The sequence below is a fragment of the Rhodanobacter sp. IGA1.0 genome (assembly GCF_040208325.1).
Taxonomy (GTDB): Bacteria; Pseudomonadota; Gammaproteobacteria; order Xanthomonadales; family Rhodanobacteraceae; genus Rhodanobacter; species Rhodanobacter spathiphylli.
On the sequence record NZ_CP157948.1, the window covers coordinates 2,383,328 to 2,494,212 of the forward strand.

Here is a 110,885-nt window from a genome sequence, read left to right on the forward strand (position 1 = left end):
TTCGAAGCACGCGCCAGCATCGCCAACCGCAGCGGGCGCGACTGGCACGATGCAAAGCTCACCCTGATCGCCGGCGAGCCGAACATGGCCAAGCCCTCGGCACCGCAACCGATGATGGCGATGGCACGCGGATTCAACGCGAAGGCCGACGCCATGCCGCAACAGGACAGCATCGGCGACTATCGCAGCTATGCCCTGCCCGGCGCGATCGAGCTGCCGGATGGCAGCGTCAGCCAGGTGCCGCTGTATGCCAGCCGCGCGATGGATTGCACGCGCACCGCGCTGTACGAGAACGGCGGCAGCTTCCAGCCGCAGCAGCCGATCGTGAACCGCGACTTCAACCAGGGCGGCGGCAACGCCGTCATCAGCACCCTGAAGCTGAAAGCCTTCGACAGCCTGCCGGCCGGCTACCTGCGCGTACTCACGGCCGACCGCAACGGCACGCCGCAGTTCATCGGCGAAGGCCGCATCGACGACACGCCCAAGGGCAGCGACGCCACGATCACCCTGGGCACTGCGTTCGACCTGCGCGCAGAACGCGAGCGCACCAGCTTCAGCATCGACAAGGCCGCCCGCACGATGGACGAAGGCTTCCGCATCAGCCTCAGCAACGCCGGCGACAGCCCGCGCACCGTGACGGTCCGCGAGCATCCCGGCCGCTGGCGACAGTGGGTGCTGCTATCGTCCACCGGCAAGCCCAGCCAGCAAAGCCCCGACACACTGGAATTCCGCGTCGAGGTACCGGCCAATGGCAAGGCCGTGCTCGACTACGCGGTGCGCTACAGCTGGACTGCCGACGAACAGCCGCAGTAATTTCTGACCGGAGTACTTCATGCTCAACCTGATTACCCATGCCAATGCGATCCGCGAGATCCAGCTCGCCCGGCCGCCGGTCAACGCGCTGGATCTGGACCTGGTGCGCGGACTGCGCGGCGCCATCGAAGCGGCCGTCCTCGACGACGCCCGCGGCATCGTGCTGTCCGGCGCGCAGGGCCTGTTCTCCGCCGGTGTCGACGTGCCCGCGCTGCTCGCCTGCGACCGGGCCGGCGTGCGCGAATACTGGCGCGAGTTCTTCGCCCTGTGCGCCACGCTGGCACGCTGCCCGATCCCGCTGGTCGCCGCGATCACCGGCCACAGTCCGGCCGGTGGCGCGGTCCTGGCGCTGTTCTGCGACTACCGCGTGATGGCTTCTGGCCCATTCCGGATCGGCCTCAACGAAGTGCAGGTGGGCCTGATCGTGCCCGAATCGATCCAGCTGGCATTGCGCCGAATCGTGGGCACTTACCGTGCCGAACGCCTGCTGGTGGCCGGGGCGATGATCGAATCGGACGCGGCACTGGCCTGCGGCTTCGTCGACGAACTGACCGGCGTGGACCAGGTCGTTACCCGCGCCCTGCACTGGCTGGGCGAGCTGCTGGCGCTGCCGTCGAACGCCATGCTGACCACCCGCCGGCTGGCCCGTGCCGACCTGGCCGGCGCCTATGCCGACGTCGACGCGCTGCCGCTGGATGAATTCGTCGACGCGTTCTTCCATCCGGAAACGCAGGCGGTGCTGCAGGCGCTGGTGGCGAAACTGAAGAGCAAGAGCGAGAAGTGAGTGGCGAGGAGTGAGAAGAGAAAGTGGGAGTCGATAGCTCTATCTCGCTTCTCACTCCTCTTCACTCACTCCTCGCCCTTGGCCACCGGCCGCGACGGGTCGCTGACCCAGCCGCTCCATGACGGCGCGTACAGCCGCGAGCCGTGCAGGCCGGCATGTTCCATCGCCAGCAGGTTGTAGCAGGCGGTGACGCCGGAGCCGCACATGTGCACGACCTGGTCGGGCGTGGCGTCGCCCAGCACCGCCGCGAATTCCTGGCGCAGCTGCGCCGGCGACTTGAAACGGCCGTCGGCCTGCAGGTTGTCGACGTACGGGCGGTTGCGGGCGCCGGGCACGTGGCCGGCGGCGCGATCCAGCGGCTCGACCTCGCCGCGATAGCGGGCGCCGGCACGGGCATCGATCAGCAGCGGCGCCGGCGCGGCATGCAGGGCCACGTGGTCGACGATCACCTGGCTCGCGTCGCGGGGCAACGCCACCTCGGTCGTCGCACGCGGATGGACGTCCGTTTCCAGTGGCAGGCCAGCGGCCTGCCATGCGGCGATGCCGCCATCGAGCACCGCCACGTTGTGCACGCCGGCCAGTCGCAGCAGCCACCACAGACGGGCTGCCGCCAGCGCGCCCGGGCCAGCGTCATAGCAGACCACCTGCAAGCCCGGCTTCCAGCCCCAGCGACCGAGCACGGCGTTGAAGGCCGACGTCGACGGCAGGGGATGCCGGCCCAGTCCCTCGGGCACGCGCGACATGTCGGATAGATCGCGTTCCAGATCGGCGAACACCGCGCCGGGAATGTGGCCGGCCAGATAGGTGCGCTCGCCTTGCGTGCGGTCGGCCAGGTCGACGCGGCAGTCGACGACCAGCACCTCGTCGGACGACAGCGCGGCCAGTGCATCGACATCGATCAGGGTGGTCTTCAGCGTCATGTCCGTCCCATCCTCTGCAGCAGGTTGTGGAGCATCGAGGCGGTGGCGCCCCAGATGCGATGACCGCCGTGGACGAATTCCACCATCGGCCGGGTCTGGCCGCGGAACTCCATCGTGTAGCGGCGCAGGTTGGCCGGCTCCAGCAGGAACGCCAGCGGCACTTCGAAGACTTCGGAGACTTCATCGGGCGCCGGATACAGCTGCGCACCGACGTCGATGCTGGCCACCACCGGGGTGATGCAGAAGCCGCTGATGGTCTCGAAACGGTCGAGGTAGCCCAGCGGCTTCACCAACTGGCGATCCAGCCCGATCTCCTCTTCGCTCTCGCGCAGCGCGGTGGCCAGTGCGTCGTCGTCGGCGGGATCGGTGCCGCCACCGGGAAAGGCCACCTGGCCGGCGTGTGCCTGCAGGTTGTCGTTGCGCACGGTGAGCACCAGCCGTGGCTGCACGCCTTCGCGAAAGCCCACCAGCACGGCCGCCGGCCGGCGCTCGGTGGTGCCCAGCAGCTGCGTCATGTCCGCATGGTTCCAGCCCGGGCCGGTCGGCGGCGACGACAATGGCAGCAAGGCGTCGATCAGGCCATCGATGCGGTCGTCGATCATGGTTGCCGGCGCAATGGCAGGACCTGCTGCATCACGTACCGGCGTTCGGCCTGGCTCATCATGCGCCAGCGGCCGATCTCCTCGCCGCTGCGCTGGCAACCGATGCAGTAGCCCCGCGGGTCCAGCCGGCAGGTGCCGATGCAGGGCGTCAGCGGGGCATCGGGGGCGGCATCTTCAGCGCGGGCGGGATCGTTCGACATGACCCCGGGATGTTATCACCGCAGGGGTCACGGCCGGGCCGGATCGGACTTGATCGCCAGCAGTTCGATCTCGAAAACGAGTGCCTCGTTCGGGCCGATGCGCGGCAGCGCGCCCGCCTCGCCGTAGGCCAGCCGCGGCGGAATCACCACCTTCCAGCGATCGCCGGTATGCATGCGGGGAATCACGTCCTGCCAGCCGGGAATCACCTTGTCGACGCTGAAACTGACCGGCGCCCCATGTGCCCAGGTGCTGTCGAACTCGGTGCCATCGATCAGCATGCCGCGATAGTTCACCGTGACCAGGCTGGTCACGGTGGGACTGACCTTGCCGTCACCCTTGCTCAACACCCGGTACTGGATGCCCGACGGCAACTGCACCACGCCGGGCTGCTGCCGGTTGCTGGCCAGGTAGGCGGCGCTCTTGCGTGCATTCGCCGCGGCGATCCGCTTGAACTCGCTCAGTGCCTCGGCGTGCATCTGCTGGTCGAGGCGCTGCAGCTGCTGGTGCATCTCCTGCATCGACACGCCGGGCCGCCGCCTGGCGTAGGCATCCTCGATCGCCTTCACCAGCACCGGGATCTCCACATCGGGCTTGCCGTCGGCGAACTGGCTGCCGATCTGGTAACCGATCGCGTACGACAGGCTGGCCTTGTCCGTTCGCGCCGGTGCCGGAGCAGCGCTCTGGGCGCAGGCCGCGCCGGCAACCAGCAGCAGGCCGAACGCGGCGCAACGCAGATGTGTGATGCCTTGTTCCACCGATCCTTCCTCTCGCCGGTGCGAGCCTTGATCCCGAGCAAACATCCTAAGCGGTTCGCGCGGCCCGTGCAGCGGATCGCGCCCGTGGCTTGAGAAACCCGGCGGCGGCAAAGGTTCCCGCTGCTACCATCGGCGGCTTGCCACTGTCAGGAGCCAGCCATGGCCTATCGCAATCTCGAAATCGGCAACCGCGGTGCCGTGCGCACCATCGTCGTCAACCGTCCGGACAAGCTCAACGCATTGAACCGCGACACCTTGAACGAACTGACCCTCGCCTTCGCGCAGGCCGGCCAGGACGACGCCGTGCGCGTCGTGGTGCTGACCGGCGCGGGCGAGAAGGCCTTCGTCGCCGGCGCCGACATCGCCGAGATGAACGGCTATACGCCGGTGCAGGCCCAGGGCTTCTCGCGTACCGGCCAGCACCTGATGAGCTCGATCGAGCGGCTGGGCAAGCCGGTCATCGCCCGTATCCAGGGCTTCGCACTGGGCGGCGGCATGGAGCTGGCGATGGCCTGCCACCTGCGTGTGGCCAGCGAGAAGGCGAAATTCGGCCAGCCGGAAATCAACCTCGGTCTGATCCCCGGCTTCGGCGGCACCCAGCGCCTGCTGCGCCTGGCCGGCCGCGGCGCCGCGCTGGAACTGTGCCTGACCGGCGCGGTGATCAACGCGCAGCGCGCGTTCGAGCTGGGCATCGTCACCCGCGTGGTCGCGCCCGAGGCGCTGGACGAGGCGGTCGACGGGCTGGCCGATCAGCTGGCTGCTGCCGCGCCGTTGGCCGCGGCCGGCATCCTCGACGCGGTGCTGCAAGGTGGCGAAACCGCCATCGACCAGGGCCTGGAATTCGAAACCCAGGGCTTCGCGCTGGCGTTTTCCACCGAGGACATGCGCGAAGGCACCGGTGCGTTCCTGGAAAAGCGCAAGGCGGAGTTCAAGGGGCGCTGAGCCCCCACGCAGGGCAGGCGCTGCCTGCCCTACTTTCCGGCTTCGTCGAACTTCTTCTCGCCCGCGGTCACCGCCAGCTTCAGGCGATTCTCCGGCGGCGCCAGCGGGCAGACCACGTGCGGCGTGACCGCGCACGGCGGGTTCTCGGCCAGGTTGAAATCCAGCACGAGCTTGCCGTTCTTCGGCGCGGCCGCGTACAGGAAGCGGGCGCCGCCATAGGTCAGCTTCCCCGCCGTGCGGTCGCTGAAGACGAAGAACAGCCGGCCGTCCTCTTCGATCGGCAGCAGCTCGTAGCTGCGGCCGTCACGCCGGAATACCGCCTTGCCGGCGATCGGCGTATCGCTCACGGTGCCGGTGACGCAGGCCATCTTCAACGTGTGCGACGGCTTGAACGGCACCCAGTCTGCCTCGATCCGCCAGGACGGATCGATCGGGAAATAGTCGAAGCCCGGGAAGTGCGTGCGCAGCGGCGCGTTGTTGTCCTTCACCCGCAAGCCGCGCTGCGCGCCGTTCTCGATCACGTAGAGATAGCTGCTGCCGAAACCCACCCGGGTCGGTCGCTGCTTGCCGTCGGAACCTTGCGTGCGCAAGATGTTGTCGATCGCCGCCGGTGCGCCGTCGACGGTGATGCCGCGGGTATCCGCCAGATGCAGCCTGACCTGCCCGTCCGTCGCCAGCTCCAGCACGCCCAGGTGCGCAGGGGCACCTGAGACGGGGAAGTGGTTGTCCGGCGCACTGCCCACGCTGTTCGATCCGGGCTCCAGCCAACCCGACGCAGTCAACGCCAGATAGCCGTCCATCTGCCCGAGTTGCTCGACCCGTTCGCTGCGCGCGCGCTGCACCGAGGCGACGTAATCAGCCGGCGTGGCCGCCGGCGCGGAGAATGCCAGCCACAGGCCCAGCGCGACCAGCGCGCTCCTTTCAGTGATGCGAGCCACGATAATTCTTCTCGCCCGCGGTCACGCGCAGATCCAGCCGGTTCTCCGGCGGCGCCAGCGGACAGGTGGCGAAACCGGTGAACGCGCACGGCGGGTTGTAGGCCTTGTTGAAGTCCAGCACGACTTTGCCGTCCTTCGGCGGGTCGATGTACAGGAATCGCGCCGCGCCGTAGGTTTCCTTGCCGCTGGTACGGTCGGCGAAGACGATGAAATACTGCGCGTCGCCCGGTTCCTCGATCACCGGCAGCAACTCGAAATGCTTGCCGTCGCGGGTGAACTCCAGCTTGCCCGGCACCGGGTACTTGTCGATGGTGCCGATCACCGAGCCCATCTCCAGCGTCTCGCCCGGCTGCGCCGGCACCCAGGTCGCCTCGATCCGCCAGGAGGGATCGATCGGGAACGAGTCGATGCCGAGGAAGTGCTTGCGCGAGGGCGCTTCGCTGTCCTTCACTCGCAGGCCCTTGCGGCCGTCGCGATCGATCACGTAGAAGCTCACCGTGCCGAACGCCACCTTCGTCGGCGCCGCCTCTGCGGTGGCGTGCGCATCATCCACCAGCACCGCTTCGCTGACGGCCTTGCCGTCGATCGTGGCGTGGCTGTCCTGGTCCAGCGCGATTCGCATGCTGCCATCGGTCGCCAGCGTGACCACACCGAGATGGGCCGGCCCGGCGGTCAGCACGATGTCGTTGTCGGCGGCGCTGCCGACCCGGTTGGCGCCCGGCTGCAGCCACTCCAGCCCGATCAGGCTGAGCCAGCCGTCCGCGGCGGTAAGCCGTCCCACACGGCCGGCATGCCACTGTTCGATGCCCTGCGTGTAGTTATCGATGTCGGTGGCGTGCACGGTAGCGACTCCCAGAATGGCGGCGGCAACAAAAAGGCTGTTACGGAGCATCGGTTTCTCCAGTGAAACATTTCTCGACGGCGCGTCAGCGACCGCGCATGAACAACCGGTCCAGCTCGGGCAGGCTCAGTTGCACCCAGGTCGGACGCCCATGATTGCATTGTCCGGAACGCTCGGTCGCCTCCATCTCGCGCAGCAAGGCATTCATCTCGGGCAGGGTCAGGCGCCGGCCGGCACGGACCGAGCCGTGGCAGGCCATGGTGGACAGCAGTTCGTTTTCCAGTTCCTGCAGCCGACGCGAGCTGCCGTGCTGGGCCAGTTCGGACAACACGTCACGGCTGAGCTGGGCCACGTCGGCACCTTCCAGCAGCGCCGGGATGCGCCGCACCACGATCGTGGCCGGGCCGCTGCGCGAAAGTTCCAGGCCCCAGTCGGCCAGCGCCTCGGCGTGTTCCTCGGCGGCGGCGGCCTCCCTGGCGCTGACTGCCAGGCTCAACGGCACCAGCAGCATCTGCGAGCGCAGGTTGCTGCCGACGCGGCCGGACTTCAGCTTCTCGTAGGTGATCCGCTCGTGCGCCGCGTGCATGTCGACCAGCACCAGCCCGTGCGCGTTCTCGGCCAGCACGAAGATGCTTTTCAGTTGCGCGATGGCGAAACCCAGCGGCGGCGCCTCGCCTTCGGCCGACTCCGGCAGCGGCGCCGCAGCCGCAGGCACGAACGAAGGCTGGCCCAGCAACGCGGCATAGTCGGCCAGCGGCTCCTCACGCGTGCCCAGGCCCAGCCGACTCTGGCTGGACGCACTGGGCCACGCTGACGGATACGCGGCGGCCACCGGCGCCGGATGGGCCTGGGCCGGCATCGGAACAGCTTCCGTCACCGGCAGCGTGCCCAGCCCCGCCCGCGTCTGCGCCAACGCCTCGTGCAGGGTGCGAAACAGGAAGTCATGCACCAGCCGCTGCTCGCGGAAGCGCACCTCGTGCTTGGCCGGGTGCACGTTCACGTCGACGCCGGCCGGGTCCAGCTCCAGATACAGCACGAACACCGCATGGCGGCCGTGGAACAGCACGTCGGCATACGCCTGGCGCACCGCATGGGCCACGATGCGGTCGCGCACCAGCCGGCCGTTCACGTAGAAATACTGCGAGTCGGCCTGCGCCCGCGACGCGGTCGGCAGGCCGACCCAGCCGGACAGGTGCAGGCCCGCCGCCGCGTGGTCGATACGCAGGCTTTGCGCCGGAAATTCATCGCCAAGCACCTCGGCCACCCGTTGCAATTGCGCCTGCTGATCGCGGGCGGCCTTCCAGATGCGCACCGGCTTGCCGTTGTGGCTGAGCCGGAATTCCACCGAGCCGCGGGCCAGCGCCAGCGACTTCAGCAAGTCGTCGACATGCGCGAACTCGGTGCGTTCGGCACGCATGAATTTCCGTCGCGCCGGCACGTTGTAGAACAGGTCGCGCACCTCGACGCTGGTGCCGGAAGGATGCTGCGCCGGGCGCGCCGCCTGCAGCTTGCCGCCGTCCACCTCGATGCGGAACGCGGCGTCCTGGTCGCGCACGCGCGAAGTCAGCGCGAAACGCGACACCGACGACACCGAGGCCAGCGCCTCGCCCCGGAAACCCATGCTGGCGACATGCTCCAGGTCGTCGAAGCTGCCGATCTTGCTGGTCGCGTGCGAGGCTACCGCCAGCGGCAGCTCGTCGACATGGATGCCGCCGCCGTCATCGCGCACCCGGATCAGTCGGGCGCCGCCGGCCTCGATGTCCACTTCGATGCGCGTGGCGCCGGCGTCGAGGCTGTTCTCGACCAGTTCCTTGACCACCGAGGAAGGCCGCTCGATGACTTCGCCGGCGGCGATCTGGTTGATGAGTTCGGGGGGAAGCAGGCGGATGACGGTCATCCGCCAACTTTAAGGCAACGCTGATCAAGTATCACCACCGTCACCCACCCTCTCTGTTCGCAGACCACAGGGCCGTCGGCGAAGGCAGACTGGCCGTCTGTCGAGACGACGGACCGAAGGTATGCGGACAGAGAGGGTGGGCCTCAACTTCTTGAATTTGAAATGATGAGGTGATGACTGGAAGGCCCGCAGCCGATGCCGCGCAGCTTGGCAAGACGGCCAGTCTTGCCAGCGCCACGCAACATCACCTGCGAGCCTTCCAGTCATCATGACGGCGGCGATACTTGATCAGCGTTGCCTTGACAGCGAACAACCGCAATGCCGCGGGGCACGTCAGCCGGCGGGAATGGTCAGCGTGGTGCCGGCGCGCACCGTATTGCTGCTGATCTGGTTCGCGTTCTTCAGCGCACCGACGCTGACGCCGTACTGGCGCGCGATGCTGCTGAGACTTTCGCCACGCCCGACCTTGTGCACGTCGCGCCCGGACGCCTTGCCGGACGACTGGCTGGCGCCGGACGCCAGCTGCACGCCGTTGCGTCGCGCCGCCTCGGCAGCAAACCAGGTGCCCGGCGGCGGGGTCGATTCGAAATAATTCTTCACGCCGCCCATGACGGCTTCGGCGAGCTTCTTCTGGTGTGCCGGATCGCGCAGCTTGCGCTCTTCGGCCGGATTGCTGATGAAGGCCGTCTCGACCAGGATCGACGGCACGTCGGGCGAACGCAGCACCACGAAATTCGCGCGCTCGACATAGCCGCGATGGGTCGGCCCCAGGCGCCCCAGCGCCTGGAGCACGTTGCTGGCGATCATGTCGCTGGCCTGTATCGCCCAGCCCTGCTGCATGTCCAGCAGCACCTTGGCCAGGCTGTCGTCCTTGTCGTCCAGCGAAGTGCCACCGATCAGGTCGGCGCGGTTCTCGCGATCGGCCAGCCAGCGGGCAGCCTCGCTGGTCTTGCCGCGCGGCGACAGCACCCACACCGAAGACCCCTTGGCGTCGCCGCTGGTGAACGCGTCGGCGTGGATCGACACGAACAGGTCGGCATTGTGCTCGCGGGCGATCTTGTAGCGCTGCGCCAGCGGAATGAAGAAGTCGCTGTCGCGCGTCAGCACGGCCTTCATGCCGGGCTGGCGATTGATCTCGGCGGCCAGCTCGCGCGCCACCGCGAGGGTGACGTTCTTTTCCAGCGTTCCGCCCGGACCGTGCGAACCGGGGTCCTTGCCGCCATGACCGGCGTCGATCGCCACCACCACCTGGCGCTGGCCGTTGAGCATCGCGGCCGCCTGCTCGGCGGCGACCCGGCGGCTGTGCGTGGGATTGCTGTAGGTCTCCACGGGGGCCGGCTTCGCGACCGCAGCGGCAGTCACCGGGGCTTTCGGCGCCGGCGCGGCACTGTCGGCAGCGACATCATGTTCGACCTCGGCGGCGTTGTCGGCCGGATAGAAATCCAGCACCAGCCGATAGTCGCCCTCATCCTTCGGCTTCAGCAGGAAGCTCTTCAGCCGGCTCGACGGATCAACCCTGGCGGTCAGCTGCATGCCGGTACCGAGGCGGGAATGCGTCATGCCGTGGAACAGGCCCTGCGCGGTCGGGGCGGAAAAATCGCGGCCGGCATTGCTGTCCGGCAGCTCGATCAGCACCTGGCCATGATTCTGGCTGATCTTGTACTGCAGCGGGCCGGACGCGTCGAACACCACCCGCGTATAGGCCGGGCCGGCCCAGACGCGGACATCCTTCAATTGCGCGGCACCGGCCGCGCCCACGGGCAGCAGCGTCGCGATCGCGACGGCACACCAGCCGATCCGGTTGTTCAGGCAAGCCCTCATGCTCCGCATTGAAACGCAGGGTGACGCGCTTTGCAAGATCTTTTCCCTTGAATATCCATGACCTGCGCGGCATTTGTCAGGTGAGATCAAGCTATGGGATGCAACTCCTGCTTTCGGCGCGAGCCCTCCGGCCCCAAAACCGGATCAGGTTTTCCCAGCGAAAAGAATTACTTGGCGATCCTGTCGAGCAGGCTTGCGCCACGTCCGCCAAGGGCGCGCAGCGAGGCCTGACGACCAGCCCCGGCGTAGTCCAGGGTCACCGCAAGATCCGCCGCGGGCAAAGCCCCGCTGCCGCGCTCGGGCCATTCCACCAGCACCACGGCGTCGGGATCGGCCAGCGCGTCCAGACCCAGCCACTCCAGTTCGCCCGGATCGGCGATCCGGTACAGGTCGAGGTGCCACGCCGGCCGTCCGCCTGCCGCATAGCCTTCGATGAGGCTGTAGGTGGGGCTCTTCACCCGCTCACCGACACCCAGCGTCGTCAGCAGGGCCCGGGCGAAACTGGTCTTGCCGGCACCGAGCGGGCCGTGCAGGTAGATCACCAGCCCGCCGTCCAACGCAGCCGCCAGGCGCGCGCCCAGTGCCGCGGTGGCCGCCTCGTCGGCAAGCATCCAGGTCGACGTCGCATCCGCCGGTTCAATCATGGTCACGTTCATAGCCCGTCATGCCATTGCCCAGTGCCCGCAATGGCGCCAGCAGGTCGCTGGCCAGCAAGCCGCGCTCCCCCTGCCGCGCCGCCCGGTCGCCGGCACGGGCATGCAGGCCCGCGCCAAGTCCGGCCGCCTGCCACGCACTGCAGCCTTGCGCCAGCAGTGCCGCCACGATGCCGGTGAGCAGGTCGCCCATGCCGCCGCTGGCCATGCCCGGGTTGCCCCACGGACAGACGTCCAGACGTCCATCCGGATCGGCCACCAGACTGCCGGCACCCTTGAGCACCACGACGGCTTGGTAGCGCCGCGCGATTTCGCGTGCCGCGGCAAAGCGATCCTGTTCGACCTCGCCGGTGGTGACCCCCAGCAGACGCCCGGCCTCGCCCGGATGCGGCGTCAGCACGGTCGGCGCGGTGAATCGACGCGGTTCGCGCGCCAGCAGGTTCAGGCCATCGGCATCGAGCACCAGCGGCCTGTTCGCGTCCAGCGCGGTCAGCCACAGGGCGTGACCCCAGGCCGCCTGGCCCAGCCCCGGGCCCAGCGCCAGCACGCTGGCACGGTCCAGCTGCGCGGCCAGCGCCTGGGGGCCGTCGACACCCTGCGCCATCAGTTCCGGTCGCGCCGCGTTCAGCGCGAACACATGCGCCGCCCGCGTCGCCACGCTGACCAGCCCGGCGCCGGCGCGCAGCGCCGACTCCCCGGCCAGGTGCACCGCACCGGCCATGCCATGGTCGCCGCCGATCACCAGCACGTGGCCGTAGTTGCCCTTGTTGGCGTAACGGTTCCGTGGCGGCAGCGACTCGGCGACCAGCAGGCGGGCATCCGGCGCCGCCGCCGTGCAGACGCTTTCAGGCACGCCAAGGGTGGCCAGTTCGAGCACGCCGACGTGATCGGCGGCGCGCCCGGTATGCAGGCCGCGCTTGCCGGCGATGAAGGTCACCGTGACATCGGCGCGAATCGCCGCAGCGGCACAGCTGCCGCGATCGGCATCCAGCCCGCTGGGCACATCCAGCGCCAGCACCGGGCGACCCCGCTGGTTGATCGCCTCGATCAGGCGTGTCGGAGCCGCCCCGGGCGCGCGGTTGAGGCCGATGCCGTACAGCGCATCCACGTGCAGTTCCGCTTCGGGAAGCACGGCCTGTTCATTCCAGATCAGCACCTGCCCGTCCGCGGATTCCCATGCCGCGCGCGCCACCGCCGCGTCGCCATGCGAGCTGGCCGTCAACGCCACCATGTCGACCTGCAGGCCCGCCTCGCGCGCCAGCACCCCCAGCAGGAATCCATCGCCGCCGTTGTTGCCGGGGCCACAGTGGATGCAGACGTGCTGCACCTGCGGCCAGTGCCTTCGCAGGCTGCTCAGCGCGGCGCTGGCCGCCCGCCGCATCAGTTCGGGCCCGGAAATGCCCAGCGCCGACAGCGCCGCGTGCTCGATCGCGCGCAACTGGTCGACGGTATGCAGGTTGCGGCTGGTCGGGTGGACGGACATGCGCGAATTATAGGCATGCGGCGCACCTACAATAGCCGGATGTCCGACATCGACACCCGCTCCCCCGACTACGCCGCGCTCGCCCGCGACATCAAATGCTGGGCGCGCGAACTGGGTTTCGCCGACACCGGCATCAGCGGCACCCGGCTCGCCGACGACGAGAAGCATCTGCTGAGCTGGCTGGATCACGGCCACCACGGCGAAATGGAATACATGGCCCGGCACGGCACCAAGCGCGCCCGTCCGGCCGAGCTGGAGCCGGGTACGCAGCGGGTCATCTCGGTGCGCATGGATTACATCCCGCCGGGCACCGCGAACGCGTGGGGCGTGCTGAAGGACGCCGAGGCCGGTTACGTTTCCCGCTACGCGCTGGGGCGCGACTACCACAAGCTGATGCGCGGCCGCCTGCAGAAGCTGGCCGAGCGCATCCACGGCGCCATCGGCGATTTCGGCTATCGCGCCTATGTGGACTCGGCGCCGGTGCTGGAGAAGGCGCTGGCGCGCAATGCCGGCATGGGCTGGATCGGCAAGCACACGGTGCTGATCAACCGCAACGCGGGCTCGTACTTCTTCTTGGGCGAGCTGTACACCGACCTGCCGCTGCCGGTGGACGAGCCGGCCAGCGCGCACTGCGGCAGCTGCACGCGCTGCATCGAGGTCTGCCCGACCCAGGCGATCATCGGGCCGTATCAGCTCGACGCCAAGCGCTGCATCTCCTACCTGACGATCGAGCTCAAGGGCAGCATCCCCGAAGAACTGCGCACGCCGATGGGCAACCGCATCTTCGGCTGCGATGACTGCCAGCTGGTCTGTCCCTGGAACAAGTTCGCGCAGACCACCACCGAGGCGGATTTCGCGCCGCGGCACAGTCTGGATGGCGCAAGGCTGGTCGAGCTGTTTGCCTGGAGCGAGGACGAATTCCTCAAGCGCACCGAAGGCATGGCGATCCGCCGCACCGGTTACGAAGGCTGGTTGCGCAACATCGCGGTGGCGCTGGGCAATGCGCCGCAGTCGGCCGCCGCGATCGAGTCACTCAATGCACGCGCCGACGATCCCTCGCCGGTGGTGCGTGAACACGTGGCCTGGGCGCTGGCGAAGCAGCGCCGGTGACGCTCAGGGCCTATGAAGAAAACCACGGCCTGTGATTTTCTTCTATCGCGAGTCCGGCGCATGTCCGGACTTGCTCACATGAAGCCGTCACTTGCGTGACTGCTTCATGTCCGGCCATCGGGCAACCGCTCCTGCGTTGCCTCGACTCGGGCATCCATGCCCTCGCCCTGACCGGCCTGAGAAGTTGAAACTCACAACTTCTCAGGCGTCGGCCATCTGTTTCGGGATCGAACGATTGGTGTGGCTGATGCGGTTGCCCGGGCCGGCGGCGACATAGACGCAGGTCGGCTGGTAGTTCTCCAGCTCGGCTTCGCTCAGCTGCACGAAGGCGGCGATGATGATGATGTCGCCAGCCTGGGCACTGCGCGCGGCGCTGCCGTTGACCGAGATGATCCCGGAGCCTTCCTCGGCGCGCAGCGCATAGGTGACGAAGCGCTGCCCGCTGTTGACGTTCCAGGCGTGGATCTGCTCGTACTCGCGGATGCCCGAGGCGTCCAGCAGCAGACCGTCGATCGCGATCGAGCCTTCGTAGTGCAGTTCGGCGTGGGTCACCGTGGCACGGTGGATCTTGGCCTTGAGCATGTTCAGGTGCATGGGAATCTTTGTTTCCGGCAGGGTCAGCCTGCAAAGTCGGACATTATCGAACTGCTGACGCTGCATCGCAACATCAGCCACCCGACCCCGGATATGCGGTCACCTCAGTCGAACAGCAAGTTGTCGATCAGGCGGGTGCTGCCCAGCCGGGCGGCCACCAGTGCAATCAGCCCGCCAGACTCGCCGTCGGCCGGTGCGGCCAGGTCCTCGGCGCGACGGATCACCACGTAGTCCGGTACGAAGCCCGCACGTTGCAGGCGCGCCGCGGCGGTCTGCTCGATCGCCTGCCACGGATGTCCCTGGGCCAGCAGTTCGCGCATTTTCTGCAGAGTGTCATGGATCAAGGGCGCACGCGCACGCTCCTCGGCGCTGAGGTACTGATTGCGCGAGCTGAGCGCCAGCCCATCTTCGGCACGCAGGATCGGCGCCGCCATCACCTTCAACGGCAGGCCCAGGTCGCGCACCATCCGCTCGACCACCTTCAGTTGCTGGAAGTCCTTCTGGCCGAATACGGCCACGTCCGGCTGCACCAGGTTGAACAGCTTGCACACCACGGTGGCCATGCCGTCGAAGTGGCCTGGCCGATGGGCGCCCTCCAGCTCGTCGGTGATCCGCGGCACGCGCACGCTGACGCTGTGCGCGGCGCCGAACGGATAGATCGTGGCGACTTCCGGTGCGAACAGCAGGTCGCACTCGCTCTCGGCCAGCGCGGCCTGATCCTGCACCAGGGTGCGCGGATAACGGTCGAAATCCTCGTTGGGACCGAACTGGGTCGGGTTGACGAAGACACTGGCGACGACCCGCTCGGTCCGCGCACGCGCCAGCTTGATCAGCGACTGGTGACCGGCGTGCAGGTTGCCCATGGTCGGCACGAAACCCACCGTCTGGCCCTGCGTGCGCCAGCCACGGATCGCGGCCCGCAGCGCGGGGATGTCTTGTACGGTCTGCATGATCGGTCGACTCGCAGCCCGGTTGAAACGGGCTCAATGAAAACGGAGGTCAGTTGAAACAGTGTTCGGGCGCCGGGAAGACGCCGCTGCGCACGTCCCCGGCGTAGGCGGCAATGGCCGCGGCGACAGAATCGCGCCCGGCCAGGAAATCCTTGCTGAATTTCGGTCGCTTGCCCGGGGTGATGCCGAGCATGTCGTGGATCACCAGCACCTGGCCGTCGCAATGCGGGCCGGCGCCGATGCCGATCACCGGAATCGAAAGCGCCTCGGTCACCCGCCGCCCCAGTTCCACCGGCACGCCCTCCATCACCAGCAGGTCCGCGCCGGCGGCCTGCACCGCCAGCGCCTCGGCCAGCACGCGGTCGGCGGCGGCCTGTTCGCGTCCCTGGATGCGGAAGCCGCCGAACTTGTGCACGGATTGCGGGGTGAGTCCCAGGTGCGCACAAACCGGGATCGCCCGTGCGCTCAGCGCCGCGATTGCCTCCAGGATGTGCGGCGCGGCGCCTTCGATCTTGACCATCGCCGCGCCCGCTTCGCCGACCAGCCGCGCGCCTGCTTCCAGCGCATGCGCCACGTCGCGATCGGCCATGAACGGCAGGTCGGCCACCAGCATCGTGGCGGCCAGCCCGCGAGCCACCGCGGCGGTGTGGTAGACCATGTGATCGAGCGTCACCGGCAAGGTGCTGCGATGGCCCTGCACCACCATGCCCAGCGAGTCGCCGACCAGGGCGATGTCGATGCCGGCCGATTCCAGCTGCCAGGCGAAGCTGGCGTCGTAGGCGGTGAGCATCACGATGCGCCGACCCTCGGCCTTCATCGCAAGCAGGCCTGGCACGGTCACCGGCTTGCGGTCGGGGACACTGGCGTTCTGCACGTACACGGCAATTCCTGATGGATGCTGGGCCGCCGATTATCCGGCGCGCCACGTTGAGGGCTCAAGCCACGCGTTCACAACCGGACGGATCGAGCCGGGCCAGTTGCTCAGCCACGGTAGCCTGTCCAGCCAGGCGCAGGGCGGGCGCAATGTCGCACAAGGGCAGCAGCACGAAGACCCGCTCGCCCATGCGGGGATGCGGCAGGGTCAGGACGGGGTCGTCGAGCTGCACGCCGTCGACATGCAGCAGGTCCAGATCCAGCGTGCGCGGGCCGTTGCGCTCGGCTCGCACGCGACCGGCGCGCTGCTCGATGGCCAGCAGCGCGTCAAGCAAGCCATGGGGCGAGAGTTCCGTGTCCAGCTCCACCACCGCGTTGATGAAGGGCGGCTGCTCCAGCACGCCCCACGGCGGCGTGCGATACAGCGAGGAGCGCTGCCGCAGGCTGGTGCCGGGCAAGCGCGCCAGCGCGTCCACCGCGTCCAGCACCTGTTGCCGGGGATCGCCGAGATTGCTGCCCAGCGCCACGTAGGCCAGGCTCATGCGGAGCCTGATTTGTTGCCCGGCTTGCGGCGACGGCGGCGTGGACGCGGCGGCCTGGCCGCGACCGGTGCAGGGACGTAATCATTGGCGCCCGCCCCGCCACCGGCCGGCAGGGCCGAAGCCAGCACATCCTGCGGCAGCTGCTGCGCATGGGCCCACCACTGGCCCAGCTCACGCATCGCCGGTGACTCGTCGGCACGCAGCAGCAGGAAATCGAAGGCGGCGCGGAAACGCGGATGGGCCATCAGGCGGAATACGCGCTTGCGCTGGATCTGCTCGAAGCGCGGCTGCAGCGACCAGATCTCTTCCATGGTGAAGGTGAACCGGCGCGGGATCGCCACCCGCTGGCACTGCTCGCCCACCACCCGGGCGGCGGCCTGCGCCCAGGCCTCGTTGCTCTCGACGCCACGCCCGATCAACTGGTGGGCCACGTCGCGCACTTCGCCCCACAACAGCACCGCGAACAGGAAGGCAGGAGTTACCGACTTGCCCTCGTGGATGCGGGCATCGGTATTGGCCAGCCCGTTCTCGACCAGCGAGCGCAGCGCATCGTCGCCGCGCCGGAGCGCTCGCGCGGTGGCCGGAAACAGGAACTTGAGCAGGCCGCAATGTTCCAGCATGCGGAAGCTCTTCAGGCCGTTGCCGGACAGGAACATCTTCAGTGATTCGTCGAACAGGCGCGCGGGCGCGGCGTCGGCCAGCAGCGGCCCCAGCGTCTCGAACGGCGCCATCGCGGCGGCGTCGATCTGCATGTCCAGCTTCGCCGCCAACCGGGCCGCGCGCAGCATGCGCACCGGGTCCTCGTGGTAGCGGACGTCCGGGTCGCCGATCAGGCGCAGCATCCGGTCCTCGAGATCCTGCATGCCGCCGACATAGTCGCGCACGGAGAAATCGCTGATGTCGTAATACATCGCGTTGACGCGGAAGTCGCGGCGGATCGCGTCTTCCTCGATGGTGCCCCAGATGTTGTCGCGCACGATGCGGCCATCGACGATGTGGCGGTCGCCCTCGCCGCCCTCCTCGCCGGTACCGCGGAACGTGGCGACCTCGATGATTTCCGGGCCGAACACCACGTGGGCCAGGCGGAAGCGGCGGCCGATCAGGCGGCAGTTGCGGAACAGCCGCTTCACTTCGTCCGGCGTGGCATCGGTGGCCACGTCGAAGTCCTTCGGCTGCAGCCCCAGCAGCAGGTCGCGCACCGCACCGCCGACCAGATAGGCCGTGTGTCCGGCCTCGTTCAACCGGTACAGCACGCGCAAGGCGGCCTTGCTGATGTTCTTGCGCGAAATGATGTGCTGGTCGCGCGGAATGATCCGCAGCGTCGGCGTGGCGTCAGTCCTTGATTGTAGATTCAAGCGGTGGGAATCCTTGGCGGGGCGAAGCTGCCCGTCGGTTGCAATATATCGCGGCACAGAGCAACGCGGGCCGCTCCGCGTGGCGCCGGACACGTGCACCGGCAGCAGGCCCGTTTCGGGCAACGCAGGCAGATGCACGGCAAGCATTGCCGGGCGAAACAATTCCGCTATACTAGCGCGCCTCGCTGCATAACGCTCCCTTCGTCTAGTGGCCTAGGACACTGCCCTCTCAAGGCGGGAACACGAGTTCGAGTCTCGTAGGGAGCACCATTGCGTGGCTTGTGCGATCGTCCATGATCGCTCCTGTCCGGACGATCCCGGATAGCATGGGTTGCTTGCTGTCGGCTGGATCAAAGGCGGCCATCCATGGCCGCACTCTTCACAAGAGCCGTACCATTACTCTACGAGAGCGCCTCGTCGGCCCTCACAAGAGCCTTTCGCCAGCCCCTTACTTACTACAGCCGAGTTGACTCCATGACCTTTGTTGTCATCGACAACTGCATCAAGTGCAAGTACACCGATTGCGTCGAGGTCTGCCCGGTCGACGCGTTCCACGAAGGCCCCAATTTCCTGGTGATCGATCCGGACGAGTGCATTGACTGCACCCTGTGCGAGCCCGAGTGCCCGATCAACGCGATCTATCCGGAAGACGACGTTCCCGCCGGCCAGGAAGCGCTGGTGGCGCTGAACGCGGAACTGGCCAAGGGCTGGCCGGTGATCACCGAGCGCAAGGATGCCCCGGCTGACGCGAAGGACTGGGAAGGCAGGCCCGGCAAGCTGGAACTGCTGCAGCGCTGATATCGGAGCGCGCCGACGCCCGATGCGAAAACGCCGCCCGAGGGCGGCGTTTTCAATGGCCGGACGGAAGACTCAGCCGCCCAGACGCGACTTCAGCGTATCCACGACCTTGCCCACCGCGGCCGGATTCCCGGTGGCACGCACTTCGCTGCCGCTGGCGCCGCTGGTGTTGATGCTGACCTGCACCTGGTGCGAGCCGGCGCCCGGCGCCTGCACCGCGCTGCTCTTGTCGCGACCGAACATGCGACCGAAGAAGCCCTTCTTTTTCTGCTGGGCGACGGCGTCGGACACGTTCAGCGTGTAGCTGTGCGCCGCATCGTCATGCGCGATCACCTCGCCGAGGTTGCCGCCTTCCAGCGCCTGGCCGACACGGCGATAGACGTTGTCGGCGCCATCGGCGACCACGAAGCCGTCGCTGATCTGGCCATTCGACGAACCGACCCTGGCCGTGGCGCCATTGGCGGTCGGCTGGTTGCCACCCGGCGGCGGAATCACCAGCGCCTCGGTGGTCGAGGGGCGGTCAAGCGTGGGCGGGACCTCCAGCGGGGCTTCCTGCAGCGCAGTCTCCCAGGCCTTGTGCGAACGGAATGCGCCGCAGCCGGTGAGCAGCAGGCCACTGAGGGCCACGGCCGGCAAGGCCACGAGGAGCGAAGTTTTCTTCATGTAATCGGATTCCGTAAGGTAAGTCAGGCAACCGTTCAACCGGCCGCAGTCGCCAAGGATGCCAGACTGGACAGCGCTTGGTGCAATCGGGCGCGATCCGGGCCGTCGTTCAGTTCCACCAGCGGCAACCTCGGCAGGGCCAGTCCCAGCCCCAGCAGGGGCAAACCGGCCTTGACCGCGATCGGGTTCGGCGCGCAGTTGAGCGCCTCGATCAGGGGTTCCAGCGCGGCGTGACAGCGCGCGGTGGCCACCCGATCCCCGCCGGTGGCCGCGTCGCACAAGTCACGAAACGCCTGCGGAACCAGGTTGGCCACCACCGAGATGGTGCCGGCGGCGCCGGCCAGCATCGCCTGCCCGGCCGTGCCGTCGTCGCCGGACAGATAGACGAAATCCGGACGCACAAGTTCCGCCAGCGCCGAAATCCGCTGCGGGTCACCGCGGGCCTCCTTGATGCCCACGATCGCCGGATGATCGCGCAACGCGGCGACCGTCTCCGGCAGGACATCGCAACCGGTACGGGCCGGCACGTTGTAGAGCAGCACCGGCAGCTCGCCGTGTTCGGCTACCTCCAGAAAATGGCGGCGCATGCCCTCCTGGGTGGGCCGCACGTAGAACGGCGCCACCACCAGGGCGGCATCGGCGCCCAGCGCATGGGCCCGCCGGGTCAGCGCCACCGTCTTTGCGGTGCCCGCCTCGCCGGTGCCGGCAATCACCGGAACCCGCCCGTTCACCCGATCGACGGCATGCGCCAGCAGCCGCTCGAACTCGTCGTGTTCGAGCATGTGGGCTTCGCCGGTGGAACCGGCCACCACCAGCGCCTGCGTGCCGCCGGCGATCTGATGCTCGATCAGTCGACCGAAGGCCGCCAGATCGAGCGCCCCGTCGGCCGCGAACGGCGTGGCCAGCGCGCAGATGCTTCCGCGAATGTTCAAGACCCGATTCCACTGCAAGGCAAGCCCTGCATGTTACTTGCCGCTTCGCGAGGCGGGCAAGTAAGCTCGATGGGAGTAGTCTCACCGTTCCGCATCACGCGCTCGACGTTACGCAGGCAGGCCTCCTTGAAATCCACTTCCGGCTCCGCACGCTCGGGCAACGACAACCAGTTGCTGATCCACGCGCTTACCACCTCGACCCGGTCACCGCTGCTGGCGCTGGCCCGGCGGATCGCCGACGCCGGCTGCAACCTGTCCGAATCGCGAGTCGCCACCATCGGCACGGAAACCTCGCTGATGCTGCTGGCCAGCGGCGCCTGGGATGCGCTGGCCAAGCTGGAAACGGCCCTGGGCAAGCTGACCCGCGACGAGAGCATGCGACTGGTGCACTACCGTACCGGCCCGCGCGAGAACAGCTCGCACCTGCTGCCCTATCTGGTGGAAGTGGTGGCCGCCGACCGCCCGGGCATCGTGGCCCGCATCGTGGACTTCTTCAGCCAGCACGGCATCAGCGTGGAGCAGCTCAACTCCACCCGCTACCACGCGATGCAGACCGGCGCGGAAATGTTCCAGGCCCAGTTCACCATCGGCATTCCGGCGGAAATCCACATCGCCGCCTTGCGCGACGACTTCCTGGAACTCTGCGACGGCATGAATCTCGACGCAATCATGGACCCGGTCAAATTCTGAGCAGGTCACATCCGCCGAGCATCGCGCGATCGCGGCGTCCTGACAAGGACTGTCCTGCGCCAAGCCACCCGCGCTAGTCTGTGGCCGTGAGTTGCCTGAGGACCGTTGCATTGCAGCCAGCTTGTCGAATCACCCCGACCGTTTCCGGCGCAACAGCTCGCCCTGCCGCCGTCGCAAGGTCGACCTCCGCAGACTTCTCCATCCCTTCCTTTCCCCATACGTCGCGGCATCGCCTCGCCGCGCAGGATCACTCATGCCCGATATCGGCAAGAAACTGCCCCCACTGAAAGGCCTCACCGGCGACGGCAGCGAACTGAAGCTGGCCAGCCTCAAGGGACAATGGCTGGTGGTGTATTTCTATCCGAAGGACTCGACGCCAGGATGCACCACCGAGGCGAAGGACTTTCGCGACCTCTACCCGGCCTTCCGCAAGCGCCATGCCCAGATCATCGGTGTCTCGCGTGATTCGCAGAAATCGCACGCGAACTTCGCCAGCAAGCAGGAACTGCCGTTTCCGCTGGTTTCCGATGCCGATGAAACCTGGTGTCGCGCCTTCGACGTGATCCACGAAAAGGTACTGTACGGCAAACGCTTCATGGGCATCGTGCGCAGCACGTTCCTGATCGATCCGGAGGGCAGGCTGGCCGCGGAATGGCGAGGCGTGAAAGTTTCCGGCCATGCGCAGGCCGTGCTCGACGCCATCCCCGCGGCCTGACCCTCGACGTACCCGCCGGCCCCTCCTTCCACCCACCAGTGAGGACACTTCCGCATGACCGGAAGCAAGCGCATCTACGCTCTCGACACCAACGTCCTGCTGCATGACCCGACTTCGCTGTTCCGCTTCGAGGAACACGACGTCTTCATCCCGATGACCGTGCTGGAGGAACTGGACGAAAAGAAGAAGGGTGCCTCGGAAGTCTCGCGCAACGGCCGCCAGGTCAGCCGCTTCCTCAATGAACTGGTCGAACTGGGCAAGCAGCACGATCTGGGCGAAGGCCTGGAGCTCAGCAATCCGCAGGGCATCAAGCTCAAGCGCGGCGGCTCGGTGGGCCGGCTGTATTTCCAGCATCGCACCAGCAGCAATGGCCACACCAAGGCGGACAACCAGATCCTCGCCGCGGTGATCGAGTTGCGCGACCAGAATCCCGGTCGCGACGTCATCCTGGTGACCAAGGACATCAACCTCCGGATCAAGGCCAGCATCAACGGCATCGTCGCCGAGGATTACGAGAACGACCGCGCGCTGGACGACTTCTCGCTGCTCTACACCGGCTCGGCCGAGCTGCCCGAGGATTTCTGGGACCTGCACCCGGAAGTGCGCTCGTGGACCGAGCGCGGCCGTACCTATTACGAAGTGAACCGGCGCGAGCAGGACGACTGGCATCCGAACCAGTGCCTGTACCTGCCCGGCGAAAGCGCGGTCGAGCTGCGCGTGCTGCACCTGGACGAGACCAGCGCCACCTTGCTGCTGCTGGATGACCATTCGCATGCGAACCACCATGTATGGGGCATCGGCGCGCGCAACCGCGAGCAGAACTTCGCGCTCAACGCGCTGATGGACCCGGACATCGACTTCGTCACCCTGCTCGGCAACGCCGGCACCGGCAAGACCCTGCTGGCGCTGGCCGCCGGCCTGGCCCAGGTGATGGACCAGCAGCGCTATCGCGAGATCATCATGACCCGCGCCACCGTCTCGGTGGGCGAGGACATCGGCTTCCTGCCCGGCACCGAAGAGGAAAAGATGACGCCGTGGATGGGGGCGCTCACCGACAACCTCGAAGTGCTGGCCAATCCCGAGGACGGCGGCAGCTGGGGCCGTCAGGCCACCAACGATCTGCTCGCCTCGCGCATCAAGATCCGCTCGCTGAACTTCATGCGCGGGCGCACCTTCCTGTCGCGCTACCTGATCATCGACGAGGCACAGAACCTCACCCCGAAGCAGATGAAGACCCTGATCACCCGCGCCGGCCCGGGCACCAAGATCGTCTGCCTGGGCAACGTGGAACAGATCGACACGCCTTACCTCACCGAGACCACGTCCGGCCTCACCTACGCGGTCGACCGCTTCAAGAACTGGGAGCACTCCGCCCACATCACCCTGCGCCGCGGCGAGCGGTCGCGGCTGGCGGACTTCGCGGCGGAGTCGCTTTAAGTACCCGGATCCGGGATTCGGGAAAGCCGAAGCCGGCGCGTCGTCGATGACTGGAAACTCCCCCGCGCGGCTGAATGTCGCGCGGGGGATTCGGCGGGCACCGAGCCGGGGCGCGGCAAACGCGTAGAATGGCAGGCCCCGGAATCCCTGCCACGGCTGCTCGCGTTGCCATGATCCTCACCCCCCGCCTCATCCTGCTTGCCGTATTCGTGTTCTTCGCGCTGTGCGTGCTGCTGGTGCACCTGCGCGGTCGCGTGCGGCTGCGTTTCGATCGCCAGCTGGTCGACCACTCGGCGATCTTCGCCCCGTACAACCTGCTGATGTACGCGTTTTCCGCCGTGCCGGCGAAACCGATCCTCGATCGTCGCGGCTTTCCGCAACTGGACCTGCTGCAGGCGAACTGGCAGGCCATCCGCGACGAAGCGCTGCAGCTGTTCGACGAAGGCCACATCCGCGCGGCCGCGAAGAACGACGACGCCAGCTTCAACAGTTTCTTCAAGCAGGGCTGGAAACGCTTCTACCTGAAGTGGTACGGCGAGCCGCTGGCCTCGGCCGAGGCGCTGTGCCCGAAGACGGTCGAGTTGCTCAACGCGATTCCCGGCATCAAGGCGGCGATGTTCGCCACGCTGGCGCCGAACAGCAAGCTCAACCCGCATCGCGACCCGTTCGCCGGCTCGCTGCGCTACCACCTGGGCCTGATCACGCCGAACTCGCGCGACTGCCGCATCTTCGTCGACGGCGAGGAGCACGCCTGGGGCGACGGCAAGGACGTGGTGTTCGACGAGACCTTCGTGCACTGGGTCGAGAACAAGACCGACCAGACCCGGGTGATCCTGTTCGCCGACGTGGAGCGTCCGCTGCGCACGCGCTGGATGAGCGCGATCAACCATCGCGTCGGCGCGTTCATGGGCAGGATCACCGCCTCGCCGAACAGCGACGCCGGCACCGAGAAGACCGGTTTCGTGAACCGCCTGTACGCGCTCAGCCAGCGCAAGGGCGCCACGCACCGCTGGAAGGTGGAGTTCAAGCGTCGTCACCGGACGCTGTACAAGGCCTTCAAGTACGCCGGCATCGTGCTGCTGATGTGGCTGATCTTCCTGGCGCCGTGGCCGCTGTTCCGCTGAGCAGTCACATCGCGTGAGCGGCGCGCGTCCCTGATCAGGATGCCTCAACCGAGAACGCCATGGACCCGCAAACCGCCCTGTTCCAGCAACACCGCCCCCGCCTGTTCGGGCTGGCCTACCGCATGCTCGGCACGCCTGCCGACGCCGAAGACGTGCTGCACGACGCCTGGCTGCGCTGGCACGCGCAGGACACTGCCGCGCTGGACGACCCGGAGGCCTGGCTGGTCACCGTAACCACGCGCATCGCGCTGGACCGCCTGCGTCGCGTCAAGACCGAGCGCGCACACTACCCGGGCCCATGGCTGCCCGAGCCGCTGATCGAGACGGAGGACGCCGGCAGCGACACGCCCGAGGCAACACTGGAACGCGACCAGAGCCTCACCCTGTCCTTCCTCACCCTGCTGGAACGACTGGGGCCGGACGAGCGTGCTGCCTTCCTGCTCAACGAAGTGTTCGACTACAGCCACGCCGAGGCCGCCGCGATTCTCGGCATTGCCGAGAACGCCTGCCGCCAGCGCGTACACCGCGCCAGGACGCGGCTGCGCGAGGATCGCCCGCGCTACAGCGTGGATGCGCACGCCCAGCAGCGCCTGTTGCAGCGATTCGTCGCGGCGATGGAACAGCCCACGCTGGCCTCGTTGCAAGCCCTTTTCGCCGAGGACGCCATCCACATCAGCGACGGCGGCGGCGTGGTTGCCGCCACCCTCCATCCGCTGCACGGCGCCGAACGGCTGGCGCGGCTGTACCTGCAGATCGCCCACAACACGCGCCTGCAGCCCCTGCGCTACACCCTGCTGACGCTGAACGGGGCACCGGCCCTGCTGGCCTGGGCCGGCGACACGTTGACCACCGCGATCTGGATCGAGGGCGACGGCGAGCACATCCGCGCCATCCACGCGCTGCGCCATCCGGGCAAGCTGGCGCGCCTGGCGGCGACGGTAACGAATCAGCTGGCCGGCACGTCCTTGCATTGAACGGCCCGACCCGGCCGTCATTCCCACTACCGAAGGAGTTGCCCCATGACCCGCATTTCGATCCAGCGCCACTACGCCGCCATGCAGCCGCTGGTCAAGCTCGGCGAGGAGATCCGCGCACGCGGCCACCTGGATGCAAAGCTGGCCGACCTGATCCTGATGCGCTGCTCGCAGATCAACGGCTGCGCGTTCTGCCTGGACATGCACAGCAAGGACGCCCGCGCCGCCGGCGAAACCGAGCAGCGCCTGTACCTGCTTTCCGCCTGGCGCGAGACCAGGCTGTACAGCGAGGCCGAACAGGCCGCGCTGGCCTTCGCCGAAGAACTCACCGAACTACCCTCGCACGAGTCGGTGTCCGATGCACTGTACGAGCGACTGCACCAGCACTTCGACGACGCGGCCGTGATCGACCTGACCCTGCTGGTCGGCCTGATCAATACCTGGAACCGCCTCAACATCGCCGTGCGCACCGAAGGCGGTCACTACAAGCCTGCCGCGCACTGACGCTCCGAAAACGACAAGGCCGCGGCAATGCCGCGGCCTTGCGTGTCGATGACGCTGACGATCAGCCCTTGATGCGCTTCACGATCGCATCGGCGAAGCTGTCGGTGCTGCCCTTGCCGCCGATGTCCGGCGTCACGCTGTCGCGGTCGCTGGTCATGGTGTCGCGGATCGCCTGGCGCAGACGGTCGCCCTTGGCCACCATGTCCAGGTAGTCGAGCATGTCGGCGGCGGCCAGCAGCAGCGCGCACGGGTTGGCGATGCCCTTGCCGGCGATATCCGGCGCCGAGCCGTGCACGGCCTCGAAGATCGCCGCGTGCTCGCCGATGTTGTCGCCCGGCGCCAGGCCCAGGCCGCCGACCAGGCCGGCGCACAGGTCGGACAGGATGTCGCCGAACAGGTTGGTGGTGACGATCACGTCGAACTGCTCGGGCTTCATCACCAGCTGCATGCAGGTGTTGTCCACGATCATCTCGTTGAACTCGATCTGCGGGTATTCCCTGGCGATCTCGCGCGCCACGTTGAGGAACAGGCCCGAGCTGGTCTTCAGGATGTTCGCCTTGTGCACGGCGGTGACCTTCTTGCGGCCCTTCTTCACCGCCAGCTCGAACGCGTAGCGCACGATGCGGCTGCTGCCCTTGCGGGTGTTGCGCGCCACCGACTCGGCGATCTCGCCGTCTTCGGACAGGGTCTGGCCCTCGGAGCGGTAGGCACCTTCGGTGTTTTCACGCACCGTGATGATGTCGATGTTCTCGTAGCGCGACTTGGTGCCGGGGAAGCTCACCGCCGGGCGCACGTTCGCGTACAGGTCGAAAAGACGGCGCAGGGTCACGTTGACCGAGGTGAAGCCGCCACCGATCGGCGTGGTCAGCGGGCCTTTCAGCGCGACCTTGTGCTCGGCGATCCTGTCCAGCGTGGCCTTGGGCAGCAGATCGCCATGCTTGTCCAGTGCGACCATGCCGGCGTCGACGAAATCGTAGTTCAGGCCGCAGTCCAGCGCGTCGAGCACGCGCAGCGTGGCGGTCATGATCTCCGGGCCGATGCCGTCGCCCGGGATCACGGCGATGGTTTTGTTCATGGGGATACTCCTTGGGGGACGATTGCGTGCGCGCATGGAACGGCGCAGGTCAAGACCGCCCATTATCGCTCATGCAGCGGCTCCCGGACAGCCGATGGCCCGGGAAAACCGTTGCAAATCCTCGCACGGAGCATTGCAGAAACTCGCAGGAGGCCGGCCCGTGCCCCGCCCGGGACAGTTGCGCCGCCGGAAGGGCATCCACGCGGGGTCAGCCGTGGTCGGCGCATTCCGCCGTGGCGGACTCGCCGCCTTCCAGCTTGTCCAGGAAGTCCACTGCCCGTCGCAGATGCGGGATCACGATCGAACCACCGACGACCAGGCCAACGCTGAACACCTCGAAGAATTCGTCGCGCTGCACGCCGGCCTCCTTGCACTGGGCCACGTGGTAACTGATGCAGTCGTCGCAGCGCAACACCATCGAGGCGACCAGACCCAGCATCTCCTTGGTCTTCACGTCCAGCGCGCCGGGCTTGTAGGTCTGCGTGTCCAGCGCGAAGAAGCGCCGCACCACCTGATTGTCCTCGGCCAGGATGCGCTCGTTCATGCGCTGGCGGAACGCCGTGAATTCGGCAAGCTTGTCGCTCATGCGCCCTGCTCCAGCAATTGCGCCAGCTTGCCGCTGCGGTCGGCCGCCACCAGGTCGTCGTAGCCGCCCACGTGCTGGTCGTTGACGAAAATCTGCGGCACCGTGCGGCGTCCGCCGCTGCGCGCCAGCATCGCATCGCGCTGCGCGGGATCGGCGTCCACGCGCACCTCGGTCCACTCCAGCCCCTTGGACTTCAGCAGGTTCTTGGCCGACACGCAGTACGGACACACGGCGGTCGAGTAGACCTCGATCTTGGACATCACGACACTCCACAAACAAAGGGGGAACTTCACCGTAAATGAGGCCGCGCGCGCCCGGCTCAAGCCGGACGGCTGCGGTGAACCGACGCAGCCGGGCACGGTCACAATGCTATTGTCGCCGAACCCATGACCATGCCGCCACGTCCCGTCCCCTGCCTGCTCGCCACCCTGCTCTGCGCCGCGCTGGCGAGCGCCGCCCGTGCCCAGCAGGACGTGCGCCTGCCGGACCTGGGCAGTTCAGCGAACGCACTGATTTCACCGAGCGAGGCGCAGGACTATGGCGCCTCCATGCTGCGCCAGATGCGCGCGCTGGACATGGTGGTCGACGACCCGCTGCTGGACGACTACATCAACGACCTCGGTTACCGGCTGGTCGCCAGCAGCGACAAGCCGAAGGAACATTTCGCCTTCTTCATCGTGAAGGACCCGGAAATCAATGCCTTTGCCGCGCCTGGCGGCTATATCGCGGTGAACTCGGGCCTGCTCACGATCACCCGCGACGAAAGCGAGCTGGCCGGCGTGATCGCCCACGAAATCGGCCACATCACCCAGAACCACCTGCAGCGCGCGTTCGAGGATTCGAAGAAGGACGCACCGTTGATGGCCCTGGTGCTGCTCGGCGCGATCGCCGCCGGGGCCAGCAGCCACAGCGGCGACGCGCCGATGGCCGTACTGGCCGGCGGCCAGGGCCTGATCGCGCAGAAGTCGATCAATTTCACCCGCAAGGACGAAATCGAAGCCGATCGCGTCGGCATCCAGACGCTGTCCAAGGCCGGCTTCGATCCCAATGCGATGGCGGGCTTCTTCCAGCGCATGCAGGATGCGATGAGCGCCGGCGCCGGCGGCGAGGACGTGCCGGCCCTGTTGCAGACGCATCCGGTGACGACCAGCCGGATCAGCGACGCCAAGGCGCGTGCCGATGCGCTGATCGCCGCGCAGAAGCTGCGCGTGGGCATCAGCGGAATCGACCGGCAGCAATGGGCGAGGAGCACGGCGCCGATCCCCTTCGTGAAGGACCCTGCCACCCTGCTCGCTGCCCACCGCACCGGCGATCTGGACACCTACGCGCTGATGCGCGAGCGCGCCCGCGTGCTGGCCGGCGACGCCACGCGACTGGCCACGTATTACGCGTCCAGCCTGCAGACGCGCCACGATTTCGACACGCCGGCAAATCACTACGGTTACGCCCTGGCGCTGACGCGCAGCGGCCGCGGCGCGCAGGCCCTGGGGCAACTGCAGCCGCTGCTGGACAACCACCCGGGAAACCTGCTGCTGAGGCTGGCCGTGGCCGACGCCCGCCTGCAGGCCGGCCAGCGCCCCGCCGCGCTGGCCATCTACTCCGAACTCAATACCCAGTCCCCGCGCAACCGTGCAGTCGCGCTGGCGTATGCCCACGCACTCACCGCCGGCGGCGACAGGGACCAGGCCCGGCTCGCCGCCGGCATGTTGCGGCCACTGCTGGACAATGCCAGCGAACCGGAGATCTACAGCACCTACGCCCGTGCCAGCGACAAGGCCGGCGACAGCGTGCGCGCCGGCGAGGCCTACGCCGACGCAAGCTACTACTCGGGCCGGCCGTACGACGCCATGGAGCAGCTCAAGCGGCTGCTCAAGCGCGACGACCTGGACTACTACGCCCGCGTGCGCATCCAGGCGCGGATCACCGAGCTGACCCCACTGGTGCTGGAACTGCACAAGCGCAAGATCCGGACCGCGGACAGTCCCGGCGATGATTCGCGGCAATGAGCGCCACACTGTCATCGCCGCGTAACATGGATTCGCTGCAATACTTCCGTCATCCGCCACGGCAGACCACCGCGTGCACAAACGCATCCTCATCGTTGAAGACGAGACCTCGATTCGCGAGATGATCGCCTTTGCCCTGCGCAAGGCCGGCATGGAAGCGATACAGGCGGTCGATGCCCGCGCCGCCCAGCTGGCGCTGTCCGAGCAGGTGCCCGACCTGATCCTGCTGGACTGGATGCTGCCGGGCATGAGCGGGCTGGAGCTGGCACGGCGCCTGCGCAAGGAAGAGCTCAGTCGCGAAATCCCGATCATCATGCTTACCGCGCGCGGCGAGGAAATGGATCGCGTCAACGGACTGGAGGCCGGCGTCGACGATTACGTGGTGAAACCGTTCTCCACCCGCGAGCTGGTCGCCCGGATCAAGGCCGTCCTGCGGCGCAGCCAGGGCGACGACGGCTCGGGCGTGATCGAGCTGGGCGGGCTGCGCATCGACGGCGCCGCGCACCGGGTGTTCGCCGGCGAAGAGCCGGTGGCGATCGGCCCCACCGAGTATCGGCTGCTGTATTTCTTCATGACCCATGCCGAGCGGGTCTACTCGCGTGCGCAGTTGCTGGACCATGTCTGGGGCGGCAGCGTCTACGTGGAAGAGCGCACCGTCGACGTGCATATCCGCCGGCTGCGCAAGACGCTGGAGCCGTGGAAGCTGGACGAACTGGTGCAGACGGTGCGCGGCACCGGCTACCGTTTTTCCACCAGCATCTGAACGGCGCCGCCTCGCTTGCGTCGTCGGCACCTTTTGCCGATGCTGGCGGTCGCCGCATACGCCCCCGGATGATCCCGCCCCCGCATGCCTGACTGGAAACTCCCCACGTTCCTCGCCTCGATCCTGTGCGCCGGGGCGGCGCTGGGCTGGCTGGCCGGAAGTTCCGCCTGGGCCGGGCTGGCCATCGCCGCCATCCTCGGAGTCGTCTTCCTGCTGACCCGGCTCCGTCATCTGCAGCGGGCCATGATGGCGGCATCCGTGACTGCCAGCCCCATGCAGGATGACCGACTCATGACACGCGCACACCTGCTCGCCTCGAACCTGCGCGACCTTCGCCAGGCTGCGGATCGCCTGCCGGATGCCGTAGTGCTGCTGGACCGCCGGCAGCAGATCCGCTGGTTCAACCATGCCGCGGAAAGCCTGCTCGGGCTGAACCGGACGCGGGATCGCGGCCAGCCGCTGATCCAGCGGATGGCTCACTCCGACCTGGCCGACTGGCTGCGCGACGGGGCGCAAGGCCAGCTTGATGACGTCGCCGCCCCGGGCAACAAGGACAACCAGCTCAACGTCACCCTGCTGCCGTTCGGCGAGCATCAGCAACTGCTGCTGGCGCACGACATCACTCCCATGAAGCGACTGGAACAGGTGCGCCGGGATTTCGTCTCCAATGTCTCCCATGAGCTGCGCACGCCGTTGACGGTAATCCACGGCTATCTCGAACTGCTGGACCCCGAGGACGTACCCGAGCTGGCACCGGTGCTCGGCGAGATGCGGGCACAGTCGAAGCGGATGGGCCAGATCGTCGAGGACCTGCTGACCCTGTCGCGACTGGAGACCCAGCACGAGGTGATCGACGAACGCGTGCCGATGGCCGCGCTGCTGGCCACCGTGCGCAAGGAGGCCGAAGCGCTCAGCCAGGGGCGCCACCAGATCAGCCTGGAATCCACCGCCAACGCGGACCTGTTCGGCTCGCCGAAGGATCTGCACAGCGCGTTGTCGAACCTGGTCAGCAACGCGGTGCGCTATACGCCCAACGGCGGCAGCATCGCGATCCGCTGGCGGCGCGAGCCCGGCGGCGCGGTGTATTCGGTCAGCGACACCGGTTTCGGCATCCCCGCCAATCACCTGGCCCGCCTGACCGAACGGTTCTACCGGGTGTCCTCCAGCCGTTCGCGCGACAGCGGCGGCACCGGGCTCGGGCTGTCGATCGTCAAGCACGTGCTGAACCTGCACCAGGCTCGCCTGCAGATCGAAAGCGAAGCCGGCGCCGGCTCCACCTTTTCCTGCCACTTCGGCGATGAACGATTGCTGGCTCCCGACACCGGCGAGTGAAGCTGCCGGCGCCGGCGCGATGTATTTGGCGCACGTCATGGGCCAGAATGAAGCATGCCCACACCACCGAGTTGCCCATCGCCCGAGACCGGTCCCGGTGCGCCGGAGTTGTATCTCAGCCGCGAGCTGGCCGCGCTGGAGTTCAACTTCCGGGTGCTGGCGATGGCGCGCGACCCGAGCGTGCCGCTGCTTGAGCGCTTGCGCTACCTGAGCATCGTGGCCAGCAACCTCGACGAGTTCTTCGAGGTGCGGGTGGCAATGCTCAAGCACCACCACGCGTACGGTTCGGCCGCACCGGGTCCCGACGGCGTCAGCTCCGGCGACCTGCTGGCGCAGATCCGCAGTCGCGTGCTGGACCTGGTCGCCGAGCAGTACGCAACCTGGCAGGAACAGATCGGTCCCCATCTGGACGCCGAGCAGATCCACATCCTCACCCGCAAACGCTGGAACCCGCGCCAGCGGCGCTGGCTGCAGGGCTATTTCGAGCACGAGGTGCTGCCGGTATTGTCGCCGCTGGGGCTGGACCCGGCGCATCCGTTCCCGCGCATCCTCAACAAGACGCTGAACATCGCGGTGGTGCTGAAGGGGCGCGATGCCTTCGGCCACGAGGGGCACATGGCGCTGGTGCGGGCACCGCGCTCGCTGCCCCGGATCATCCGCGTGCCTGCCGAAGTCAGCGGCCCGGGCGAGCATTTCGTGTTTCTTGCCGAGCTGCTTCAGGCCTTCGTCGACCTGATGTTCCCCGGCCTCAGGGTGGTCGGCTCGTACCAGTTCCGGGTCACCCGCAACAGCGAGCTGATCGTCGAGGAGGCCGAGGTGGCGAACCTCGCGCTGGCCCTCAGCGAGGAGCTGGTCGGGCGCGGCTACGCGCGGCCGGTGCGGCTGGAAATCGCCAACGACTGTCCGAAGGCGATCACCGCAATGCTGGTGCAGAACTTCCAGCTGGAGGAAACCGACGTCTACCGCTGCGACGGCCCGGTCAACATCATCCGCGCCGGGCTGATCTACGACTGGCTGGATCGGCCGGAACTGAAGTTCCCGCGCTTCAATCCGCAGCTGCCGCCGGCGCTCGAGAGCAGCCGCAACAAGTTCGACCTGATCAGCCAGCACGACGTGCTGCTGCACCATCCGTATCAGAGCTTCTCCGCAGTGATCGACCTGCTGCGCCAGGCCACCGCCGATCCGCAGGTGCTGGCGATCAAGCAGACCCTGTACCGCGCGGGCGAGGACACCCCGCTGGTCGACCTGCTGGTCGAGGCGGCCCGCAACGGCAAGGACGTCACCGTGGTGATCGAGCTGCGCGCGCGCTTCGACGAGGAGGCCAATATCCGGCTGGCCACGCGGCTGCAGGAAGCCGGCGTGCAGGTGGTCTACGGCGTGGTCGGCTACAAGACCCACGCCAAGATGATGCTGATCGTACGCCGCGAAGGCGAGGCACTGCGCCGCTACGTGCACCTCTCCACCGGCAACTACCATCAGGCCAACAGCCGGATGTACACCGACATCGGATTGATGACGGCGAACCCCGAGATCGGCGAGGACATGCACAAGGTCTTCCAGCAACTGTCCGGTCTGGGACCCATCATCGACCTGAAGCGCCTGTTGCATTCGCCGTTCACGCTGTATCCGAAAGTGCTGGAGAAGATCGAGCGCGAGACCGCCCACGCGGCCGCAGGCCGGCCGGCGCGCATCGTGGCCAAGCTCAACGCGCTCAATGAAGCACGGGTGATCTCCGCGCTGTACCGGGCTTCCCAGGCCGGCGTGGAGATCGACCTGGTCGTGCGTGGTGCGTGCACCCTTCGCCCCGGCCTGCCCGGCATCTCCGAGCGCATCCGGGTGCGCTCGATCGTGGGGCGTTTCCTCGAACACAGCCGGGTGTACTGGTTTGCCAACGATGGCGATGCGGAGATCTATTGCGCCAGCGCGGACTGGATGGAGCGCAACCTGATGCGGCGGATCGAGGTGGCCTTCCCGATCCTGGACCCGGACCTGGCGGCGCGCGTGTTCGAGGAAACCCTGGCCAACGGGCTGGCCGACAACACCCAGGCCTGGCTGCTGGGCAGCGACGGCCGGTATGTCCGCGCCACTCCCGGCGAGCATCCGCCGTACAGCGCCCAGCAGGGCCTGCTCGAGCGCTACTGCAAGTGAGTCGAACGCCATGAACCGATGCAAGCCTTTCACGCGCGCGTGCGAGAATCCGTCCTTTGTCGTCGCGGGAGCCCCGGCGTGAGCCCAGCCGAACAGACACCCATCCGCGACGGTGAACTCATCGCCGCGATCGACATGGGTTCCAACAGCTTCCACATGGTGGTCGCGCGGATGGAACATGGCGAACCGCGCGTGATCGATCGCCTGCGCGACACCGTGCGGATGGCCGCCGGCCTGCGTGCCGACGGCAGCCTCGACGCCGAACGGCGCGCCCGCGCGATCGCCTGCCTGGCCCGCTTCGGCCAGCGCATCGCCGGCCTGCCGTCGATACGGGTGCGCGCGGTGGCCACCAACACGGTCCGCCGGCTCGCCTCGCCGCAGACCTTCCTGACCTCGGCCGAGGCTGCGCTCGGCCATCCGATCGAAGTGGTTTCCGGGCGTGAGGAAGGCCGCCTGATCTTCCTCGGTGCCGCCCACGACCTGCCCGTTTCGCGCGAGCCGCGACTGGTCATCGACGTGGGTGGCGGCAGCACCGAATTCATCATCGGCCGGGGCCTGGCCCCGCTGCATACCGAAAGCGTGCAGGCCGGCTGCATCGCCTCGACCCTGCGTTTCTTCCCGGGCGGCAAGATCAACCGCAAGCGCTGGCAGCGCGCGGTGAGCGAGATCGGCGTGCTGCTGCAGCAGTTCGCCGAGGACTACCGCGAATCCGGCTGGCAGGATGCCTACGGCTCCTCCGGCACGGCCAAGTCGATCGGCTCGGTCGTGCAGGAAATGAAATTCTGCGACGACGGCATCACCTCCGCCTCGCTGGCCTCGCTGCGCGATGTGCTGATCGAACACGGCCAGATCAGCACGCTCAAGCTGCCTGGCCTGGTCGAGGACCGTGCGCCCGTGCTCGCCGGCGGCGTGGTGATCATGGAGGCGGCTTTTGCCGCGCTGGGCATCGAACGGCTGCGCGTGTGCGAAAGCTCGATGCGCGAAGGGCTGCTGTGGGACCTGCTGGGCCGCGCCGGCGGCAGCGATCCGCGTACCGCCAGCATCGAGGCACTGGCCAGCCGCTATGGCGTGGATCGCGCCCAGGCACGCCGGGTCGAATCGACCGCACTGATGCTGTTCGACCAGGTGGCACGCAGCTGGAAGCTGGACGCCGACGCACGCGAATGGCTTTCCTGGGCCGCGCGCGTGCATGAGATCGGCCTGGCCATCGCGCACAGCCAGCACCACCATCATGGCGCCTACATCCTGCGGCACGCCGACCTGGCCGGCTTCTCACGGCAGGAGCAGCAGCTGCTGGCCGCGGTGGTCGACATGCATCGGCGCAAGCCGGACAAGTCGGTGATCACCGCCTTGCCGCAGCGTTATCGCACACTGGCCCGATACACCACGGCGCTGCTGCGCCTGGCCGTGCTGTTCCGCCGCGCACGTCGCGCCGAGTCGCTGCCGCAGATGCGCCTGGCCGCCAGCAGCCGATCGCTGCGACTGACCTTGCCGCACGCGTGGTTCGAGCAGCACCCGCTCAGCGAAGCTGACCTGCAACAGGAACAGGCGCCGATGGCCGAACTCGGCCTGCGGCTGGAACTCAGCGGCAGCTGACGCGAACCCGTGCGGCGGCGGCGCCGCGTATGATGTCCCGAGACCCCGACCATCTTTATGCCCATGCTGAAATCCCTGCTCGCCATCCTGCTTCTGTCACTGCCACTGACGCTGACCGCGCAGACGGCCAAACCGGCACCGGCTGCCGCGCCGGCGCCGCCACCGCAAGTCGTGCTGACCACCTCGCAAGGCGAGATCACGCTGGAGCTGTATCCGGACAAGTCACCCAAGAGCGTGGCGAACTTCCTGCAGTACGTCCGCGACGGCTTCTACGACGGCACGCTGTTGCACCGGGCGATTCCCGGCTACCTGGTGCAAGGCGGCCTGTATACCCGCGACCTGCAGCCCAAGCGCACCCGCTCGGCCATTGCCAGCGAGGCCGACAACGGCCTGTCCAACCTGCGCGGCACGGTGGCCGTGGCCCGTGGGGCGGACCCGAACTCCGGCACCGCGCAGTTCTTCTTCAACCTGGTCGACAACCGGCGGCTGGATTTCGCCGGCAACCAGAGCGGGCTGACTTGGGGCTACACCGTGTTCGGCAAGGTCATCAAGGGCATGGACGTGGTCGACAAGATTGCCGCCCTGCCGACCCGTGCACTGGGACCGTTCGCCGGCGACGTGCCCAATCCGCTGGTGTTGATCGAAAGCGCTCGGGTGATCGGCGAACAGGCACCAGCCTCCGCCGCCAGCGCCGCCAGTCCCGCCAGCGCAGCCTCGTCGGCAACGCCCGCGAGCGCGACCAAATCCGGCAAGAAGGCTTCCAGGAAAGTTGCCAAGCCCGCCGGCAAGGGTTGATCCGCCCATGAGCACCCTGTTCATCGCGGACCTGCATCTGGACGCCAGCCGACCGCGGATCACCGAGCTGTTCGAAAAGTACCTGGCCAGCGACGAAGTCCGCCAGGCCGACGCCCTGTACATCCTCGGCGACCTGGTCGAGGCGTGGATCGGCGACGACGATGACGCCGAACTGCCCGCACGCATCGCCGCCGCAACGCGCGCGGTGCGCGACGCCGGTGTGCCGGTCTATTTCATGGTCGGCAACCGCGACTTCCTGCTCGGCGAAGCCTTCGCCGAACGTGCCGGCCTGACACTGCTCGACGACGGTGTCGTGCATGACGTGCAGGGGCGCCCCACCCTGCTGATGCATGGCGACGTGCTGTGCACTGACGACACCGCCTACCAGGCCGTGCGCCGCCAGGTACGCACGCCCGAATGGGCCGCGCAGATCCTCGCGATGCCGCTGGAAGCGCGCCGCGCGTTTGCCGCCAAGGCGCGCGCCGACAGCAAGGCGCACACCGGCAGCACCATGGAAAGCATCATGGACGTCAACGCCGATGCCGTGGCCGCAGCGCTGCGTGGGGCCGGCGTGACGCGACTGATCCACGGGCACACGCATCGACCCGCCATCCATTGCCTTGAGGTGGATGGAAAACCGACCGAGCGGATCGTGCTGGGAGACTGGTACGAACACGGCTCGGTGTTGCGGGTGGATGATCGGGGCAACGTCGAACTGCGCGGGTTGGCGGTGGGCTGAGCCGCATCGTGCGCTTGATTGGCGCTGGCGCTGTTTCGATCGAGTCGCATGAAGGGCCGCAGCGTTCGTGCTCGGCTCCCTCCACAGCTTGCACGGGAGGGTTGGGGGGGGCGCTCTTGATCTCGCAGTGACGCAGCCAGATGCACAAGACGCCTGCTTCGATGGGCGATGGCATGACGTGGAGTTCGCGAGGGACTGCTTGGCCCATCCTTGGGCCGAACCCCTGCGCGCTGCGCGCTCCGCGGCCAGCCTGCTGGTTGTCGTTGTCTGTTTCACACGATACCAAAGCTCACGCCCTGCTCCCTCCCCTGCTTGCAGGGGAGGGCTGGGGTGGGGTTGCTCTTGATTTCGTGATGGCGCATCCGGATACGCAAAACGCCTGCTTCGATGGGCGATGCCATGACGTGGAGTTCGCGAGGGACTGTTTGGCCCATCCTTGGGCCGAACCCTTCCGCGCTGCGCGCTCCAGGGCCAGCCTGCGGCTGTCCACAATGTTCCAGACAAAATTGTCGACGACGAAGGCAGGATGCCGTAGTCGAACATCGGCGCAGCCGATGGCCCGAAGGGCGAGGCACAGGATGTGCCGAGTAACCGGAGGGCTCGTCTTCCGCCAGATACGCACAACGCCGGCTTCGATGGAGTTTCACTCGGCGTGGTGTTCGGGGATTGTGAATCCCATCCATGGGATTCACCCTTCCGCGCTGCGCGCTCCAGGGCCAGCCTGCGGCTGTCCGAATTTGTTCCAGACAAATTCGTCGAACGGTTGGTTCGTCCACCACCTCTCTCCGCCAGATACGCAAAACGCCCCTTGCGGGGCGCTTTGCGTATCTGGCGGAGAGAGAGGGATTCGAACCCTCGATCAGGTGTTTAGCCCGATACTCCCTTAGCAGGGGAGCCCCTTCGGCCACTCGGGCATCTCTCCGGGGTCTTTGTTCCGCATTGCTGCGGAGCCGGCAAGGATACTGACCGGCGCGGTCGAGGTAAAGGCTTAATTCACTCGATCAGTGTTCGACGGACTCGTCGGGGCCACTGCCGGGCTCGCTTTCGCCCTTGATGCGCTGATAGATCTCTTCGCGATGCACCGCCACATTCTTCGGTGCATTGATGCCGATGCGTACCTGATTGCCTTTCACACCAAGAACGGTGACGGTCACCTCGTCGCCGATCATCAGGGTCTCACCGACCCTGCGGGTCAGAATCAACATGATTTTGCTACTCCATAAAAGCTGTTGGTCACAGGCCTGCAGATCGACGTTGCCTCACCCCTGAGCGTCCGTCTTTCCGCAGTTCGACGAATGATCCGTCGAAGGCCCTACCCCGCCTTCCCGGCTCACAGCCAAAACACTCCTTGGCGTCCTGACTGGCGACACGGGCGTTTCCGACCGTGTCGACACTGTTTCGATAGTAACTGAGCACGATTCCCCTGTGCAATCTGCCAGGGTCGTGACGAATGGCACACGCAAAAGGGGTCAAGGCGCCGAGATCCATTCCGGCAAGGCCGACAGGATCGTCGGCAGCTCCGGCGCATCCGTGCCGCCACCCTGGGCCATGTCGGGCCTGCCGCCGCCCTTGCCGTCGATCTGTTTCGCCACGTGTGCCACCACGTCGCCCGCCTTGATCCGGGCCAAGGCCTTGCCGTGGACTCCCGCGATCAGCGAGACCCGGCCATCCGCCGCACCGGCCAGCAGGATCACGCAGTCGCCCAGCTGTTGCTTGAGCTGGTCCACGCTGTCGCGCAGCGACTTGGCGTCGAGGCCCTCCAACCGGGCCGCGACCACCTTGATTCCATCGACATCCGTGGCTGAACCGGCCAGGTCGGCGGTAGCCGAGCCGGCGGCCTTGCTGCGCAGGGATTCCAGTTCGCGCTCGAGTTTCTTCTGGCGATCGAACAGCTGGCGCAGTTTTTCCACCGCGTCGTCACCGCTGCTGGAAAGCAGCTGCGAGAATTCGGCCAGACGACGCTCTTCGTCGGCGATGTAGGCCAGCGCGCCGGCCCCAGTGACTGCCTCGATGCGGCGCACGCCGGAAGCCACGCCCGCCTCGCTGACGACCTTGAACAGGCCGATGTCGCCGGTACGCCCCACGTGGGTGCCGCCGCACAGCTCGGTGGAGAAATCGCCCATCTTCAGCACGCGCACTTCGTCGCCGTACTTCTCGCCGAACAGCGCCATCGCGCCAAACTCGATCGCCTGGTCGTAGCCCATGTTGTGCACTTCGGCCGCCGCGTTGCGGCGCACCTCGGCGTTCACCAGAGCCTCGACCCGGGCCAGCTCGTCGTGGCTCATCGGCTTGTGATGCGAGAAGTCGAAGCGCAGCCGCTCCGGCGCCACCAGCGAGCCCTTCTGCGTGACGTGGGTGCCCAGCACCTGGCGCAGGGCCGCGTGCAGCAAATGGGTGGCCGAATGGTTGAGCACGATGGCCTGACGGCGCGAGGCGTCGACCGAGGCATCGACCAGGTCGCCGGTCCGCAGCGGCTGGTCGCCATGCCAGGTGCCGGCATGGCCGAAGAACACGCCGCCCATCTTCAGCGTATCGCCGACTTCGAAACGACCGGACGCGCTGGACAGCGTGCCGGTATCGCCGACCTGGCCACCGGACTCGGCATAGAACGGCGTGCGATCGAGGATGATGAGACCCTCCTCGCCCTCGCCCAGCTGGTCGACCTGCTTGCCGCCGCGCACGATGCCGAGCACCTTGCTGCCGCTGCCCTGCAGTGCGTCGTAACCGAGGAATGCGGTGGGCTTGAGCTGGCTGGCCAGCTCGGCCGGCATCTGCCCCTTGGCCTCGAACTTGCCCGCGGCGCGGGCGCGCTCGCGCTGTTCGTTCATGGCCTGCTCGAAGCCGGCCATGTCGACCTCAAGCCCGCGCTCGCGCGCGATGTCGGCGGTAAGGTCGACCGGGAAGCCGTAGGTGTCGTAAAGACGGAACGCATCGACGCCCGGGATCGTCTTGCCGGATTTGCCGGCGATGTCGTCGAACAGGCGCATGCCGTGCTCCAGCGTCTCGCCAAAGCGCTGTTCCTCGGTGCGCAACGCATCCTCGACGAAGGCCTGCCTTGCCGAAAGCTCCGGGTAAGCTTCGCCCATTTCCTCGACCAGCGGCTGCACCATCTTCCAGAAGAAGTCGCCGCGCACGCCGAGCATCCAGCCATGCCGCAGCGCGCGGCGGATGATCCGGCGCAGCACGTAGCCACGACCTTCGTTGGACGGCAGCACGCCGTCGACGATCAGGAAGGAACAGGCGCGGATGTGGTCGGCGATCACCCGCAGCGACTTGTTGCCCAGGTCCTGCGTGCCGGTGAGTTCGCCGGCGACGCGGATCAGGTGCGCGAACAGGTCGATCTCGTAGTTCGAATGCACGTGCTGCAGCACCGCGGCGAGGCGCTCCAGGCCCATGCCGGTGTCCACGCACGGCGCCGGCAGCGGGCTCAGCGTGCCGTCGGGCGCGCGGTCGAACTGCATGAACACCAGGTTCCAGATCTCGATGTAGCGGTCACCGTCCTCGTCCGGCGAGCCGGGCGGGCCACCGGCGATGTCCGCACCGTGGTCGTAGAAGATCTCGGTGCACGGGCCGCACGGGCCGGTGTCGGCCATCTGCCAGAAATTGTCCGAGGCGAACGGTGCGCCCTTGTTGTCGCCGATGCGCACGATGCGTTCGGCCGGCACGCCGACCTGCTTGTTCCAGATGTCGAACGCTTCGTCGTCGGTGTGGTAGACGGTGACCCACAGCTTGTCCGCCGGCAGCTTGAAGACTTCCGTCAGCAGCTCCCACGCGTAGGCGATCGCGTCGCGCTTGAAGTAGTCGCCGAACGACCAGTTGCCCAGCATCTCGAAGAAGGTGTGATGGCGCGCGGTGTAGCCCACGGCGTCGAGGTCGTTGTGCTTACCGCCGGCGCGCAGGCAGCGCTGCACGTCGGCCGCGCGGACGTAACCGGGCTTTTCGCTGCCCAGGAACACGTTCTTGAACTGCACCATGCCGGAGTTGGTGAACAGCAAGGTCGGGTCGCTGGACGGCACCAGCGAGCTGGACGGCACGATGGTGTGGTCCTTGGAACGGAAATAATCGAGAAAGGCGGAACGGATGTCGGAGGTTTTCATGCGGATCGCGATGGCTGGCGGCAACGGGCCACGCCGAGACCGGGCCAATCGCTCCGTCAACCCATGGCCGCGAGGCGATGAATGTCAGGGAATATCGTCGGCGTCGTCCACTTCGGCGTGGGTAACATTCCGTACTGTGGCGGCGGCAAAGCCGCGACGCAAGAGGAATTGCGCCCGGCGGGCGCGTTCGGCGGGGTCCGCGGCGCCCTTCCCGCCATAGCGGCGACGCAGTTGGGCTGCGGCCGAGGCGTCCCAGTCGACCTCGGCTTCATCCATCAGCTCGCGGATGCGCGCATCGCCCAGGCCATGGCTTTTCAGCTCCTGGCGCAGGCGCACAGGCCCATAGCCCTGGGCGATCCGGCTGCGCAGCAGCACCTCGGCGAAGCGGTCGTCGTCCTGGTAGTGCTGCTCGCCGAGACGGTCCAGTGCGGCGGCGGCTTCGTCGCCTTGGTAGCCACCCTGGCGCAGCTTGGTGTTCAGTTCCTTGCGCGAATGTTCACGCCGCGCCAGCAAGCCCAGCGCCTTGTCGTAGGCGCTGCGTTTCGGCTTGGCCGGGTCATTCGCGCCAGGACGCCTTTTCATCTTCATCGCCATGCAAACGGTCACCCGATACGAGCGGATTTGCCCCGCGGTTCCCCCTGAGCGTAGCGCAGCGCACGCGGGGAGCGGCCAGGGATGGCCGCAGCTTTGAGGAGCGAGGAAGTCGAAGGGCGGCCCCTCGACTCCGACCCTGCAGATCCATGCTCAGGGCAACGACCGGGAAGGCCTGCGTTGTCACGCCCGGGTACGCCAACGACAGCGGACCAAAACGCACATGGCCCGGGCAAGCCGGGCCATGTGCATGCAACAGACCGTCAACCCTCACGGTTCACGCTTCCTCGAGCGCCTCTTCAGCGGCGGCGGCCGCCGGCCGGCCGACCGGCACCAGCAGGCGTTCGCGCAGCTGCTTGTCGATCTCGTTGGCGATCGCCGGGTTGTCGCGCAGGAACTGGCGCACGTTCTCCTTGCCCTGGCCGATGCGGTCGCCGTTGTAGCTGTACCAGGCGCCGGACTTGTCGATCAGGTTCTGCGCCACGCCCAGCTCGATGATCTCGCCCTCGCGCGAGGTGCCCTCGCCGTACAGGATCTCGAACTCGGTCTGGCGGAACGGCGGCGCCACCTTGTTCTTGACCACCTTGACGCGGGTTTCCGAACCGATGATCTCGTCGCCCTTCTTCACCGCGCCGATGCGGCGGATGTCCAGGCGCACCGAGGCGTAGAACTTCAGCGCGTTGCCACCGGTGGTGGTCTCGGGGCTGCCGAACATCACGCCGATCTTCATGCGGATCTGGTTGATGAAGATCACCAGGCAGCCGGACTTCTTGATGTTGGCGGTGAGCTTGCGCAGCGCCTGGCTCATCAGACGGGCGTGCAGGCCGACGTGGGAGTCGCCCATCTCGCCCTCGATTTCCGCCTTCGGGGTCAGCGCGGCCACCGAGTCGACCACCACCATGTCCACCGCGCCGGAGCGCACCAGCATGTCGGCGATTTCCAGCGCCTGCTCGCCGGTATCCGGCTGCGACACCAGCAGGTCGTCGACCTTGACGCCCAGCTTCTCGGCATAGGTCGGGTCGAGCGCGTGCTCGGCGTCGATGAATGCGGCGGTGCCGCCGGCGCGTTGGCAGCTGGCGATCGCCTGCAGGGTCATGGTGGTCTTGCCGGAGGATTCCGGGCCGTAGATCTCGACCACGCGACCGCGCGGCAGGCCGCCGACGCCCAGCGCGATGTCCAGTCCCAGCGAGCCGGTGGAGATCGTCTCGATCGCTTCGTTGACGCGATCGCCCATGCGCATGACGGCACCCTTGCCGAACTGCTTTTCGATCTGGCCGAGGGCGGAGGTGAGCGCCTTGCGCTTGTTGTCATCCATCGTAGGTATTCCGGTTGGGCTGAGAATGGGGAGCATGATGCCCGGGTCGAATCTCACGGGCTGCGATCTGCGCATCGGCGCGGAGCGACGTGTACGCGGCCAGTATCCCACACCGGTCAAGCCGGTCTGGCGGCCGATCGCGTGTCACTCCGTCAGCGTTTTGCGCAAGCCGATGAGCGCGGCGGCCACCGTTTGTCGGCGCACCGCCTCGCGATCGCCCGGGAAATGGAACAGCCGCGCATGGGCGTAGCCGCCACGACGCTTCCAGCCGATCCAGACCGTGCCCACCGGTTTGTCCGGCATGCCGCCGGAAGGCCCGGCGATGCCGGTGACCGCCACCGCCACGCCGGCACCGAAACGCGCCAGTGCGCCGGAGACCATTTCCAGCACGGTTTCCTCGCTGACCGCGCCGGCATGCTCCAGCGTGCGGGGATTGACGCCGAGCAGTGCCTCCTTCGCCTCGTAGCTGTAGGTCACCACGCCGGCGTCATACCAGGCCGAACTGCCCGGCAGGTCGGTCAGCGTCTTGGCGATCCAGCCGCCGCTGCAGGATTCGGCCGTCACCAGCATCAACCGGCAGCGCTGCACTTCGGCCGCGGCCTCTGCGGCCAGCGCCAGCAACTCCGCATCGGTAGGAACAGACAACAACTCCATGCGAGACTCCCGGACTTGAACGCTTTGCGCCACGCGCAGAGGCACCGTTCTACCCGTTCCGCGCGACCACGCCAAGACTTGCATTGCATGAGCCAAGACGATCTCACCAAACACACCCCGTTCATGCGCCAGTACCTTTCGGCCAAGGCCGAGCATCCGGACGTGCTGCTGTTCTTCCGCATGGGCGATTTCTACGAGCTGTTCTACGACGACGCCCGCAAGGCGGCGCGGCTGCTCGACATCACCCTGACCCAGCGCGGGCAATCCGGTGGTGCGCCGATCCCGATGGCCGGCGTGCCCTACCACGCGGCCGAGAACTACCTGGCGCGGCTGGTGCGGTTGGGCGAATCGGTGGCGATCTGCGAGCAGATGGGCGATCCGGCGCTGGCCAAGGGCATCGTCGAGCGCAAGGTGGTGCGCATCGTCACGCCCGGCACGGTGACCGATGCAGCCTTGCTCGAGGATCGCCGCGACAACCTGCTGCTGGCGATCGCCGCCGGCACCCGCGGCGACTACGGCCTGGCCTGGGTCGACCTGTCCAGCGGCCGCTTCCTGCTCAGCGAAGTGCCGAGCGCCGAGGCGCTGGCTGCCGAACTGGCGCGACTGCAGCCGGCCGAGACCCTGGTCGGCGAGGACGTGGCCTGGCCGAAACTGGTCAGCGCCCTGCCCGGACTGCGCAAGCGGCCGCCGTGGCATTTCGATGCCGATGCGGCGAAGCGCGAGCTCAATCGCTTCTTCGGCACGCGCGACCTGGGCGGTTTCGGCGTCGACGGCATGCCGCTGGCGGTCGCCGCTGCCGGCTGCCTGCTCGGCTACGTCGAGGAGACCCAGAAGAGCGCGCTGCCCCACCTCACCGGCATGGCGGTGGAAAGCGCCAGCGAGACGATCGCGCTGGACGCCGCCACCCGGCGCAACCTGGAGCTGGACACCCATCCCAGTGGCCGCATCGAACACAGCCTGCTCGGCGTGCTCGACGAAACCGTGACGCCGATGGGCGCGCGCGCACTGCGTCGCTGGCTGACCCGCCCGTTGCGTTCGCGCCAGACCTTGCGCCGGCGTCATCAGGCGATCGGCATGCTGATCGACAGCCGCCGCCACGAGTCCTTGCGCGAACAGCTGCGCGGCATCGGCGATCTCGAACGCATCCTCGCCCGCGTGGCGTTGCGGTCGGCGCGACCGCGCGACCTGTCCACCCTGCGCGATGGTTTGGCTGCCACGCCGGGCATCACCCGTGCGATCTTCCATGATCGCGAAGATCAACAAGCGGCCATCCATGGCCGCACTCTTCAACAAGAGCTCAGCCCGCTGCTGCACACCCTGGTCGAAAGCATCGGCGACCACGCGGACACGGCCGCCCTGCTCGCCCGCGCCATCGTCGAACAGCCGCCGGTACTGCAGCGCGACGGCGGCGTGGTCGCCGACGGTTACGACACCGAACTCGACGAACTGCGCCGCCTGTCCACCCACGCCGACCAGTACCTGGTCGAACTGGAGGAGCGCGAGAAGGCCGCCAGCGGCATCAGCACGCTGAAAGTCGGCTACAACCGCGTGCACGGCTATTACATCGAGATCAGCAAGGGACAGTCCGACAAGGCGCCCACGCATTACACGCGCCGGCAGACCACGAAGAACGCCGAGCGCTACATCACCGAGGAGCTGAAGAGCTTCGAGGACAAGGTGCTGTCCGCGAAGGAGCGTTCGCTGATGCGCGAACGTGCGCTGTACGAGGCCTTGCTGGACACGCTGACCGAAAAGCTCGAATCGTTGAAGGCCGCGGCCAGCGCGATCGCCGCGCTCGACGTGCTCGCCACCCTGGCCGAGCGTGCCGAGGCGCTGGACTGGAGCGCGCCGGAGCTCACCGACGAGCCGGGCATCTGCATCGAACGCGGCCGCCATCCGGTGGTGGAAAAAGTCCGCGATGAACCGTTCGAGCCGAATGACCTGAAGCTCGACGACGCGCGCCGCATGCTGGTGATCACCGGCCCCAACATGGGCGGCAAGAGCACCTACATGCGCCAGAACGCGCTGATCGTGCTGCTTGCCCACATCGGCAGTTACGTGCCGGCCAGCCGCGCGGTGATCGGACCGATCGATCGCATCTTCACCCGCATCGGTGCCGGCGACGACCTGTCACGCGGACAGTCCACCTTCATGGTCGAGATGAGCGAGACGGCGAACATCCTGCACAACGCCACCGCCGACAGCCTGGTACTGATGGACGAGGTCGGCCGCGGCACCAGCACCTACGACGGCCTGTCGCTGGCGCGCGCCGCGGCAGTGCATCTGGCCCGCCATTGCCGCGCATACACCTTGTTCGCCACGCATTACTTCGAGCTGACTGAACTGGCCGGCGAATTCCCATCGATCGCCAATGTGCACCTGGACGCCATTGAGTACGGCGAGCAACTGGTGTTCATGCACGCGGTGAAGGATGGCCCGGCCAACCGCAGCTTCGGCCTGCAGGTGGCGGCATTGGCCGGCCTGCCGAAATCGGTGATCGCCGATGCCCGGCGCACTCTGGCCGAGCTTGAACGCGGCATGCACCAGCACGTCAGTACACCGGCGTGCGCAGCCGAAGCCTCGCCGCAGATGGGCTTGTTCGCCGCCGTCCAGCCATCCGCGGCCGAGCGTGCGCTGGCAGACATCGAACCGGACGCACTGACCCCGCGCGAGGCCCTGGAGGCGCTGTATCGCCTCAAGTCGCTGAATTGAGCGCATGAAAAAAGGCCGGCGCCCCGTGACGCCGGCCTTTCCAGGCCCTCCCGACCCATCGCCGATGATCAGGATCGGCGATACCCCTCCCCAACTGTTGCCGCCTGCGTGCGGCTGGAATCGTCAGGCTGCCGCGCTCAGCTGCGCCGCCTCCAGCGCCTGACCCAGATCGGCCCACAGGTCGTCAACGTGCTCGATGCCCACCGACAGGCGCAGCAGACCCGGCGTGATGCCGTGCTGCGCCTGGGTGGCCGCGTCGACAACGCGATGGGTCAGTCCGGCCGGGTGCTGGATCAGTGTATCCACCGAACCCAGACTGACCGCCGGCGTGGCCAGCCTCACCGCGGCCATCACCGCGCTGGCGGCCGCATGACCGCCGTGCATCTCGAACGCCATCAGGCTGCCCGGGCCATGCATCTGCGTGTCGACCAGGTGCGCATTGGCCACCGTGCCGAGGCCCGGATAGCAGACCTTCGCCACCGCCGGATGCCCCGCCAGCAGCTTCGACAGTTTGCGTGCGTTGTCCTGGGCCTTCAGCACCCGCAGCGACAGGGTCTGCAGGCCACGATGCAGCAGATAGGCGCCCAGCGGATGCAGCAGGCCACCGGTGGCCGCGCGCACCTGGCGCAGCGCCGCAGCCCACTCCGCATCGCAGGCGACCACACCGGCGATCACGTCGCCGTGGCCGCCGAGGAACTTGGTCGCGCTGTGCAATACCAGCGTGGCGCCCAGCGCCGCCGGCTGTTGCAGGACCGGCGTGGCAAACGTGGAATCGACCAGGACCGGCACCGAGCCTGCCGCCTTGACCACGGCGCGAATGTCGATCAGGTCCAGGGTCGGATTGGCCGGCGTCTCGATGATCACCAGCGCCGTGTCGGCATTGATCGCGGCGGCCACGCCCTTCGGCTCGACCCAGCGCGTGGTGATGCCGAGCAGGCCCGAATTCAGCAGATGATCGTTGGTGCCGTAAAGCGGGCGCACTGCCAGCACATGCCGGCCGCGCTGGCCCGCGGCGAGCAGGCAGGCCGACATCGCCGCCATGCCCGAGCCGAAGGCGACCGCGTCGGTGGTGCCCTCCAGTTGCGCCAGCGCGTTCTCGAAACGCGCCACGGTGGGGTTGTGCAGGCGCGCGTAGATCGGGTTGGCCGCGGTCGCTGCGCCGCCCACCAGCGCATCGAAGCTGGTGGTGCCCTCGGCCAGGTCGCGCACCGGATAGGTGGTGGACAGGTCCAGCGGCGGCGCGTGCACGCCCAGCTCGCCGAAATCCTCGCGACCGGCATGTACACCCAGTGTTTCAAGACGCGGCATCAGTCCAGCCCCATTCGATGGAATAGCCTGATACTAGAATCATCCGTTATGCTGAAATTACGTCACCGAATTTAATTTCGACAAAGCCCGAATCATGCGCCTGGACCGAATCGACTTCGCCATACTGCGCGAGCTGCGGAAGAACGCGCGGCTGCCCAACAAGACGCTGGCCGAACGCGTGGGCGTGGCGCCCTCGACGGCGCTGGAGCGGGTGCGCCGGCTGCGCGAAAGCGGCGCGATCAGCGGTTACCACGCGGAGGTCGCCCCGGCAGCGGTGGGTATCGGCCTGCAGGCGATGATCAGCGTGCGACTGGCGCGTCATTCGCGCGAAGATCTGGACGCCTTCCACGCCTACCTGCTGACCCTGCGCGAAGTGCTGGCGTTCTATCACGTGGCCGGCGCCAACGATTACCTGCTGCACGTGGCGGTGGCCGACAGCGACCACCTGCGCGACTTCGCGCTGGACGCGTTCACCACGCGACCGGAAGTGGCGCACATCGAGACCAGCCTGATCTTCACCTTCCGGCGCAATCCCGACGTGCCCATCTACCGCGAGGCGGAAGAAGGCTGAAAGCTTGCGATCATCCCGGGGCACGGGCAGCGGTTCCCCGGCTACGCGGCATTTCCGGAAAAGCCCGCACTCACCCGATGCCGTTGGCCAGCTTCAAGGCCAGTGGCGCAGCCGGCGCGACCAGTTGCGCGGTCACATCCGCGTCGGGCATGGCGATGTCCGGAATGTCGGTCAGATCCTCGGCGCTCCACTCGACCACAGGCAACGCAGCGGGCGGCTGCTCCACCAGGGGCGACTGCTGGCGTGCAGGCAATCGCCCCGCCTGCACCAACTGGCCGATGCGCAGATACACCTCGTCGCGACCGAAAGGCTTCTGCATGAAGTCGTCGGCGCCGAAACGCTGCACGTAGAACTGCTCGGTGGCCTGCGGGTTGCCGCTGATCATCACGATCGGGATGTCCCGCGTCAGCGGGTCGTGGCGCAGCGCGCGCAGCACCGCGAAGCCGTTCATGCCCGGCATCACGATGTCCAGGAAGATCAGCGTCGGCTGCTCGCTGCGCGCCAGCTCGATCGCCGCCTTGCCGTCGCCGGCCTTCAACACGGCGTAACCGTCCTGCCGCAGCATCTTGCCCAGCACGGCGCAGATCGTGGGCGAATCGTCGACCACCAGCATGCGCGCACCCAGCGGCGCCTGTGCTTCAACGCGATGGATGGCCTCGACATGGTTGCCCAGCAGGCGCTTGAAAAAGCCGATGCCATTCTTCAGTGCGTGTCCGTCCATGCAAGCCTCCGCGGCCATGTGGTGGCTGGATGTCGCCAACCCGGTGGATTTGAAGGGATATTCCTCCATCCGCGCAGGGCATTCTGCGATGCACTGCTCAGAGCCCACGAAGAAACACCGTTTTCAACGGGCTTTTCCCGCGAATTCGCGGCTATTGGCGACAGTGCCGCGTCGACTGGCGTGTAATGCGAAGCGCTTCAATGCTCATGCTTGAGCCGGCGCAGATCACGCCGCGCCTGTTTGTCCGGTCGCTTCGGCGGACCGCTGGCACCGGTCAACCGATGCAACTCGCGCGCCGCCTCGCGTGCGATGCGGCTGGGCTCGGTCTCGCGGTACAGAAGTTGCGCGGCACTGGCCGGCCCCCGGCGATCGGACAATGCCAGCACCTCGACTTCCATCCGTTCGTCGCCGCGACTGATCTTCAGGCGGTCGCCTGCATGAAGCGTCCTTGCCGGTTTGCAGCCGGCGTCATTGACGTCGATGCGACCGCCGTCGATGGCCTGCTTGGCGAGGCTGCGGGTCTTGAAGAAACGTGCGGCCCACAGCCACACGTCGACGCGCGTGGTGGCCGGCGCGGGTATCGGAGACTGGTTCATGGCGCCCATTGTCGCGCCATCGACGTGCTTCAGTCGTGCGTGGCGGCCGGGGCGACCATGTCGTGCGGGTCGGGCATGGCGATATCGGGAATCGCCGCATGCTCGGCTTCGGTGTGCTCGGGCTCGCCGGTGGGCGCCTCCACCTCCGCCCGCTGGCGCACGACCAGGCGTCCGCTGCGGGTCAGGTGTTCGATGCGGGCAAACACCTCACCGCGGCCGAACGGCTTCTTCATGAAATCGTCGGCACCGAAACGCTGCACGTAGAACTGCTCGGTGGCCTGCAGGTTGCCGCTGATCATCACGATCGGGATGTCGCGGGTCAGCGGATCATGGCGCAGCGCGCGCAGCACCGCGAAGCCGCTCATGCCGGGCATCACGATGTCGAGGAAGATCAGGTCGGGACTTTCCCGCCGCGCCGTCGCCAGTGCCTGCTCGCCGTCGGCCGCCTTCAATACCATGTGGCCGTTCTGCATCAGCATCTTGCCGATCACCGCGCGGATGGTGGCCGAATCGTCGACGACCAGGATGCAGGCACCCCTGGGTTCACCGGTGCGCGGAACAGCACGACGTTCGCCATGTTCGCTGCCGAACAACCGCTTGATCAGTTCGAAACCAGCCATGCCCCGAGCTCCCCTGCCCCGTTCGGGCTAGTTTCGACGTACTCCGCGCCAGACGCAAGAAAAGCATCAGCCAAGCAGCGCGTTGCCCAGCGGAATGGTCAGCAGGGACAGCACGATGCCGGCACCCAGCACGGTATTGGCCAGGGTCGGTTCCAGCCCGTATTCGTCGGCCAGGATCGTGGCGGACACCATCGGCGCCATCGCCGCCTGCAGCACGCCCACGGTCAGCACCAGTCCGTCGACGCCGGCCCCAGCCCCCATGGCCCAGCACAGCGCTGGCGCCAGCAACAGCTTCCAGGCCAGGCCCCAGCTGGCCGCGCCCAGTTGCCGCTGGCCGGGGTGGAACCTGAACTGCAGGCCGACCGAGAACAGCGCCAGCGGGGTCAGCGTGGCGCCGATCGGTGCGAACACCCCGTCCAGCAGTGGCGGCCAGCCTCCGCACAGGCCGGCCACGATGCCGATCAGCAGCGCGATGGTGGGCGGGAAGGTGAAGATTCGCCGGGCCACCAGGCCCAGCTCCGGTTTGCGCCCCGAATACAGCGAGGCGACCACGATGCCGCCGATCGCCAGCACCGGAAAGCAGCCCAGCTGGTCGGCCACCACGGCCAGCCCCAGCCCCTGCTTGCCGTGCAGTGCCTCCATCAGCGGGTAGCCCATGAACGAGGTATTGCCCAGCCCGCACACCAGGATCAGTGCGCCCGTGCGCTGGCGCGACCAGCCCAGCCGCGGCCCGAGCAGGCCGAACAGCAGCCACGCGCCGCCGAAAGTCAGCCACATCACCGCCACCAGGAACCACAGCCGGGGATCGAAGCTGACCTTCGGGATCAGTTCCAGCACCAGCGCCGACAGCGCCACGTTCAGCACCCACCAGTTGATGCCCTGCACGATGCCCGCCGGCGGCTTCGCGTAGCGCGCCACCAGGGTGCCGAGAATCAGGCAGACGAACAGCAACAACATCGCACTCATCGAACGGGTGCCGCGGGGAAAGTCCGGCAATTAGACGCGAAGCGCGCACGACTGGAAAGCCGCCATCGCGGAACCATTGGCGATAATCCGCCGCTTGCGATTGCCCGTGGCACCATGGCCCCGATGAATGACCCCACCCATCTCGCCCACGGACTGGCCGGCGACAACACGCCGCCGGACTGGCCACCACTGCGCACGGACGAAGTCGAAGCCGTGCTGCGCGACTATCCCGCCATCGGAGATCCGGTCCGCATCGCCTGGCACAGCCCGCGCCCACTGTCGGCGGCGTGCCTGGTCGAAAGTCCGCGCGGCACGTGCTTCGTCAAGCGCCATCACCAGCGTGTGCGCGGCGTGGAAACGCTGGGCGAGGAACACCGCTTCATCGCGCACCTGCGCGAGCGCGGCGTGCCGATCCCCGAGGTATTGCGCCACGCCGATGGCGGCACGGTCACCGCACGCGGCGAATGGGTCTACGAAGTGCACCGCCGTGCCGCCGGGATCGACCTGTACCGCGAAGCGATCTCGTGGGAACCGCTGTCCAGCCGCGAGCACGCGCTGGCCGCCGGGCAGATGCTGGCCAGCCTGCACCAGGCCGCCGCCGACTATCGCGCCGCCCAGCGCAGCACTCACATCCTGGTCGCACGCAGCGAACTGATCTGCGCCGTCGATCCCGTCGCGACGCTGGCCGCGCAGCTGCCGCAGCGGCCCGCGCTGGCCGCCTATCTGCGCGATCGGCACTGGCAGCCCGAGCTGGGCGACCTGCTGGCCCCCTGGCACGCCGCCGCCCAGCCACGACTTGCACGGCAGCCGCCGCTGTGGACCCACGGCGACTGGCACGTGTCGAACCTGTACTGGAGTGACGACGGCGTCGGCGCACGGATCAGCGACGTGCTCGACTTCGGCCTGTGCGCGCGCAACTTCGCACTGTTCGACCTGGCCACCGCGATCGAGCGCAACGCGATCGCCTGGCTGGAGCTGGATCGGCGCAGCGACATCGCCCACCCCGACATCGTCCGGGCGCTGATCGATGGCTATCACCGGCAGCGGCCGTTGACCCGCGACGACCGGCAGCTGTTGGCCAGCCTGCTGCCGCTGGTGCACGTGGATTTCGCGCTGTCCGAAGTCGATTACTTCCAGGGCATCACGCAGTCCCCGGCCAACGCCGACGTGGCCTGGGACACCTTCCTGCGCGGCCATGCCGCGTGGTTCCACACGCCGCCGGGACAGGCCTTGCTGCGGCTCATCGGCGACCCCGACTGAGGAGTTGTGCGTTTTCAACCTCTCAGTCCGGCCATGGCGAGGGCATGGATGCCCGAGTTGAGGCAACGCAGGAGCAGTTGCCCGATGGCCGGGCGCGGAGCAGTCACGCAAGTGGCTGATTCGCGTGAGCGCGTCCGGGCATGTACCAGACACGCGATGGAAGCTCGAGCAGCTCCGCCCGATCCGTGGTTCAATACGCGTTATTGAAGCGGGGGTGCCCGGCGTAGCCGGGCTGAGAGAGTCCCTTGGAACCTGATCCGGCTTGTACCGGCGTAGGGAGCTTGCAGATCCGGCGCGTCCTTGCGACTGCCGGGTCGCCGTCGCTTCGTCCGTACTCCCTTGACGACGACGATGACGATGCTTCTTTCCCGCACTCCCCTGCTGCTCGCCCTGCTCGCGGTGATCGCTCCCGTGCATGCCGCGGACACCGCCAGCGAACCGCAGGCCACGCGCCTGTCGCCGGTCCACGTGAACGCGAACGGCAGCAACGGCTACCACGCCGACAACTCGCAACTGGACACCTTCGGCAGCTTCGGCAACGCGCCGCTGCAGGACACGCCCGCCGCGATCACCGTGATCACCCGCGACCAGATCGACGACCGCCAGCCGCATACGCTGAGCGAACTGGCACGCAGCGACGCCGCGCTCGGCGACAGCTACGCGCCAGTCGGGTACTACCAGGATGTCGCCATCCGCGGCTACGCGCTCGACCTGGCCACCGGCTACAAGCTCAACGAAATGAGCCTGGTCGGCGAACAGCCGATCGCGCTGGAAGACAAGCAGCGGGTGGAAATCCTCAAGGGCCTGGGCGGCCTCGAAGCGGGCGTGGTGGCGCCGGGCGGCCTGGTCAACTACGTCAGCAAGCGGCCGACCGACGTGCGCAGCGCCACCGTCGGCACCGATTCGCACGGTTCGCGCTACCTCGCCATGGACGTGGGCGGCTGGCTGTCACCGGCGTTCGGCGTGCGGGTGAACGCCGCTCATGACGGCGTGCAGTCCTACGTCGACCACGCCGACGGCCGGCGCAACTTCGTCTCGCTGGCAGCCGACTGGAAGATCAGCCCGAACGCCACCCTGCAACTGGACAGCAACTACCAGTCCAGCTCGCAGCGCTCGGTGTCCGGCTACCAGCTGCTCGGCGGCCGCACGATTCCGGCGCATCCCAGCCGCACCCGCATGCTCGGCTTCGAACCATGGCAGCAGCCGGTCGGCATCGACGCCAGCAACAGCACGCTGCGCCTCGACTACCGCCTGGCTGATGCCTGGACGGCCCAGCTCTCGGCCAGCCACAGCCGCGCGGTGATCGACGACAACGTGGCGTTCGCCTACGGCTGCTTCTACTCGGCCGACTGCGCCAGCGGCGCCACGCCGGGCTGGTTTTTCGCACCCAATGGCGACTACGACGTCTACGACTACCGCAGCCCCGACGACACCCGCGCCAACGACGAAGCGCGCGCGGTGCTGAAGGGTGCGTTCGACACCGGCGCGGTCAGCCACGAGATCAGCCTGGGCGCCAGCGCGTTCCGCCGCACCATCGACCGTCGCGCCGACGTGTACGACTACGTCGGCACCGCCAACATCGATCAGCTGGACCCGCCGTACTTCGCGCCCTCGCCGAACCAGCCGGGCGCCTCGGTGCGTCGCCTGACCAGCTGGCAGCGTTCCGTGTTCGCGCTGGATCGCCTGCATCTCGGCACGCAGTGGCAGTTGCTGGCCGGCGGGCGTTTCGTGCGCCTGCACGAGCGCGCCAATGATTCCGACGGCGTGCCCGAGCGCGACACCCGACTGGGCAAGTTCCTGCCGCAGGCAGCCGTGCTGTACCAGCCCAGCACGCGGCTGACCACCTATCTCAGCTACAGCGAAAGCCTGTCGCTGGGCAACGAGGCGCCGTACTGGACCGCCAACGGCGGCACCACGCTGGCCCCGCTGCTGGCGCGCCAGACCGAGGCGGGCGTGAAGTACGCCGCCAGCGATGCCCTGAGTCTGTCCGCGGCGCTGTACCGCATCAGCCAGCCATACCAGTTCGCCCGACCGGACAGCAGCGCCGAGGGCTTCACCTTCGTCCAGCAGGGCAACGAGGCGCATGCCGGACTGGAACTCGACGCCGCGGGACAACTGACCGATCGCCTGCGCCTCACCGCCAGCGTCAACGTCCTTCGCGCACGTGCGCATGACACCGGCGCACCCGCTTACGAAGACCACCAGGTGGTCAACGTGCCGCGCCTGCGCAGTGCGGTGTACTTGGACTATCGCCTGCCGTTCGCTGACCGGCTCAGCCTGCTCGGTGGCTGGCGCTATGCCAGCAGCAACGTGGCCACGCCCGACGGAGTGACGCGGGTGCCGGCCTACCACGTGTTCGATGCGGGCCTGCGCTACGCCAGCCAGTGGAACGGCCACGCGATGACCTGGCGGCTCAGTGTCGACAACGTGTTCAACCGCTTCTACTGGCGCGACACCGGCAGCTCCGGCGGCGACAGCTACCTGTTCCCGGGCGCGCCGCGCCTGGCGCGCCTGTCGCTGACGTTCGCGTTCTGAAGATGACCTGGGTCGAACTCATCGCGGCGATCGTCAGCGCGCTCGGCGTCTGGCTCACCGCCCGGCGCCAGCCATGGTGCTGGCCGATCGGGCTGGTGTCCGTGCTGATCTACGCCTGGGTGTTCGTCGACGCCAGGCTGTATTCCGATGCGCTGCTGCAACTGGCGTTCGCGGGATTCATCGGCTACGGCTGGTACCGCTGGCTGCAACACCTGGGCGAAGACGGACTCGTCCAGGTGGCGCCGCTGCCACGGCGCCAGGCGATCATCCATCTCGCCATCGGCGGCGTCGGCGCGATCGCGCTCGGCGCCTTCATGCATCACCTCACCGACGCCGCCCTGCCCTGGCTGGACGCGGCGCTGACCGCCTTCAGCCTGGTCGCCCAGTGGTGGCAGGCGCGGCGGCACGTGGCCGCGTGGTGGCTGTGGATCGCGGTGGACGTGATCTACGTGGGCGAGTACGTCTACAAGCACCTGCTGATCACCGCGGTGCTGTATGCCGGCTTCGTGGTGCTGGCGGTGATCGGCCTGCGTGCTTGGCAGGGCGCCGGTCGCCAGCCGGCCGAGGCGTCGCCCGCCGCTTGAACGGCGCAACCCGGCCGCGCTACCGTCGACGCGTCGCCCTCGCGTTCAGCGCGGCCTAACCCGCGCGGCGGCAACATCCAGCCGATGCCAGAAGCGTGGGCGGTAGAAACCAAGCGGCTGCGGCTGCGTGGTTTTGGCCAGCTTTTCCGCTCACTTTCGTTGAATAGCTACGGCTATTCGCCTCAAATGATCGAAAAACCTGACTCAAAACCACTTTGCCTCGCTCGCTTGGTTTCTACCGCCCACGCTCCTAGTCACCCAGGATGGACGTCCCCATGAAAGTCCGGCCGAACCGAATTCCCCTGTCATGCCTGGCGCTCCTGCTGCTGGCCGCCGCGGGCACCGCGGGCGCGCAGAACATCTACAAGTGCACCGTCGGCGGACAGGTCAGCTACACCGACCATCCCTGCCCGCAGGGCCATGGCGAGCTGCTGCACCAGGCCGACGACACCGAAGTCATCGACCGCTACCTGCGCCTGGGCCAGGACGGGCTGGCGAAGAGCTATGCCGACTCGCACCACCTCGAAGCGCTGTACCAGCAGCGCATCGAGGCTCGCCAGCAGGCGCAGGACGAGAAGGAACAGCGCCAGGCCGACGAAGCCTACGCCGCGCAGCAGCGCGCCGAGCAGGAACGGCAGCAGGCGCTGGTCGACGAGGCCGCCGAACGCAACCACCTGCAGGGCGAGAACGAAGTCCTGCGCCAGCAGAACGACGCCTACCAGGACCAGCTGCAGCAACAGCAGGCGTACAACCCGCCACCGGCGTACTGGGCGCCTTATCCGAACCGTCGTCCGGGCCGCGATCACGACCACGATCACCACGGCGATGGCGATGGCCATCAGCGCCCGCCGCCGAAGGAACCGGTATTCCATCCGTGCAAGCAGCTGGCCGGCGGCCGCGTGCAGTGCTGAGCTGAGCTGACAAGGCATCACGCGTGATCGCAACGCGGTGTTCGTCGCTACGGCAACGCGGGAATCGCCAGGCTGCGTTCGGCATCGCCGGTGGCACCGGTGCGCAGGCTCGGCGGGATGTGCCCCACGTCGCCCACCGAGATGACCTTGAAGCGGCCGTCGGCCTCGACCAGGATTCGGGTGATGCTGGCGTTGCCCACCGACATTTCCAGCCAGGCCTTGCTGTCGACGCCCAGTGCACGGACGACCATGTTGCGGATCACGTTGCCGTGGCAAACCATCAGCTCGGTCTGCGCGTGGCCGTGCGCCGGCTTGAAGTAATCCGCGAACAGGCGATCGAATTGGCGGGCGCAGGCCGCCAGGTCCGCCGGTTTCTCGTCGGCGGTCACTTCGGTGCGACGGGTCGGCGGCGTGCATTCGGCCAGGTCGTCGACCACCTCGAAATGCCGGCCCGGAAAGTCGCCGGCGATGACGGCCGCGGTGTCGCGCGCACGCTGCACCGGGCTCACGTACATCGCATCGAAGCGCCCCGGCAAGGCAGCCAGCCGGGCGCCGGCCAGATGCGCCTGGGCCACGCCGATCGGCGCCAGGTGCGGACCCAGCTTCGGGTCCGCCTTCGCATCGGGCAGGTAGTAGCCGTGGCGCACCAGCACGATGGTGCGTGTCGCCGGCGCGTCGGTCGCGCCGATTGACGCCACCGGCAGCAGGCACAGCAGCATCAGCAGAAGTCGTGGAAACATGGCATGCCCCGTTGCGGTCGGTGCGTCGAGTATCCAACGCGAACACGCAGCCGACCAGCTCGGGCCGCCAGCCGGCGCGGCAGCAAGGTCTTCGGACGAAGCGCGCTATTTGCCGGCAGCCACCGGGACGAAGCGCAGGTCCTGGTAGTCCCAGCTGAAGTCGGCGATCGGCGACACCGCCTGCATCGTCATCTGGGCGATGCTGCCATCGGGTTTCAGCGCGAAGCTCACGTAGGCATCCTCCACGTCGGGCATCGCCCAGTGCGTGCGGAAGGTGTCGTGGCGCACGTGCTCCAGTGCGCCGTGCAAGCCGGGCGAGCGATCGAAGCTGATCGTCAGCGCCCCGTTCGCGTCCTGGCGCAGGGTGGCCGTGCCGTACCACGGGTCGCGATACACGCCGGCGTATGCCGAAAGCGGCAGCGACGGAGCACCGCGGGACGATGCGTCACTGCCCGCCGCCTTCAGCGCCGCCGTGGCGCCCGCGTTGAGCCCCTCGAACATCCTGCCGTAGCCGGCGATCCAGTCCGGCGAGGGAAGTCCCAGCAGGCTGTCCAGCAGATGCTCGCGCATCGCCAGCAAGGTGGCGGGATCTTCGGCGTTGAGCATCACGGCGAATGCCGCGTGTCGTTCCGGAATGATCACCACCGCGGAATAGCCGCCCAGCACGCCGCCCAGATGGGTGATGATGCGGTGGCCGCGGTAGTCCTGCACCTCGAAGCCCAAGGCGTAGGCGTTGAATTGCGGTTGCGCCAGTGCGACCTCGGCCGGCAGCGGGGAGATCGGGATCAGCGTCTGCGGCGTCCACAGCATCTTCGCGGCCGCGGCGCTGAAGATCGGCCCGGCGTCGCTCCGCCGACCGCCATCGAGCTGCAGCCGCAACCATGGCCCCATGTCGGCCGCACTGACCTGCAGCGCACCGGCAGCCGCGAACACGCTGCCGGTCATCACCGTGGTCAGCACCCGCTGCGGGCCGACGCCACGCACCGGCGTGGTGTTCCTGCCGTGCAGCGCGGCCTGGTCGGCGGTGCGGGCATCGATGCTGGTCTGCGTGTCGCGCATCTGCAGCGGGTCGAGGATGTGCTGCTGCACGAAGTCCTCCCAGCGCTGGCCGGACACGGCTTCGACGAGTTGCCCGGCGACGATGTACAGCACGTTGTCGTAGTCGTAGCCGCCGCGGAACGAGCGCACCGGTTTCAGGTAGCGGATGTCATGCACCAGTTCCGCGCGCGTGCGGTCGCTGGTGGGAAACATCATCAGGTCGCCCTCGCCCAGGCCCAGCCCGCTGCGATGCACCAGCAGGTCGGTCACCGTCATCTCCGCCGACGCATAGGCGTCGTACATGCGGAATCCCGGCAGCTTGTCCACCACGCGGTCGTCCCAGTGCAGCTTGCCCTGGTCGACCAGGATCGCCAGCGCGGCCGCGGTGAAGGCCTTGGTGTTGGAACCGATCGGGAAGATCGTATGCGCGTCGACCCGCGCGGCCTCACCCAGCTTGCGCACGCCGTAGCCGTGCGTGGTGACGGTCTGGCCGTCGACGATGGTCACCGCCATGCCCGGTGTGCCGAAGGTCTTCATCGCCCGCGCGGCGAAGGCGTCCAGATCCTGCGCTGGCGCGGCAGCCAGCGCCGGTGCGCCCGCCACGACCAGCGCGATGAGCAATCCCGCGAGGCAACGGCGCAGTGACAGTCGCGGAATCCTGCAGGTCATGCTCTTGCCTCGCTCGCTGATGCCGCCCAGGTCAACGCCGCTTTGCCGGCTTCTTCGTGCCGTTGTTCTTGCCGGTCCCGGCGGGCTTGCCCTCGCCCGACAGCGATGGCCCGTCGTAGCCGATGAATTTCTGGCGCAACTCGGTGATCTCGCCGACCCGCCCGAGGATGTCGCCCATCTCGCGGATCACCGCATTGATCAACAGGCTGAACAGGCTGGTGAGCGTGCCGAAGCTGTGCCAGGCGCGACCGGTCTGCATCGGGATCATCAGCACGTGCGGCGTCAGCTGGCGCGCCCAGTAGCACTGCGTGTCGGTGATGATCAGCAGCGGTATGCCGCGCTCGACCACCTCCTCGGCCAGCAGGCGGAAGTGGCGCGAATAGCGGCGGATGTCGATCAGCACCACGCAGCTCTTCTCGGTGGAATCCAGCAGCATGCCGGTATAGGAACCGTCGGCGCCCGATTCGAACGACACCCGCGGCCGCACGTGCTGCAGCGAGGAAGCAAAGCCCAGTCCGAGGAACGAGCCGTGCTGGAAGCTGGCCACCGACACGCGATCGGCCGACACCAGCATCTTCACGATGGGCGCCCATTCCTCGCCCCGCGCCAGCGCGTAGACATCGTTGAGGCTGCGGATCTCCGCCTGCAGGCTCTCGCTGATGTAGTCGGCATCCGCTGCCGGTTCGGAGGTCTTGTACAGCTGCATCCACGGCGCATCACCGCGTAGTTCCTCCTTCAGGTCGCCGACGCCGGCATAACCCAGGTTGCGCAGGAACCGGCCCACCGTCATCGCGCTCACGCCCACGCGCTTGCCCAGCGACGCGGCCGTCTCGAACGGAATGCCGCTGATGTTGTGCAGCAGGTAGCTGGCGATCTTCTGCTCGGCCGTGGTGAAAGTGTCCCAGCGGCTCTTCAGCTTTTTTTGCAGGTCCTTGGTCATCGTCATCCGCTTATCTGGCCAGCGCCATGGCGGCGCCCGCCGTCCCATGGGATTCCACGTCGCCCAGGCGACGGCCAAGCATATACAACAGCGCGGCCGACACGCCGGCCACCGCCGCGATCAGGGCGAAGAACCAGGCGTGGCCGAGCCGGCTCCACAACGTGCCCAGCGCGCCGGCCAGCAGGTTGCCGAAGAAGCCGGCGAAGAACCAGGTGGCGATGCTGGTGGCGCGGAAACCCTCCGGCGCCATGCGCCCGAACAGGGCCAGGCCCACCGGCAGGATGTACAGCTCGCCGGTGGTCATCAGCACGAACCAGGCCGCCAGCCAGCCCCAGTGCGCGCGCACGCCGTGCGCCTCGCACCACGCCGACAGCACGGCCAGCATCAGGTAGGAACCACCCACGATGGCGGCGCCGAAGGCCATCCGCCCCAGCAGCGGCGTCTCCACGCCGCGCTGCGCCAGCCGCGCCCAGCGTGCCACCAGCAACGGGGTGAAGGCGAACACCACCACCGAGTTGATCGACTGGAACCAGGTCATCGGGATGGCCCAACCCGAGGCCAGCTCGCGATCCACGTCCTGGTCGATCCACAGCGCGATGGTGTTGCCGACCTGTTCGTAGGCGCCGCGGAACACCACCACGATCGCGGCGACGCCGAGCAGCAGCGCGAAGCGATCGATCACCGCCCGATCCACCGGCGGCCGCGCCGCCCGCGCCTCGGCGCCGCGCTCCGGTTCCGGCGGCAGGTAACGGGCGCCGGCCAGGTAGATCACCAGCGACAGCAGCATGCCGATGCCGGCCGCGGCGAAACCCCAGTGCCAGCCGTACGCCTCGCCCAGCGTGCCGCAGATCAGCGGCGCCAGGAACGCGCCGAGGTTCACCCCCACGTAGTAGATGTTGTAGGCACTCTTGCTGCGCGGATCGCCATCGCGGTAAAGCCCTTCGATCTGGCTGGCCAGGCTGGGCAGGAACAGCCCGTTGCCCAGCGCGATGGTGGCCAGCGCCGGATAGAACAGCGGCTCGGAGGCCATCATGAAATGACCCGCGGCCATCGTGGCGCCACCGATCATCACCGCGTTGCGCTTGCCCAGCCAGCGGTCGGCCACCATGCCGCCGAACACCGGCGTGAAATACACGAAGGCCGCGTAGGCGCCGTAGATCAGCGAGGCGTACTGCTGGTCCAGGTCCAGGTGCTTGGTCATGTAGTAGACCAGCAGCGCGCGCATGCCGAAGAAGGAGAACATCTCCCACATTTCGGTGAGGAACAGCACGCTCAGGCCGCGCGGATGGCCAAACCAGTTTTTCTCGCTTGCTGGAATCATGCTGCGATGTCGCTCCCCTGTGGTCTAGGCGGCCGCCGCCAGCGGCCCGCCCCATATCGCATCGTCGCACCAGATGCGGCCATGCTCGTAGATCGCCGACGGCGCCGGGTCGCGCCGCAAGTAGATCGGACCGTCGAGGTCCACCACCTTGCACGACTGGCCCAGCACGAAGGCCGGCGCCATCGCCAGCGACGAGCCGGACATGTTGCCCACCATCAGCTCGAAGCCGAGCTCGCGCGCCTGGGCGGCCATCGCCAGCGCCTCGGTGAGGCCGCCGCACTTGTCCAGCTTGATGTTGATCATGCCGACCCGGCCCACCAGCGACGGCAGGTCGTGGTGATCCTGCACGCTCTCGTCGGCGGCGATCATGATCGGGCTGTGCAGTCCGTCGAGCCAGGCTTCATTGCCGATCGGGAACGGCTGCTCCACCACCGCTACCCGCGCCTCGACCAGCGCCGGCAGCAGGCGCGCGAACGAGTCGCGGGTGAAACCCTGATTGGCGTCGACCATGATCCACGCGTCGGGGCACGCCGCGCGCACGGCACGCACGCGCTCGGCGTTGAGCTCGTCATTGGTGAGCTTGAGCTTGAGCGCGCGCGCGCCGGGGAAGCCCCGCGCGATCCCGGCCATCGTCGCCGGCGCGTCGGCGCCGAGGGTGAAGGTGGTCACCAGCGGCTGCGGCGCCTCGCCGCCGACCAGCATCCACACCGGCCGGCCGCTGCGCTTGGCCTCCAGATCCCACAGCGCGCAGTCGACCGCATTGCGCGCGCCGCCGGCGGGCAGCAGCTGCAGCAGTTCCTGCCGCGTCACGCCGCCTTCGATCCGTTCGCGCAGCGCCTCGACCTGCAGCTGCATCGCGGCCGGCGTGTCGTTGCGGTAGTAGACGCCCAGCGCCTCGCCACGACCGAACCGGTCGCCCTCGTGCAGGGTCACCACCAGCGCCTCGAACTCGTCGAAGGTGTAGCCGGTGATGTGGAACGGCTCTTTCAGCGCCCACTTCTCGAGCCGCGTGTGCAACCGCAGCCGTGCGTGTCCCTCGGTACCCATGATCTCTCCTGCCTGGTTGATGTCGATGCGCAGCGGTCCGTCAGAACCTCACGTTGAAACTGACCAGCCCGAACGCCACGATGAACCAGGCCAGGTAGATCGCCGCCAGCGCCAGCAGCGTTTCGCCGGCGAGCACCCAGCGGCCGCGCCGCGGCGCCATCCACGCGCGCACCGCATGCACCAGCACCGCCAGCGCACCGAGCAGGCCGAACACGCCCAGCACGTAGAGCAGGTACAGCCAGCCCGTGCCCGAGCCGTCCAGCAGCCTCGACTCGTCGGCCGAGGTCACCGCGAGGAAGGTCAGCCAGCCCAGCACCACCACCAGCAGCGCCAGCACGCCGAGATGCGACAGCAGGCGCGTGCGCAGCTGGAGTGCCGTCAGCTGCAGCGGCCGCCGGTAGTGCCGGCGCACCCGGCCGCCGACGAACCAGCTCAGCAGGGTTGCCAGCAGGATCGCCACCGACGCGCCCAGCAACGGACCGACCGTGCCCAGGCTGCGGGCCGCAGAGACGCGCTGGAACAGGAACACCGGCACCTCGGCATCGGTGGCCCAGTAGCGGATGCCACCGTTCGCATCGGCAACGAAGGCCAGCTGCGACTTGCCGTTCACTTCGCTGTAGCGCAGCGGCCCGGTCTCGTGCCACTGCAGCGGCTTGCCCGCGTAGTCGGTGAGCATCGACACCGCCAGCGTGCCGTCGGGTTTCGCCGCCACGTTGACCTGGCCCAACAGGTACAGCATGCGCAGTGCACTGTCGTTGCGACGACTGGCCTGGTACCAGCCGGCCACGCGCGCGGCATCCGCCCTGGCGGTGTCCACGGTCGACGGTGACGGTGCGTCCTTCGGGAAATAGCGATCGAGGAAAGCCTGGAAGATCGCCTTGCGGATCACGTGCGCGGCGCCCGCGTCGCCGGCGCTGTTGAACGACATGAAGATGCCCACGTTCGCATCCAGCAGCAGGTGCAGGTCGCTGTGGAACACGATCGTGTCGCCGCCGTGGCCGATGATGCGCTGGCCGTTGCGGTCCTCCTGGTAGAAGCCCAGGTCGAAGCCGTTCAGGCCCGGCGCCGCGGTGTACTGCCGGCTGTGCATCAGCTCGGCGGTGGCCTGCCTGAGGATGCGGGTGTCGCCGAAGCGGCCGCCCTGCAGCTGGGCGATCATGAAATTCGCCATGTCGGTTGCGCTGCTGCTCAGCGCGCCGGCCGGCGCGGGATCGACCAGTTCGAACGGCTGCGGCTCGCCGTCGGATGCGCTCTTGTAGCCCTTGGCCATCAGCGGTGCCAGCTGCGGCGGCAGCGGCATCGCGAAGCTCGAATGATGCATGTCCAGCGGGTCGAGGATGTGCTGCCGGATGTAATCCTCGAAGCGCTCGCCGGAGACGCGCTGCACGATGTAGCCGGCCAGTCCGCAACCGTAGTTGGAGTACGCCACGATCTCGCCCGGCGGATAGATCCGCGCGGGGATGTGCGTCTTCAGGTAGCGCTCCAGATCGACGTCCTCGGGCTTCGTCGGCAGCAGTCCGCGGGCGGTGTCCTCGAAGCCGGCGGTGTGCGTCATCAGCTGGCGCAGCGTCACCGGTTTGCCGTTGCGCGCCGGGATGGTGAAGTCGAGGTAGTCGTTGACGTCGTGGTCGAGGTCCAGCTTGCCCTGCTCCACCTGCTGCATCACCGCCGTCCAGGTGAACAGCTTGGAGGTCGAGCCGGGCCGGAACAGCGTGGTCTCGGGCGACACCGGCGTGCGCCTGGCCAGGTCGGCGTAACCGTAGCCGCGGGCGAACAGCAGCTGGCCGTCCTTGACCACCGAGATCACCCCGCCGGCGACGTCGCCACGCTGGATCATGTACGGCACCATGCCGTCGAGGAAGGTGGCCAGGTCGTCGGCGGTCAATGCATGCGCGACGCCAACCGGCGGCGCCAGCGCCGCGGCCGGCGCGGCGGCGACGGGCACGGCCGGCACCGGCAAGATCGAGCTGGCGGGTGCGGGGTTCGGCGACGACGGCACCTGCGCCATCGCGATGCCGGCGGCACAGGTGATCGCGAATGCCGCGGCGAGTTTCGCATGGCGGTTCATGGACGCACTCCGGATACGGTTCGGTGGAAAAGCATGCTCAGAAGTCGACGCTGGCGGACAGGCCCACCGTGCGCGGCATCACGTAGACGGCGGCGAATGGATTGGCGTGGGGGTCGGTGGTTTCCGACGCCAGCGAGGTGATGCCCCGTTCGTTGGTCAGGTTCTTGACGTAGGCCTTGATCGTCCAGTTGCCGACGTTGACGCCGGCGCGCAGGTCGACGCCGTCGTAGTCGGGCACGTCGCGGCGCGGACCCGGCGCGGCGACGAAATCGGTCTTGCGCTCGCCCACGTAGCGATAGCCTGCGCCGACGAAGCCGGACCAGCCGCCGGCTAGCGGAAAGTCGTAATCCACGCCGACGCTGGCATTCCACTTCGGCACGTAGGGCAGCCGATCGCCCTTGTAGCCGAACAGGCCGGGCGGCGTGTCCGCGTCCAGCTTCGCGTCGGTCCAGCTGGCATTGGCCGACAGCAGCAGGCCCCGCGCCGGCGCGTACTGCCACGCCGCCTCAACGCCCTTGCTGCTGGCCTTGCCGCCGTTGCCCATGAAGCCGATGCCGCCGGAGACGACGGTGAGCTGGATCTGGCTCCAGTCGATGTAGAAGGCGGATACGTCGAAGGTCATGCGCCGCTGCATCGTGGTGGCCTTCAGGCCCAGCTCGTAGCTCACCAGCTTGTCCGGACCGAACGTCAGCGGCGCGCCCAGCCCCGGCGGCACGCCGACATTCGGGCCGCCCGGACGGAAGCCCGAGGCGATGCGGCCGTAGACCATCAGGTCGTCGCTGAAGCGGAAGCTGGGATTGAGCAGATACGTGGTCGGGTTGTCCGATCCGCGGATGGTGAATTGAGTGGGCCCGAGGATCAGGCCGTCACCGGTCTGCGCATAGGTGGTGCGGTCGCTGCTGTAGCGCGCACCCAGCAGCACGCTGAAACGCGAGGTGGCGTGCCAGGTCACGTCGCCATAGGCGGCCCACTCGGTGAAGATCGCCGGCCCCATCGACAGGTCGGCCAGCACCGGCAGCGCGATCGGTTCGCCGGTGCCGGCGTCGAAGCTCAGGACGTTCTGGTGGGCGGTGGTCTTTTCGCGCGTGTAGAAGACACCGGCGCGCCATTCCACGGCTTGCGTCTCCGGCGACTGCAGGCGCAACTCCTGGGTGAACTTGTCCAGGGTCATCGGATTGACCAGCGAATAGCCACCGTTGGGCAGGCCGAACAGCGGGTTCAGCAAGGGCCCGTAGGCCGCCGTGACGTCGGCGTTGGAGTTCATGTCCAGCGTGCCGTAGCTGGTCGACGAAAACAGTTTCGCCCCGCCGAAGTCGGCGTTGAGCGAGGCATCGTAGAGCCGGTACTTCAGCCGGAACTGGCCGGTGCCCGGCGAACGCACCTGCTGCAGGTCGCCGTGGATCGGCTGCAGCGTCAGCGCATCGACGTCGACGCCGCCATCGACCAGGCCGGCACCGTCGCTGCCCAGGTTCTGCGCCAGCGCCGACAGGCGCAGCGAAACCGTGTCGCTCGGCGTCCACAGCAACTGCGCGCGGGTTCCGCTCACCTTGGCGCGGTTGACGTCGTGCTTGCCGGTGAGGACGTTGTCGACATAGCCGGGATCGTGGCGTTCGTACGCGTTGACTCGCAGCGCGAGCTTGTCAACGGCCAGCGGCACGTTGAACATCGCATGCACGTCCGCACCGGTGCCGCCATCCTCGACGCTGCTGACGCCGGCACGCAGGCGACCGTAGGCGCGGGTGGCGTCCGGCGGCGTGGTGACGAACTTGACCAGCCCGCCCAGCGTGTTCGATCCGTACAGCGTGCCCTGCGGCCCGCGCAGCACCTCGACGCGCTCCAGGTCGGCCGGATCGATGTCCGGTGTCAGCACGCTGCCGGCCGCATACACGGTGCTGGAGCCGAACGGCACGTCGTCGATGTAGGTGCCCACCGTCGAGTTCGGCTGGCCGCTGCCGGAGGTGATGCCGCGCAGCACCAGCTGGGTCCTGCCCTGCCCGCTGGAAATCACGTTGAGCCCGGGCACCCGCGTGGCGTAGTCGGCAAAGCTGACCGCGCTCTCGCGCTCGAGCTGCAGGCCCTGCAGTGCCGACACCGCCATCGGCACATCCTGCAGCCGCTCGCTGCGCTTGTTCGCGGTCACGATGACCGTGCCCAGGTCGGTGGGTGCGGAGCTGGCGCCGGCCGGTGACGATTGCTGACCCGCCCCGGCGCCCGACGCATCCTGCGGCGGGGTGCTGCCGGACGCCGGCGCGGGGGCATCGGAACCACCCGGCGACGATGGCTGGGCCGCGACGCCCAGCGGCGACCACAGGGCCACCGCGATGGCAACGCAGATTCCCCGACGAGCATGCTGCAGATAGCGAAAATCCATGACTCTCTCCCCCGAGATGGTCGCGTGGACAGCCCACGATCTGCAGTGTTATTCGATTAACATCTTCGTGTCAATGATATTTTCATATCAGATTGGCACGCCGCCATCCGCCACGTCCCGATCACCGGCGCATCCGGGGCCGTCCCGGACCGGTCGGCCGCCTGCCACCCCTTCGTGAAGTTTGCCTTTGCAGTTTGACTTCTCGTCTGACAGACTGCGCGGATGAGCAAGCCATCCGTCAAACCGGCGGGCGCCGATGCCATGGCGACCGCCGTCGAGTTGCGCGTGCTGGTGGGCAAGCTGCGACGCCGCCTGCGCGAACAGATCAACCTGGGCGGCCTGCCGTGGTCGCAGGTGTCGGTGATCGGGCACCTGGAGCGCGACGGGCCCGCCACCGTCACCGCGCTCGCCCACGCCGAAGGCATGCGTCCGCAGTCCATGGGTGCCAACGTCGCCGCCTTGCTGGAAGCCGGGTTGCTGCGCGGCACGCCCGATCCCGACGACGGGCGGCGCACCCTGCTGTCGCTGACCCCCGCCTGCCGCAAGCTGGTCAAGGCCAGCCGCGCGGCGCGGGAGGACTGGCTGTTCCAGGCCATCCAGACCCGGCTGGCGCCGAAGGAGCAGGCCCAGCTCGCCCGCGCCGTCGACCTGCTCAAGCGCCTCGTCGAATCGTGAGCGACGTCGCGTCGCCTTCGCACCAACCCCGCTCCCTAGAATCAGGAACACCTGCATGACCGCAAGCACACTCGACCCGCATGCCGCCCTCGTCGTCATCGATCTGCAGAAGGGCATCGTCGCCTACGCCACGGCCCATCCGGCCGACCAGGTGGTGGCCTGCGCCCGCGCGCTGGCCGAGGCGTTCCGGCGTCACGCCCTGCCAGTCGTCCTGGTCAACGTCAGTGGCGGCGCGCCGGGGCGGACCGAACGCCCGCGCAACCTGCGTGATCTGCCCGCCGACTGGGCCGAACTGGTGCCCGAACTGAACCGGCAACCGCAGGATCACGTGGTGACCAAGCGCACCTGGGGCGCGTTCACCGGCACCGGCCTCGATGCGTACCTGAAAGCGCAGGGCGTCACCCAGATCGTGCTCGCCGGCATCGCCACCAGCATCGGGGTCGAATCCACCGCACGCCAGGCGCACGAATTGGGCTACCACGTCACCCTCGCCATCGATGCGATGACCGACATGAGTGCCGAGGCCCACGCCAACAGCGTTGCCCGCATCTTCCCGCGACTGGGCGAAACCGGCAGCACCGGCGAAATCATCGACCTGCTCGACACGCACGGGTAACCCGGACGGGTTCCGCGGCAAGTTCCGCTGGAAATCCGTCGCTCCGGCGGGCGTCCGCCCGGACTCCAGACCCTTTCGTCCGCGCTCACCGGCCGGCGAACAGGGCCTGCAGCTGCGGATACGGCATCGCGCCCTCGGCCATCGATTCGGAGCGGCCGCTGTCGAGGAACTCCTGCGCCAGCTTCCCTGCCTGCCCCCACAGCATCTGCGCAATGCCCGAGCCCGCGCTCAATCGCCGCACGCCCAACCGCTCCAGCTCGGACGCCGGCGCCAGGCCCGGGCATGCCATCAGGTTGACCGGCAAGCCGGCGCCTTCCACCACGGCGGCGATCTCGCCCGCATCGCGAAGGCCCGGCACGAACAGGCTGTCGGCGCCGGCAGCCCGATAGGTGGCGGCGCGCGACAACGTCTCCCCGACCCGCTGCGGCGCGTCGACCAGGCTGGCCAGGAAGACGTCCGTGCGGGCGTTGACGAAGATGTCCGCGCCGGCGTTCGCGGTGGCGCTCCGGATCGCCTCGATCTTCGCGGCAAGCTTCTCCGGCGCATCGCGACCGTCCTCGATGTTGAGGCCGGCGATGCCCGCGTCGATCAGGCGACGCACGGTTTCACCCACCGTCACCGGGTCCTCCGCATAGCCGTTCTCCAGGTCGACCGACAACGGCACGCGCAGTACCCGCGCCATGTTGACGGCGGCGCCGATCGCCACGTCGGCCGGCATCCTTCCGCCATCGGGGTAGCCCAGCGCCCACGCCACGCCGGCACTGGTGGTGGCGATGGCCCGTGCGCCGAGGCTTTCGAACAGGCGGGCGCTGCCGGCATCCCAGGCATTGGGAAAGCGCAGGAGTCCGGGGCCGCCGTGCATCTGGCGGAAGGTGGCGACGTGCTGTGACATGGGGGTCTCCGTGACCGGATGGGGGAAGTGGAAGGGTAACGCCAGCGGCCGGCTTCGGTGGGACGTCTTGGCTGCCGCGAGGTACGGGCACTCCGCATCGCGCGCGAAAGGAATACGCTTCGCGAACCGCTTCGTCCAACCGGGGAAAATCGCATGAACAGCCGTTCGATCCGCACGCTGCTGGCCGCCTGTCTTGTCGCCGGCGTGGCATGGAACCCGTGCCAGGCGCAGGCCGCCCCGAAGCAAGCCGGGCCTTCGCCGGCATCGCCCGCACCGACTGGTCCGCGGGCCACGATGGAGACCATGCAGATCCCCAGCCACGGCGCCCTGATGAATGCGCTGGTCTACGTCGCTGCCGGCGCCGGCCCGCATCCGGCGGTGATCCTGCTGCACGGCTTCCCCGGCAACGAACGCAACCTCGACCTGGCGCAGGACATGCGCCGCGCCGGCTGGGACGTTCTCTACTTCAACTACCGCGGCTCGTGGGGCACGCCGGGCGAGTTCTCGTTTTCGCACGGCATCGAGGACACCGCCGCCGCGCTGGCTTACCTGCGCCAGCCGGAGGTGGCCGGGAAACTTCGGCTCGATCCCGCGCGCATCGTGCTGATCGGCCACAGCATGGGCGGCTTCATGACGGTGCAGGCCGCTGCGGCCGATCCCGCGATCAAGGCCTTCGCCACGCTCTCCGCGGCGGACATGGCGTGGCATGCCACGCAACTCGTGCGCAGGGACGGCGAAAGCGCGGGCATCAAGGCCATGGCCAGCGGCCTCGCCGACGAAGGCATGGCGCCGCTGAGCGGCTGCACCCCGGACGGCCTGGCGCGCGAACTGGTCGACCACGCCGCGGGCTGGGTCTTCCCCGCGAAGGTCGCCGCGCTGAAGAATCGCACCGCCCTCATCGTGACCTCCGACGACGGCCTCGCCCCGGAAAACCAGGCGTTCGCCGCGGACCTGCGCAAGGCCGGCGACAGCCACGTCACCACCATGCACCTTTCCACCGACCACGCCTATTCCGACCGACGCATCGAACTTTCCAAAGCCGTGCTCGCCTGGCTGGCCTCGCTGCCGAAGTAGCGCGTGTTGCCCCCGTCACGCCCGGACGCTTGATTCTTTCCGGCGTCGGGAGCACCGTCATGCGACAACAGCAGCACCAGGCTGCCTCGGCGAGGGCACCATGAAATCGATACCGCGATCTGCCGTTTTTGGCGCCCTGCTGGCCTGCTCCGGCGTGGCCGCCGCCGGGTCCGCTTCGCTCAACGAGTTTCCGCCCAAGGTGATGCCGGTGCTGGTGCAGGTGGATTCGCACGGCAAGGTGACCAGCGCATCACCTGCCATCGAACTCTCGCCCAAGGTCAATCGGCTGCTCCGCGCGAACCTGGACGAGATGATCACCAGGCCGGCGACCGACAGGCACGGGCGCCCGGTTTCCAGTCAGTTCGTGATCAACCTGGCGCTGCAGGCATCGCCGCTGGACAACGGCAACTACAGCGCGCAGTTCACCTTCCTGTCGACCGCACCCGTGCCGGCGGGCTCCTGGTACTGGGTGCACATCGATGGACATCGACTCGCCCTGGCCGAACGCGACAGCCTGTTCCGCCGATCACCGCGCCTCTACCAACACGATCACTATCGGCCCGCCTATCCGCGCAGCCCGCACGTGTCGCCGATGCCTCCCATCGGCAACACCACGCACAACTCGCCCACCCGGTCGCCTCCGGTGCGCGGCAGGTAAGCCTGGAGAGCCCGCCCATCGGCGGGCTTTCCTTTCGGCGAAAGATCCGTCCGTTGCTGCAGCCCGACCGGCAGCGGCAGGCCGCCAGACGACCACCCGGCACGCCCGCGTTCGGTCAGAATGCGAACCTTCCACCTCCGGCGACGAGCACCGACCATGCCCCTGACGCGCAACCTGCTGCTTGCCACGCTGTTCCTCGGCACCACGATGCCGGCACCCGCGGCCGCGCTGAAGCCGGCACAGATCGCCGCCATCGACCGCTATGTCAGCGCCGAGATGGCGCGCCAGCATGTTCCCGGTGTTGAGGTAGGCGTCTATCGCGATGGACACGCGCTGCTGGTGAAGGGCTACGGCCTGGCCAACATCGAATGGCAGGCGCCGGTCACGCCGGCCACGCTGATGCAGTCCGGCTCGGTCGGCAAGCAGTTCGCCGCCACCGCGGTGATGATGCTGGTGGAACAGGGCAAGCTGAGCCTGGACGACAGCATCACCCGATACTTCCCCGATGCGCCGGCGAGCTGGAAGGCGATCAGGGTGAAGAACCTGCTGTCGCACACCTCGGGCCTGGCCGAGTACGAAGACCCCTCGCGCATGCAGCCCGGCGGCCTGTTCGACTCGCGCAAGGACTTCACCGAAGACGAACTGGTGAAGAAGATCGAAACCCTGCCGATCGAGTTCAGGCCCGGCGAGCGCTGGGACTACCGCAACACCAACTATGCCCTGCTCGGCGTGCTGATCCACAAGGTCACCGGCCAGGACTACCGCGACTTCATGCGGGAACGGATCTTCGCGCCGCTGGGCATGGTCTCCACCCGCAGCATCTCCGAGCGCGACATCATCCCCGGCCGCGCCGCCGGTTACGAGATCGTCGGCGGGCAACTGAAAAACCAGACATGGGTGTCGCCCAGCCTCAACTCCACCGCGGACGGCACGCTGTACTTCAACGTGGTCGACCTGGAGAAGTGGGACCGCGCGCTGTACGGCACCCGCCTGCTCAGCAGGAAGTCGCTGGACACGATGTGGACCCCCTTCGTGCTCAACGACGGCCAGCCCAACCCCAGCCACTACGGCTTCGGCTGGGCCAGCGACAGCATGAACGGCCATCGGGTGATCCAGCACAGCGGCGCGTGGCAGGGCTTCACCTGCACCATCAACCGCTACGTCGACGACAAGCTGACCGTGGTGGTGTTGACCAACCTGGACGCCGCTCACGCCAGCCCCGTCTACATGTCGCACGTCATCGCCGGCCTGGTGGAACCGGCGCTGATGCCGAAGCCGAATCCCGCGATCAAGGACGACAAGCCGGAAATCGCCGCCCACGCCCGCGAGGTGCTGCAACGCATGCTGGCCGGCAAGAATCTCGCCGACGAGTTCGACGCCGACGCCGGCTACGTCTTCGCCCCCGACGACGCGCCCGACATGCGCAGCCAGTTGCCCGCGAAGTGGGACGCCGCGCCGCTGCGGCTGATCAAGCGGGCCGAACACGACGGCGCCGTGCGCTCGGTGTATCGCGTGGGGCCTGACGGCGATACGCGCATCGTGCTGGTGGAACTGGACGCCACGGGAAAGCTGCTGAACCTGGCGGTGAAATCCGATCCGGACAACCGCTAGCGCCGCAACACGAGGTGCCGCGGCGCATTCGTCCATGACTTGGCCAAGACCGGAAGCCGGATCAGGCCTGGCCGATGCCATCCAGTTCGGCCATCACCTCGTCGCCCAGCCGCAGCTCCACCGCTGCTAGGTTCTCCCGCAGGTGGGCGACTGACGACGTGCCGGGAATCAGCAGGATGTTGGGCGACCGGGTCAGCAGCCACGCCAGCGCCACCTGCATCGGCGTGGCCTCCAGCCGCGCCGCCACATCGGACAGCGTCCGCGACTGCAGCGGGCTGAAGCCGCCCAGCGGAAAGAACGGCACGTAGGCCACACCCTGACGGGCGAGTGCGTCGATGAAGTCGTCGTCGTCGCGATGCGCGAGGTTGTACTGGTTCTGCACGCAGACCACCGGCGCGATGCGCTGCGCTTCGGCGACCTGATTGGCCGTGGCATTGCTGAGGCCGAGGTGGCGGATCAGCCCCTGCTGCCGCAATTCCGCCAGCGCACTGAACTGCGCTTCGATACTGCCTTCGCTGGGCGCGTGCACGTCACCCATCACGCGCAGGTTGACCGCATCCAGCACATCCAGGCCGAGGTTGCGCAGGTTGTCGTGCACCGCCTGCACCAGTTGCGCCGGACTCTGCGCCGGATTCCACGACGCATCCTCGCCGCGCAGCGCGCCGACCTTGGTGACGATCACCAGCTCGTCGGCATACGGGTGCAACGCCTCGCGAATGATCCGGTTGGTGACGTGCGGCCCGTAGAAGTCGCTGGTATCGATGTGGTTGACGCCGGCCTCCACCGCGGCGCGCAGCACCGCCAGCGCCGCCGCGTGATCCTTCGGCGGACCGAACACGCCCTTCCCCGCCAGCTGCATGGCGCCGTAACCCATGCGGTTGACCGGGCGGTCGCCGAGCGTAAACGTGCCTGCCTGCGCGAGCTTGCTCATGGTGTTTCTCCGGGGAGGATGAAGGGATGGGATGAACTATAGGAAGGCCACGCCATCCTGATAATCCGCCACAATCCATACGGGGCGTGCGGAGAACGGGACAATGGCGACAGAGCTGCAGGATCTCCAGGCGTTTCTCGCCGTGCTGCGAGCCGGCGGGTTTCGGCAAGCGGCGCGCAGCGGCGGCAACTCCGCCTCCAAGCTGAGCGAGGCGGTGCGTCGTCTGGAAAGCCGACTCGGTTTGCGCCTGCTCCATCGCACCACCCGCAACGTCTCGCCCACCGAAGCCGGTGCGCGACTGGCCGAACGGCTCGCGCCCGCGCTGGCCGAAGTGGAAGCGTCGCTGGACGTGGTCAACCACTTCCGCGACCGCCCCGCCGGCACGCTGCGAATCAACGTGCCCGCGAACGTGGCGCGCACGGTACTGCCCGGCATCGTCACGGCCTTCCTCAAGCGCTACCCCGAGATCCGGCTGGAAGTGATCGTGGAAGACAGCTTCGTCGACCTGATGGCCAGCGGCTGCGATGCCGGCATCCGCTACGACGAGCGGCTGGCGCAGGACATGATCGCGCTGCCGATCGGCCCGCGCACGCAACGCCTGGTCACCGCCGCCGCGCCCGCTTACCTGCAGGTACACGGCACGCCCGCACACCCGCGCGACCTGCTGCAACATGCCTGCCTGCGCGGCCAGTTTTCCGGTGGCGCCGTGTCACTATGGGAGTTCGAGCGCGACGGCGAAATCGTGCGCGTCGACCCATCCGGTCCGCTGCAGGTCCGCACGGGCGCGGCCTTCGATCTGGCCGTGCAGGCGGCACTCGACGGACTCGGCATCGTCCACCTGTTCGAAGACTGGCTGCAGCCGCACCTGGACAGCGGTGCACTGGTGCCGGTGCTGGAACCGTGGTCCCAGCGCTTCAGCGGGCCGATGCTCTATTACGCTGGTCGGCGCCACCTGCCCTCGCCGCTGCGGGCCTTCGTGGATTTCATCCGCGAAGGCTGATGGCTGTCCCAAGTCGAACTCGTCACGCGCCTGACCCGCGTCGCGACCCTTGGCGCCGCCTTCGGGACGCAACGCCCGTTGCTGCCGGAATGCCATCCGCTGGATGACATTCACCCGAATGTCGGTGAACGCACCGACGCGATCAGCGCAACCCCACCGTACCGTTGGCCGCCTCGACCAGCTTCGCCGGGTCGTAACCCACGCCATCCTTGAACACCAGCACCACGTTCTCGATGTCCTTGATGTTGCTTGCGGGGTTGCCCTTGACCAGCACCAGGTCGGCCGCCTTGCCGACGTCGATCGAACCGATCTGCTTGTCCACGCCCATGAAGCGCGCGCCGTTCAAGGTGGCGATCTGGATGGCCTGCACCGGCGTGAAGCTCGCTTCTACCAATAGCTCCACCTCGCGCTGGTCGCCATAACCGGCGATCACGCCGCCGTAGCCGGTGGGATCGAGACCGGCCAGCAAGGTGCCTCCGGCCTTGACGAAAGCGTGCTCGAAAGCCATCTCCAGCTGGAACAGCTTCGGCCACGGGGAATCCTTCATCGCCGCGACATGCTCGCGTGTCTTCAGGTATTCCTCGCGGGCCTGCGGCAGCATCGCATCGAGCACCCGCGCATCCAGCGGCGCGCGGCCGGGCACGAAGGTCTCGAACACCGGCAGCGTGGAGGTCACCGCAACGTGCTTTGCCACCAGATGCCTGATCAACTGCCGGATCTCCGGACCGTCGACCTTCAGCGTCGCCAGGTGCGCGATGGCCGCCTTCGTGTCCGGGCACACATCCGGCTGCTTGCCGGCGCTGAACTCGGTGTCCACGAACAAGCCGTGTTCGAGGTTGTCGATACCCAGATCCGCCGCCTCGGTGAACCCGATCGAACACAGGTGGCCGGTCACCTTGATGCCGCGCGCATGCGCCGCCGCAATCGCCGCCGACAGCTCGGCGCGGGTGATGTGCATGTACGCCTTGAACGAGGTCGCGCCCTCGTCCATCCAGTAATTCACCGTGTTGCGCGCATCGTCGGCGTCGACCAACTCGTGCATCTGCGGCATCAGGCTGCCCTTGCCCTCCAGATACGGCCCGGTCGTGTGCATCTTCGGCCCGGGAATCAGGCCGGCATCGATCGCCTTCTTCAACGCCAGGTCCGTATACGGCTCCACACTGCCGGTGGTGCGGATCGTGGTGACCCCACCAGCCAGGTACAGCTTGGGGAAGCTCGACGCCTGCTCAGGCGCGAGCAACTCCTTCGACGCCGGATTCACCCTGGGCGCCGGATAGAACAAGTGGTCGTGCATGCCGACCAGGCCGGGCATCAGCGTCTGCCCGCTGCCATCGATCACGGTCGCCTCCCCGGGTACATCCACGTGCCGCCCGACCGCCGCGATGCGCCCGTCACGCAGCAGCACCGTCTGGTTCTCCCTCGCACCGGTGCCATGTCCGTCGACCACCCGCACATGCGTGATCGCCAGCAGCGGCTGTGCATGCGCGACGTAGGCCTGCACCTGGGGCGCCAGCGTTGGCACCGCCGCGCGGGATGGCGTGGCCAGGGCAAGGCCGGCCAGCAAGAGCGCGACGGCCAACACCGTGCGCGAACGATCCATCGACAAACCGTGCATGGCCAGCTCCCCAGAGTGAAACGCTGCAAGCCCCCGCTTGCCATCCGGCCGAGTATCCGCGCTGGCCGGCGCGTGTGGAAGTGCGCCTGACCAAGTCGCTGTCGCGTCTGGACAGCAGTGCACTGGCACCGTCGCCGCAGAGCCGTGGCGCTAATCTCCCTGCCAGCCGTTGCTGTATGACGCTGACCCCGCAACCAGCCGCCACCCATCGCGGGCGTCCGCCGACTTCATCCGGAAGGCTGAGGCGCGTCGTTCCCCTCAAGCCCGAGAGCCCATGAGCAAGATCGGCACTGCCCTCTGCATCACCTACCTGCTGGCCATCCTCGTCTGCCTGGGATTTGCCCTGACCGCCCACGGCGACCCCAAGGGTCAATTCGTCTTCGCGCAAATCCCGATCGCCCTGCAAGGCAGTTTTGCGGTTGGGCTGGGATTCGGTCCGGCGCTGGCCAGACTGTCGTGGCCCGAGGCCTATCTGTATCTGGCCGGGCCCACGTTCGTGTTGCTGTATGCGGTGGGTTGGGTGATTACGGCGACGATGCGCCGCCTAGTATCCGCATGGCAATCCACGCGCCGCATGGCCTGACTGTGCGGGGCCTGTCCGGCTGAACGGATGCGACTAAGCACCTCGAAGCATGCTGAACTCCCGAAACCACCTTGCTGGCAACGGCTGGGCCAAATGCCAGACGACATCCATCGGACGGTCCCCCTCGATGCTTTCCAGCCCCACCGGGCCGCAGGCAAGATAAGGCTCACCCTTACGAGTGCGCACGAACAGTTGAAAACCCCATCCGTTGGCAGGGCTTTCCATATAACGCCGCCCGCTTGCGTTATCGGGTCCTGCGCTGTTCTGCGTTTGCCAATGGAAGCGTGCTGGGCTGATAGCGTAGTCACGATAGGCTATTCGATCGTGGTAACCGGCGCTTTTATCCAACGTAACGAAAAGCAGCTCCGTCTTCCGGGCACTCAACGCAAGGCTGCCCGACTGGAATGGAGTTCTCCGGGTTGCCGTTAGCCATCCCACCGCAGTGAGAATCTCGCGAATGTGGTAGCTGGCGTGCAGGCACAAAGGTGTGTCGTCCAACCCGGGCAGTGCCTTGAACGACACCCCTTCCCGGCTTTCCAATACGTCAGCCAGCTCGGCCATTTCGGCGCCAATCGCCGGATTCTGGGCTATACGCGCCATGAATTCAGCCGGCCCTCCGACCTGGGCATGGGTGCCATCAACCTGATACGCGAGCATCTGCAACTCAGGCGGAGCATCTTCGGTCAGCTTCGCATCTGAGTCGCCGGACATACCCGCTGCACGCAAGGCGTCAAGCCGGCGTGGATCATCGATATGGCACAAGTCGCCAATCCTTCGACTGAAATAGGCTTCCTCCGGCCCCGGCTCGGCCACCATCAGCCCCGCGTCGCGTTTCAGTTCGGTCCATCCACTACGCGCTCCCCGGCGATAGACGTCTCCAAGCTCCAGCGATTGTTCACGTAAAAAGTCGGCAAGGACGATGTTTCCAGTACCACGCAGTGCCGCATAGGTCTGCAGTTCGACGCGTAGCCGCCGCCAGTTGTTAGCCACCAGGGCCTTCAGCCCGCGCAACACCTGCTCGCGCGTTTGTCGTTGCAATTGAATGTGGCAGCCGGGCGGCAATTGACTGAATCCGTGTTCCACCCCGTCCAACACTCCCTGACGACTGAGCCCGGTTAACACGGATAACAGCCGATCAAAACGGAAGTCCATACGGTGTTGGCCCACGAAGTCCAGAATCAGGCAATTTTCTTTGCCCGGAGCAAGCCGCAGACCACGTCCAATCTGTTGCTGGAACAGCAATCCACTTTGGGTTGGCCGTAGCAGGAGCAAGGTGTCGACCGATGGCAAGTCGACGCCTTCGTTGTACAAGTCCACCGTGACCAGTGCACACAGTTCGCCACGGGCCAGACGCTGCGGAGCAAGTCGGCGTTCATCCTGCGACGTCTCACCTACGACGCATGCCGCAGGCAATCCCGCTGCATTGAACCAGTCAGTCATGAACTTGGCGTGAGCTACGGAGACGCAAAAAACCAGGGCTCTTGAGCGCCTTGGATCGGCAACCAAGCGCTGCCATTCATTCACTACCAATCGCGCGCGCACATCATTTCCGGTGACCAGATTGTCGATGGCCTGTCGTTCACCAGGCCGATCCCATGGCACCTCGGAGAAATCGGTGGCGTCGTCGCACGCGTAGTATTCGAACGGAGCCAATAGTTGCTGGTCCAGGGCGTGCCATAAGCGAAGCTCGACTGCCGGACTCCCATCCGGCCGCGCATCGAAATAGTTGGCAATCGACTTGCCATCGCTTCGCTCAGGCGTGGCGGTCAGTCCCAACAAAATTCGCGGCTGAATAGCTGTAACGAACGCGTCAAAGCGGTTGGCGGCCAAACGATGACATTCATCAACGATGACCGTGTGCCAGTAACCAGCACCCACTTCCTGAATCAATTGACGACTGGTCAGGCTGTCGATAGTGGCGAACACATGCCCAAACTGTTCCGGTCGACTGCCACCGGCCAGCAGCTCCCCGAATTCCGGATCACGTAGCACTGCACGCCACGTGTGCAGCGCCTGGCGCAGGATCTCTTCGCGATGAGCCACGAAGAGCAAGCGCGGCTGACCACCTTCGATGGCACAGGTACGTCGATAGTCGAACGCAGCGACCATCGTCTTGCCGGTTCCGGTAGCCGCGACGACCAAATTGCGATTACGCCCGTGTTCCCGCTCGTTGATGAGCTGTTCGAGCATCTCTTGCTGGTAATTCTTGGGCTGCAGATCGAAGAACGTCGGCGCCGCCAGGTTCGACACGCCGGATTCGCGAGCCAGCGCAGACGCAAGCGCTAGTCGGTGCTCGTTGTTGTCCGGGTCGTAAGACTGGAACTCGTTGTCATTCCACAGCGTCTCGAAGTGCGCCTGCGCCCGGGAGAAAACGGCTTGCTGTGCACGCTCGGCGAGCTTGACCGTCCACTCCAGGCCGCCCGTCATTGCCGCGCCTGACAAATTGGCGCTGCCGATATACGCCGAGCCAAAGCCACTGGCGCGGTGAAACATCCACGCCTTGGCATGCAGGCGAGTCCGCCGACCATCAAGTGACACTCTGATTTCGCAGCCGGGAAGACGCGCCAGTTCGTCGAGCGCGCGTAGTTCGGTGGCGCCTGTATACGTGGTGGTGAGCACACGGATACGTGTACCAGTCCCTTTTTTCGCATTCAGAGCGGTAACCTGGCGCAGCACGTCCGCAATCTTGCGCACACCGGATACGGTGATAAAGCTGACCAGAATGTCGACCCGATCAGCCGAGCCAAGTTCGCTGCGTATCTCCTGCAGCAGGGACGGCGTGCCCTTGGCCGCGGTGAAAAGCCAGGGCATCCCCAATCCAACCTGCGGCGCAGTCGGGAAGAGCCGGTGCTGGTCCACTGCCTTCAGCAATCTCACGGGTGGAGAAACCAGGTCGACAATCTGCGCCAACTCGTTTCCGTTGCGCTCAAGGAGCGCTCGCTGACGCAACGTCACAAGCAGCGCATTGACCAACTCAAGCTGACGAAGCAGCTTGTGGTCACCTTCCCCACCCATGTCGTCGAGCACATCGGCAAGCTGCCGTGCAACCGCATCGGCAAGCACATCCACGCCGCCGCCGGTCAGGGCTTCCACCAAAGATTGTTCGGGTAGCAATTGCTCCAGCAAGCGCTCCGTTACCAGCGAATCGTACAAACCATCCTGTAGCGCCATGCTCGCCCCCCTGCCATTGTTTCTCGTCCGCAATACTGCAGCCAAGAACATCGCGCACAAGGTGCGCTCCTACGAAATTCCGGTGCGTTGATGCGCCAACGCGCCAGCTTGCACCCACCACTTCAACGCGAACTCCACAAACTCCAGGTTACAGCCCATCGAGCTTGACCTTGATCCGGCGCTCATTGGCTCGCGAGCGCACCATCTCGACCAGTTCGAGATCCTCCAGCCGCTGCAGCAGGCGCTTGTAGGTTTCCGCAGGCACCAGATAGGCGCTGGGCTTGTTGTGCACCAGCACGGCCACCGATTCACCGTCGGCGGCTTGAATCACGGCACTTGGGTTGCGCTTGAGTTCGGTGATACTGATGCTCGCATCGGCAAGGATGGCTTCCATATTCGTCTCCAAATCTGGCACCTGATATGGCACGCGATACGAATATTCTCAATCCCGGAAGAGGAGCGGGCGTAGCTGGACCAGGAAACCCGCCCTTCGCTTCCGTGCGCCAGCCTGCGCCGGTCGCCGCTAGATCCGCGCCGCCGGGTACAACCAGCGTGCATGGGTTCGCGTCAGCAATTCCGGCGCGCCGGACGTTTCGTTCCACAGTGCGGCGCACTGTTTGCAGCGCATCAGGAAGCTCGGCGCTGCGGGGTTCGTGGCCAGTCGCTCGAAGCGGTCGTAGGGCGCGTGGTAACCCGTTTGGCAGTGGCTACAGAGCATGCGCGGCCGAGATATCCGAACAGATGCCCCGGGCGTGCGTGCCTGCGTTTGCGGCGGGCATGCGTGCTGCGCGAGGCCGGATGCTCAGCGTTTTTTTCCGAGTACGCGCACGGCCTGCTGCAGCCACGTCATCGCATCCAGTTGCTGCCATAGCGCCAGCGTCTCCTGTCGATAAATCCATGCCTCCTCGTCACCGCCGACGGCGATGCCCCAGCCGTCTTGCCGCGGCGGCTTGGGATTGGCCTTGAGCAGCCAGGCCGCCGGTTTCGGATAGGCCGCCACGGCGTCGCCCAGCGCGCCGATGGCCATATCAGATTGACCGGCGGCGAACAACGCCAGCGCCCGGTTGTATTGCATCGCGGCGAAATCGTCGGGGTAGCACTCGGTGAGTGCCAGCGCGTCCGCGACGCGACCGGTGTGCAGGTAGGCGCGCACCAGAGCGTGGCGAAAGCCCTGGTTGTCGCTGGGATTGAGTTCGCATACCAGCCATTCCAGCCGCGCCACTTGCGCGGCATCGGGCGTTTGCCCGGCATCGATGGCGACGCGTTGGCCGATCAGGTTCAGCGCAGGCCGGTTCTGCAACCAGCCCCACTCGAGCCGCTTGCCTTCGGCGCGATTGGCACGCAGCACTTCGCGCAGCAGGCGCTCGGCGCGATCCAGCACGGATCGCGCGAGGTTTGCGGTGAATATGCCCATGCCGACTTCGTCGATGGCTGCCACGATGGTGTCCAGCACCTCGAACGCATTCCACAGCTGCGGCTGTCGGCGCAGTTCGGGCAACCATTGCGCAATGTCGGCACCCTCGCCGCCAAAAACCGGGGAGTGGCTGTCGCTGCCCGCGAGTTGCTCCCATGCTTGCAGCGCCTTGGCCATGGCCTGACTCGGTTCGAGCGGGCCGGCTTGTGCATCGCTCGGCTCCAGGGTGTAGGCCGAAGCGATCGCTGGCGCCGTCTGCAGCAGCTGCGCCAGTTCGCGCAAGTCGGGCTGGTTGTCGAGCGCCATCTGCTCCATGGCTTGCTCGCCATGGGTAACGATATTGCGCATGAAGGCCACCAGGTGTTCCAGTTCCGGATCACGCATGGCGGCCAGCCGATGCGCCCAGAAGCGTGCGCGCTCGCGTGCCTCGGCGTGGCGCCCCTCGGACATCAGCAGGGTGACCTCCAGATGCGACAGCGAAGGCGATTGCGGGTCGCTGCGCTGCGCTTCGGCGAAGTATTGCCACGCACCGGCGTAGTCGTCGCTGTCGGAGGCGATCGACGCCTGGCGCTGCAGGGCTGCCGAACGCAGGCGACGGTCGCCCACTTTGATCGCACGTGCGAGCAGCTGCGCCTTCTTGCGGGGCCGTTGCAGCTGGCCATAGGCATCGAGCAAGGTATCGAACAAGGCTTCACGTCCGGCATGGAAATCAGCGTCGGCAACGAACCAGGGTTCGAGCAAGGCGCAGGCTTCCCTCGTGAAATTGCCGGTGGCCAGCTCCATGGCGGCATGCGCCACCATGTCGGGCGCAATTCGGCTGCCGGCCAGCTCGCTCCAGCGCCGACGCGGCAAATGCTCCAGCAGCGTGGGCAGGAAGTTGATCTGCCCCATCGGCAGGTCGTGCTCCAGCATCAGGCAGCACTTCTTGTACTTCTGACCGGAGCCACACGGGCAGGCGGCATTGCGCTCGGTCGCCGGCAGTGACGGCAAGGCGTAGTTCAGCGTCGGCTGCGGTGTCTGTCGCCATACCGACCTTGCCACGGCGAGCGCCACCGGCCAGCGGAGAACGTCGTGGCGGCCGTACAGGACGTTCACGGCGTTGACGTAGTGCGGGTAATCGACGCCGCGGGCAATCATGCCGACGCAATGATTCCACAGTTCATCGAGGGCATTCGAAAATTCGGGGGGAAGGCTTTCGTTGGTCATGTCGTCATTGTCGCCGTTCCCGCGGTTCCGCTGCCACCAAGGAAGGATCGCCCCCGGACCTGCGCAGGATGACGTGCGGTCGGACTGCAAAGAGCCGGCGGCCCTCCCCGGTTCTCAATCGCGGGAATGCGCAGATGGAAAAAGCCCGCCGGATGGCGGGCTCCTGGACTGCAGGGTACTTGGCGTCTTACCCCAGCAACACCCGGTTCATCCGCTGCACGAAGGCCGCCGGGTCGGGCAGCTGGGCGCCAGCGGAAATCTCCGCCTGCTCCAGCAGCAAGGTGGCCAGGTCGCGCGCCTTGCCCTCATCGACCTCGGCTTCGACACGTTTGACCAGCGCATGCTGCGGATTGATCTCCAGCGTGGGCTTGGAGTCGGGCATGTCCTGCCCGGCCTCGCGCAGCAGGCGGGCCAGGTGCGGCGCCATCTCGTAATCGCTCAATGCCAGGCAGGACGGCGAATCGGTGAGGCGCGCCGACACCTTCACTTCACCCACGCGATCACCCAGCAATTCCTTGAGCTTCTTCAGCAGCGGCTCGGCTTCCTTGGTCGCCTCTTCCTGCTTTTTCTTGTCGGCCTCGTCCAGTGGCACTTCGCCCTTGGCAACGCTCTTCAGCTTTTTGCCGTCGTATTCGCTCAGGCTGCCGATCATCCACTCGTCGATGCGGTCGGACATCAGCAGCACTTCGATGCCCTTGGCCTTGAACGCTTCCAGCTGCGGGCTGCCGAAGGCGGCGGCGTAGCTGTCGGCGGTGATGTACCAGATCGCGTCCTGACCCACGGCCATCCGGCCGATGTAGTCGTCCAGCGAGGTGGTCTGATTGGTGCCGTCGCCCTTGGTGGAGGCGAAGCGCAGCAGTTTGGCGATGCGTTCGCGGTTGTTGGCGTCCTCGCTGATGCCTTCCTTCAGCGTGTTGCCGAAGGCCTTGTAGAAGGTGGCGAATTTTTCCGGCTCGTCGCGCGCCAGCTTCTCGATCAGGTCGAGCACGCGCTTCACGCAGGCGGCCTTGATGCGCTCGAGCTGGCGGTTGTGCTGCAGGATTTCGCGGCTGACGTTGAGCGGCAAATCATCGGCGTCGACCACACCGCGCACGAAGCGCAGGTAGTTCGGCAGCAGTTCTTCGGCGGCGTCCATGATGAAGACGCGCTTGATGTAGAGCTTGAGCCCCTTGCGTTCGTCGCGGCCACCCATCATCAGGTCGAACGGCGGCTGTGACGGCAGGTACAGCAGCGTGGTGAAGCTCTGGCTGCCTTCGACGCGGTTGTGCGTCCACGCCAGCGCGTCGTTGAAATCGTGGCCGAGCGACTTGTAGAAACTCTGGTAGTCCTCGTCGGAAATCTCCGACTTCGGTTTGGTCCACAGCGCCGAGGCGGCGTTGATGGTCTCGAATTCGTCGGTGGGCTTGTCGTCCTTCTCCTTGGGCATGCGGATCGGGAAGGCGACGTGGTCGGAGTAACGGGTGATCAGCGAGCGCAGCTGCCAACGCTTGAGGAATTCGTCCTCGTCGGCCTTCAGGTGCAGGATGACGGACGTGCCGCGATCGGCCTGCTCAATCTGCTCCAGCGAATACTCGCCCTTGCCGTCGCTTTCCCACTTCACGCCTTCGCTTTCCGGCGCGTCGGCGCGACGGGTGATCACGGTGACCTTGTCGGCCACCACGAAGGCGGAATAGAAGCCCACGCCGAACTGGCCGATCAGCCGCGCGTCGGCCTTTTGCTCACCACTCATCGCTTCGAGGAAGCGCCTGGTGCCGGAGCTGGCGATGGTGCCGATGTTGGCCACCACTTCGTCGCGGGTCATGCCGATGCCGTTGTCGCGCACGGTGACGGTACGCGCATCCGGGTCCCAGCTCACGTCGATGTGCAGTTCGCTGTCGCCAGAAATCAACTCGTGACGGGCGATCGACTCGAAGCGCAGCTTGTCGCAGGCGTCGGAGGCGTTGGAGATCAGCTCGCGCAGGAAGATCTCCTTGTGCGAGTACAGCGAGTGGGTGACCAGGTGCAGCACCTGGGCGACTTCGGCTTCGAACTTGCGGGTTTCGGCGGGTGCGTTCATGCGTTGATGTTCCAGAGTTGCGTTGACGATGGGCGTTGGCTCCTCCCCCTGCATGACAGGGGGAGGTCGGGAAGGGGTTCGCTTTTGACCTTGGCTTCCAAAGACAAGCTCAGGAGCACCCCACCCCAGCCCTCCCCTGCAAGCAGGGGAGGGAGTAAAAGCTTCAATCAGCCGGCCTTCTGCAGCGCGGCGATGCGCTCGTCCAGCGGCGGGTGGCTCATGAACAGTTTCCTGAAGCCTTCCGCCAGCGGGCCGGAGATGCCGAACGCGGCGATGGTGTTCGGCAGCGTGCTTTCGCCGTGGTTGACCTTGAGCCGCTGCAGGGCGGAGATCATCGCGCCGCGGCCGGCGAACTGCGCGCCGGCCTGGTCGGCGCGGAACTCGCGCCAGCGCGAGAACGCGGCCACGATCATCGAGGCGAACAGGCCGAACACCACCTGCAGCACCATCACCACCACGAAGTAGCCGATGCCACCGCCGCCACGATTCTCGTCGCGGCCACCGCTCATCCAGCTGTCGACGGCGCGGCCAACGATGCGGGCGGCCAGGATCACCAGCGTGTTCAGCACGCCCTGGATCAGGGTCAGGGTGACCATGTCACCGTTCGCGACGTGGCCGATCTCGTGGCCAAGCACGGCGCCGACCTGTTCGCGGTCCATCTGCTGCAGCAGGCCGGAGCTCACCGCCACCAGCGAGCTGTTCTTCGTCATGCCGGTGGCGAACGCGTTCATTTCCGGTGCGTCGTAGATCGCCACCTCCGGCATGCCGATGCCGGCGTTCTGCGCGTGGCGGCGGACGGTGTCGACCAGCCAGCGCTCGGTCTCGTTCTGCGGCTGCTCGATCACCCGGGCGCCGGTGGACCACTTGGCGATCATCTTCGACATCGCCAGCGAGATGAAGGCGCCGCCCATGCCGAACACGGTGGCGAAGGCCAGCAGGCCGCCCATACCGCCGTAGCCGCGTGCGGCGGCCATCTGGTCGATGCCGAACAGGCGGCAGACGATGCTCAGCAGGAGCAGCACGGCGAGGTTGGTGGCGATGAATAGCGCGATGCGACGCATGGCTGTCTCTCTTGTGGCAGTCATGAAGGGGAATGGTGGACGGTCGAAGATTCGGGGCGGCAAGGCGCGCTTTCAAGGGTTTGGAGCGGCATTTAAGATGCGCCGATGACTTATCGCGGCCGCTTTGCCCCCTCGCCCACCGGACAACTGCACTTCGGCTCGCTGGTTGCCGCGCTGGGCAGCTGGCTGTGCGCGCGACATGCCGGCGGCGAATGGCTGGTCCGGGTGGAGGATATCGATCCGCCACGCGAGGTTGCCGGTTCGGCGGCGGGCATCCTGGCGGCGCTGCCTGCGTTCGGCCTGGTCGCTGACGGGCCGACGCTGTTCCAGTCGACGCGGACGGCGGCTTACGCGGCGGCGATCGAGCAACTGCGCGCCGCCAATGCGCTGTTCCCCTGCTGGTGCAGCCGCAGCGAACTGGCGCGCGGCGACGGCCTTCATCGCGATGCCCGCTGCGTTGCTTCGCCGCAGGCCGACCAACCGCCAGCCTGGCGCTTGCGCGCGCCGGATCTCGACATCGCGTTCGAGGATGCCCTGCAGGGCCAGCAGCGGCAGAACCTGCGCAACGAGGTGGGCGACTACGTGCTGCGCCGGGCCGACGGCCTGTACAGCTATCAGCTGGCCTGTGTGGTGGACGACGCTTTCCAGGGCATCACCGAGGTAGTGCGCGGGCTGGACCTGCTCGACTCCACGCCGCGCCAGATCTGGCTGCAGCGCTGCCTGGGTCTGCCGACGTCGGCGTATCGCCACCTGCCGCTGGTGCTGGATGGGGACGGCAGCAAGCTGTCGAAATCCGCACAGGCGTTCCCGGTCGACCCGGCCGACCCCGTGCCGGCGCTGCGACGCGCCCTCGCCTTCCTGCAATTGCCGCTGCCGCATGCCGGGCACGGCGGGGTGGACGATCTGCTGCTGCACGCACTGGCGCATTTCGATCCGGCGCGTTTGCCGCATTGCAGCGGTCACTCTGTCGCCTGAACCGCTATAACTACGGGACGCGTCGAGGCGACCAGGGGACGGCTGAAACATGCGTCTGCCATGCTTCGGTGCGATCGCATTCGCGCCTAACCGAACAGGAGATCCAGGGAAATGACTCAGCGTACGGCATTGGTCACAGGCGGCACCGGCGGCATCGGCAGCGCAATCGTCCGCTACCTGGCCAGGCAGGGGCATCGGGTGGCCAGCAATTACCGTGACCCGGACAAGGCGGAAGCCTGGCGCCAGGCGATGGCGGCCGAGGGCATCGATGTATGCCTGGTCGCCGGCGACGTCACCGACCCGGATGCCTGCGCGGCGATGGTGCGCGCGATCGAGGAGAAGTGCGGCCCGGTCGAGATCCTGGTCAACAACGCCGGCATCACCCGCGACACCACCTTCCACAAGATGACTTATCAGCAGTGGACGGACGTGATCAACACCAACCTCAACGCCTGCTTCAATGTCACCCGCGCGGTGATCGACGGCATGCGTGCGCGCAAGTGGGGCCGCATCGTGCAGATCAGCTCGATCAACGGCCAGAAGGGCCAGTACGGCCAGGCCAACTACGCCGCAGCCAAGGCAGGCATGCACGGCTTCACCATCTCGCTGGCGCAGGAGAACGCGAAGTTCGGCATCACCGTCAACACCGTCTCGCCCGGCTACGTCGCCACCGACATGGTGATGGCCGTGCCGGAAGAAGTGCGCGCCAAGATCGAGGCGCAGATCCCGCTGGGCCGCCTGGGCAAGCCCGAAGAGATCGCCCACGCCGTGGCCTTTCTCACCGGCGAGGAAACCTGCTGGATGACCGGCGCCAACCTGGCGATCAACGGCGGGCAGTACATGGGCTGGTGAGGGAGCAGGAGCGAGTGAAGAGGAGTGAGAAAAGAGAGAAAGCAGGCTCTTCACTCACTTCTCGCTCCTCTTCACTCACTTCTCGCTTTTCCCCAGCAGCTTCTCGATCACCTTGCCCACCGCCGCGAAGGCGAACGCGCCGGTGATGTGGGTGGCCGCGCCCAGGCCGCCGCCGCAGGCCAGGTTCAGCGAATCGCCGCCCGGCGGGCGGGTGCCGCACACGGTGCCGTCCGGTTGCGGGTATTGCACGTTCTGCAGCGAATAGACGGCTGAAACGCCGAAGTAGCGGCTGGCGTTGCGGGGGAAGTTGAAGTCGGCGCGGAGCTTCTTGCGGATCAGGCTGAACATCGCGTCGTGCTCGGTGCGCGACAGGTCGCGCACGCGGATCTGGGTGGGGTCGGTGCGCCCGCCGGCCGAACCCACGCTGACGATCGGCAACTTGCGCCGCCGGCACCACGCGATGGTTTCCAGCTTCACCCGGAACGCATCGCAGGCATCCAGCACCACGTCGTAGCCGCGGTCGAGCAGTTCGTCCAGGGTCGAGGTGGTGAGGAAACGCTCGACCGCCTCCAGCCGGATGGTCGGGTTGATCGCATGGGCGCGGGCAGCCATCACGCCCACCTTGGTCTTGCCGTACTCGCCATCCAGCGCGTGCAGCTGGCGGTTGGTGTTGGATACGCAGATCTCGTCGGCATCGATCAGGGTGAGCCGGCCCACGCCGCTGCGCGCCAGCGCCTCGACCGCCCACGAACCGACGCCGCCGATGCCGATCACGCACACATGCGCCTGCGCCAGCGTGGCCACGCTGCCGTTGCCGTACAGGCGCTCGACGCCGGCAAAGCGTTCGGCCGGGAAGCTCGGCTCGCTCATCGCGGGCCGCCGTTGCGGCATCGGGTCATCGTTGGACGGATCACGGGCGGACCTTGCTGTGGGGAGCGGGCATTTTATCGTGGACGGTGGCTACGGGTGCGTCGGCGCAGGGTATCCTTGGCGTTCCCTTCATGATCGGAACCTCAATCCATGCGTGCAGCCCTGATGATCCTGCTTGGCCTGGTGATCGGCGTGATCGGCACCGTCAACGTGATGAACGCGCTGGGCGCACGCAATCCGATGCCGAAGGCGGTCATGGATACCATGGGCTATCACGTGGGCGAACTGAAGGACGCGATCAAGGCGAAGCAGTGCGAGCCGGCCCGGGTGCAGCACCACCTGGAACGCCTCGCCTCCACCGCCAGCGACATCACGCCGGTGTTCGGGATTAGCGAGAAGACCTTCACCGACGACGCCGGCAAGCTGCAGACCCAGCTGCAACAGGCGGTGCAGGCCGCGCCGGCCAGCTGCGAGGCGCTGGTGGCCGCGATCAAGCCGGTGGGCGAAACCTGCAAGAGCTGCCATCAGCAGTATCGCTGAGGCAAGAGCGACCCCACCCCGACCCTCCCCTGCCAGCAGGGGAGGGAGAAGAGCTGAAGTCAGAAGCTGAGCTTGCCGCGCAGCATCTGGGCGTACATCACCCAGTCGCCGGCCAGGCTGTACAGCGGATGCCTGAAGGTGGCCGGGCGATTCTTCTCGAATACGTAGTGGCCGATCCAGGCGAAGCCGTAACCGCACAGCGGTGCCAGCCACAACCAGCGCCACTGCCCGCTGGACACGGCAAGCACGACCACCGCGATCACCAGGCTGCTGCCGATGAAATGCATCCGGCGGCAGCGGCGGTTGCCGTGCTCGCCGAGGTAGAACGGATAGAACTCGGCAAAACTGCTGTAGCCGGACATGGCGAGGCTCCGCGTTTGGACGGCCCGATTCTGCCGCATCCCTGCGGAATGTGGCGCTATGCCGGCAAGGGAATGAATTCTTCCTCGTCGCCGGGCACGGTGGGAAAGCGTCCTTCGCTCCAGTCCGCCTTGGCCTGCTCGATGCGCTCGCGGCTGCTGGCCACGAAGTTCCACCACAGGTGGCGCTCGCCATCCAGCGGCGCACCGCCGAACAGGATCAACCGGCTTGGTTCGCCGGCGTGCAACGGAGGCGGCTGTTCGCCGGCCTGCACCGCCATCTGGTGCTTGCCGACTTTCAGTTCGCCCCAGCTCACGGAGCCGTCGACCACATGCACGCCGCGCTCGGCGTGCCCGGTCGGCAAGGCCAGCTCGGCGCCGGCTTGCAGACTCACTTCCAGCATGAACATCGGCGCGAACACCTTCACCGGTGAACGCTGACCGTAGGCATTGCCCGCGATCAGCACGCCTTCCACGCCCGGCCCGCTGATCCGCGGCAAGGCCTCGCGGCCATGGTGGTGGAACTCCGGCGCTACCTCGGCATCGGCCTGCGGCAGGGCGACCCAGACCTGGATGCCGTGCAGCTTCTGGCCAGCGGCCCGTTCGTCGGGCGGCGTGCGCTCGGAGTGGGTGATGCCATGGCCGGAGGTCATCCAGTTGACCTCGCCGGGACGGATGTCGGCCAGGCTGCCCAGGCTGTCGCGGTGGCGGATCGCCCCGTCGAACAGCCAGGTCACCGTGGCCAGGCCGATGTGCGGGTGCGGCCGCACGTCCATGCCCTTGCCCGCCGGGAAATTCACCGGCCCCATGTGATCGAAAAACACGAACGGACCGACATGGCGCGCCTGCAGCACCGGCAGCATGCGACGCACGACGAAACCGTCGCCGAGGTCGTGCTCGCGGGCGTCGGCGATCAGCCGGGGACGACTTTCCATCACGTGCTCCTTACCAGGCCCGCTGATATTGCGCCGGCGCGGCGATTTTTGCGCCCAGTTGCTGCGCCGCCCGCCGCGGGAAGTAGGGATCGCGCAGGCTTTCGCGGGCGATCAGCACCAGGTCGGCCTCGCCATCGGCGATGATCCGGTCGGCCTGTTCGGCTTCGGTGATCAGGCCCACGGCGCCGGTGACGATGTCGGCCTCGCGGCGGATCTGCGCGGCGAACGGCACCTGGTAGCCCGGTCCCAGCGGGATCTTCACGTGCGGCAGCAGGCCGCCGCTGGAAACGTCGATCAGGTCGACGCCCAGGGGCTTCACCATGCGCGCCAGCTCCACGCTCTGCGCCGGGTCCCAACCGCCTTCGTCGGCCCAGTCGGTCGCCGACACGCGCAGCCACAACGGCAAGTTGTCCGGCCACACCTCGCGCACGGCGGCCACGACTTCACGGGTCAGCCGGGTACGATTTTCGAAGCTGCCGCCGTAACGGTCGTCGCGGCGGTTGCTCAGCGGGGACAGGAACTGGTGCAGCAGGTAACCGTGCGCCGCATGCACCTCGACGAGCTGGAAGCCGGCCTCCAGCGCGCGTGCCGCCGCGGCGCGGAAATCGGCGATCACCGCCTGGATGCCGGCCTCGTCCAATGCCAGCGGCACGTTCCAGCCGGTGTCGAACGGCAGCGCCGAGGGGCCCACCACGGGCCAGTCGCCCTGCCCGGCCGGCACCGGGCCGTGGCCGTCCCAGGGACGCAAGGTGCTGGCCTTGCGCCCGGCGTGGGCCAGCTGGACGCCGGCGATCGCCCCGTGTTCGCCGATGAAGCGGGTGATCGGTTGCCATGCCTGCAGCTGGGCCTGGTTCCACAAACCGGTGTCCTGCGGAGAAATGCGCCCCTGCGCCGAGACCGCCGAGGCCTCGGCGATCACCACGGCGGCGCCGCCGACCGCGCGACTCCCCAGGTGCACCAGGTGCCAGTCGTTCGGCACGCCATCCGTGGCCGAGTATTCGCACATCGGCGAAACCACCAGCCGGTTGCGCAAGGTCAGGCTGCGTTGCTGGAACGGATCGAACAGGTTCATCGGGGCATCCATCGGATCGAAAGGGTCGACATCCGGGCGACGGAGTCGGGAATCAAGCTGTCGACTGTACGCGTTCGGCGAACAGCGCATCCTGCACGGTGAACCATTCGGCCATGCATGCGGCGATCGGCACCGGCGTTTCCATCCAGCCGAAGTGGTCGGCCGGCCGGCCGCCCAGATCATCGCGGTTGATCACCTCGATCTGCCGGATGCCTGCACCCAGCTTGCCCAGCAGCCATTCCAGCGAGGCCTGCGGACCGAGCCAGTCTTCCTTCAGTCGCAGCGCCAGCACCGGCAGCTGCAGGGCGGCGAGCCGTGCCTCGAAGTCCTGCGACATGCCCGTGGCGGCATAGCGACCGCTGCGGCCGCTGCGCGCCCAGTCGTCGATCACGCCACGCGCCTCGTTGCCCCCGAAGCCGATGCGACGCCCCGGCAGGTAGCCCATCAGTCGTGCCAGCCACGGCGCCAGCGCGTAGGCCGCGGCGATCAGCCAGCCATGCCGGAAGCGCCGCCAGTACGGCGAGCCACTGGCCACCAGCAACAACCCGGCGGACACCGACGGATGCAGGCTCGCGCAAAGCAGTGCCAGCTGGCCACCGAGGCTGTGGCCGCCCAGCCACTTGCGCGCCCGCGGCCAGCGCGCTTCCAGCAATGCCATGCCGGCGGGCAGGTCATCCTGCAGCAGCTGGCGGTACGCCCAGTCGCAGCGGCGACCGGCGCGGCGATCGCTGGAGCCGATGCCGCGCCACTCGTGCAGCACCACGGCGATGCCGCGTTCGGCCAGCGCCTGGGCCAGCGGCAGGTAGTGACGGGCCGGCATGCCCATCGCTGGCAGCCAATACAACAACTGGTGCCAGGCGCCGGCCGGCAACACCGCCAGCAACTCGAAGCGTGCGCCGTCCGCGGCAGTGACCGGGATCACCAGCGACGTGGTGGCGGAAGCATCATCAAAAGAAGGGTCGGACATTCCCACAGGCTAACCAATCGCCGCGTCGACCACAAAAAAAGGGCCGGCTTGCGCCGGCCCTTCATACAGGTTCCGCTACCGCGATCAAACGGGGGTAACGTCTTCGGCCTGCAAGCCCTTCTGTCCGTCCACGACATTGAAGCTCACTTTCTGACCTTCCTGCAGGCTCTTGAAACCCGAGCCGGTGATGGCGCGAAAATGCACGAACACGTCAGGGCCATTATCGCGGCTGATAAAGCCGAAACCCTTGGCGTCATTGAACCACTTCACAGTACCTACTTCACGATCCGCCATGACTCACTCCGATCCAAATCCGAACGCTGAGACAAACCGGCCCCAACGGGCCGACGGTTTTACTGAGCATGCAGGGTCCGGTGCAACAGTCGGATTCAGGAAATCCCTACCGGGCACTCTTGTAGCCAAGCAGACGCAGCACCCCAAGCATAACGGATTTTTTGCCGGCAAGTGATTTGTCAAGCGGCGCCGCAGGAGGATATTTCGTGAAGGGAAAACCGGACATCCGTGCGCGGTTTTCCTGTCATGGCCAGCAATCGAACCGACCCATTCCCCGACCCGGCGATTCGCTCCCCCAGGTCGAATCGGCGAATCCATTCCCGTGGTGTTGCCCGTGTCCGGCATGAAACGGGAAAACACGAATTCCCGTCACGAGCCACCGTAAACGCCAATCCGGCCGCGGATCACCTCCGTGTCCCGGGCATTGAAGCCATGGCATGCGGAAATTCAGGTTTTCTTGACTGGCCGCGCGCTCTAGTGGCGGGAGCCGGCCGGTTCCCTGTGCGCATGGACCCGCCAAAGACCCAGACCCCCGAGGAGATCGACATGCCCAAGCTGCCCCGCACGATCCTGGTTGGCGCGCTTGCCGGCCTGCTGCTGGCCGGCTGCGCCGAACACCCGAACACCCGGGCCACCGGCACCACCGCCACCACCACTGCACCGACCAGCCACACCCGTCACCAGAGCGCCTCCGCTGCCAGTGCGGGCGACGATCAGGCGGAGTCGACGGACGAAACCGGGATTCCCGCCTGCGACGATTACCTGTCGAGTTACCTTGCCTGCCATCGCGCTGCGGACATCTATGCGCCGGACCAGTTGCAGTCGCGTTATGAAGCAATGCGCAGCAGCCTGCTGCGCGATTCGAAGAACCCGTCCATCCGGCCGCAACTGGCGGCGCGCTGCAATTCGCTATCCAGCCAGTTGCGTCAGGCACTGGACGGGAAGTCCTGCGCGGAAAATCCCGCGCCCGCAGCAAGCACGCCGTAGAAGCCGCTTAGCCCGGGCCGGCAAGCTTCACCCGGGCCGCTCGCCACTGCGCGCGCAGCAGCCGACCTAGCGATGCCGGTTGCGTGCTTCCCAGCCTGATCTTTTCCGTGCCATGCCATGTCGCGGTGGCCGCGATGGCCCTGGCCACGGCACTCACCAGAGCCGGCTCGGGCCTTGCGTCAGGTTCGAGGAACAGGGCCTTGACCTCGAACACGCCGGTGTCGCGATGCGCCTTGGCGTCCAGCCGGCCGACCAGGCGTCCCCGGTGCAGGATCGGCAGCACGAAGTAGCCGTAACGACGCTTCGCGGCCGGCGTGTAGCACTCGAGCGTGTATTCGAAGCCGAACATGGCCAGCACGCGACTGCGATCCCAGACCAGCGGATCGAACGGCGACAGCAGCGTGGTGAGGGTGGCGCGCAGCTTTCCGGCGAGCGCCTTGTCCAGCCATTCCGCATGCTCGCGGTGCACATAACCGGGCGTACCCCAGCCCTCTACCGGCACTGCCAGCAATTCGCCGCTTTCCAGCAGGGGTGCCAGCTCGCGATCGCTGACCCGGGGCTTGAGCCGAAAGTAGTCGCCGATCCACGCCGCTGGCGTCACGCCCAGCGCCCGCACGGTTTCGAGAATGAAATGCCGGCGCTGCTGTGCCGGCGAGAAAGCGAGCGTGACGTCGAACGGCGGGTCGAGCCCGGCCAGCACCCGTTCGGCCAGATCGTAGACGCGCTGGAACCTGTCGCGCCGGGCCACCATCAGTTCGCCCAGGGCAAACCATGCCTCCAGCCAGCGTTTCTCCGGCTTCCACTCCCACCAGCCCGAGCTGGCGCCGCCGTCGCGGCGCTCGAAGTCCGCGGCGCGAACCGGGCCGGAATCGCGGATGCCCGCCAGCAGCGCGTCCATGTCCTTGCGGTGCTCGCGGTGAACGCGCTGTGCATGGCGGTGCGCCCAGTGATGGCTGCGATGATCCTGTCCGCCCCGGTGCCAGGCGATGTCCGCGGCGCTGACGAAACACGCTTCATGGGCCCAGCACTCGGCGAGCTGCCCCTGCGCCAGCGCCTCGTCCAGCCACGCCATCGGGTAGTTGCCCAGGCGCGAATGCAGGACGAGGTACGGGCTGCGCGCCACCACGTGGATGGTATCGATCTGCAGCATCCGCATGCGCTCGATGGCAGTCACCAGGTCTGCCCGCCGGGGCTGTCGCTTCGGCGGCTGCAGCAGGCCCTGGGCGGCCAGCTGCATGGCCCTGGCCTGGGCCAGCTTCAACATGTGGCCGCTTGCTGAAGCGCCGCCCAACGATGCTTGTTCTTCACGTCTTCATGACCGAAACCTTGAGACGGCATTTACAAATCCCCTGCTAGCGTGGCCTTCGTTCGATCACTGCGAGGTGCCATCCAGCACCCGCCGACTTCACCCGATCATTCTGGCATGGAGTTCCGATGATGAAATATCGCAAACCGCTGTTGACCGCCCTCGCCGCCTCGGCCCTGCTGCTGGCGGGCCAGGTGATTGCCCAGAACTCGACGACACAGAACTCGGCGACACAGAACTCGACGACACAGGACACGACGCCCCAGAACACCGCCCCCGCCAGCGCGACGCCCCAGGCCACGCCCCCCATGCCTGCCGACCAGACCACCGCCACCATGAATACGCCGAGTGGCGAGTTGACCGTGCACTCGAGCATGCCGGCGCCGCCCCCGGCGGGCCCGGCGCCGTCGTTCGAGCAGTTGTCCGGCGGTACTCGCTACATCACCGAGGACCAGGCTTCAGCCTATCCCCTGCTGGCCAACGATTTCATCTACGCCGACCACAACCGCAACGGCCGCATCAGCAAGGACGAATACCAGCGCTGGGCCGCGCAGAAGTAGGTTGCAGCGAAGGCTGCCGGCCTTCGGGCCGGCGCCGGTTGATGTCCGCTCGACCGTCATCCACAGTCCACGCGAGCTCCGCTAGACTGCTGCGCCCGATCCAGGAATCCGCTTTACATGAAGCCATTGATGGCGGCTGCGGCCGTAACCCTGGGCGGCTTCTGCGCCGTCGCTGCCGTGCACGCGCAGAACCCGGACCCCACCGACATCCGCGGCTGCACGGCCATCGAGAGCGATGCTCAACGCCTGGCCTGCTACGACCACGCCACCGGACGGGTCAACCTGCCGGTGGCCCGCAAACGCGTGGATGCCAGCACCCGCACACCAGGCATATTCGGCCGCGACGACAAGCGGGCGTCCGCCGATGAACCGGGCAACAAGGAGGTGGCACAGCCACTGTCCCTGCTGGACAGCCGCTGGGAGCTGTCGCCGGAGAGCAAGCTCGGCACGTTCAACATCCGCGGCTACAACCCGGTCTACGTGATGCCGGCGTTCATGATCAGCCACCAGAACAACCGCCCGCACAGCCCGAGTCCCGACAACACCGTCAGCGGCAACAGCGAGCGGCTGCAGAACGTCGAGGCGAAGTTCCAGCTGAGCCTGAAGGCCAAGGTCTGGCAGGGCGTGTTCGGGGACGCCGGCGACCTGTGGGTGGGCTATACCCAGTCATCGCGCTGGCAGGTCTACAACTCGACCCTCTCGCGCCCGTTCCGCGAGACCGATTACGAACCCGAGGCGACGCTGGTGTTCGACACCCACTACCGGGTGTTTGGCTGGACTGGCCGCCTGCTGGGCATCGGCGTGGACCACCAGTCGAATGGCCGCGGCGATCCGCTGTCGCGCAGCTGGAACCGGGTGATCGCCGACGTCGGCTTCGAGCGCGACGGCTGGACGGTGATGCTGCGTCCGTGGTGGCGCATCCCGGAAGCGCGCAGCGACGACGACAATCCCGACATCAGTGATTACATGGGACGCGGCGAAGTGCAGATCGTGCATGAATGGCACGGCCAGGAATTCGGCATGATGCTGCGCCACTCGATGCGCGGCGGCAGCCGCAGCCACGGCGCGGCCCGCTTCAGCTGGAGCTTTCCGATGGCCGGCAACCTGCGCGGCTACATGGAAGTGTTCAAGGGCTATGGCGAAAGCCTGATCGACTACAACCACAACGCCACCTACCTCGGCGTGGGCATTTCGCTGCTCGACTGGTACTGATGACGACGAAGGCCCGGCAAGCTGCCGGGCCTTCGTTCATCGGTGCCGCGTCACGACTGGCGCAAACTCAGTGGTGATGGCCGCCGGCGCCGTGCACGTGACCATGCTGCAGCTCTTCGGCGGTGGCGTCGCGCACGTCGGTCACCTCGATGGCGAAGTGCAGGGTCTTGCCCGCCAGTGGATGGTTCGCATCGATGAACACCACGCCGTTCTCGACCTTGCTCACGGTGACGTTGATCTGGCCTTCCGGACCGTTGCCCTGGAACTGCATGCCGGGCTGGATGTCCTCGACACCCTGGAACGCCTCGCGCGGAACCTGCTGCATCAGCTCGGCGTGGTGCACGCCGTAGCCTTCCTCCGGCGCCACGTGGGCGTCGAACTTGTCACCCACCGAACGGCCTTCCATCTGCTTTTCCAGGCCCGGCACGATATGGCCCTGGCCATGCAGGTAGGTCAGCGGTTCGCGACCGGCGGAGCTGTCGATGACCTGGCCTTCGTCGTCGGTCAGCGTGTAATGGAAGGCGGCTACGGAGTTCTGGGCAATCTGCATGGTCATCTCGCGATCGGGTTCGGGTTCGCCGGCCACATCGCCGACACGAACCACGCAGTTTAGCAGAGGCCGCCACGGCGCCTGCGAGGGATCGGAAGACGGGCCATGCAGGCCCGTGAACCCGGCCTGCCGTGGTCCGGACGGCAACTTCGGCCCATCAACCGCCGAGACGTGCCCGCGTGTCCTTGCCGATCTTCTCCGGCGTGTCGGTGGAGGCGTAGCGCCTGACCACCTGGCCGTCCGCATCGACCAGGAACTTGGTGAAGTTCCATTTGATCGATTCGCTGCCCAGGATGCCCTTGCCTTCGCTCTTCAGCCACTTGTACAGCGGGTCGGCGTGCTCGCCGTTCACCTCGATCTTGGCGAACATCGGAAAGGTCACGTCGTACTGGGTGCTGCAGAAGTTGCGGATCTCGGCCTCGTCACCGGGCTCCTGGTGACCGAACTGGTCGCACGGGAAGCCCAGCACCACCAGCCCCTGGTCGCGCTGGTCCTGCCACAGCGTCTCCAGTCCCTTGTACTGCGGAGTGAAGCCGCACCTGGAGGCCACGTTGACGATCAGCAGCGTCTTGCCACGCCACTCGGCCAGCGAGCGCGGCTGGCCCTCGATATCGCGAACGGTGAAATCGTAGACGCTGGACATGGCCGGACTCCGTGTTGATGGGGCAATCCGGCAGCATACGCCATCGGTGGCCGGACCCGTGGCATAGAATGCCGCATCCACCCGCTGGCCAGGCCCACGCCGTGATCCGTTTCGTCGATGTCCACAAGTCCTACCGCGTCGACGGCAGGGACATCCCTGCCTTGCAGCCGTTCGATCTCGACATTGCCGATGGCGAGGTGTTCGGCATCATCGGCCTTTCGGGCGCCGGCAAATCGACGCTTATACGGCTGATCAACCTGCTCGAACGACCCAGCGGCGGGCGCATCTTCGTGAACGACACCGAGATGACCGCGCTGGCCGAGCCGGCCCTACGCGCGCAGCGACGGCGGATCGGCATGATCTTCCAGCACTTCAACCTGCTCGCCTCGCAGACGGTGGCGGACAACGTGGCGTTCCCGCTGCGACTGGCCGGAGAACGCGACGCGGCCGCATTGCAGGCCCGCGTGGGCGAACTGCTGGCACGGGTGGGCCTCAGCGACCACGCGGACAAATACCCGTCACAGCTTTCCGGCGGCCAGAAGCAGCGCGTGGGCATCGCCCGCGCGCTGGCCAACCGGCCGTCCATTCTGCTCTGCGACGAAGCCACCAGTGCGCTCGATCCGCAGACCACCGCCTCGGTGCTCGAACTGCTGGCCGAGATCAACCGCGAGCTGAAACTCACCATCGTGCTGATCACCCACGAGATGGACGTGGTGCGCCGCGTGTGCGATCGCGTGGCGGTGCTCGACGCCGGCGTGATCGTCGAACACGGCCCGGTGGCCGACGTGTTCCTGCACCCGCAGCACCCCACGACCCGGCGCTTCGTCAACGAGGCCCTGCCCGAGGAAGCGGCCAGCGAACACACGCCCTTCGCGCAGGTGCCCGGCCACATCGTGCGCCTGAGCTTCCGCGGCGACGCCACGCTGACCCCGTCGCTGAGCCGGGTGGCGCGGGAAACCGACGTGGAATTCAACATCCTGGCCGGGCGCATCGACCGCATCAAGGATCTGCCCTACGGCCAGCTCACCCTGGCGATGCAGGGCGAACAGGTGCAAATCGCACTGGCCGCGCTGCGCGAGGCCGGCATCGAGATCGAGGAGCTGCCACGATGAATCCGCTGCAGAAACTTTTCCCCAACATCGACGACTGGGGCGAGATCGGCCGCGCCTGCATCGACACCTTGCTGATGCTGGGCGGCTCGCTGGCGCTCACCGTGCTGATCGGCCTGCCGCTGGGCGTGCTGCTGTACCTCACCGGCAAGGGCCAGCTGCGGCCGATGCCGAAGCTCTACGCGGTGACCTCGCTGCTGGTGAACGTCCTGCGCTCGGTGCCGTTCATCATCCTGATGATCGTGCTGATGCCGGTCACCTACGCCCTGGTCGGCACCAAGCTGGGCATCCGCGGCGCGATTCCGCCACTGGTGATCGGCGCGGCGCCGTTCTTCGCGCGGCTGGTGGAGACCGCGCTGCGCGAAGTGCAGCAGGGCGTGATCGAGGCCAGCCAGGCGATGGGCGCCAGCCTGTGGCAGATCGTGCGCCATGTGCTGCTGCCCGAGGCACGCGGCGGCCTGTTCGCCGGCATCACGGTCACCGCGATCGCCCTGGTCGGCTACACCGCGATGGGCGGCGCGATCGGCTCGGGCGGACTTGGCGACCTGGCGTACCGCTACGGCTACCTCAGCTACAAGTCGGACTACATGCTGGTCACCGTGGTGCTGCTGATCGTGCTGGTGCAGGTGCTGCAGATGATCGGCGACCGCATCGTGCTGCGTTATAAGCAACGCTGACTTGATCATTTGTGCCTGGCGCCATGGGCGGCCTACCTTCGTGGGCCGCTCATCGGAATCGCCGCCTTGGAACTGCTGCTCGCCGCCCTCGCCGCCACCCTGGCCCTGCTCCTGCTGGCTGGCTACTGCTCCCGACCCAAGGTCTGACGCGTCCTCGTCGGCGCCATCGCACGATTTGTGTTTGGCGGTATAGACGTCTATTATTGTGCATTGCACAAGTGAACTTCCGCCATGAAACTGCTGCACGCCTTCCTCGCCACGACCCTGATCCTGCTCTCGCTGACGGCCTGCTCGGCGCCGGAACAGGACGATCACGTCCTCACCGTGGCCGCTACCGCGGTTCCCCATGCCGAGATCCTCAAGCAGGTAAAACCGCTGCTGGCGAAACAGGGCGTGGACCTGCAGATCAGGGTATTCGCCGACTACGTGCAGCCGAACACCCAAGTGGCCGAGAAAAACATCGACCTGAACTACTTCCAGACCAGGCCGTACCTGGATGCGTTCAACCGCGAACGCGGCACCGACCTGGTGATCGTCACCGGTGTGCACATCGAGCCGTTCGGTGCTTACTCGCACAAGTACACGAGCATCGACCGGTTGCCCGACGGCGCCAGCGTCACCCTGCCGAACGACCCCAGCAACAACAGCCGCGCGCTGCTGTTGCTGGCTAAACACGGCCTGATCACGCTGAAGGACCCGGGCAACGAGATGTCCACGCTGAAGGACGTCACCGCGAATCCGAAGCATCTGAAGTTCCGCGAGCTGGAGGCGGCGATGCTGCCGCGCACGCTGGACGAAGTGGACCTGGCCCTGATCAACACCAACTACGCGCTGGCCGCCGGCCTGAACCCCACGAAGGACGCCCTGCTGATCGAGGACAAGGACTCACCCTACGTGAACTACCTGGTCGGCCGCCCCGACAACCGGAACGACCCGCGCGTGCAGAAACTGGCGAAGGCGCTGACCAGTCCCGAGATCAGGGCATTCATCGAACAGCAGTACCACGGCGCCGTGCTGCCGGCGTTCTGACCTTGGCACTCCCTCCCTGCTTGCCCCAAAGGGACTTCCTTCGGTCGCAGGGGAGGATTGGGGTGGGGTGCTCCTGACCTTCCACGCCCGCCCGAGCAACCTCCACCCCTGCAAGCAGGAAGGAGCAAGTCGCCTCATCCCTGCGATGCGGGGATGTCGAACACCTGCCGCAGGTACGCCACGTACTTCTCGTCCTCGCACATGTTCTTGCCGGGCGAGTCGCTGAGTTTGGCCACCGGCTGGCCGTTGCAGCGGATCATCTTGATCACGATGTTCAGCGGCACCGGGCCCACGTCGTTGGTGAGGTTGGTGCCCACGCCGAACGCCAGCAGGCAGCGGCCGCGGAAGTGCTCGTACAGCTGCATCACCTTGGGGATGTCCAGCCCGTCGCTGAACACCAGCACCTTGCCGCGGGGGTCGACCCGGTTCGCGCAGTAGTGCGCCAGCACCTTGTCGCCCCAGGCGAACGGGTCACCGGAATCGTGGCGGGTGCCGTCGAACAGCTTGCAGAAGTACATGTCGAAGTCGCGCAGGAACGCGTCCAGCCCGTACACGTCCGACAGCGCAATGCCGAGGTCGCCCCGGTACTCCTTCGCCCACGCCTCCAGCGCCGCCACCTGCGAATCGCGCAGGCGCGGACCCAATGCCTGGTGCGCCTGCAGATATTCGTGGGCCAGCGTGCCCAGCGGCGTCAGGTCGAGCTTGCGCGCCAGCCATACGTTGCTGGTGCCGGCCAGCTGGGCGCCGAGTCCGTCGCGCAGTGTCGTCACCACTTCTTCCTGCCACCTCCGCGAGTAGCGCCGGCGCGTGCCGTAGTCGGCGATCTTGCAACCGCCGTAATCCGGCGTGTCGCGCAGCAGGGCGATCTTCGCCTGCAGGCGGCGGCGCCCCTCGCCGAGGTCGAGGCCGGCGCTGGTGTTGCGGAAGTACACCTCGTTGACGATCGCCAGCAGCGGCACCTCGAACAGGATGGTGTGCAGCCACGGCCCGCGGATGCGGATCTCGATCTCGCCGTTGCCCGCGGCAGCCGGTGCGATGTCCACGTACTTCTCGTTGAGCTGGAACAGCCCCAGGAAATCGACGAAGTCGCTCTTGATGAAACGCCAGGTACGCAGGTAGTCGAGTTCGTCCGGCGTGAAGCGAAGCTGGCACAACGCCTTCAGTTCGCCGCGGATCTCGTCGATGTACGGCACCAGGTCGATGCCTGGCGTGCGGCACTTGAAGCGGTACTCGACCTGGGCCGCGGGGTACTGGTGCAAGACCACCTGCATCATGGAAAACTTGTACAGGTCGGTATCAAGCAGCGATTCGATGATCATCAGGAGCCCAGCGGCAAACGGGAGTGATCCATTATCCATGCCGCGCCGGCGCCCACGCGACGGCGCCGGGCCGCGCGCAAAAAAAACCCCATCAGCCAGGGGAGGACTGATGGGGTTTGTCAGGTGGCATCCAGGGGAGGAAATGCCGACCCCTCAGTGATGCGATGAACCGCCTCACTTTTTGTCGCCCTCACGGCGATACACGGGCTTAGTGTGGACAAGGCCACGTGAGTTCAATGTGCATGACGGGATGCGTTCAGCTGGGCGACAGGCTGCCCCGAACCGCGGGCCGGCGCCACGTGGCATCCCTTGTGGTCTACGATCGTCGCTTCCCGTCGGAGTCCACCATGAAACTGCTGATCACCGGCCTGTTCGCCCTGAGCCTGTTGCTGCCGGCCACGGCCGCCGAGCTGAAGATCGATCTCGGCCACGGCCCGACCACCTGGCAAAGCGAAGCACTGCTGAAGCGCGGCGACGTGCGCACGATCAGCGTGCCCGAGGACGTGGCCTTCGGCCGGCCGATGCGCTACCGCGCGCTGCCACTGAATGACCTGCTGCAAGGGCTCGATGCCGGCGACCACCTGCAGTTCGTGGCCAGTGACGGCTTTGCCGCCGAAGTCCCCGCCGCCCTGTTGCTGAACGGAAAAGGGAGCACGGCCTGGCTGGCGATCGAGGACCCGGCGCAGCCGTGGCCCCGCCTACCCCGCGGCAAGGGCAGCGCAGGGCCGTTCTACGTGGTCTGGACCCGGCCACAGGCCGCGCATGTCGGCCCGGAACAGTGGCCGTACCAGTTGGCCGCCATCCGCAAGCTGGCCGGGGTCGCCGCGCGCTTCCCGGCCCTGCAGCCCGACCCGTCGCTGCCCCCCGACAGCCAGGTGCGACAGGGCTTCGTGGTGTTCCAGCGCACCTGCCTGGCCTGCCATACGCTCAACGGCCAGGGCGACGCGAAACTCGGCCCGGATCTGAACTTGCCGCACAATCCCACCGAATACCTGCGCGCCGACCTGCTGCGCGCCTTCATCCGCGATCCGCAGTCGCTCAGGCGGTGGCCACAGGCGAAGATGCCCGGCTTCGACCGCAGCGCGGTCTCCGATGCAGACCTGGATGCCGTGCTGGCCTACCTGCGGCACATGGCCGGACGCAAATCCACGCCGTGACCGCCGTGCGACTCAGCTGCGATCGACGATCCGGCTGATCCGCCCACCGGCGAACTCGAATTCCGACTCGCCCTGCAGCGTCAGCTCGGCACCTGCGCGCGGACCGTCGGGCACGTCCGCGGCGAATACGCCGCGCCAGGCGATCGTCACCAGCACGGAGGCTGGCCGAAACTCCCAGGCGGTGATCGTCTGCCTGCGCTCGGCGAACAGCGCTGCACCCTGCTCGGCCAGCTGCCGGAACTCGGTCGTGCCCTGCGTGGCGACGTTGAGCTGGCCGTCCGCCATGTTCTCGAACAGGACGTCCGGGGTCAGCATGGCCAGCATGCCGTCCACATCGAAACGATTGTAGGCGTCAACGTAGCGCTGGATCAGCTCCCGCTTTTCGGCATTGACCATGGCGACACTCCGGCGATGGGGGCTTCAGTCTGCCCCGGAACACGCACCGTTGCACAGATGGCGCAGCGTCTCGTCGCGTTCGCTCTTCGGCTTGTGCGCCAACTGCCGGACGTCGGCGTAGAAGGCGGGCCAGCTGCGCTCCGATCGCGCGAACAGCGCGGCAAACGCGGGCATCCATTGCCCGTACAGGCCGAACGGAAGCAGGCGGGCGTTGTTGATTGGCGCGGCCACCCAGGCGTCATATCGGTGCTCGCCCGGCCATTGGCTGTCGCGCCACTGTGCATAGCGGACACGGAACGCCGCCAGCTCGCGCCGCTTGCCCGCCTCCATCGTCACCTGGTCGGCACCACTCGCATAGACGTTTTTCAGCCGGTTGCGCAGGTCGAGCACCAGTCGGGTAAAGCCGTCGTCCATCGCCTGGCGCCCGCCATCCGCGGCCGGCAGTCCGCGCGATCGGCGCCACTGGCGCAGGCCTTCCTGCTGCACGAAGCTGGCGAACGATTCGTTGAAGGTCGTGTCGCCCTTCACGTAGACCAACTGGTGCGCCAGCTCATGGAAGATCGTGCCATCCAGTTCGTCGTCGTCCCAGCGCAGCATGCTCGACAGGATCGGATCGTCGAACCAGCCCAGGGTCGAATAGGCCGGCACGCCACCGACCCACACATCGTCGCCGCGGGCACGCAACCGGGCCGCATCCTTCTGCGCCGCCGCCTCGCTGAACCAGCCCCGGTAGGCGACACAGCCGGCGATCGGGAAACATTGCGGCACCGCCTGCACCGAGTAGGGCGGCGTGGCAAACACGTTCCACACCACGTACGGTCGATCCAGCGAAACATAGGTGGCGTAGCTGCGATTGCCGGGCAACGCGAGTTGCTCGCTGGCGAACGCCCGCGCCTGCTGCGCCAGGCGCAGCCGCGTGGCCAGGAGCGCGGGTGTGGCGGGATCAGCGATCACCTTGTCCAGCGCACGCCGATGGAAAACCAGGCTGCCTTGCCCGTGTGCGGCCTGCGCGTAGTAGCGAAGACTGTTGCAGCCACACGACAGGAGGCTCACCGCAATGACTGCGATGAGCCTCGGCAACAGCCCGCATGCAGGAACGGCAGGGCGCATTCCCTGCCGCTAGTACCGGGCGTCAGTGGCGATCATTGCCACGGTCACGATGGCCGTGGCTGCCGCCACGCCCGCCTCCGCCGCTGCCATGCGAACGCTGTCCGGAGTCGTGCGAGTCGGAGCCACGCCAACCGGAACCCTGGGAACCCCGGCGATCACCGCCGTGGTACCCCCTGCCGCCGTCGCCCCGGTGACCGCCATCGGAACGGCCTTGCCAATGCCCGGCGTGACGATCGTAGTCGCGACGTCCACGGTAGTCGTCATGCCGGTAGCGCGAACCGCCGTACCAGACGCTGCCCACGCCAACGCTGACACCCGGGGAGTAACAGCAGCCGTAGTACCCGCCGCCGTAATAGCCGTTGCCGTAGTAGCCACCGTAGTAGGACGGCGCCACGTAGGTGGTGCCGCCCTCGCCATAGTAGGCATCGCCGGCGTCACCCGAACCACGCACGTAGCTGTAGCCCGGATCGTAGTAGCAGCCCGACAGTGTCGCCGCAGCGACCACCATCAGCAGACCGGATAGAACGCGTTTCATGACCTGTCCCCGCTGTGGATGCATCGCCAGACTGCGGCCGACCGCTTGAACGGGCGCTAAAAGCCGGTTGTGCGGAGAACCGGCGTTCAACCGCCGGCCATGTCCGTCACCGCGCGCCGGCCATGAACCCACCCGACCCGGCAGGTGCGGCTCAGCGCTTGCTGCGCTTGGCCTGCTCGCCACGTTGCGGTGCCAGCACGCGGCCATCGGAACCCTCGATCTCGCCGGTCGCCGAAGGGTGCAGGTCGGCATGACCGCCTCCCGGCTGGGCCGGATTGGCGTCCGGCCAGGTCGGCCCCTGGCGCACCCGCTCGTTCTTTGCCTCCAGCAAGGCCTGGATCTTCGCCACGGCATCTTCCTGGCTGATGTGCTCGATCGGCGCTTCCATCGGCGGCTTGCGGGTGGCAGCCGGCTTCCGCGGCGTGGCCTTCCGAACGGCAGACACGGCCGCGGGCTTCTTCGCGAGCGGCTTCTTCGCCACAGCTTTCTTCGCGGCAGGTTTCTGCGTGACCGGCTTCCTGGTCACGGACTTCGCGCTCGCCGGCTTGCGGGCGGTCGCCTTCTTCGCGACGGGCCTCTTGGAAGCCGCCTTCTTCACCGCGACCTTTCTCACCGGGGCCTTCTTCACCGCAGATTTTTTGGCCGGCGCCTTTTTCGCCACGGGCTTCTTCGCGGCCACCTTCCTGGCTGCGGGTTTCTTCACCGCCGCCTTCTTCGCGGCCGGAGCCTTCTTCGTGACCGGCTTCCTGACCGCCGACTTCCCGGCAAGTGTCTTCTTCGCGACGGCCTTCTTGGTGACGCCCGTCTTCTTGCCCGGAGTCTTCTGCGCCGCGACCTTGCGGGCGGCCGCCTTGCGTGGAGCTGCCTTGGTGGATGCGGCAGGTTTGCGGGAAGCCGTCTTCCCTGCTGCGGACTTCTTGGCAACCAACTTTCTGGACGTGGCCATGCGTCAGTTCTCCTGCGGTGATCGATGACGTAGTGCGTGCCAGTATGCACGCCTCGGCCGCGCCGGGCATTTCGCAATGCGGAAACCGTTCATCATCGGAAGGTCGGTTGCATCAGCGCGTTGAGGAAATGTCCCAGTACGCGAGGGTCGACCAGCAAGGTGAACAACACGCCATAAGCCGCACCCCACAGGTGCGCGCTGTGGTTGACGTTGCCCTGCCCGCTCCGGTCCATGTAGATCGAATAGCCGGTGTAGAGCACGGCGTAGACGATCGCGGGCATCGGGATCACCAGCACGATGATGCGCGACCACGGCGCCAGCAGGACGAAGGAGAACAGCACCGCCGACACCGCACCGGAAGCGCCCAGGCTGCGATAGTTCGGATTGGCCCGGTTCTTCAGATAGGTCGGCAGGATCGAGACCACCAGGCCACCGATGTAGAACAGCGCAAACCCCAGCGTGCCCAGGCGCGCGGCGAAGAAACTCTCCATGGCCCGGCCGAAAAAGAACAGCGTGACCATGTTGAACAGCAGATGCATGGCATCCGCATGCACCACGCCATAGGTCACCAGGCGGTGGTATTCGCGCTGACGGGTGATTGCCGGCGGCCACAGGATCAGGTCGTTCATCAGGCGACTGTTGTTGAACGCCATGAACGAGACGATGCAGGTGATGGCGATGATGAGCAAGGTGATCAGCATGGACGGTTCCGCGTCGGGCAGCAAAAACACGCATCTTGGGGCCAGCGCCATGGCTTGTCGACTCGATGCGCGGCTCGCGGAAAGCTCCCGCCCCGCCGTGGCCCATATGCGCCGCGCCTGCACCGACATGACGAATCGTTACTGCCGCCGGGCGCGCCCGCCCGCTATCATTCGGCGCTTTACGCGGCGCCTGGCGCCCGGTGAACCGACCTGATGAATGCCATGAGCCCGCTACGCTATCTGCACCTGGACGTCTTTGCGGCCACCGCTGGCGGTGGCAATCATCTGGGCGTGGTGATCGGGGCGGACACCTGGAGCAGCGCGGCGATGCAGCGCTTCGCCCGCTGGACCGCCCTGGTCGAGACGACCTTCCTGCTGCCGCCGACCGATCCGAAGGCCAGCTATCGCGTGCGCATTTTCACGCCGCACAAGGAAATCCCGTTCGCCGGCCATCCCAGCATCGGCAGCGCCCATGCCGCGCTGGCCTGCGGCCTGGCCGAGCCACGCGACGGGATGCTGTGGCAGGAATGCGGCGCCGGCGTGTTGCCGATCCGCATCGTGGGCCACGGCGAAACACGCGAGCTGCTGCTGCAATCGCCCGGCGAGCGCGTGCTGTCCACCGGACTGGATGCGCATCCCCTGCTGCCAGCGGCGCTGGCCGGCATCCGTACCGGCCTGCTGCCGCCCGCCCTGGTCGACGGTGGCCGGCGCTGGTGGCTGGCCGAAGTCGCCGATGAGGCCAGCTTGCGTGGATGGCAACCGGAACACGCCTCGATCCTGGCGCTGGCCCAGGCGAGCGACAGCATGGGCTTGTGCGCATTCGCTCGCGCCGACAGCGGACGGCAACTGGTGGTGCGCGCCTTCCCGGCCGGCGTGGGCATCGTCGAGGATCCCGCTTCCGGCGCGGCCAACGGCCTGATCGCCGCCTACCTCGCCCACGCCGAACCGCACGGACTGCTGGCTCGCGGCTACGAAGTCAGCCAGGGCCGCGAGATCGGCCACGATGCGCGCCTGGTCGTGCACATCGACGCCGAGGCGATCTGGGTGGGCGGCTGCAGCCGTACCGTGGTCGACGGCGACCTGCACTGGGACACCGCGCTCTCCTAGCGCCGCAGCGTTCTCAGCGCTCGTCCAGATGGGCGCGGCGTGCCGCCACCAGAGCCAGTGCCGACCAGTCGAGTTCCTCGTCGCCGGCGGCCAGTGCTTCCAGCAGGCTGTCGCGCAACACGCCGGCAAACGGCAGCGGCACCCGCGCCGCATCACCCGCCGCCAGCGCCAGCCCCACGTCCTTGTAGCCCAGCGGCAGGGTGAACCCGGCCGGCTTGAAGCGCTGCTCGGCAATCAGTCGCCCGTAGCCCTGATACGCGGGCGCAGCGAACAGCGTGTTCGTCATCACCTCGAGGAAGTCCGCCGCACCCACGCCGTAGGCACGAGTCAGCGCGGTGGCCTCGGCCATGCTTTCGATGGCGCTGGCGAGCATGAAGTTGCCCGCGATCTTCGCCACGTTCGCACGCTCCGGCGCACCGCCCATCGGCCACACCCTGCTGCCCATCGCCTGCAGCAGCGGCTGCACCTTCTCGATCGCCGCGGGAGCACCCGCCGCGAGAATGTTGAGCTTTGCCGCCGCTGCCATGTCCGGCCGGCCGAACACCGGCGCAGCCACGTAGGCCAGCCCGCGTTCTTCGTGGGCCTGCGCCAGTTCCTGCGCCAGCGCCACCGAGATGGTGGCGTGGTTCACATGCACCATGCCCCGATCCATGGCATCGAGCAGGGCGTGTTCCAGGAATACCTCGCGCACGGCCTGGTCGTTGGCCAGCATGCTGCAGAGAACGTCGCCCTGGGCGGCGCGATCGGGCGTGCTGGCCACCTTGGCGCCCAGTGAGGCCAGCGGCGCGCACGCCGCCCCGGAGCGATTCCACACCGTGACGCTGTGCCCCGCGGCAATCAGGTTGCTGGCCATCGCGCTGCCCATGGCACCGAGACCGATGAATCCGACTTTCATGAAACCTTCCTCGACATGAACCAGCGCGCAGTCAAGCACGCGTCGCGTTCAGGTATCGCGAAACGCCGCGGATCGTCGCGCGCGGCGGGCTACTGCAGGCCGGGCAGCGCGTCCAGGCAGCGTTGCCGGCACAGGTAGCGCTTGTTCAGTCCGTGGCTGTCGGACAGGTAGGCCGCGCCGCCGGCGAAGATCTGCCACTGCCGCAACTGCCCCGACATTTTGATCGAACCGCTGTAGCTGCACGGCAGGATCATCGCCTCGTCGTGGAAGGTTTCGCCATCGACTTCGTCGGCCAGCCGAAAATAGGTCGCCACGTCGGCGCGGGTGAGGGACAGCGAGCTGCACATGTCATGGTCGGGCCGCGACGTGTCGATCTGCCGCGCCAGCGAAACCACCTCGACCGCATCGTCATGGTGCACCGGCGCGCAGGCGATCAGGGCGATGCCCAGCAGCGACGCCACCACGACCGTCCGCAACACGCTCATGGCTTGGCTCCGGTCAGCAGCGACTGCAGCAGTTGGGCGCCCTCGGAGACTTCCTTGCGGGCGATCGCGCCGTGGGCGTAGACGTCGCTGAGCAGGTTGAGCTTGAACTGGGCGACCAGGATGTCCACCAGGTACTTCACCGATTTCAGCTGCTCCGGCGTCGGCAGCTCGAATGCCTTGTCAGCTGCCACATACTTACCCACCACCTCGATGCCCAGCGAGTCGCTGTTGGCCGGATACCGCTGCGGGTAGGTCTTGGCCACTTCATGGCGCGAGAGGTTCTTCGCCCGCGTGCTGAACGACAGGCCTTTCTCGTGGAGCAGCGCGGTGATCGTCTTCAGCTCCTGCGGATCGCAATTGCTTTCCGCCTGGCAGCGCGCCACCAGGATGCCCACGTGCCAGCAGACCTGGTCGACGCGGGCGGTCTGGTAGATCTTGCCCAGCTTGTCGATCAGGAAATGCGCGCCGGTGGTCTTGCCGCCTTCGTAGGCGCTCAGGGTGCCGGTGGCCGACGAGGAATCGGTACGGTGCAGCACGATCGAGGCGACCGACGTCAGTGCGCCGTGCTCGATCGACGTGTAGAGCTTCACTTCGACTTCCGGGTCGATCAGCTTGCCGTTTTCCACCGTGGCCATGGCCTGCTTCCTTTGGATGAAGAGCCTGCGTTCCCGGGCATCCAGCGAACCGCGCCGGGAGATCCTGTCCGGCGATGCTGCGGCCGCGGACCGGGGGCGTCAAGTGACTTGTGCCGAGCGGATCAGGACCCTAGGCCACGGCGCCCGCCGCCTGGCCCGAAGCCCACGCCCACTGGAAGTTGTAGCCGCCCAGCCAGCCGGTGACGTCGACCACCTCGCCGATGAAGTACAGCCCCGGCGCCAACTTCGACTGCATGGTGCTGGAGGAGATGCCGTCGGTGTCGACGCCGCCCAGGGTGACCTCGGCGGTGCGATAGCCCTCGGTGCCGCTGGCGGTGATCGGCCACGCATTGAGCTGCGCGCCAACCTGCACCAGCTCGGCGTCGCGGTACTGGCGCATCGGCCGATTCTCAAACCACTGCTCGCACAGCCGTTGCGCCAGCCGTTTCGGCAGCATCTCGCCCAGCACCGTCTTCAACTCGGCCAGCGGTCGCGCCGCGCGCTGTTCGACCAGGTGCGCGCCGACGTCGTTGTCCGGCAGCAGGTCGATGCGCAGGTCGTCGCCGGGTTGCCAGTAGGAAGAAATCTGCAGGATCGCCGGCCCGCTGATCCCGCGATGGGTGAACAGCAGGCCGGCACGGAAACTCTGCCTGCCCACGCGGCTTTCCACCACCGGCAAGGCCACGCCGGCCAGGTCCTGGTAATGCTCCTGATGCTTGCCGCTCAAGGTCAGCGGCACCAGGCCGGCGCGCACGGGCAAGACCTGATGGCCGAACTGTCGCGCCAGTTCGTAGCCGAAGCCGCTGGCGCCCATGCTGGGAATCGACAGGCCGCCGGAGGCCACCACCAGCGATTCGGCATGCACCTCGCCGCGCGCGGTGTGCACGCTGAAACCTTCCGGTGTCCTGCGCACGCGCTGCACGCCGCAGCTTGCCTCCACCGTGACGCCGGCGGCAGCGCATTCGTCCAGCAGCATGCGCACGATCTGTTTCGACGAATCGTCGCAGAACAGCTGGCCCAGCTCCTTCTCGTGGTACGCGATGCGGTGCTTCTCGACCAGCGCGATGAAATCCCACGGCGTGTAACGCGCCAGCGCCGACTTGGCGAAGTGCGGATTGGCGGACAGGTAGTTGGCCGGCGTGGTGCCCATGTTGGTGAAATTGCAGCGCCCGCCGCCGGACATCAGGATCTTCTTGCCGACCTTGTTGGCATGGTCGACCACCAGCACGCGCCGCCCGCGCTGCCCCGCGGCGATCGCGCACATCAGGCCGGCGGCGCCGGCGCCGATGATCAACACGTCCACTTTCACGAATAAGGGTTCCCGCCCGCTGCTGGTCGCGCATTATCGCCCAGTCGCATCGCTTACACTTCCGGGCCTGTTCCCCAGCGAGCCACCGCCATGCCTTCCTTTGACGTGATCTCCGAAGTCGACAAGCACGAACTGACCAATGCGATCGACCAGGCCAACCGCGAGCTGGGCACCCGCTTCGACTTCAAGGGCGTGGACGCGAAG

The 110,885-nt window shown here is 67.1% G+C and carries 107 protein-coding genes, 2 tRNA genes, 2 pseudogenes and 1 riboswitch (2 of these 112 running past the window's edge); of the genes and pseudogenes, 45 read left to right on the top strand and 66 right to left on the bottom strand.

Translation table 11 applies throughout. The features are described 5' to 3' along the window. Positions 1-813 carry the 3' portion of a DUF4139 domain-containing protein gene (locus ABNK63_RS10770; protein WP_350015614.1) on the top strand. It extends 639 nt beyond the left edge of the window, so the window shows 813 of its 1,452 coding nt (coding positions 640-1,452); the start codon falls outside the window, past its left edge; it ends in the stop codon at positions 811-813. Positions 814-832: 19 nt separating this feature from the next. Then, on the top strand, positions 833-1,597 hold the full coding sequence (locus tag ABNK63_RS10775) for an enoyl-CoA hydratase/isomerase family protein (RefSeq protein WP_007806120.1): 765 nt from the start codon (positions 833-835) through the stop codon (positions 1,595-1,597). A gap of 65 nt (positions 1,598-1,662) precedes the next feature. On the opposite strand, the gene ABNK63_RS10780 is transcribed toward ABNK63_RS10775, so the two are convergent. The 3 genes and pseudogenes from ABNK63_RS10780 to ABNK63_RS10790 form a co-directional block, all read right to left on the bottom strand. Further along, positions 1,663-2,517 carry a sulfurtransferase gene (locus ABNK63_RS10780; protein WP_007806122.1) on the bottom strand — a complete coding sequence of 285 codons (855 nt, stop codon included), beginning with the start codon at positions 2,515-2,517 and terminating at the stop codon, positions 1,663-1,665. Beyond that, positions 2,514-3,319 (bottom strand): annotated as a pseudogene (locus ABNK63_RS10785) (DUF1289 domain-containing protein). Before ABNK63_RS10785 ends, ABNK63_RS10780 begins: the two are co-directional and overlap by 4 nt. 27 nt (positions 3,320-3,346) lie before the next feature. Next, the gene (locus ABNK63_RS10790; RefSeq protein ID WP_007806123.1) at positions 3,347-4,075 is read right to left on the bottom strand and encodes an FKBP-type peptidyl-prolyl cis-trans isomerase; all 729 of its coding nucleotides are present in this window, start codon (positions 4,073-4,075) and stop codon (positions 3,347-3,349) included. A gap of 159 nt (positions 4,076-4,234) precedes the next feature. On the opposite strand from ABNK63_RS10790, the gene ABNK63_RS10795 reads away from it, so the two are divergent. After that, positions 4,235-5,017, top strand: coding sequence for an enoyl-CoA hydratase-related protein (locus ABNK63_RS10795; RefSeq protein ID WP_007806125.1), 783 nt, complete (start codon positions 4,235-4,237; stop codon positions 5,015-5,017). Between the two features lie 29 nt (positions 5,018-5,046). Here the strand turns inward: ABNK63_RS10795 and ABNK63_RS10800 are convergent, their stop codons facing one another. The 6 genes from ABNK63_RS10800 to ABNK63_RS10825 form a co-directional block, all read right to left on the bottom strand. Then, the gene (locus ABNK63_RS10800; protein ID WP_350015615.1) at positions 5,047-5,955 is read right to left on the bottom strand and encodes a DUF1684 domain-containing protein; all 909 of its coding nucleotides are present in this window, start codon (positions 5,953-5,955) and stop codon (positions 5,047-5,049) included. Beyond that, positions 5,939-6,847 (bottom strand): DUF1684 domain-containing protein, encoded by a 909-nt coding sequence (locus tag ABNK63_RS10805; RefSeq protein WP_040672897.1) that lies wholly within the window; start codon positions 6,845-6,847, stop codon positions 5,939-5,941. The genes ABNK63_RS10800 and ABNK63_RS10805 overlap by 17 nt, the downstream gene beginning before the upstream one ends. A 34-nt stretch (positions 6,848-6,881) precedes the next feature. Continuing rightward, complete coding sequence (mutL, locus tag ABNK63_RS10810) at positions 6,882-8,693, bottom strand: DNA mismatch repair endonuclease MutL (protein ID WP_350015616.1); 1,812 nt, start codon at positions 8,691-8,693, stop codon at positions 6,882-6,884. A gap of 333 nt (positions 8,694-9,026) precedes the next feature. Further along, the gene (locus tag ABNK63_RS10815) at positions 9,027-10,514 is read right to left on the bottom strand and encodes an N-acetylmuramoyl-L-alanine amidase (RefSeq protein ID WP_350015617.1); all 1,488 of its coding nucleotides are present in this window, start codon (positions 10,512-10,514) and stop codon (positions 9,027-9,029) included. A 167-nt stretch (positions 10,515-10,681) separates the two neighbouring features. Then, entirely contained in the window at positions 10,682-11,158 is a 477-nt protein-coding gene (gene tsaE / locus ABNK63_RS10820) for a tRNA (adenosine(37)-N6)-threonylcarbamoyltransferase complex ATPase subunit type 1 TsaE (protein WP_007806136.1), read from the bottom strand. Continuing rightward, a complete protein-coding gene (locus tag ABNK63_RS10825; protein ID WP_350015618.1) occupies positions 11,151-12,650 on the bottom strand; it encodes an NAD(P)H-hydrate dehydratase in 1,500 nt (499 codons plus the stop codon). Before ABNK63_RS10825 ends, tsaE begins: the two co-directional genes overlap by 8 nt. Before the next feature lie 15 nt (positions 12,651-12,665). On the opposite strand from ABNK63_RS10825, the gene queG reads away from it, so the two are divergent. Further along, a complete protein-coding gene (gene queG / locus ABNK63_RS10830) occupies positions 12,666-13,760 on the top strand; it encodes a tRNA epoxyqueuosine(34) reductase QueG (RefSeq protein ID WP_007806140.1) in 1,095 nt (364 codons plus the stop codon). Between the two features lie 201 nt (positions 13,761-13,961). On the opposite strand, the gene panD is transcribed toward queG, so the two are convergent. The 5 genes from panD to pcnB all read right to left on the bottom strand — a co-directional run bounded on the left by panD (position 13,962) and on the right by pcnB (position 18,074). Further along, positions 13,962-14,354, bottom strand: a complete 393-nt coding sequence (gene panD / locus ABNK63_RS10835; RefSeq protein ID WP_007806142.1) for an aspartate 1-decarboxylase — start codon at positions 14,352-14,354, stop codon at positions 13,962-13,964. A gap of 104 nt (positions 14,355-14,458) precedes the next feature. Continuing rightward, the gene (gene panC / locus ABNK63_RS10840) at positions 14,459-15,304 is read right to left on the bottom strand and encodes a pantoate--beta-alanine ligase (RefSeq protein ID WP_007806144.1); all 846 of its coding nucleotides are present in this window, start codon (positions 15,302-15,304) and stop codon (positions 14,459-14,461) included. A gap of 49 nt (positions 15,305-15,353) precedes the next feature. Continuing rightward, a complete protein-coding gene (gene panB / locus ABNK63_RS10845; protein WP_350015619.1) occupies positions 15,354-16,184 on the bottom strand; it encodes a 3-methyl-2-oxobutanoate hydroxymethyltransferase in 831 nt (276 codons plus the stop codon). 55 nt (positions 16,185-16,239) lie between these two features. Further along, entirely contained in the window at positions 16,240-16,719 is a 480-nt protein-coding gene (folK, locus tag ABNK63_RS10850) for a 2-amino-4-hydroxy-6-hydroxymethyldihydropteridine diphosphokinase (protein ID WP_007806149.1), read from the bottom strand. After that, the gene (gene pcnB, locus ABNK63_RS10855) at positions 16,716-18,074 is read right to left on the bottom strand and encodes a polynucleotide adenylyltransferase PcnB (protein ID WP_350015620.1); all 1,359 of its coding nucleotides are present in this window, start codon (positions 18,072-18,074) and stop codon (positions 16,716-16,718) included. Before pcnB ends, folK begins: the two co-directional genes overlap by 4 nt. 194 nt (positions 18,075-18,268) lie before the next feature. Here pcnB and ABNK63_RS10860 point away from each other — a divergent pair. Together ABNK63_RS10860 and fdxA are read left to right on the top strand one after the other, a co-directional pair. Further along, positions 18,269-18,344, top strand: a tRNA-Glu gene (locus ABNK63_RS10860). Positions 18,345-18,548: 204 nt separating this feature from the next. Beyond that, entirely contained in the window at positions 18,549-18,872 is a 324-nt protein-coding gene (gene fdxA / locus ABNK63_RS10865; protein ID WP_007806153.1) for a ferredoxin FdxA, read from the top strand. A 72-nt stretch (positions 18,873-18,944) separates the two neighbouring features. On the opposite strand, the gene ABNK63_RS10870 is transcribed toward fdxA, so the two are convergent. Together ABNK63_RS10870 and dapA are read right to left on the bottom strand one after the other, a co-directional pair. Beyond that, positions 18,945-19,535 (bottom strand): hypothetical protein, encoded by a 591-nt coding sequence (locus ABNK63_RS10870; RefSeq protein WP_007806155.1) that lies wholly within the window; start codon positions 19,533-19,535, stop codon positions 18,945-18,947. Between the two features lie 35 nt (positions 19,536-19,570). Then, positions 19,571-20,467, bottom strand: coding sequence for a 4-hydroxy-tetrahydrodipicolinate synthase (gene dapA / locus ABNK63_RS10875; protein WP_350015621.1), 897 nt, complete (start codon positions 20,465-20,467; stop codon positions 19,571-19,573). Between the two features lie 126 nt (positions 20,468-20,593). On the opposite strand from dapA, the gene ABNK63_RS10880 reads away from it, so the two are divergent. From ABNK63_RS10880 to ABNK63_RS10905, 6 genes are all read left to right on the top strand, one after another. Then, entirely contained in the window at positions 20,594-21,157 is a 564-nt protein-coding gene (locus ABNK63_RS10880) for a glycine cleavage system protein R (protein ID WP_007806159.1), read from the top strand. A gap of 253 nt (positions 21,158-21,410) precedes the next feature. Further along, on the top strand, positions 21,411-21,872 hold the full coding sequence (locus tag ABNK63_RS10885) for a peroxiredoxin (protein ID WP_007806161.1): 462 nt from the start codon (positions 21,411-21,413) through the stop codon (positions 21,870-21,872). 54 nt (positions 21,873-21,926) lie between these two features. Then, positions 21,927-23,309, top strand: a complete 1,383-nt coding sequence (locus ABNK63_RS10890) for a PhoH family protein (protein ID WP_007806163.1) — start codon at positions 21,927-21,929, stop codon at positions 23,307-23,309. Between the two features lie 170 nt (positions 23,310-23,479). After that, positions 23,480-24,433 carry an aspartyl/asparaginyl beta-hydroxylase domain-containing protein gene (locus ABNK63_RS10895; RefSeq protein WP_350015622.1) on the top strand — a complete coding sequence of 318 codons (954 nt, stop codon included), beginning with the start codon at positions 23,480-23,482 and terminating at the stop codon, positions 24,431-24,433. Between the two features lie 59 nt (positions 24,434-24,492). Then, positions 24,493-25,407 (top strand): RNA polymerase sigma factor SigJ, encoded by a 915-nt coding sequence (gene sigJ / locus ABNK63_RS10900; protein ID WP_350015623.1) that lies wholly within the window; start codon positions 24,493-24,495, stop codon positions 25,405-25,407. Between the two features lie 45 nt (positions 25,408-25,452). After that, positions 25,453-25,911 (top strand): carboxymuconolactone decarboxylase family protein, encoded by a 459-nt coding sequence (locus ABNK63_RS10905; RefSeq protein ID WP_007806168.1) that lies wholly within the window; start codon positions 25,453-25,455, stop codon positions 25,909-25,911. Positions 25,912-25,972: 61 nt separating this feature from the next. Here the strand turns inward: ABNK63_RS10905 and ABNK63_RS10910 are convergent, their stop codons facing one another. From ABNK63_RS10910 to grxC, 3 genes are all read right to left on the bottom strand, one after another. Further along, positions 25,973-26,986 carry an isocitrate dehydrogenase gene (locus ABNK63_RS10910; protein WP_350015624.1) on the bottom strand — a complete coding sequence of 338 codons (1,014 nt, stop codon included), beginning with the start codon at positions 26,984-26,986 and terminating at the stop codon, positions 25,973-25,975. Positions 26,987-27,194: 208 nt separating this feature from the next. Further along, a complete protein-coding gene (locus ABNK63_RS10915) occupies positions 27,195-27,572 on the bottom strand; it encodes a carboxymuconolactone decarboxylase family protein (protein WP_350015625.1) in 378 nt (125 codons plus the stop codon). Next, a complete protein-coding gene (grxC, locus tag ABNK63_RS10920; protein ID WP_007806173.1) occupies positions 27,569-27,832 on the bottom strand; it encodes a glutaredoxin 3 in 264 nt (87 codons plus the stop codon). The genes ABNK63_RS10915 and grxC overlap by 4 nt, the downstream gene beginning before the upstream one ends. 126 nt (positions 27,833-27,958) lie before the next feature. Here grxC and ABNK63_RS10925 point away from each other — a divergent pair, with 126 nt between their 5' ends. From ABNK63_RS10925 to ABNK63_RS10955, 7 genes are all read left to right on the top strand, one after another. After that, on the top strand, positions 27,959-29,578 hold the full coding sequence (locus ABNK63_RS10925) for a M48 family metalloprotease (protein WP_350015626.1): 1,620 nt from the start codon (positions 27,959-27,961) through the stop codon (positions 29,576-29,578). 73 nt (positions 29,579-29,651) lie between these two features. Then, positions 29,652-30,341, top strand: coding sequence for a phosphate regulon transcriptional regulator PhoB (gene phoB, locus ABNK63_RS10930; protein ID WP_007806176.1), 690 nt, complete (start codon positions 29,652-29,654; stop codon positions 30,339-30,341). Positions 30,342-30,425: 84 nt separating this feature from the next. After that, entirely contained in the window at positions 30,426-31,673 is a 1,248-nt protein-coding gene (gene phoR, locus ABNK63_RS10935) for a phosphate regulon sensor histidine kinase PhoR (protein ID WP_350015627.1), read from the top strand. A 54-nt stretch (positions 31,674-31,727) separates the two neighbouring features. Next, positions 31,728-33,821 (top strand): polyphosphate kinase 1, encoded by a 2,094-nt coding sequence (gene ppk1 / locus ABNK63_RS10940; protein ID WP_350015628.1) that lies wholly within the window; start codon positions 31,728-31,730, stop codon positions 33,819-33,821. A 78-nt stretch (positions 33,822-33,899) separates the two neighbouring features. Continuing rightward, positions 33,900-35,417 carry a Ppx/GppA phosphatase family protein gene (locus tag ABNK63_RS10945; protein WP_350015629.1) on the top strand — a complete coding sequence of 506 codons (1,518 nt, stop codon included), beginning with the start codon at positions 33,900-33,902 and terminating at the stop codon, positions 35,415-35,417. 63 nt (positions 35,418-35,480) lie between these two features. Next, entirely contained in the window at positions 35,481-36,212 is a 732-nt protein-coding gene (locus ABNK63_RS10950) for a peptidylprolyl isomerase (RefSeq protein ID WP_350015630.1), read from the top strand. A 7-nt stretch (positions 36,213-36,219) separates the two neighbouring features. Beyond that, positions 36,220-36,951 carry a UDP-2,3-diacylglucosamine diphosphatase gene (locus tag ABNK63_RS10955; RefSeq protein ID WP_350015631.1) on the top strand — a complete coding sequence of 244 codons (732 nt, stop codon included), beginning with the start codon at positions 36,220-36,222 and terminating at the stop codon, positions 36,949-36,951. A gap of 829 nt (positions 36,952-37,780) precedes the next feature. Here ABNK63_RS10955 and ABNK63_RS10960 read toward each other — a convergent pair. The 6 genes from ABNK63_RS10960 to ABNK63_RS10985 form a co-directional block, all read right to left on the bottom strand. Next, positions 37,781-37,873: transfer RNA gene (locus ABNK63_RS10960), tRNA-Ser, on the bottom strand. 79 nt (positions 37,874-37,952) lie between these two features. Further along, positions 37,953-38,156 carry a carbon storage regulator CsrA gene (gene csrA / locus ABNK63_RS10965; protein WP_056716714.1) on the bottom strand — a complete coding sequence of 68 codons (204 nt, stop codon included), beginning with the start codon at positions 38,154-38,156 and terminating at the stop codon, positions 37,953-37,955. A gap of 264 nt (positions 38,157-38,420) precedes the next feature. After that, the gene (alaS, locus tag ABNK63_RS10970) at positions 38,421-41,048 is read right to left on the bottom strand and encodes an alanine--tRNA ligase (protein WP_350015632.1); all 2,628 of its coding nucleotides are present in this window, start codon (positions 41,046-41,048) and stop codon (positions 38,421-38,423) included. A gap of 84 nt (positions 41,049-41,132) precedes the next feature. Then, the gene (locus ABNK63_RS10975) at positions 41,133-41,642 is read right to left on the bottom strand and encodes a regulatory protein RecX (protein WP_350015633.1); all 510 of its coding nucleotides are present in this window, start codon (positions 41,640-41,642) and stop codon (positions 41,133-41,135) included. 274 nt (positions 41,643-41,916) lie between these two features. Continuing rightward, entirely contained in the window at positions 41,917-42,954 is a 1,038-nt protein-coding gene (recA, locus tag ABNK63_RS10980) for a recombinase RecA (RefSeq protein WP_007806195.1), read from the bottom strand. Between the two features lie 144 nt (positions 42,955-43,098). Further along, positions 43,099-43,608: a CinA family protein gene (locus ABNK63_RS10985; RefSeq protein ID WP_082542815.1), complete on the bottom strand. Its 510-nt coding sequence runs from the start codon at positions 43,606-43,608 to the stop codon at positions 43,099-43,101. Positions 43,609-43,695: 87 nt separating this feature from the next. Here ABNK63_RS10985 and mutS point away from each other — a divergent pair, with 87 nt between their 5' ends. Then, entirely contained in the window at positions 43,696-46,320 is a 2,625-nt protein-coding gene (gene mutS / locus ABNK63_RS10990; RefSeq protein WP_350015634.1) for a DNA mismatch repair protein MutS, read from the top strand. A gap of 123 nt (positions 46,321-46,443) precedes the next feature. Here the strand turns inward: mutS and ABNK63_RS10995 are convergent, their stop codons facing one another. Then, on the bottom strand, positions 46,444-47,628 hold the full coding sequence (locus tag ABNK63_RS10995; RefSeq protein ID WP_007806200.1) for a PLP-dependent aspartate aminotransferase family protein: 1,185 nt from the start codon (positions 47,626-47,628) through the stop codon (positions 46,444-46,446). Between the two features lie 94 nt (positions 47,629-47,722). Between ABNK63_RS10995 and ABNK63_RS11000 the strand changes: the two genes are divergently transcribed. Further along, entirely contained in the window at positions 47,723-48,199 is a 477-nt protein-coding gene (locus ABNK63_RS11000; RefSeq protein ID WP_007806202.1) for an Lrp/AsnC family transcriptional regulator, read from the top strand. A gap of 70 nt (positions 48,200-48,269) precedes the next feature. Here ABNK63_RS11000 and ABNK63_RS11005 read toward each other — a convergent pair whose 3' ends face one another. The 4 genes from ABNK63_RS11005 to ABNK63_RS11020 all read right to left on the bottom strand — a co-directional run bounded on the left by ABNK63_RS11005 (position 48,270) and on the right by ABNK63_RS11020 (position 51,093). Beyond that, on the bottom strand, positions 48,270-48,920 hold the full coding sequence (locus ABNK63_RS11005; protein WP_007806203.1) for a response regulator: 651 nt from the start codon (positions 48,918-48,920) through the stop codon (positions 48,270-48,272). Between the two features lie 197 nt (positions 48,921-49,117). Beyond that, a complete protein-coding gene (locus ABNK63_RS11010) occupies positions 49,118-49,516 on the bottom strand; it encodes an RNA-binding S4 domain-containing protein (RefSeq protein WP_040672914.1) in 399 nt (132 codons plus the stop codon). 29 nt (positions 49,517-49,545) lie between these two features. Then, positions 49,546-50,136 (bottom strand): response regulator, encoded by a 591-nt coding sequence (locus ABNK63_RS11015; RefSeq protein WP_007806208.1) that lies wholly within the window; start codon positions 50,134-50,136, stop codon positions 49,546-49,548. 66 nt (positions 50,137-50,202) lie between these two features. Continuing rightward, positions 50,203-51,093, bottom strand: coding sequence for an AEC family transporter (locus ABNK63_RS11020; RefSeq protein WP_350017213.1), 891 nt, complete (start codon positions 51,091-51,093; stop codon positions 50,203-50,205). A gap of 132 nt (positions 51,094-51,225) precedes the next feature. On the opposite strand from ABNK63_RS11020, the gene ABNK63_RS11025 reads away from it, so the two are divergent. From ABNK63_RS11025 to ABNK63_RS11040, 4 genes are all read left to right on the top strand, one after another. After that, the gene (locus ABNK63_RS11025) at positions 51,226-52,362 is read left to right on the top strand and encodes a phosphotransferase (RefSeq protein ID WP_350015635.1); all 1,137 of its coding nucleotides are present in this window, start codon (positions 51,226-51,228) and stop codon (positions 52,360-52,362) included. A 200-nt stretch (positions 52,363-52,562) separates the two neighbouring features. Then, a riboswitch (TPP riboswitch) is annotated at positions 52,563-52,658 on the top strand. A 55-nt stretch (positions 52,659-52,713) separates the two neighbouring features. After that, positions 52,714-54,897, top strand: a complete 2,184-nt coding sequence (locus ABNK63_RS11030) for a TonB-dependent siderophore receptor (RefSeq protein WP_350015636.1) — start codon at positions 52,714-52,716, stop codon at positions 54,895-54,897. Between the two features lie 2 nt (positions 54,898-54,899). After that, positions 54,900-55,481 (top strand): nicotinamide riboside transporter PnuC, encoded by a 582-nt coding sequence (gene pnuC / locus ABNK63_RS11035; RefSeq protein WP_007806225.1) that lies wholly within the window; start codon positions 54,900-54,902, stop codon positions 55,479-55,481. A 275-nt stretch (positions 55,482-55,756) separates the two neighbouring features. Continuing rightward, positions 55,757-56,392 (top strand): DUF4124 domain-containing protein, encoded by a 636-nt coding sequence (locus ABNK63_RS11040; RefSeq protein ID WP_350015637.1) that lies wholly within the window; start codon positions 55,757-55,759, stop codon positions 56,390-56,392. Between the two features lie 47 nt (positions 56,393-56,439). On the opposite strand, the gene ABNK63_RS11045 is transcribed toward ABNK63_RS11040, so the two are convergent. The 7 genes from ABNK63_RS11045 to ABNK63_RS11075 form a co-directional block, all read right to left on the bottom strand. Beyond that, positions 56,440-57,132, bottom strand: coding sequence for a histidine phosphatase family protein (locus ABNK63_RS11045; RefSeq protein WP_350015638.1), 693 nt, complete (start codon positions 57,130-57,132; stop codon positions 56,440-56,442). Positions 57,133-57,237: 105 nt separating this feature from the next. Beyond that, entirely contained in the window at positions 57,238-58,839 is a 1,602-nt protein-coding gene (locus ABNK63_RS11050; RefSeq protein WP_350015639.1) for a serine hydrolase, read from the bottom strand. 31 nt (positions 58,840-58,870) lie between these two features. Then, positions 58,871-59,785: a MurR/RpiR family transcriptional regulator gene (locus ABNK63_RS11055; protein ID WP_350015640.1), complete on the bottom strand. Its 915-nt coding sequence runs from the start codon at positions 59,783-59,785 to the stop codon at positions 58,871-58,873. Positions 59,786-59,789: 4 nt separating this feature from the next. Continuing rightward, on the bottom strand, positions 59,790-61,100 hold the full coding sequence (locus ABNK63_RS11060) for a peptide MFS transporter (protein WP_350015641.1): 1,311 nt from the start codon (positions 61,098-61,100) through the stop codon (positions 59,790-59,792). A 24-nt stretch (positions 61,101-61,124) separates the two neighbouring features. Next, positions 61,125-62,147 carry a dipeptide epimerase gene (locus ABNK63_RS11065; RefSeq protein ID WP_350015642.1) on the bottom strand — a complete coding sequence of 341 codons (1,023 nt, stop codon included), beginning with the start codon at positions 62,145-62,147 and terminating at the stop codon, positions 61,125-61,127. Positions 62,148-62,187: 40 nt separating this feature from the next. Further along, on the bottom strand, positions 62,188-64,215 hold the full coding sequence (locus ABNK63_RS11070; protein ID WP_350015643.1) for a serine hydrolase domain-containing protein: 2,028 nt from the start codon (positions 64,213-64,215) through the stop codon (positions 62,188-62,190). 37 nt (positions 64,216-64,252) lie between these two features. After that, the gene (locus ABNK63_RS11075) at positions 64,253-66,586 is read right to left on the bottom strand and encodes a TonB-dependent receptor (protein ID WP_350015644.1); all 2,334 of its coding nucleotides are present in this window, start codon (positions 66,584-66,586) and stop codon (positions 64,253-64,255) included. Positions 66,587-66,808: 222 nt separating this feature from the next. Here ABNK63_RS11075 and ABNK63_RS11080 point away from each other — a divergent pair, with 222 nt between their 5' ends. Both ABNK63_RS11080 and ABNK63_RS11085 read left to right on the top strand, forming a co-directional pair. Continuing rightward, a complete protein-coding gene (locus ABNK63_RS11080; RefSeq protein ID WP_007806241.1) occupies positions 66,809-67,261 on the top strand; it encodes a MarR family transcriptional regulator in 453 nt (150 codons plus the stop codon). Positions 67,262-67,316: 55 nt separating this feature from the next. After that, the gene (locus ABNK63_RS11085) at positions 67,317-67,877 is read left to right on the top strand and encodes an isochorismatase family protein (protein WP_007806243.1); all 561 of its coding nucleotides are present in this window, start codon (positions 67,317-67,319) and stop codon (positions 67,875-67,877) included. Positions 67,878-67,962: 85 nt separating this feature from the next. Here ABNK63_RS11085 and ABNK63_RS11090 read toward each other — a convergent pair whose 3' ends face one another. Continuing rightward, entirely contained in the window at positions 67,963-68,769 is an 807-nt protein-coding gene (locus ABNK63_RS11090) for an isocitrate lyase/phosphoenolpyruvate mutase family protein (RefSeq protein ID WP_007806245.1), read from the bottom strand. A 153-nt stretch (positions 68,770-68,922) separates the two neighbouring features. On the opposite strand from ABNK63_RS11090, the gene ABNK63_RS11095 reads away from it, so the two are divergent. The 3 genes from ABNK63_RS11095 to ABNK63_RS11105 all read left to right on the top strand — a co-directional run bounded on the left by ABNK63_RS11095 (position 68,923) and on the right by ABNK63_RS11105 (position 72,112). Further along, positions 68,923-69,843, top strand: a complete 921-nt coding sequence (locus ABNK63_RS11095; RefSeq protein WP_350015645.1) for an alpha/beta hydrolase — start codon at positions 68,923-68,925, stop codon at positions 69,841-69,843. A gap of 100 nt (positions 69,844-69,943) precedes the next feature. Continuing rightward, complete coding sequence (locus tag ABNK63_RS11100; protein WP_007806247.1) at positions 69,944-70,501, top strand: hypothetical protein; 558 nt, start codon at positions 69,944-69,946, stop codon at positions 70,499-70,501. Between the two features lie 156 nt (positions 70,502-70,657). Beyond that, the gene (locus tag ABNK63_RS11105) at positions 70,658-72,112 is read left to right on the top strand and encodes a serine hydrolase domain-containing protein (RefSeq protein WP_350015646.1); all 1,455 of its coding nucleotides are present in this window, start codon (positions 70,658-70,660) and stop codon (positions 72,110-72,112) included. A gap of 61 nt (positions 72,113-72,173) precedes the next feature. On the opposite strand, the gene ABNK63_RS11110 is transcribed toward ABNK63_RS11105, so the two are convergent. Beyond that, positions 72,174-73,043: an aldo/keto reductase family oxidoreductase gene (locus ABNK63_RS11110; RefSeq protein ID WP_350015647.1), complete on the bottom strand. Its 870-nt coding sequence runs from the start codon at positions 73,041-73,043 to the stop codon at positions 72,174-72,176. A gap of 103 nt (positions 73,044-73,146) precedes the next feature. Between ABNK63_RS11110 and ABNK63_RS11115 the strand changes: the two genes are divergently transcribed. Further along, complete coding sequence (locus ABNK63_RS11115; protein ID WP_350015648.1) at positions 73,147-74,043, top strand: LysR family transcriptional regulator; 897 nt, start codon at positions 73,147-73,149, stop codon at positions 74,041-74,043. A gap of 142 nt (positions 74,044-74,185) precedes the next feature. Here the strand turns inward: ABNK63_RS11115 and ABNK63_RS11120 are convergent, their stop codons facing one another. Further along, positions 74,186-75,658: an amidohydrolase family protein gene (locus tag ABNK63_RS11120; RefSeq protein WP_350015649.1), complete on the bottom strand. Its 1,473-nt coding sequence runs from the start codon at positions 75,656-75,658 to the stop codon at positions 74,186-74,188. 274 nt (positions 75,659-75,932) lie between these two features. Here ABNK63_RS11120 and ABNK63_RS11125 point away from each other — a divergent pair, with 274 nt between their 5' ends. After that, positions 75,933-76,241, top strand: a complete 309-nt coding sequence (locus ABNK63_RS11125) for a hypothetical protein (RefSeq protein ID WP_350015650.1) — start codon at positions 75,933-75,935, stop codon at positions 76,239-76,241. A 33-nt stretch (positions 76,242-76,274) separates the two neighbouring features. Here ABNK63_RS11125 and ABNK63_RS11130 read toward each other — a convergent pair whose 3' ends face one another. The 5 genes from ABNK63_RS11130 to htpX all read right to left on the bottom strand — a co-directional run bounded on the left by ABNK63_RS11130 (position 76,275) and on the right by htpX (position 85,149). Next, a complete protein-coding gene (locus ABNK63_RS11130) occupies positions 76,275-79,412 on the bottom strand; it encodes a DUF3427 domain-containing protein (RefSeq protein ID WP_350015651.1) in 3,138 nt (1,045 codons plus the stop codon). A gap of 148 nt (positions 79,413-79,560) precedes the next feature. Next, positions 79,561-79,806 (bottom strand): type II toxin-antitoxin system prevent-host-death family antitoxin, encoded by a 246-nt coding sequence (locus ABNK63_RS11135; RefSeq protein WP_350015652.1) that lies wholly within the window; start codon positions 79,804-79,806, stop codon positions 79,561-79,563. A 408-nt stretch (positions 79,807-80,214) separates the two neighbouring features. Next, positions 80,215-82,032: an SEC-C metal-binding domain-containing protein gene (locus ABNK63_RS11140; protein ID WP_350015653.1), complete on the bottom strand. Its 1,818-nt coding sequence runs from the start codon at positions 82,030-82,032 to the stop codon at positions 80,215-80,217. A gap of 187 nt (positions 82,033-82,219) precedes the next feature. Continuing rightward, the gene (htpG, locus tag ABNK63_RS11145) at positions 82,220-84,088 is read right to left on the bottom strand and encodes a molecular chaperone HtpG (RefSeq protein WP_350015654.1); all 1,869 of its coding nucleotides are present in this window, start codon (positions 84,086-84,088) and stop codon (positions 82,220-82,222) included. A gap of 167 nt (positions 84,089-84,255) precedes the next feature. Then, positions 84,256-85,149, bottom strand: a complete 894-nt coding sequence (gene htpX, locus ABNK63_RS11150; protein ID WP_350015655.1) for a protease HtpX — start codon at positions 85,147-85,149, stop codon at positions 84,256-84,258. A 105-nt stretch (positions 85,150-85,254) separates the two neighbouring features. On the opposite strand from htpX, the gene gluQRS reads away from it, so the two are divergent. After that, positions 85,255-86,124, top strand: coding sequence for a tRNA glutamyl-Q(34) synthetase GluQRS (gene gluQRS / locus ABNK63_RS11155; RefSeq protein ID WP_350015656.1), 870 nt, complete (start codon positions 85,255-85,257; stop codon positions 86,122-86,124). A 111-nt stretch (positions 86,125-86,235) separates the two neighbouring features. Then, positions 86,236-86,976: a beta-ketoacyl-ACP reductase gene (locus ABNK63_RS11160; protein WP_007806261.1), complete on the top strand. Its 741-nt coding sequence runs from the start codon at positions 86,236-86,238 to the stop codon at positions 86,974-86,976. A 75-nt stretch (positions 86,977-87,051) separates the two neighbouring features. Here the strand turns inward: ABNK63_RS11160 and ABNK63_RS11165 are convergent, their stop codons facing one another. Then, on the bottom strand, positions 87,052-87,846 hold the full coding sequence (locus tag ABNK63_RS11165) for a tRNA threonylcarbamoyladenosine dehydratase (protein WP_350015657.1): 795 nt from the start codon (positions 87,844-87,846) through the stop codon (positions 87,052-87,054). Positions 87,847-87,996: 150 nt separating this feature from the next. Between ABNK63_RS11165 and ABNK63_RS11170 the strand changes: the two genes are divergently transcribed. Further along, on the top strand, positions 87,997-88,386 hold the full coding sequence (locus ABNK63_RS11170) for a cytochrome c (RefSeq protein ID WP_350015658.1): 390 nt from the start codon (positions 87,997-87,999) through the stop codon (positions 88,384-88,386). 59 nt (positions 88,387-88,445) lie between these two features. Here the strand turns inward: ABNK63_RS11170 and ABNK63_RS11175 are convergent, their stop codons facing one another. From ABNK63_RS11175 to ABNK63_RS11195, 5 genes are all read right to left on the bottom strand, one after another. Beyond that, positions 88,446-88,748 (bottom strand): DUF962 domain-containing protein, encoded by a 303-nt coding sequence (locus ABNK63_RS11175; RefSeq protein ID WP_007806266.1) that lies wholly within the window; start codon positions 88,746-88,748, stop codon positions 88,446-88,448. A 56-nt stretch (positions 88,749-88,804) separates the two neighbouring features. Continuing rightward, positions 88,805-89,680 (bottom strand): pirin family protein, encoded by an 876-nt coding sequence (locus tag ABNK63_RS11180; protein WP_350015659.1) that lies wholly within the window; start codon positions 89,678-89,680, stop codon positions 88,805-88,807. Between the two features lie 10 nt (positions 89,681-89,690). Continuing rightward, positions 89,691-90,752 (bottom strand): NADH:flavin oxidoreductase/NADH oxidase, encoded by a 1,062-nt coding sequence (locus tag ABNK63_RS11185; RefSeq protein ID WP_350015660.1) that lies wholly within the window; start codon positions 90,750-90,752, stop codon positions 89,691-89,693. Between the two features lie 52 nt (positions 90,753-90,804). Then, positions 90,805-91,719, bottom strand: a complete 915-nt coding sequence (locus ABNK63_RS11190) for an alpha/beta fold hydrolase (protein WP_350015661.1) — start codon at positions 91,717-91,719, stop codon at positions 90,805-90,807. An 84-nt stretch (positions 91,720-91,803) separates the two neighbouring features. After that, the gene (locus ABNK63_RS11195) at positions 91,804-92,013 is read right to left on the bottom strand and encodes a cold-shock protein (protein ID WP_007806273.1); all 210 of its coding nucleotides are present in this window, start codon (positions 92,011-92,013) and stop codon (positions 91,804-91,806) included. Positions 92,014-92,559: 546 nt separating this feature from the next. Between ABNK63_RS11195 and ABNK63_RS11200 the strand changes: the two genes are divergently transcribed. After that, positions 92,560-93,000 carry a hypothetical protein gene (locus ABNK63_RS11200; RefSeq protein ID WP_007806274.1) on the top strand — a complete coding sequence of 147 codons (441 nt, stop codon included), beginning with the start codon at positions 92,560-92,562 and terminating at the stop codon, positions 92,998-93,000. 7 nt (positions 93,001-93,007) lie between these two features. On the opposite strand, the gene ABNK63_RS11205 is transcribed toward ABNK63_RS11200, so the two are convergent. Then, complete coding sequence (locus tag ABNK63_RS11205) at positions 93,008-94,264, bottom strand: crosslink repair DNA glycosylase YcaQ family protein (RefSeq protein ID WP_007806276.1); 1,257 nt, start codon at positions 94,262-94,264, stop codon at positions 93,008-93,010. Positions 94,265-94,437: 173 nt separating this feature from the next. On the opposite strand from ABNK63_RS11205, the gene ABNK63_RS11210 reads away from it, so the two are divergent. Next, entirely contained in the window at positions 94,438-94,866 is a 429-nt protein-coding gene (locus ABNK63_RS11210) for a hypothetical protein (protein ID WP_007806277.1), read from the top strand. A 117-nt stretch (positions 94,867-94,983) separates the two neighbouring features. Continuing rightward, the gene (locus ABNK63_RS11215) at positions 94,984-96,078 is read left to right on the top strand and encodes a phospholipase A (RefSeq protein ID WP_350015662.1); all 1,095 of its coding nucleotides are present in this window, start codon (positions 94,984-94,986) and stop codon (positions 96,076-96,078) included. A 67-nt stretch (positions 96,079-96,145) separates the two neighbouring features. Here ABNK63_RS11215 and ABNK63_RS11220 read toward each other — a convergent pair whose 3' ends face one another. Further along, complete coding sequence (locus ABNK63_RS11220; RefSeq protein WP_040672940.1) at positions 96,146-96,628, bottom strand: peptidylprolyl isomerase; 483 nt, start codon at positions 96,626-96,628, stop codon at positions 96,146-96,148. A gap of 157 nt (positions 96,629-96,785) precedes the next feature. Beyond that, positions 96,786-97,271, bottom strand: coding sequence for a glutathione peroxidase (locus ABNK63_RS11225; RefSeq protein ID WP_007806283.1), 486 nt, complete (start codon positions 97,269-97,271; stop codon positions 96,786-96,788). Between the two features lie 101 nt (positions 97,272-97,372). Here ABNK63_RS11225 and ABNK63_RS11230 point away from each other — a divergent pair, with 101 nt between their 5' ends. The 3 genes from ABNK63_RS11230 (at position 97,373) to ABNK63_RS11240 (ending at position 100,086) form a co-directional block, all read left to right on the top strand. Further along, entirely contained in the window at positions 97,373-98,383 is a 1,011-nt protein-coding gene (locus tag ABNK63_RS11230) for a methionine ABC transporter ATP-binding protein (RefSeq protein ID WP_350017214.1), read from the top strand. Then, on the top strand, positions 98,380-99,057 hold the full coding sequence (locus ABNK63_RS11235) for a methionine ABC transporter permease (protein ID WP_350015663.1): 678 nt from the start codon (positions 98,380-98,382) through the stop codon (positions 99,055-99,057). The genes ABNK63_RS11230 and ABNK63_RS11235 overlap by 4 nt, the downstream gene beginning before the upstream one ends. 231 nt (positions 99,058-99,288) lie before the next feature. Further along, complete coding sequence (locus tag ABNK63_RS11240) at positions 99,289-100,086, top strand: MetQ/NlpA family ABC transporter substrate-binding protein (protein ID WP_350015664.1); 798 nt, start codon at positions 99,289-99,291, stop codon at positions 100,084-100,086. Between the two features lie 134 nt (positions 100,087-100,220). Here the strand turns inward: ABNK63_RS11240 and pncB are convergent, their stop codons facing one another. Both pncB and ABNK63_RS11250 read right to left on the bottom strand, forming a co-directional pair. Continuing rightward, a complete protein-coding gene (gene pncB, locus ABNK63_RS11245; protein ID WP_350015665.1) occupies positions 100,221-101,405 on the bottom strand; it encodes a nicotinate phosphoribosyltransferase in 1,185 nt (394 codons plus the stop codon). Continuing rightward, the gene (locus tag ABNK63_RS11250; RefSeq protein ID WP_350015666.1) at positions 101,405-101,497 is read right to left on the bottom strand and encodes a hypothetical protein; all 93 of its coding nucleotides are present in this window, start codon (positions 101,495-101,497) and stop codon (positions 101,405-101,407) included. The genes pncB and ABNK63_RS11250 overlap by 1 nt, the downstream gene beginning before the upstream one ends. Positions 101,498-101,752: 255 nt before the next feature. Here ABNK63_RS11250 and ABNK63_RS11255 point away from each other — a divergent pair, with 255 nt between their 5' ends. Continuing rightward, complete coding sequence (locus tag ABNK63_RS11255; protein WP_350015667.1) at positions 101,753-102,562, top strand: cytochrome c; 810 nt, start codon at positions 101,753-101,755, stop codon at positions 102,560-102,562. A 12-nt stretch (positions 102,563-102,574) separates the two neighbouring features. On the opposite strand, the gene ABNK63_RS11260 is transcribed toward ABNK63_RS11255, so the two are convergent. The 6 genes and pseudogenes from ABNK63_RS11260 to ABNK63_RS11285 all read right to left on the bottom strand — a co-directional run bounded on the left by ABNK63_RS11260 (position 102,575) and on the right by ABNK63_RS11285 (position 106,250). Continuing rightward, positions 102,575-102,958 (bottom strand): nuclear transport factor 2 family protein, encoded by a 384-nt coding sequence (locus tag ABNK63_RS11260; RefSeq protein ID WP_350015668.1) that lies wholly within the window; start codon positions 102,956-102,958, stop codon positions 102,575-102,577. 24 nt (positions 102,959-102,982) lie between these two features. Further along, positions 102,983-104,011: an aminopeptidase gene (locus tag ABNK63_RS11265; protein WP_350015669.1), complete on the bottom strand. Its 1,029-nt coding sequence runs from the start codon at positions 104,009-104,011 to the stop codon at positions 102,983-102,985. A 79-nt stretch (positions 104,012-104,090) separates the two neighbouring features. Beyond that, positions 104,091-104,603 carry a hypothetical protein gene (locus ABNK63_RS11270; RefSeq protein ID WP_350015670.1) on the bottom strand — a complete coding sequence of 171 codons (513 nt, stop codon included), beginning with the start codon at positions 104,601-104,603 and terminating at the stop codon, positions 104,091-104,093. A gap of 151 nt (positions 104,604-104,754) precedes the next feature. Continuing rightward, positions 104,755-104,991 (bottom strand): hypothetical protein, encoded by a 237-nt coding sequence (locus ABNK63_RS11275; RefSeq protein ID WP_007806300.1) that lies wholly within the window; start codon positions 104,989-104,991, stop codon positions 104,755-104,757. Positions 104,992-105,054: 63 nt separating this feature from the next. After that, positions 105,055-105,549 (bottom strand): annotated as a pseudogene (locus ABNK63_RS11280) (histone H1-like repetitive region-containing protein); the annotation flags it as partial. 92 nt (positions 105,550-105,641) lie between these two features. Beyond that, positions 105,642-106,250 (bottom strand): rhomboid family intramembrane serine protease, encoded by a 609-nt coding sequence (locus ABNK63_RS11285; protein ID WP_007806303.1) that lies wholly within the window; start codon positions 106,248-106,250, stop codon positions 105,642-105,644. On the opposite strand from ABNK63_RS11285, the gene ABNK63_RS11290 reads away from it, so the two are divergent. Further along, positions 106,231-106,464, top strand: coding sequence for a hypothetical protein (locus ABNK63_RS11290; protein WP_350015671.1), 234 nt, complete (start codon positions 106,231-106,233; stop codon positions 106,462-106,464). The genes ABNK63_RS11285 and ABNK63_RS11290 overlap by 20 nt on opposite strands. Positions 106,465-106,472: 8 nt before the next feature. Beyond that, complete coding sequence (locus tag ABNK63_RS11295; protein ID WP_350015672.1) at positions 106,473-107,357, top strand: PhzF family phenazine biosynthesis protein; 885 nt, start codon at positions 106,473-106,475, stop codon at positions 107,355-107,357. Positions 107,358-107,370: 13 nt separating this feature from the next. Here ABNK63_RS11295 and ABNK63_RS11300 read toward each other — a convergent pair whose 3' ends face one another. The 4 genes from ABNK63_RS11300 to ABNK63_RS11315 form a co-directional block, all read right to left on the bottom strand. Next, entirely contained in the window at positions 107,371-108,252 is an 882-nt protein-coding gene (locus ABNK63_RS11300) for an NAD(P)-dependent oxidoreductase (RefSeq protein ID WP_007806306.1), read from the bottom strand. A gap of 89 nt (positions 108,253-108,341) precedes the next feature. Next, positions 108,342-108,737: a hypothetical protein gene (locus ABNK63_RS11305; RefSeq protein ID WP_350015673.1), complete on the bottom strand. Its 396-nt coding sequence runs from the start codon at positions 108,735-108,737 to the stop codon at positions 108,342-108,344. Next, positions 108,734-109,372: a peptidoglycan recognition family protein gene (locus ABNK63_RS11310; protein ID WP_007806311.1), complete on the bottom strand. Its 639-nt coding sequence runs from the start codon at positions 109,370-109,372 to the stop codon at positions 108,734-108,736. The genes ABNK63_RS11305 and ABNK63_RS11310 overlap by 4 nt, the downstream gene beginning before the upstream one ends. 130 nt (positions 109,373-109,502) lie before the next feature. Beyond that, the gene (locus tag ABNK63_RS11315) at positions 109,503-110,636 is read right to left on the bottom strand and encodes an NAD(P)/FAD-dependent oxidoreductase (RefSeq protein WP_350017215.1); all 1,134 of its coding nucleotides are present in this window, start codon (positions 110,634-110,636) and stop codon (positions 109,503-109,505) included. Between the two features lie 135 nt (positions 110,637-110,771). On the opposite strand from ABNK63_RS11315, the gene ABNK63_RS11320 reads away from it, so the two are divergent. Further along, positions 110,772-110,885: the start of a YajQ family cyclic di-GMP-binding protein gene (locus tag ABNK63_RS11320; RefSeq protein WP_007806314.1), read on the top strand. Its footprint extends 369 nt past the window's final position; the window shows 114 of its 483 coding nt (coding positions 1-114); it begins with the start codon at positions 110,772-110,774; its stop codon lies off the right edge, out of view.

Excerpts from the sequence above, each read along its gene's own strand:
- ABNK63_RS11315 (WP_350017215.1), bottom strand. The coding sequence starts at position 110,636 with ATGTGCGCGATCGCCGCGGGGCAGCGCGGGCGGCGCGTGCTGGTGGTC.
- ABNK63_RS10890 (WP_007806163.1), top strand. The coding sequence starts at position 21,927 with ATGACCGGAAGCAAGCGCATCTACGCTCTCGACACCAACGTCCTGCTG.
- ABNK63_RS10825 (WP_350015618.1), bottom strand. The coding sequence starts at position 12,650 with ATGTCCGTCCACCCGACCAGCCGCAACCTGCATACCGTCGACCAGTTG.
- ABNK63_RS10775 (WP_007806120.1), top strand. The coding sequence starts at position 833 with ATGCTCAACCTGATTACCCATGCCAATGCGATCCGCGAGATCCAGCTC.
- ABNK63_RS11270 (WP_350015670.1), bottom strand. The coding sequence starts at position 104,603 with ATGAAACGCGTTCTATCCGGTCTGCTGATGGTGGTCGCTGCGGCGACA.
- ABNK63_RS11305 (WP_350015673.1), bottom strand. The coding sequence starts at position 108,737 with ATGAGCGTGTTGCGGACGGTCGTGGTGGCGTCGCTGCTGGGCATCGCC.
- panD (WP_007806142.1), bottom strand. The coding sequence starts at position 14,354 with ATGCACCTGAACATGCTCAAGGCCAAGATCCACCGTGCCACGGTGACC.
- panC (WP_007806144.1), bottom strand. The coding sequence starts at position 15,304 with ATGCAGACCGTACAAGACATCCCCGCGCTGCGGGCCGCGATCCGTGGC.
- ABNK63_RS10815 (WP_350015617.1), bottom strand. The coding sequence starts at position 10,514 with ATGAGGGCTTGCCTGAACAACCGGATCGGCTGGTGTGCCGTCGCGATC.
- ABNK63_RS11020 (WP_350017213.1), bottom strand. The coding sequence starts at position 51,093 with ATGTTGTTGCTGTTCGTCTGCCTGATTCTCGGCACCCTGGTGGCGCGC.
- ABNK63_RS11235 (WP_350015663.1), top strand. The coding sequence starts at position 98,380 with ATGAATCCGCTGCAGAAACTTTTCCCCAACATCGACGACTGGGGCGAG.
- ABNK63_RS10795 (WP_007806125.1), top strand. The coding sequence starts at position 4,235 with ATGGCCTATCGCAATCTCGAAATCGGCAACCGCGGTGCCGTGCGCACC.
- ABNK63_RS11010 (WP_040672914.1), bottom strand. The coding sequence starts at position 49,516 with ATGAACCAGTCTCCGATACCCGCGCCGGCCACCACGCGCGTCGACGTG.
- ABNK63_RS10805 (WP_040672897.1), bottom strand. The coding sequence starts at position 6,847 with ATGCTCCGTAACAGCCTTTTTGTTGCCGCCGCCATTCTGGGAGTCGCT.
- ABNK63_RS11215 (WP_350015662.1), top strand. The coding sequence starts at position 94,984 with ATGAAGCCATTGATGGCGGCTGCGGCCGTAACCCTGGGCGGCTTCTGC.
- ABNK63_RS10995 (WP_007806200.1), bottom strand. The coding sequence starts at position 47,628 with ATGCCGCGTCTTGAAACACTGGGTGTACATGCCGGTCGCGAGGATTTC.
- ABNK63_RS11285 (WP_007806303.1), bottom strand. The coding sequence starts at position 106,250 with ATGCTGATCACCTTGCTCATCATCGCCATCACCTGCATCGTCTCGTTC.
- pncB (WP_350015665.1), bottom strand. The coding sequence starts at position 101,405 with ATGATCATCGAATCGCTGCTTGATACCGACCTGTACAAGTTTTCCATG.
- ABNK63_RS11115 (WP_350015648.1), top strand. The coding sequence starts at position 73,147 with ATGGCGACAGAGCTGCAGGATCTCCAGGCGTTTCTCGCCGTGCTGCGA.
- ABNK63_RS11130 (WP_350015651.1), bottom strand. The coding sequence starts at position 79,412 with ATGGCGCTACAGGATGGTTTGTACGATTCGCTGGTAACGGAGCGCTTG.
- ABNK63_RS11000 (WP_007806202.1), top strand. The coding sequence starts at position 47,723 with ATGCGCCTGGACCGAATCGACTTCGCCATACTGCGCGAGCTGCGGAAG.
- ABNK63_RS11040 (WP_350015637.1), top strand. The coding sequence starts at position 55,757 with ATGAAAGTCCGGCCGAACCGAATTCCCCTGTCATGCCTGGCGCTCCTG.
- gluQRS (WP_350015656.1), top strand. The coding sequence starts at position 85,255 with ATGACTTATCGCGGCCGCTTTGCCCCCTCGCCCACCGGACAACTGCAC.
- ABNK63_RS11275 (WP_007806300.1), bottom strand. The coding sequence starts at position 104,991 with ATGGAAGCGCCGATCGAGCACATCAGCCAGGAAGATGCCGTGGCGAAG.
- ABNK63_RS11090 (WP_007806245.1), bottom strand. The coding sequence starts at position 68,769 with ATGTCACAGCACGTCGCCACCTTCCGCCAGATGCACGGCGGCCCCGGA.
- ABNK63_RS11260 (WP_350015668.1), bottom strand. The coding sequence starts at position 102,958 with ATGGTCAATGCCGAAAAGCGGGAGCTGATCCAGCGCTACGTTGACGCC.
- ABNK63_RS11180 (WP_350015659.1), bottom strand. The coding sequence starts at position 89,680 with ATGGAAAGTCGTCCCCGGCTGATCGCCGACGCCCGCGAGCACGACCTC.
- tsaE (WP_007806136.1), bottom strand. The coding sequence starts at position 11,158 with ATGATTGAACCGGCGGATGCGACGTCGACCTGGATGCTTGCCGACGAG.
- ABNK63_RS11085 (WP_007806243.1), top strand. The coding sequence starts at position 67,317 with ATGACCGCAAGCACACTCGACCCGCATGCCGCCCTCGTCGTCATCGAT.
- ABNK63_RS11135 (WP_350015652.1), bottom strand. The coding sequence starts at position 79,806 with ATGGAAGCCATCCTTGCCGATGCGAGCATCAGTATCACCGAACTCAAG.
- htpX (WP_350015655.1), bottom strand. The coding sequence starts at position 85,149 with ATGCGTCGCATCGCGCTATTCATCGCCACCAACCTCGCCGTGCTGCTC.
- alaS (WP_350015632.1), bottom strand. The coding sequence starts at position 41,048 with ATGAAAACCTCCGACATCCGTTCCGCCTTTCTCGATTATTTCCGTTCC.
- htpG (WP_350015654.1), bottom strand. The coding sequence starts at position 84,088 with ATGAACGCACCCGCCGAAACCCGCAAGTTCGAAGCCGAAGTCGCCCAG.
- sigJ (WP_350015623.1), top strand. The coding sequence starts at position 24,493 with ATGGACCCGCAAACCGCCCTGTTCCAGCAACACCGCCCCCGCCTGTTC.
- ABNK63_RS11140 (WP_350015653.1), bottom strand. The coding sequence starts at position 82,032 with ATGACCAACGAAAGCCTTCCCCCCGAATTTTCGAATGCCCTCGATGAA.
- ABNK63_RS11300 (WP_007806306.1), bottom strand. The coding sequence starts at position 108,252 with ATGAAAGTCGGATTCATCGGTCTCGGTGCCATGGGCAGCGCGATGGCC.
- ABNK63_RS11210 (WP_007806277.1), top strand. The coding sequence starts at position 94,438 with ATGAAATATCGCAAACCGCTGTTGACCGCCCTCGCCGCCTCGGCCCTG.
- ABNK63_RS11080 (WP_007806241.1), top strand. The coding sequence starts at position 66,809 with ATGAGCAAGCCATCCGTCAAACCGGCGGGCGCCGATGCCATGGCGACC.
- ABNK63_RS11190 (WP_350015661.1), bottom strand. The coding sequence starts at position 91,719 with ATGTCCGACCCTTCTTTTGATGATGCTTCCGCCACCACGTCGCTGGTG.
- ABNK63_RS11075 (WP_350015644.1), bottom strand. The coding sequence starts at position 66,586 with ATGGATTTTCGCTATCTGCAGCATGCTCGTCGGGGAATCTGCGTTGCC.
- ABNK63_RS10780 (WP_007806122.1), bottom strand. The coding sequence starts at position 2,517 with ATGACGCTGAAGACCACCCTGATCGATGTCGATGCACTGGCCGCGCTG.
- mutS (WP_350015634.1), top strand. The coding sequence starts at position 43,696 with ATGAGCCAAGACGATCTCACCAAACACACCCCGTTCATGCGCCAGTAC.
- ABNK63_RS10955 (WP_350015631.1), top strand. The coding sequence starts at position 36,220 with ATGAGCACCCTGTTCATCGCGGACCTGCATCTGGACGCCAGCCGACCG.
- ABNK63_RS11290 (WP_350015671.1), top strand. The coding sequence starts at position 106,231 with ATGAGCAAGGTGATCAGCATGGACGGTTCCGCGTCGGGCAGCAAAAAC.
- ABNK63_RS11060 (WP_350015641.1), bottom strand. The coding sequence starts at position 61,100 with ATGATTCCAGCAAGCGAGAAAAACTGGTTTGGCCATCCGCGCGGCCTG.
- ABNK63_RS11160 (WP_007806261.1), top strand. The coding sequence starts at position 86,236 with ATGACTCAGCGTACGGCATTGGTCACAGGCGGCACCGGCGGCATCGGC.
- ABNK63_RS10925 (WP_350015626.1), top strand. The coding sequence starts at position 27,959 with ATGACCATGCCGCCACGTCCCGTCCCCTGCCTGCTCGCCACCCTGCTC.
- ABNK63_RS11120 (WP_350015649.1), bottom strand. The coding sequence starts at position 75,658 with ATGCACGGTTTGTCGATGGATCGTTCGCGCACGGTGTTGGCCGTCGCG.
- ABNK63_RS11185 (WP_350015660.1), bottom strand. The coding sequence starts at position 90,752 with ATGAACCTGTTCGATCCGTTCCAGCAACGCAGCCTGACCTTGCGCAAC.
- ppk1 (WP_350015628.1), top strand. The coding sequence starts at position 31,728 with ATGCCCACACCACCGAGTTGCCCATCGCCCGAGACCGGTCCCGGTGCG.
- ABNK63_RS11110 (WP_350015647.1), bottom strand. The coding sequence starts at position 73,043 with ATGAGCAAGCTCGCGCAGGCAGGCACGTTTACGCTCGGCGACCGCCCG.
- ABNK63_RS10905 (WP_007806168.1), top strand. The coding sequence starts at position 25,453 with ATGACCCGCATTTCGATCCAGCGCCACTACGCCGCCATGCAGCCGCTG.
- ABNK63_RS11125 (WP_350015650.1), top strand. The coding sequence starts at position 75,933 with ATGAGCAAGATCGGCACTGCCCTCTGCATCACCTACCTGCTGGCCATC.
- phoR (WP_350015627.1), top strand. The coding sequence starts at position 30,426 with ATGCCTGACTGGAAACTCCCCACGTTCCTCGCCTCGATCCTGTGCGCC.
- ABNK63_RS10910 (WP_350015624.1), bottom strand. The coding sequence starts at position 26,986 with ATGAACAAAACCATCGCCGTGATCCCGGGCGACGGCATCGGCCCGGAG.
- ABNK63_RS11170 (WP_350015658.1), top strand. The coding sequence starts at position 87,997 with ATGCGTGCAGCCCTGATGATCCTGCTTGGCCTGGTGATCGGCGTGATC.
- folK (WP_007806149.1), bottom strand. The coding sequence starts at position 16,719 with ATGAGCCTGGCCTACGTGGCGCTGGGCAGCAATCTCGGCGATCCCCGG.
- ABNK63_RS11200 (WP_007806274.1), top strand. The coding sequence starts at position 92,560 with ATGCCCAAGCTGCCCCGCACGATCCTGGTTGGCGCGCTTGCCGGCCTG.
- ABNK63_RS11030 (WP_350015636.1), top strand. The coding sequence starts at position 52,714 with ATGACGATGCTTCTTTCCCGCACTCCCCTGCTGCTCGCCCTGCTCGCG.
- ABNK63_RS11310 (WP_007806311.1), bottom strand. The coding sequence starts at position 109,372 with ATGGCCACGGTGGAAAACGGCAAGCTGATCGACCCGGAAGTCGAAGTG.
- ABNK63_RS11105 (WP_350015646.1), top strand. The coding sequence starts at position 70,658 with ATGCCCCTGACGCGCAACCTGCTGCTTGCCACGCTGTTCCTCGGCACC.
- csrA (WP_056716714.1), bottom strand. The coding sequence starts at position 38,156 with ATGTTGATTCTGACCCGCAGGGTCGGTGAGACCCTGATGATCGGCGAC.
- pnuC (WP_007806225.1), top strand. The coding sequence starts at position 54,900 with ATGACCTGGGTCGAACTCATCGCGGCGATCGTCAGCGCGCTCGGCGTC.
- queG (WP_007806140.1), top strand. The coding sequence starts at position 12,666 with ATGCGGCGCACCTACAATAGCCGGATGTCCGACATCGACACCCGCTCC.
- ABNK63_RS10985 (WP_082542815.1), bottom strand. The coding sequence starts at position 43,608 with ATGGAGTTGTTGTCTGTTCCTACCGATGCGGAGTTGCTGGCGCTGGCC.
- mutL (WP_350015616.1), bottom strand. The coding sequence starts at position 8,693 with ATGACCGTCATCCGCCTGCTTCCCCCCGAACTCATCAACCAGATCGCC.
- ABNK63_RS11240 (WP_350015664.1), top strand. The coding sequence starts at position 99,289 with ATGAAACTGCTGCACGCCTTCCTCGCCACGACCCTGATCCTGCTCTCG.
- ABNK63_RS11250 (WP_350015666.1), bottom strand. The coding sequence starts at position 101,497 with ATGGGGTTTTTTTTGCGCGCGGCCCGGCGCCGTCGCGTGGGCGCCGGC.
- ABNK63_RS10950 (WP_350015630.1), top strand. The coding sequence starts at position 35,481 with ATGCTGAAATCCCTGCTCGCCATCCTGCTTCTGTCACTGCCACTGACG.
- ABNK63_RS11095 (WP_350015645.1), top strand. The coding sequence starts at position 68,923 with ATGAACAGCCGTTCGATCCGCACGCTGCTGGCCGCCTGTCTTGTCGCC.
- recA (WP_007806195.1), bottom strand. The coding sequence starts at position 42,954 with ATGGATGACAACAAGCGCAAGGCGCTCACCTCCGCCCTCGGCCAGATC.
- ABNK63_RS11005 (WP_007806203.1), bottom strand. The coding sequence starts at position 48,920 with ATGGACGGACACGCACTGAAGAATGGCATCGGCTTTTTCAAGCGCCTG.
- ABNK63_RS11205 (WP_007806276.1), bottom strand. The coding sequence starts at position 94,264 with ATGTTGAAGCTGGCCCAGGCCAGGGCCATGCAGCTGGCCGCCCAGGGC.
- ABNK63_RS10915 (WP_350015625.1), bottom strand. The coding sequence starts at position 27,572 with ATGAGCGACAAGCTTGCCGAATTCACGGCGTTCCGCCAGCGCATGAAC.
- ABNK63_RS11295 (WP_350015672.1), top strand. The coding sequence starts at position 106,473 with ATGAGCCCGCTACGCTATCTGCACCTGGACGTCTTTGCGGCCACCGCT.
- ABNK63_RS11100 (WP_007806247.1), top strand. The coding sequence starts at position 69,944 with ATGAAATCGATACCGCGATCTGCCGTTTTTGGCGCCCTGCTGGCCTGC.
- ABNK63_RS11165 (WP_350015657.1), bottom strand. The coding sequence starts at position 87,846 with ATGAGCGAGCCGAGCTTCCCGGCCGAACGCTTTGCCGGCGTCGAGCGC.
- ABNK63_RS11025 (WP_350015635.1), top strand. The coding sequence starts at position 51,226 with ATGAATGACCCCACCCATCTCGCCCACGGACTGGCCGGCGACAACACG.
- fdxA (WP_007806153.1), top strand. The coding sequence starts at position 18,549 with ATGACCTTTGTTGTCATCGACAACTGCATCAAGTGCAAGTACACCGAT.
- ABNK63_RS10975 (WP_350015633.1), bottom strand. The coding sequence starts at position 41,642 with ATGGCGATGAAGATGAAAAGGCGTCCTGGCGCGAATGACCCGGCCAAG.
- ABNK63_RS11065 (WP_350015642.1), bottom strand. The coding sequence starts at position 62,147 with ATGGGTACCGAGGGACACGCACGGCTGCGGTTGCACACGCGGCTCGAG.
- ABNK63_RS11175 (WP_007806266.1), bottom strand. The coding sequence starts at position 88,748 with ATGTCCGGCTACAGCAGTTTTGCCGAGTTCTATCCGTTCTACCTCGGC.
- ABNK63_RS11225 (WP_007806283.1), bottom strand. The coding sequence starts at position 97,271 with ATGTCCAGCGTCTACGATTTCACCGTTCGCGATATCGAGGGCCAGCCG.
- ABNK63_RS10895 (WP_350015622.1), top strand. The coding sequence starts at position 23,480 with ATGATCCTCACCCCCCGCCTCATCCTGCTTGCCGTATTCGTGTTCTTC.
- ABNK63_RS11195 (WP_007806273.1), bottom strand. The coding sequence starts at position 92,013 with ATGGCGGATCGTGAAGTAGGTACTGTGAAGTGGTTCAATGACGCCAAG.
- grxC (WP_007806173.1), bottom strand. The coding sequence starts at position 27,832 with ATGTCCAAGATCGAGGTCTACTCGACCGCCGTGTGTCCGTACTGCGTG.
- ABNK63_RS11045 (WP_350015638.1), bottom strand. The coding sequence starts at position 57,132 with ATGTTTCCACGACTTCTGCTGATGCTGCTGTGCCTGCTGCCGGTGGCG.
- ABNK63_RS10870 (WP_007806155.1), bottom strand. The coding sequence starts at position 19,535 with ATGAAGAAAACTTCGCTCCTCGTGGCCTTGCCGGCCGTGGCCCTCAGT.
- ABNK63_RS11220 (WP_040672940.1), bottom strand. The coding sequence starts at position 96,628 with ATGCAGATTGCCCAGAACTCCGTAGCCGCCTTCCATTACACGCTGACC.
- ABNK63_RS11050 (WP_350015639.1), bottom strand. The coding sequence starts at position 58,839 with ATGACCTGCAGGATTCCGCGACTGTCACTGCGCCGTTGCCTCGCGGGA.
- ABNK63_RS11015 (WP_007806208.1), bottom strand. The coding sequence starts at position 50,136 with ATGGCTGGTTTCGAACTGATCAAGCGGTTGTTCGGCAGCGAACATGGC.
- ABNK63_RS11070 (WP_350015643.1), bottom strand. The coding sequence starts at position 64,215 with ATGAACCGCCATGCGAAACTCGCCGCGGCATTCGCGATCACCTGTGCC.
- ABNK63_RS11055 (WP_350015640.1), bottom strand. The coding sequence starts at position 59,785 with ATGACGATGACCAAGGACCTGCAAAAAAAGCTGAAGAGCCGCTGGGAC.
- ABNK63_RS11255 (WP_350015667.1), top strand. The coding sequence starts at position 101,753 with ATGAAACTGCTGATCACCGGCCTGTTCGCCCTGAGCCTGTTGCTGCCG.
- ABNK63_RS10885 (WP_007806161.1), top strand. The coding sequence starts at position 21,411 with ATGCCCGATATCGGCAAGAAACTGCCCCCACTGAAAGGCCTCACCGGC.